Consider the following 111,041-nt stretch of genomic DNA (forward strand, 5'->3'; position numbering starts at 1 on the left):
GGAAGTTAAGCCTTTCAGCGCCGATGGTACTGCAACCGAGAGGTTGTGGGAGAGTAGGACGCCGCCGGACAAACATTTGGCAGGGGCCACCAGTGATCTGGTGGCCCCTGCGTCATTTCTGGCGCGGTATGAGTAGCGTTGCCCCCGAACGGGGCGTCGACGCGTGGAGAAGGGAAGTGCGGCTGTGGCCGAGGACCGTCGAGGACAGCGACCGTCACGAGGTGGGGCCGGGGGTGGGCGAGGTGGCTCGTCCGGCGGTGGCCGCGGCAGCTCCTCCTCCCGCGGCGGCCAGCGCAGTGACTCGCGCAGCGACTCCCGTGGCGGCGCAGGCCGGTCCGGCGACACCCGTGGCAAGTCCGGCGCCCGTGGTCCGTTCGGTGGGAAGCCGACCGGTGGCAAGCGTCCGGCGGGTGCCCAGCAGCGCGGTCCTCGGGGACGGGCGGACGAGAAGCAGCCCCGCACGGCCGACCAGGCGGCGTACGACGGTCCCGACCTGCCTGAGGGCATCACCGGTGCCGAGCTCGACCGTGGCGTCCGTGCCCAGCTCAAGGGACTGCCCGAGAAGCTGGCGGCCCGGGTCGCGCGCCACCTGGCCGCGGCCGGCGTCTTCATCGACGAGGACCCCGAGCTCGCCTATCGCCACGCCCTGGCTGCCCGGGCCCGTGCGTCCCGCATCGCCGTCGTCCGCGAGGCCGCGGGCGAGACGGCGTACGCCGCCGGGCACTATGCCGAGGCACTGTCCGAGCTGCGCGCCGCCAAGCGGATGAACGGCGCGACGGACTACCTGCCGATCATGGCCGACTGCCATCGTGCGCTCGGCAACCCCGAGCAGGCGATCAAGCTGGCGAAGAGCCCGTCGGTCGCCAACTTCAGCTCCGAGGCCAAGGCCGAGATGACGCTGGTCGAGGCCGGCGCGCGGCGCGACATGGGACAGCTCGACGCCGCGCTGCGCACGCTCGAGCTCGCTCCGCTCACGTCGAAGAGCCGTGCGGCGTGGGTGGTGCGCCTGCGCTACGCCTACGCGGACACGCTCGAGGCCGCCGGCCGTGAGTCGGACGCCCTCGCGTGGTTCCACCGCACGCACGCGATCGACTCCGAGGAGCTCACCGACTCGGCCGAGCGCGCCGAGGTCCTGGAGCGGCGCCAGGCCTGATCCGGCCCCGTTCGGCGTGACCGCTGGCGCTCAGGCGCCACATGGGTCACAATGGGGTCACTAATCACATACGTGTCACTCGACTCTTTGAGCACTGACGACAGAACGCTGGGGAAGGCGCATCTGGAGCGTCGGAACTCAAGGAGGTCACAGTGACCACACGCATTGCTTCCCGTCCGGACGGTCCGGCCACGAGGGGCATTCTCTACGTGCACTCTGCTCCCTCCGCACTCTGCCCGCACATCGAGTGGGCCGTGGGCGGAGTCCTCGGAGTTGCCGTCTCGCTCGACTGGACGCCGCAGCCTGCCCAGCCGGGCTCCTACCGCGCCGAGCTGTCCTGGACCGGGTCGGCCGGAACGGCCGCTGCGGTCGCGTCCGCGCTGCGTGGTTGGAACCACCTGCGCTTCGAGATCACCGAGGAGCCCACGAGCTCCAGCGAGGGCACCCGCTTCTCGTGCACGCCCGACCTCGGGATCTTCCACGCCATCACCGGTCCGCACGGCGACATCCTGATCCCCGAGGACCGGCTCAAGGCCGCGGTCGTGAAGGCGGCCCTCGGCGACACCACGCTGCTCCTCGAGATCGACAACCTGCTCGGCAAGCCGTGGGACGACGAGCTGGAGACCTTCCGGCACGCGGGCGAGGGTGCCCCGGTGCGCTGGCTCCACCAGGTGGTCTGAGGGCCGCTCAGCGGTTGCGCCGGCGCAGCGTGAAGGTCTCGGTCACCCGGACCTCCGTCTCCTGCGCCGTGTCGTCGTACGACGTCAGCACGCCGCTCAGGGTGAAGCGCCCGGACGTGGTCGCCCAGCGGCACAGCCGGTAGGGGAGCACGCCCGACTCGGGGTCGTTGGGCCCGATGAGCGACTGGGCGTTCACGCCCTTCCCGTTGCGGTCCTGCAGGGTGATGTCGAAGGTCCAGTCGTCCGACCCTGCTGTGACGGAGTAGGCGTACGCGTAGTCCTTGCACCCTCGCTTGAGACGCCCGCCGGCGGCGTCCAGCGTGCCCGTGACCGCCACGGTCGCCGGCTGCGCGTCCTGGCCGGCCGGCCCGGTCGGGAGGGGCAGCGGGAGGGGAGTGGGCAGCAGGCTCGCCGCGGCGAGGACGGCGGTCGCGAGCAGGCTCGACATGAGGACACCTCCGAGGGGATCGAGGTGCCCAACGAGGCGGTGTGACGTGCGTTACGTCACAGCCGCGGCCGTCAGAGCGGGATGTTGCCGTGGTGTCCGCGGCGTACGCCGGCGGTGTCGATCTCGTGCCGCATGGCGAGCGCGATCGCGCTGCGGGTGCGGGTGGGCTCGACGACCTCGTCGACGACACCGATCTCCACTGCCTTCTCGACGCCACCGGCGATCCGCTCGTGCTCCGCGGCGAGCTCGGCCTCGACCTGCGGTCGGATCTCGGGGGAGACCTCCGCCAGCTTGCGGCGGTGGAGGATGCGGATGGCGGCCACGGCACCCATGACGGCGACCTCGGCACCGGGCCAGGCCAGCACGCGGGTCGCGCCCAGGGAGCGGGCGTTCATCGCGATGTAGGCGCCGCCGTAGGTCTTGCGGGTCACCAGCGTCACGCGCGGGACCACGCACTCGCCGAAGGCGTGCAGCAGCTTGGCGCCACGGCGGACGACACCGTCCCACTCCTGGCCGACGCCGGGCAGGTAGCCCGGCACGTCGACGAGGACGACCAGCGGCACGCCGAAGGCGTCGCACATGCGCACGAAGCGGGACGCCTTCTCGGCGGACAGCGAGTCGAGGCAGCCGCCGAGGCGAAGCGGGTTGTTGGCCACGACGCCGACGGTGCGACCGCCGAAACGGCCGAGCGCGGTGACGATGTTGGGGGCCCAGCGGGCGTGCAGCTCCTGCATGGTGCCCTCGTCGAGCAGGCCGTCGACGAGCGGGTGCACGTCGTAGGCGCGCTTCTTCGACTCCGGCAGCAGGGCACCCAGGTCGCGGTCCTCGACCGACTCGGCCGCCAGGCTGCCCTGCGCGCCGAGGAGGGAGGCCACCGTGCGGGCCTTGTCGAGCGCCTCGCGCTCGGACTCGGTGAGGATGTGCACGACGCCGGAGCGGCGCCCGTGGGGCTCCGGCCCGCCGAGGCGCAGCATGTCGACGTCCTCGCCGGTGACGGAGCGGACGACGTCGGGTCCGGTGACGAAGATGCGGCCCTCGGGACCGAGGATCACCACGTCGGTGAGCGCCGGACCGTAGGCGGCGCCACCGGCTGCCGGGCCCAGCACGACCGAGATCTGGGGGATCACGCCGGACGCCTGCGTCATCGCCTGGAAGATGCGGCCCACTGCGTGGAGCGACAGCACGCCCTCCGCGAGCCGCGCGCCACCCGAGTGCCACAGCCCGATGATCGGGACGCCGTCGGTCAGGGCGCGGTGGTAGGCGTCGACGACGACGCGGCAGCCGACGTCGCCCATGGCGCCGCCCATCACCGTGGCATCGCTGCAGAAGGCGACGACGGACGTGCCGTCGACGCGGCCGACGGCCGCGAGCATCCCTGAGTCGTCGTCCTCGGTGATCAGCTCGAGGGTGCCCTCGTCGAGGAGGGCGGTGAGCCGGTGGACCGGGTTGCGCGGGTCCTGCTCACGGGGCAGCTTGGCGGGCTTCGTGGCCGTCGTCGTCATCGGGAGGGTCCTTCCGTTTCTCAGGCGCTGCCGAAGGCGACCGCGACGTTGGCGCCACCGAAGCCGAAGGAGTTGTTGAGCGCGACGACGTCGCCGTCAGGGAGGTCGCGCTTCGACGTCGGGATGTCGAGGTCGACCTCGGGGTCCTTGTCGTCGAGGTTGATCGTCGGCGGGCTGATGCGGTCGTGCAGCGCCATGACGGTGGCCACGGCCTCCAGGGCCCCGGCGCCACCGAGGAGGTGACCGGTCATCGACTTCGTGCTGGTGACCACGCAGCGGTCGACGTGGTCGCCGAGGACGGCGTGCAGCATCAGGCCCTCAGCGATGTCGCCCTTGGGCGTGGACGTCGCGTGCGCGTTGACGTGCACGACGGTGGCGGGGTCGACGTCGCCCTCGCGGAGCGCCATCTTGATCGCGCGCGTGCCGCCGCGACCCTCGGGGTCGGGCTGGGCGATGTCGTGGGCGTCGTTGCTGATGCCGGCGCCGCGGACCTCGGCGTAGACCTTCGCGCCGCGGGCGCGGGCATGCTCCTCGGACTCGAGGATGAGCACCGCGCCGCCCTCGCCGAGGACGAAGCCGTCACGTCCGGTGTCCCACGGGCGGGACACGGTGGTCGGGTCGCCGCCGTCCTCGCTGCCGGTCTTGGACAGGGCCATCATGTTGGCGAACGCCGCCATCGGCAGCGGGTGGATCGCGGCCTCGGTGCCGCCGGCGATCACGACGTCGGCGCGGCCGAGCCGGATCAGGTCGAGGGCCATCGCGATGGCCTCGTTGCCCGACGCGCAGGCCGAGGTGGGCGCGTGGACCGCGGCGCGGGCGCCGTACTTGAGACTGACGTTGGCGGCCGGGGCGTTGGGCATGAGCATGGGGACCGCGAGCGGCGAGACCCGGCGCGCACCCTTCTCGAGGAGGGTGTCGTAGTTGTCGAGGAGCGTGGTCACGCCGCCGATGCCGGAGGCGAGCGCGACGCCGAGCCGCTCGGCCTCGAGGCCGGAGCCCTCCAGACCCGCGTCGGCCCATGCCTGCTCGGCGGCGACCATGGCGAACTGGCTCGACCGGTCGAGACGGCGGGCCTTGACCCGCTCGAGGACCTCGGACGGCTCGACCGCCACCCGGCCGCCGATCTTCACCGGCAGCTGGTCGACCCACTCGTCGGTGAGGCGCCGGATGCCGGACGTGCCGGACAGCATCGCCTGCCACGTGGAGGCGACGTCCCCGCCGACGGGGGAGGTGGTGCCGAGGCCGGTGACGACTACGCGGGTCGAGGGCATCTGATGAGGTTCCGTTTCTCGCGGGAGTTGGGGGTACCTGGGTCACGGGGGCCGGGGCTGGACACCGGCCACCCGTGACGCCGGGGAGAGCGTCAGCCCTGGGCGCGCTCGATGTAGGCGACGGCGTCGCCCACGGTCTTGAGGTTCTTGACCTCGTCGTCCGGGATGGTCACGCCGAACTTCTCCTCGGCGGCCACGACGACCTCGACCATGGAGAGCGAGTCGACGTCGAGGTCGTCCACGAAGGACTTGTCCAGCTGGACGTCGTCGGCGTCGACGCCGGCCACCTCGTTGACGATCTCGGCGAGGTCGGCGCGGATTTCTTCGGTGCTGGCCATGGGCCTTCCCTTCTTCTGTGTGGGTGCTGCTTGGGCTGGTCTGCGGGTGGTGCGGGTCAGGGAACGGTGACGACCTGGGCGGCGTAGGACAGCCCGGCGCCGAAGGCGATGAGCAGCGCGGTGTCACCGGACCTCGCCTCGCCCTCCTCGATCATCCGGTCGAGCGCGAGCGGCACCGACGCGGCGGAGGTGTTGCCCTGGTCGGCCACGTCACGGGCGATCCGCACCGTGTCGGGCAGCTTCATCGAGCGCGCCATCGCGTCGATGATGCGCATGTTGGCCTGGTGGGGGACGAAGACGTCGAGCTCGTCGAGCGAGATGCCGGCGGTGTCGAGCGCCTGCTGGCCGATCTTCGCCATCGCGAAGGACGCCCAGCGGAAGACCGGGTTGCCCTGCATCGTCAGGTGCGGCATCACGCCGGAGCCGGGCGTGGTGTCGGTGCCGACGACGTCGCGCCAGTCCTCGCGCTGCCGGATCAGGTCGAACTGCTCGCCGTCCGAGCCCCACACGACAGGGCCGATGCCGGGGGTGTCGCTGGGACCGACCACGGCGGCTCCCGCGCCGTCGGCGAAGATGAAGGCGGTGCCGCGGTCGGTGAGGTCGAGGATGTCGGTGAGCCGTTCCACCCCGACCACCAGCACGTGCCGGGCGCTGCCGGCGCGGACGATGTCGGAGGCCAGCGCGATGCCGTGGCAGAAGCCGGAGCACGCCGCGGAGATGTCGAAGGCGGCGGCGCCGTCGGTGCCGAGCTCGTGCGCGATCGCCGTGGCGACGGCCGGGGTCTGGAGCAGGTGGCTCACGGTGGCGACGACGACGCAGTCGATCTGGCCGACGTCGAGGCCGGACCGCTCGATCGCGATCCGCGACGCCTCGACCGACATCATCTGCACGGACTCCTCGGGACCGGCCCAGCGGCGCGTCTTGATCCCGGACCGCTGCTGGATCCACTCGTCGCTGGAGTCGATCGCGTCGACGACCTCGGAGTTGGGGACGAGGCGGGTCGGGCGGTAGGCCCCGATGCCCAGGATGCGCGCGTGCGGGGCGCCCGCGCTGCCGGTGATGGTCGCCATCAGAGCGTGGCCTCCGGGTGGAGTCGCAGGAGGGGTTGACCCGGTGAGACGAGGTCGCCGTCCTCGACCAGCCACTCGACCACCGAGCCGCCGTGCGGTGCGGTGATGTCGGTGCGGTCGCGCAGGCTCGCGACGGCGCCGATGGTGGCGCCGGGCGCGAGGAGGTGCAGCTGCGCGGCCTCGGCCGAGATGTGGAAGGTTCCCTTGGCGGGGGAGACGACCATCCGCCAGGTCGGCGTGGTCTCGATCATCGACGCCTCGCCGTGCTTGTCGCAGAACTCGCGGGCGTCGTCGAGCTGGTCGGGCGTCTTGAGCGCAAAGGTCTCCACGCCCTTGAGCGCGCGCTTGGCGATTCCGGTGAGCGTGCCGGCGGGCGGCATCTCGAGGATGCCGGTGACGCCGAGGTCGCTCATGGTCTCCATGCAGAGGTCCCAGCGGACCGGGTTGGAGATCTGTCCGACGATGCGGCGCAGCACGTCGCGGCCGTCGTGGACGACCTGGCCGTCGCGGTTGGAGATCACCGGGGTGCGCGGGTCGTGGGTGGAGACCGAACGGGCCAGCGAGGCGAGGCGGTCGACCGCGGGCGCCATGTGGACGGTGTGGAACGCACCGGCGACGCTGAGCGGCATCAGCCGCGCCTTGGCGGGCCCGTCGTCGGCGAACGCCGCGAGCTGCTCCTGCGTGCCGGCGGCGACGACCTGGCCGGGACCGTTGTCGTTGGCGGCGGTGAGGCCGTGCCGCTCGATGGTCGCGAGGACCTCGTCACGGTCGCCGCCGAGGACTGCGGTCATCCCGGTGGCGGTGGTGGCCGCGGCGTCGGCCATGGCGTTGCCGCGCTCGCGCACCAGCACCATCGCCTGCTCGGCGGAGATCGCTCGGGCACCGGCTGCCGCGGTCAGCTCGCCCACGCTGTGGCCGGCGACCGCGCCGATGCGCGAGAACGCGTCGGCGGGGTGCGGGAAGAGCTCGAGCGCCGCGATCAGGCCGGTCGCCACCAGCAGCGGCTGGGCGATCTTCGTGTCGCGGATCGTGTCGGCGTCGGCCTCGGTGCCGTAGTGGGCCAGGTCGATGCCGGCCACGGTGGCGAGCCAGTCGAACCGGGCGGCGAAGGTCGGGTCCTCCAGCCAGGGCGTGAGGAAACCGGGGGTCTGGGCCCCTTGACCGGGGGCGACGATGACGAGCACACGTCCACTGTGACGGGTCGGCACCGGTCGGCGCGGGTCCGACGCCGACGAAAGTGACCCCCAGATCCTTGTAGGGTTCCTACAGTTCCGTCCGACCCGACTGGCGCCCTAGGATCAGCGCCAGCTGGAGCGCGAACGCTTCCCGGGGGCGGGTCGGTGACCAGCCCGTGGCGTCGGAGATCTGGCGCAGCCGGTAGCGCACCGTGTTGGGGTGCACGAAGAGTGCGCGAGCCGTCGCCTCGATCGACGAGCCGTGCTCGAACCACGCCGACAGCGTCTCCAGCAGCGTGCCGCGGGCCGCCACCAGCGGGAGGTAGACCTCGTCGACGAGGTGGCGCCGTGCGTGGCCGTCACCGGCCAGCGCGCGCTCGGGCAGCAGGTCGCGGCTCGCGACCGGGCGGGGGGCGTCGGGCCAGCCGCTGGCCGCCCGGTGGGCGGACAGCGCCGCCCGCGCGGACGCGTTGGCGTGGGCCAGGTCGGCGGTGACGGGCCCGACCACGACCGGGCCGTCGCCGAAGTGGTCGAGGAGACGGGTCGCGGCCGCGAGCGGGTCGGTCACGCCGCCCAGCACGACGACCAGCCGCTCGCCCTGGGTGGCGCACAGCGCGTCCATGCCACCGGCGCGGGCCGAGCGGCGTACGGACTCGAAGACGTCGAGCTCCGCCCGGTGCGGGGGCGTGGCGCCCAGCACCACGGCCACGTCGCCGTGCGCGCCCCAGCCCAGTGCGCTTGCGCGCGACAGCACGCTCTCGTCGGTCTCCGCGCGGACGACCGCGTCCACGACCAGGGCCTCGAGCCGGGCGTCCCACGCGCCGCGGGACTCGGCGGCGCGGGCGTACACGGCCGCCGTGGCGAAGGCCACCTCGCGGGCGTAGAGCAGGACGGCGTCGTGCACCTCGCGAGCGTCCTGGGGGTCGAGGAGCGTGTCGATCGTCGTCTCGACCACCCGGATGCTGAGCCGCACCAGCTCGACGGTCTGCTGCAGCGAGATGACGCCGGTCAGCTCGCGCGGCGCGGCGCCGAAGACGACGACGTCGAGGGGGTCGTGGGCCGACGCCTCGACCTCGTGGTCGTACCAGTCGACGAACCCCCGGATGCCGGCCTGCACGATCAGGCCGACCCAGGAGCGGTCCTCCGCGCTCAGGTCGTCGAACCACGGCAGGTCGGTCGACATCCGGCCCGTGGCCGCGGTGCTCAGCGCGCCCGTGGAGTTGCGCAGGGCCTCGGCGGCGCGCCGACGGGACGGGGTCACGGCACGACTGTAGTGCGGTGCGTCACGTAGTGGGATTCCCACGAACCGCGGTCCGGCGACCGGCAGGTCACGACTTCGCATCGGGGAGAGGCGTGCGGGGTACGGGGCACCACGCTCTGGTTGAATCCCGAACAGTCCGCCCCCGGAGATCGAGGTGAGAGGTCGAGTGACCCGTCGCAGCAGCAGCCTGCAGGTCGAGCACGTGACCGTGCACGGGCACCGGCGCGCCTACGTCCGCGCCGGGTCGGGACCGGTCGTCCTGCTGCTCCACGGCCTCGGCTGCGACCACACGACGTGGACGCCGGTCATCGACTCGCTGGCCCGGACCCACACCGTCATCGCGCCGGACCTCCTCGGGCACGGGGCGTCCGACAAGCCACGGGCCGACTACAGCGTGGGCGGCTACGCCAACGGCATGCGCGACCTGCTGACCGTGCTGGGCATCGACACCGCGACGGTGGTCGGACACAGCTTCGGCGGGGGAGTGGCGATGCAGTTCGCCTACCAGTACCCCGAGCGCACCGAGCGGCTCGTGCTCGTGGGCTCCGGCGGTCTGGGGCCCGAGGTCAACCCCGCGATCCGCGCGATCACCACGCCGGGCTTCCACCAGGTCATGGGCCTGCTGGCGGCGCCGGGGTTGCGCCACGCGGCCACCACGACGATGCGGGTGCTCGCCCGGAGCGGGATCAGCCAGCTGCGCGACCTCGGCGAGGTCGCCGCCATCTACGACTCCTTCAAGGACCCGCGCGCTCGCGCCGCGATCCGGCACGTGGTCCGCGCGGTCGTGGACTGGAAGGGCCAGATCGTGACGATGTCGGACCGGGCCTACCTCACCGAAGCCATGCCGATGTGCGTGGTGTGGGGAGCCGACGACCACGTCATCCCGGTCGGTCACGCGAGCAACGCCAGCGCGCTCGCGCCGACGGCCCGCGTCGAGGTCATCCCCAACGCCGGCCACTTCCCGCACCGCGACCACCCCGAGCGCTTCGCGAAGATCGTGCGGGACTTCATCCGCACGACGGAGCCCAGCCGCTACGACCGCGAGCGCTGGCGCGAGCTCCTCGACGAGGGGGCACCGGTCCGCCCGGCCGAGGCGCGCGCCGGCGACGCGCCGCTCGACCCGCTCGGCGACGTACGACGCGCAACACCCGCCTGACCCGGGCGGGTCAGGCGGGTGTGAGCGGGGGTGACGCCCGTCAGGCGTCGCCCCCCTCCTGCTTGATGTCCTTCGTGGCGGTGGGGTCGTCGATCTTGTAGCGCTGCGCTGCCTCGACGACCTTCTCCGCGGGGACCTCACCGGCGTCGGCCAGCGCCTGGAGGGCCTGGACGACGACGCTGACCGCGTCGATGTGGAAGAACCGGCGGGCGGCGGGACGGGTGTCGGCGAACCCGAACCCGTCGGCCCCGAGCACGCGGTAGTCGGCCGGGACCCAGCGGGCGATCTGCAGCGGCACGGCGCGCATGTAGTCGGACACGGCGACGACCGGGCCCTGGACGCCGGCGAGCTTGTCGCTGACGTAGGCCGTGCGGCGCTCCTCGCCCGGGTTGAGCAGGTTCCACTGCTCGGCGGCGGCGCCGTCGCGGGCCAGCTCGTTCCACGAGGTGACCGACCACAGGTCGGCCTGGACGCCCCACTCCTCGGCGAGCAGGCGCGCGGCCTCCTCGACCCACGGGAAGCCGACGCCGGACGCCATCAGCTGGACCCGCGGGCCCTCGCCTTCGGCGGTGCGGACCTTGTGGATGCCGCGGAGGATCCCGTCGACGTCCACGTCGGAGGGCTCGGCGGGCATGGAGACCGGCTCGTTGTAGACGGTCAGGTAGAAGATCACGTCCTCGCCCTGGCCGTCGGGCCCGCCGGTGCCGTACATCCGCTCGAGGCCGTTCTGCATGATGTGGCTGATCTCGTAGGAGAACGCCGGGTCGTAGTGCACGATCGCGGGGTTCGTGGCCGCGAGCAGCGGCGAGTGGCCGTCGGCGTGCTGCAGGCCCTCGCCGGTCAGCGTGGTGCGACCGGCGGTGGCGCCGATGAGGAAGCCACGGGCCAGCTGGTCGGCCATCGCCCAGATCGAGTCGCCCGTGCGCTGGAAGCCGAACATCGAGTAGAAGATGTAGAACGGGATCATGTGCTCGCCGTGGGTGGAGTACGCCGAGCCGGCGGCCGTGGCCGAGGCCATCGCGCCCGCCTCGGAGATGCCCTCGTGGAGCATCTGGCCCTGCGCGGACTCCTTGTAGGAGAGCAGCATCTTGCGGTCGACCGACTCGTACTGCTGGCCGCCCGGGTTGTAGACCTTGGCGCTCGGGAACATCGAGTCCATGCCGAACGTCCGGTACTCGTCGGGAGCGATCGGGACCAGGCGATCGCCGATCTCCGGGTCCTTCATCCAGTCACGCAGCAGCCGCACGACGGCCATCGTGCTGGCGAACTTGTTCTTGCCCGAGCCCTGCTTGAGCTCGGCGTAGATCTCGTCGCCGGGCAGCTTGAGGGCAGCGGCGCGGTTGACGCGGCGGGGGATCGAGCCGCCGAGGGCCGAGCGGCGCTCGAGCATGTACTCGATCTCCGGGGCGTCGGCGCCCGGGTGGAAGAACGGCGCGCCGCCGGTCTTCTCGTAGGACTCCTCGAGGTCGCGGTCGCTGATCGGCAGGTAGAGCCGGTCGCGGAACTTCTTGAGGTCCGGGAGGGTCAGCTTCTTCATCTGGTGGGTGGCGTTCTTACCCTCGAGGGCGTCGATCGTCCAGCCCTTGATGGTGTGGGCGAGGATCACCGTCGGCTGACCGGTGTGCTTCGACGCGGCGTCGAAGGCGGCGAAGACCTTGCGGTAGTCGTGACCGCCGCGGGGGAGCTTCTCGATCTGCGTGTCGGACATGTGCTCGACCATCTTGCGCAGGCGGGGGTCGCCGCCGAAGAAGTGCTCGCGGACGTAGGCGCCGTCCTCGGTCGAGTAGGTCTGGAACGCACCGTCGGGCGTGGAGTTCATCCGGTTGACCAGGACGCCGTCGACGTCACGGGCCAGGAGCGCGTCCCACTCGCGGCCCCAGACGACCTTGATGACGTTCCAGCCGGCGCCGCGGAAGTTGGCCTCGAGCTCCTGGATGATCTTGCCGTTGCCGGTGACCGGCCCGTCGAGCTGCTGCAGGTTGCAGTTGATGACCCAGGTGAGGTTGTCGAGCTCCTCACGGGCCGCCACGCGGATCGCGCCGAGCGACTCGGGCTCGGCCATCTCGCCATCGCCCATGAAGGCCCACACGCGCTGCTGCTTGGTGTCCTTGATGCCGCGGTTGTCGAGGTAGCGGTTGAAGCGGGCCTGGTAGATCGAGCCGATGGCGGTGAGGCCCATCGAGACGGTCGGGAACTCCCAGAAGTCGGGCATCAGGCGCGGGTGGGGGTACGACGGCAGGCCGGCGCCCTTGCCGTGCTGGACCTCCTGGCGGAAGCGGTAGAGCTGCTCCTCGCTGAGGCGCCCCTCGAGGAACGCGCGGGCGTAGACACCCGGCGAGCCGTGGCCCTGGATGTAGATCTGGTCGCCACCGCCCTCGTGGTCCTTGCCGCGGAAGAAGTGGTTGAAGCCGACCTCGTAGAGGCTCGCCGAGGACTGGTAGGTGGCGATGTGGCCGCCGACCTCGAGGCCCTTGCGGTTGGCGGAGGAGACCATCACCGCGGCGTTCCAGCGGATGAAGGCGCGGATGCGGCGCTCGACCTCCTCGTCGCCGGGGAACCAGGGCTCGCGCTCCGGCGGGATGGTGTTGATGTAGTCGGTCGAGCGCAGGGCGGGGACGCCGACCTGCTTCTCTCGCGCGCGCTCGAGGAGGCGCAGCATCAGGTAGCGGGCGCGGTCGCGACCGCGGTCGTCGAGCATCGCGTCGAACGACGCGAGCCACTCCTGCGTCTCGTCCGGGTCGATGTCGGGCAGCTGCGTGGGGAGTCCCTCGTGGATGACAGATGCGACGGGGCTCTTGCTGGACTTCTCGGCGTCACTCACGCGCTCATCGTGTCACGCCCGTCCGCGCCACGAAATCTACCGGCGGGTAGTCCCACAGGCCGTACGTCGCGCCCGCGGGCCCGGGCCACGCGGGCCGCGCGCGAGGACGGGGCGTGGACCGGGGTTGCGGCTCCTGCTGTGTTCCTGTGGACTGTGCGCATCCACGCCTGACCACGACTGGTCGGGCACCCCCGGACACAGGAGGCACTGCGTGAGCTCGACGGTGGGCGGTTCTGCCCCGGTGACAGGAACGGGGGACCGGCTCGGGCTCAAGCCCGGGATGGTCGTCCAGGAACTCGGCTGGGACAACGACACCGATGACGAGCTGCGCATCGCGGTCGAGGACTGCATCGACGCCGACATGGTCGACGGCGACTACGGCAACGTGGTCGACGCCGTGCTGCTGTGGTGGCGCGCCGACGACGGCGACCTCGTCGACGGCCTCGTCGACGCCCTGACCGACCTCGTGGGCGGCGGGTCCATCTGGCTCCTCACCCCCAAGGTCGGCCGACCCGGCACCGTCGACCCGTCCGACGTCACCGAGGCGGCCCCGATCGCGGGCCTGTCGCAGACCACCACGGCGGCGGTCAGCAAGGACTGGCAGGCCATCCGGCTCGTCGCGCCGAAGACCCCCGCGTGATCGCTCGCGACCTCCCGTCCACCCTCGTGGCCCGGGCGTCCGGGGTCGCGACCACCGTGCAGGTGCTGGGTCGCGCGGGCGTGATCAGGCCCCACGGCCCCCGGACCCTCCTCGAGATCGGCAGGCTGGTCCTGCGGTGGGGCACCGGCCCGGCCGGCGGCTTCGCCACGCTCGCCGCCCGCGAGCCGCACCAGGTGGGCGTGGTCGACGAGCTCGGCGAGCTCACGTGGGGCGAGCTGGAGCGCCGTTCCAACTCCCTCGCGCGGGCGCTCGCCGAGCGCGGGGTGCGTGAGGGCGACTCGGTCGCGGTGATGTGCCGCAACCACCGCGGCTTCATCGACGCCACCATCGCGATCGCCAAGCTGGGCGCCGACATCCTCTACCTCAACACCGCCTTCGCGGGGCCGCAGCTCGTCGACGTGCTCGAGCGCGAGGCGCCGACCATGGTGATCCACGACGAGGAGTTCACCGGGCTGCTCAGCGGCGCCGACGTCGAGCGCCGGGTGCTGGCCTGGACCGACGCCGACCCGGCGGCCGCCGGGGCCGGCGAGACCCTCGAGCGGCTCGTGACGGCGTACGACGAGGGCAGCCTGCACCCGCCGGCGCGCCACGCGCGGATCGTGATCCTGACCTCGGGCACCACCGGCGCCCCCAAGGGCGCGCCCCGCAAGGAGGCCGGCATCGACGCGGCAGTGTCGCTGCTGTCGCGGATGCCCCTGCGTGCCGGGTGGCGCACCCACATCGCGGCGCCGCTGTTCCACACCTGGGGCTTCGCGCACCTGGCACTCGCGATGCTGCTGGGCTCGACGGTGGTGCTGCGTCGCACCTTCGACCCGCTCGAGGCGCTGCGGACCACGCAGGCCGAGCGGTGCCAGTCGATGGTCGTGATCCCGGTGATGCTCCAGCGCGTCCTGGCCCTCGACCCCGCCGAGCTCGAGGGCGTCGACCTCTCCCGCGTCGAGGTCGTCGCCTCGTCGGGATCGGCGCTGCCGGCCACGCTCGCGCAGGCGTGGATGGACCGCTTCGGCGACAACCTCTACAACATCTACGGCTCGACCGAGGTGGCCTACGCCTCGATCGCCACTCCTGAGGACCTGCGGGCCGATCCGACCTCCGCGGGCAAGCCGCCGTACGGCACCGTGGTCAAGATCCTCGACGACGCCGGGCAGGAGCTGCCGCGGGGGGAGACGGGCCGGATCTTCGTCGGCAACGGGCTGCTCTTCGAGGGCTACACCAACGGCGGGTCCAAGGAGGTCGTCGGGGGGCTGATGTCGTCCGGGGACCTCGGCTGGTTCGACGACGCCGACCGGCTGCACGTCGCCGGCCGCGACGACGACATGATCGTCTCCGGTGGCGAGAACGTCTTCCCGCAGGAGGTCGAGGACTGCCTCGTCGCCCACGAGGCGGTGCGGGAGGTCGCTGCCGTGGGCGTTGTCGACGAGGGCTATGGTCAACGACTGCGCGCCTTCGTGGTGCGCACTGGCGAGGTGTCGGAGGACGACCTGCGCGAGCACGTGAGGGCCAACCTGGCCCGGTTCAAGGTGCCTCGCGAGATCGTGTTCCTCGACGAGCTCCCGCGCAACGCGACCGGCAAGGTGCTGAAGCGGGAGCTGGCCGAGTGGGACAGCAGCCACGAGCAGACGAGCGACCAGAGGGACGGCGAGGGACCAGCGTGACGGGCAACGGACTGTGCATCGGTGACGAGGCACCCGACTTCACGCTCCGTGACCAGTTCGGCCAGGACGTCCGCCTCAGCGACTTCCGGGGCCGCAAGGCGGTCGTGCTGATGTTCTTCCCGTTCGCCTTCACCGGCGTGTGCACCGGCGAGCTGTCGGGCGTGCGTGACCGCCTCGACGAGTTCCTCACCTTCGACACCGAGGTCCTGGCGGTGTCGTGCGACTCGGTCTACGCGCTGCGCACCTTCGCGGAGGCCGAGGGCCTGAACTTCCCCCTGCTCTCGGACTGGTGGCCGCACGGCGCCGTGACGCGGGCCTACGAGGTGTTCGACGAGGTCAAGGGCGCCCCTCGCCGGTCGTCGTACGTCGTCGACCGCGATGGCCGGCTGCGCTGGTCGGTGCACAACGCGAACCCCGACGGACGGGACCTCGACGAGCACCTCCGTGAGCTCCACGCAGCGCTCGAGACGCACCTCGTCTGAGCGCTGGTCTAGACCGATCTGGGCCAATTTCGCGATTCCTCACCGCCATTTGGGGTGAGGTGTAATCTTCTTCTTGTTGAACCGCTGGTGACCCGAGACGCCAGCGGTTCAACTCATTTCCGGGCCAGGTCGACGGTTTGCCGGGCCGGGTCCGCGGTCCCGTAGTGTGTGCCCCTGCGCGTCGGTAGCTCAGCGGTAGAGCACTCGGTTTACACCCGAGCGGTCGGCGGTTCGAAACCGTCCCGACGCACCCCTACCCGCCTGCCGGGGCCGCATGAGAGGCCTCTCATCCGCGCCTCACGGTCGGCTCACCCCGTCGCAGCAGCCTTCTCGTACACCGGGCCGAACCGGCCCCCGACGAGAGGTTCCACGATGAGGAAGATCCTTCCCACCACCCTGCTGGGTGTCGCCGGCCTGACCGCGTTCGGCCTGATCGGCATGTCGTCGCCCGTCGTGTCCGCCGCGCCGGACGAGGCCGCCAAGCGCGACGACGACGCCCCGTCGCTCGTCCTGGTCTCCGACGACGACGATGACGACACCAACGACGACACGGACGGCGACGCGGACGACGACACCGACGGCCCGTCGTACACCGGCCAGAGCCGCGACACGAACGACGACACGAACAGCCGGGTGACCGACGTCAGCCGCGACCGCGACAAGAGCCGTGGCGACAGGACCCGCGACTGGACGCGCGACGGCGGCGACAAGACGCGCGACAAGACGGCCAACAGCACCAACGACCGCAGCCGCAACGACACCCGCGGCTGACCGCGGGCCGGACGAGCAGGCTGCGAAGGAGGCGACATGGCTAGGAACGACGACGGCTGGCACCTCGACGAGGGCGAGCTCCTCGCGCCGGGGCTGAGTGCGCTGCGCCGCCTCGGTGGCGGGGCCGCCTACGAGGCCTGGTTGTGCTTCGACGAGGTCACCTGGTCGCCTGTCGTCGTGAAGGCGCTGCGTCCCTCCCAGCTCGAGGACGAGTCCTCCCGGCGCGGACTGCGCCGGGAGGTCCTCGCCCTGGCCACGGTCAACCACCCGGTCGTGGTGCGTGGCCTGCGGGACGGCCAGGACGGCGACCGCCCGCACGTCGTGCTCGAGCACGTCGACGGACCGCGGCTCTCCAGCCTGGTGCGCCGCTACGGGCGGCTGCAGGAGCAGCAGTACCTGCCGCTCGCCATCGACGTCGCTGCGGCCCTGCACTACTTCCGTCACATCGGCTGGACCCATCTCGACATCAAGCCGAGCAACGTCATCATGGGCGCTCCCGCGCGGCTCATCGACCTGTCGGTGGCCCGCCCCGTGGAGGACGCCCGGCGGCTCCGCCACCCGATCGGCACGGACGCCTACATGGCACCCGAGCAGTGCGACCCCGGCGCCGCGCGCGACGGTGGCGGTCCCGTCCCCTCCTACGCCTCCGACGTGTGGGGCCTGGGCGCGACGCTCTTCCACGCGGTCGCCGGCCGGCGTCCCTTCGAGCACGGCGACCCCGACGCTGACGACGTACGTCGTCGCTACCCGCAGCTCGTCGAGGCGCCCGCGGTGCTGCCCGACGACGTGCCGGCCGTCGTCGCCGAGACGATCCGTGCCTGCCTGCGTCGCGACCCCGACGACCGCCCGCTGCCGCACGAGGTGGCCGAGGCGCTCGAGCCGGTGCTGGCCGGGCTGCCGCGCGGCTCGCTCGCCGGCTTCCGGATCAGGGGTTGAGGGTCAGGTGCCGAGCCGGTAGCCGACCCCGCGGACGGTCGCGATGGTGTCGGTGCCGAGCTTCTTGCGGAGGTAGCCGACGTAGACGTCCACGACGTTGGAGCCGGGGTCGAAGTCGTAGCCCCACACGAGGTCGAGGAGCTGCTCGCGCGTGAGGACCTGGCCGGGGTTGAGCAGGAAGATCTCGGCCAGGGCGAACTCGCGCGCGGAGAGCTCGGACTCGCCCCGTGGCCCCGTGATGCGGCGCGTGCGCCGGTCGAGCCGCAGCCCGCCGACGACCAGGTCGTCCCCGTTGGCCTGCGCGTCGGCCGGTGCCAGGGCGCGCAGCCGCAGCCGGATGCGCGCCATCAGCTCGGCGAAGCGGAACGGCTTGGCCATGTAGTCGTCGGCGCCGCTGTCGAGCGCGGTGACGGTGTCGGTGACCGAGTCGCGGGCGGTCAGCACGATGACGGGCATCCGGCTCCCCTGGGAGCGCAGCTGGTCGAGGACCTCGAAGCCGTCCATCCCGGGCAGTCCGATGTCGAGCACCATCAGGTCGAAGCGTCCCGACAGCGCCTCGTCGAGGCCGCTCGGACCGTCGCCGGCGACGGTGGGCTGGTGGCCCTCGGCACGGAGGCCCTTGGCCACGAACGAGGCGATCCGCTCCTCGTCCTCCACGATCAGGATCTGGGCCATCGGGGGTCCTTCCTCCTCGGGTCACAGGTCAGGTCGTCGGTCATCGTTCGATCTCCCGGTCCGGCAGGATGACCTCGACGTGCGCGCCGTGGGGCTCGGCGTCGGTGATGCGTACGTCGCCGCCGTGGGCGTCGGCGATCGCGCGCACGATGCTCAGCCCGAGGCCGAAGCCGTCGTCCCCGGCCCGCACGTGGCTGCGGCCGAAGCGCTCGAGCACCGCGTCACGGTCCTCGGCCGGGATCCCGTCCCCGGAGTCGCGGACCCACAGGCGGACCACGCCGTCCTCGCGGGCCGAGCCCACCGCGACGACGGCTCCGGGATCGGTGTGCTTGACCGCGTTGTCGGCGAGCTGGAGCAGTGCCTGCGTCACCCGTTGCTCGTCGAGCACTGCGCGGCCGCGCGCGACCCCGTCGAGGCTCCACTCCCGGTCGCCGAGGGCGGTGGCCTTGGCCAGCACCGACTGGGTGAGGACGGCCAGGTCCACCTCGCCGAGGACGAGGAAGTCGGGGCGGCGGCTCTTCGCCAGCAGGATGAGGTCCTGCACGAGCCTCGACATCCGGTCGACCTCGTCGAGGAGGAGCTCGCGCGTCTGGGCGAGCTCGGCCGGGTCTCCGTGCTCCAGCAGCTCCAGGTGCCCGCGCAGCACCGTGAGCGGGGTCTTCAGCTCGTGGCCGGCGTCGTCGAGGAACTGGCGCTGCGCGGCGAAGCCGGCGTCGAGCCGCTCGAGCATGCTGTTGATCGTGCGGGTGAGGGCGGTGATGTCGTCGTTGCCGCGCTCGGGGATGCGCCGCGAGAGGTCGGTGGTGGTGATCTCGCGGGCCGTGCCCTCGAGGGTGCGCAACGGCGCCAGGAGGCGGCCGGACTGGAAGCCGGCGATCGTGGTGATCAGCCCGAGCGAGAGCAGCGCGATGAGCGTGTAGGTCTGCAGCGTGGAGTCGAGCTCCTCGTGCTCGTCGCGCAGGAAGCTGACGATGACGAGCGAGCCCTCGCCCTGCGTGTTGGTGACCGGGACGAGCGTCACCCAGGTCTCGCCGAAGGTGGGTGACTCGATGACCCGGGTGCCGCCGACGCCGTCGAGGTCGGCGAGCACGTCCTGGTAGCCGGGCTCGTCGAGGACCTCCTGGCCGTAGCGGTTGACGGTGCGCTCGGGCGTCCGGCCCCGGACGTAGCCGACGAGCATCTCGTCGTCGTCCGGCACGTTGCGGGTGAGGAAGACGTTGAGGACGCGGCCGACGTCGTCGAACTCCTCGCCGGTGTTGGGGTCGATGCGCAGCGCCCGGAACTCGGCGATCTCCTGGCTGATCTGCGCGGTGACCTGGCGCTCGATGCGCGCGGACTCGAGCGCGTACACCAGCAGCCCCGCGCCGGTCATCGCCACCGCCGTGAGGACCGCGATGACGACCGTGATGCGGGTGCGGACCGAGACACGGGCGAAGCGACGACGGGCACCGTCAGTCGTCCCGCTCGTCGTCGGTGTCGTCATCGTCCGGCCCGTCGTCGTCCCACTCGTCGTCGTCATCCTCTCCGACCGGGGTCGGCTTCGGCGTCACGACCCGTGCCTCGTCGCCGCCGCGCTGGCCGTCCGGCTTCGGCGCTGGCGTGCGCGGGGACGGTCGGCGGGAGGGGGAGGCGGTCGTGTCGGCGGTCGTGTCGGCGGTCGTGTCGGTGGTCGGGGCAGGGTCGGTGGTGGGGGCGTCGCGCAGGATCACGGGACTGTGGTCGGCAGGCGGCGGTGCTCCGGGCGAGGCCAGCGACCCGGCGACGTACGCCGTCACGGGCACCACCACCGCGAGGAGGAGCAGCACCCTGGTCACCTGTCCCATGGGTCCGATGGTGGCCATCCGGCGTGGGGACACCGTGAGACGCGGATGAGAGCCTTCTTAGACTGCGTGACGCGTGCCACAGTGGGCGCATGATCGTCCCCTTCAGCGTCACCGACTTCATCGAGCGCGCTGCGGCCGTCTACGGCGAGCGCCCGGGCTTCATCGACGAGCCCGACCAGCCCGCCGCGTCGCTCGGCACCCTGACGTACGCCGAGGCGCTCGCGCTGTCGCGCCGCCAGGCGGCGAAGCTGGACGAGCTGGGGCTGGAGGTCGGCGACCGGGTCGCGATCATCAGCCACAACTCAGCGCGCCTGCTGACGTCGTTCTTCGGTGTCTGCGGCTCGGGGCGGGTGCTGGTGCCGATCAACTTCCGGCTGCGGCCCGACGAGATCGCCTACATCGTGTCCCACTCCGGCGCGCGGGTGCTCTACGTCGACCCGGAGCTGGTGGAGTCGCTGAAGGGCGTCGACGTCGAGCACACCTTCGTGCTCGGCGAGGACGCGTCGATGTTCGCCGAGCCCGGGGCCGAGCCGCGGCCCTGGGAGCCCGACGAGAACGCGACTGCCACGATCAACTACACGTCGGGCACGACGGCGCGGCCCAAGGGCGTCCAGCTCACCCACCGGAATCTCTGGACCAACGCGGTGACCTTCGGCCTCCACGCCGGGGTGTGCGACCGCGACGTGTACCTCCACACGCTGCCGATGTTCCACGCCAACGGCTGGGGGATGCCCTTCGCGATGACCGGCCTCGGCGTCCCGCAGGTCGTGCTCCGCAAGGTCGACGGCGCCGAGATCCTGCGCCGGGTCGAGCAGCACGGCGTGACGGTGATGTGCGCGGCGCCGGCCGTCGCGGCGGCGGTGCTGGAGGCCGCCCAGGACTGGGAGGGCGAGATCCCCGGCCGCGACCGCGTGCGGATCATCATGGCCGGCGCGCCGCCGCCGACGAAGACCGTCGTCCGGGTCGAGGAGGAGCTCGGCTGGGAGTTCGTGCAGATCTACGGCCTCACGGAGACCTCGCCGCTGCTGACCGTGAACCGCAGCCGCGCCGAGTGGGACGACCTGCCCGCGGAGGAGCGGGCTGCCCGGCTCGTGCGCGCCGGCGCGCCCGCCATCGGCGTACGCCTGCGCACCGACGCCGAGGGCGAGGTGCTGGCGCGGTCCAACGTGATCCTCGAGGGCTACTGGGAGCGGCCGGACGAGACCGAGAAGGCGCTCGTGGACGGGTGGTTCCACACCGGTGACGGTGGGGTGATCGGTGACGACGGCTACCTCACGATCAGCGACCGCAAGAAGGACGTCATCATCACCGGCGGCGAGAACGTCTCCTCGATCGAGGTCGAGGACGTGCTCTTCTCCCACCCGGCCGTGGCGGAGGTCGCGGTCATCGGCGTGCCCAGCGACAAGTGGGGCGAGACCATCAAGGCGCTCGTGGTGCTGGCCGAGGGCGCGAGCGCGGACAGCCAGGACATGGAGGCCGAGCTCATCGCCTGGTGCAAGGAGCGGGCCGCGGGCTACAAGGCGCCGACCTCGATCGAGTTCCGCGACGAGCTGGCGCGCACGGCGACCGGCAAGCTGCAGAAGTTCAAGCTGCGCCAGCCCTACTGGGAGGGGCAGGAGCGGCAGGTCAACTAGCCAGGTCAACTAGCCTGCGCGCATGCCGAGCCTCGCCGACGTCGTCGACCTGCTGCACTCCTGGTACCCGCCCGCGACGGCCGACTCGTGGGACGCCGTCGGCCTGGTGGCCGGGGACCCGTCGGCCGAGGTGGCGCGCGTGATGTTCGCCGTCGACCCGACGGTCGAGGTGGCACGCGAGGCAGTGGAGTGGGGCGCCGACCTGCTGGTCGTGCACCACCCGCTGTTCCTCACGCCCGTCAGCTCGGTCGCCGCTGACACGCCCAAGGGGCGCACCCTGCACACGCTGACCGCCGGTGGCTGTGCGCTGCTCGCGGCCCACACCAACGCCGACCAGGCGGTCTCCGGGGTCTCGGAGTCGCTCGCGCTGGCGCTGGGGCTCACCGACCTCGCACCCATCCGACCGGCACCGGCCGGACCGCTCGACAAGGTCGTGGTCTTCGTGCCCGTCGACGCCGCGGACGCCGTCCGGGTGGCGATGACCGAGGCGGGCGCGGGACGGCTGGGGGACTACGACTCGTGCACGTGGACCGCCGCGGGCGAGGGGCGCTTCCGCCCGCTACCCGGCGCCTCGCCGGCGATCGGTGCCGTCGGCGACCTCGAGGTGGTCGAGGAGGTGCGCGTCGAGGCGGTGGTGCCGCGCGGTCGACGTACGGCGGTGGTGCGGGCGCTGCTGGCAGCACACCCGTACGAGGAGCCGGCCTTCGACGTGGTCCCGCTCGCCGACCCGGGGCTCGCGACGACCGGCACCGGCCGGCGCGGCACGGTGGAGGAGACGACGCTCCAGGACTTCGCCGCGCGGGTCGCGGAGGCGCTGCCGGGGACCGCGCACGGCGTACGCGTCGCCGGTGACCCGCAGCGGCCGGTGCGGAGGGTCGCGGTGTGCGGCGGGGCGGGCGACTTCCTGCTCGACGAGCTCGCCCACAGCGACGTCGACGTCTACGTCACGAGCGACCTCCGGCACCACCGGGCGGCCGAGTTCCTCGAGCAGGACGGGCCGGCGCTGGTCGACGTCGCGCACTGGGCGGCCGAGTGGACCTGGCTGCCGGCGGTGGAGGGTCGGCTGCGCCGGGAGATGGGCGATAGGGTCGAGACCCGGGTCAGCACGAGGTGCACCGACCCGTGGACGTTCCGCCACTGATCCCCCGAATGTCGAAGCAGGAGAGCCGTTGAAGGCCGATCCCACCCACCAGCTCGCACTCCTCGACGTCGCCGAGCTCGACTCCCGCGCCGCGCAGCTGCGACACCAGCGCAGCCACCTGCCGGAGCTGGCCGAGATCAGCGCCCTGGAGGCCGAGCGCACCGCGCTCACCGACCAGGTGCGCGACGCGCGCATCGTCGTCGACGACCTCACCGTCGAGCAGACGAAGGCCGACCGCGAGGTCGAGCAGGTCAAGACCCGCCGCGAGCGTGACCGCACCCGCATGGACAGCGGGCAGATCACGAACCCCAAGGACCTCGAGCGGATGCAGCACGAGCTCGTCTCTCTCGAGCGCCGGATCTCGACGCTCGAGGACGCCGAGCTCGAGGTGATGGAGAAGCTCGAGGAGGCCCAGCAGGTGCTCGACGGCCTCGGCATCCGCGCCGACGACATCGACGCGCGGCTGGCCGAGCTGGTCGCGGCGCGCGACGAGAAGCGGGTGGAGATCGACCGCACCCTCGACGAGGTGTCGGCCTCCCGTGGGCCGGCGACCGAGGGCATGCCCGATGACCTGATGGCGCTCTACGAGCGGCTGCGCGAGCAGAAGGGCATCGGGGCCGCGCTGCTCCGGGCCCGCCAGTGCGGCGGCTGCAACATGACCCTCGACGCGTCCGAGCTCTCGCGGATCCGCTCCGCCCCGGCCGACGAGGTCATCCGCTGCGAGGAGTGCCAGCGCATCCTGGTGCGCACCGACGAGTCCGGCCTCTGAGGAGCTGACGCGTCGTGCGGTTCATCGACGCGGAGCTCGTCGCGGAGCGCAGTCGTACGTCGCTGCGTGCCCGGGTGGCCCGGCTGCGGTCCAAGGGCTGGGTGATCGGCCAGTGCGCGGTCGCCGCCGGCATCGCGTGGTGGCTGGCGGCCGACGTGTTCGACCACCGGCTCCCGTTCTTCGCGCCGATCGCGGCCGTGGTGTCGCTCGGGATGTCCTACGGCCAGCGCCAGCGCCGGGTCGCGGAGGTCACCGTCGGCGTGGCCCTCGGCGTCTTCCTGGGTGACGCGGCCACCCACCTGATCGGCTCGGGCGGGTGGCAGATCACGCTGATCGTGGCGGCCGGGATGTCGATCGCCCTGCTGCTCGACGCCGCGCAGATCATCGTCATCCAGGCCGCCGTCCAGGGGATCGTCGTCGCCGCCCTGGCGCCCGCCCCGGGCGACGCCTTCCTCCGCTGGACCGACGCGATCATCGGCGGATCGGTCGCGCTCGTGGCGGCCACCGTCGTGCCGCGCGCCCCGCTGCGCAAGCCCCGCGACCAGGCGGCAGTGGTGGTGCGCAAGATCGCCGAGCTGCTGCGCTCGTCCGCCGACCGCCTCGGCGACGGTGACGTCGAGAAGGCGCTGGCGGTGCTGCGCGACGCCCGGTCCACCGACTCGCTCATCGCCGAGCTGCGCGCGGCGTCGTCGGAGGGGCTGTCGGTGGTCAGCTCCTCACCGTTCCGCCGCCGGCACGGCGAGCACCAGCGCCAGCTGGCCGAGCTCGTCGAGCCGCTCGACGTGGCCCTGCGCAACACCCGCGTCGTCGTGCGCCGGGTCGCCGTGGCGTCCTACCGCCGCGAGCCCGTGCCGGCGTCGTACGCCGCCCTGCTGCGCGACCTGGCGGTCCTCTCCGACCGGGTGGCCGACGAGCTGGTGGCCGACCGGATGGCGGTGGCGGTCATCGAGGACCTCATCGCCCTCGGCCGCGCCACCGCGCAGGTCGAGCACAGCGACGACCTGTCCGCCGAGGTGATCCTGGCGCAGGTGCGCTCGATCGTCGCCGACATGCTCGCGCTCTGCGGGATGGACCCGCTCGAGGCGACCGACATGATCCCGCTGCGCTAGGTCTCCGCTCAAACCTCCGTCACCACGACGTCGAGCTGGGTGCCCTTCGCGGTCGGCTCGCCGACCTCGACGGTCCAGCCGAGCCGGGTGAGGGTGTCGGCGAGCGCCCTCGGGGTGCGAGGGTTGGCGCCGTCCTCGAGCAGGGCGCGGACGATGCGGCCCTTGGTGGCCTTGTTGAAGTGGCTCACGACCGACCGCTTGCCGGCCGACTCGTGGAGCACGCGCACGGTCGCGACGCGGCGGGCCAGCGAGGCGTCGGGCCGCCAGAATGCGGCGTACGTCCCGGAGCGGAGGTCGACGAGCAGGCCCGGGCCGACCGCCTCGGTGACGGCCGCACCGAGGACCTCGCGCCACGCGCCGGCGACTGATCCGGTGCCCGGCAGGGTGGCGTCGCCGGACAGCCGGTAGGCAGGGATCCGGTCGCCGGGCCGGGCGATGCCGAACAGCGAGCTGGTGATGGCCACCCATGCCGTCGCCCGGCGACGGGCCGCGGGGGAGAGGGTGTCGAAGCCGAGGGCGTCGTAGAGCACGCCGGTGTAGATCGCGTCGGCGCGCGCGGTGGGGGCGTCCTCGAGGTCGGCGTTGCGCCGCACCAGGTCGCGCTGGGCCGGGCCGAGGCCCAGCACGGCGGCGGCCTTGTCCGGGTCGTCGGTGCACAGGCGCACCAGCGAGTCGAGGAGCGCCTCCCGGGTCGCGGTGAGGGAGGGCGACGACAGCGAGCCGAGGTCGAGGGCCTTGCCGCGACGGGGAGCGGTCTTGCCCTCGCTGGGCGGCAGCAGGATCAGCACGGGCGCAAGCGTAGGCAGCGCGTGCCGGGATCTCCCGGCCAGGGTCGCGGGTCTCGGTACGTCCCGTCGCGACGTCGTGCCTCGCTCGCGGGGACACTCGACCTCCCTCCCCACGTCGTGCGCGACTTCGTCGCTCCCGACTAGGGTCGGGACATGCCCAGCAACCGTGTGGTGAAGGTCCGCTCCAGCGGGGACAGCGTGACGGCACAGGAGATGCGCGACGGCATCGCCGCGATCCAGGCGGAGCTCGACGTCACTGCGACGTTCCCCGAGGCGGTCGAACGGGCCGCGGCCGAGGCGGCCGCTGCGCCCCGGTTGCCGGAGCTCGACCGCACGGACATCCCGTTCGTCACCATCGACCCCGAGTCGGCCCGCGACCTCGACCAGGCGATGCACATCGAGCGCTCGGGCAACGGCTACGTCGTGCACTACGCCATCGCCGACGTCGCGGCGTTCGTCACCCCGGGCGACCCTGTGGACGTCGAGGCCAACCGCCGCGGCGAGACGCTCTACGGCGCCGACTCCAAGATCCCGCTGCACCCGACGGTGCTGAGCGAGGGCGCCGCGTCGCTGCTGCCCGACGAGGTGCGTCCGGCGCTGCTGTGGACCATCGAGGTCGACGAGACGGGCGAGGGCACCGACGTCGTGGTCGAGCGGGCGCTGGTCCGCTCGCGCGCCAAGCTGTCGTACGAGGGCGTGCAGGCCGACCTCGACGCGGGGAGGGCCGACGAGCTCATCGGCCTGCTCGAGGAGGTCGGCGAGCTGCGCCTCGCCCGCGAGGCGGCCCGCGGCGGCGTGTCGCTGCCGCTGCCCGAGCAGGAGCTCGTCGAGTCCGGCGACGGGCACTGGGAGCTGGAGTTCCGGAGGCTCACGCCGGTGGAGACCTGGAACGCCCAGATCTCCCTCCTCACCGGGATGGGCGCCGCCTCGCTGATGGTCTACGCCCGCGTCGGCATCCTGCGCACCCTGCCGCCGGCGGCCCCTCACGACGTGCAGCGCCTCCACCGCACGGCACGCGCCCTCGGCATCTCGTGGCCGGCCGAGCAGCTCTACCCCGACTTCGTCCGCACGCTCGACCCGTCGAAGCCGACCCACGCGGCGATGATCGTCGCGTGCACCCGCCTGCTGCGTGGTGCCGGATACGTCGTCTTCAACGGTGAGCTCCCCGAGCAGGCCCAGCACTCCGCTCTCGCCTCGGAGTACGCCCACGTCACCGCCCCGCTGCGCCGCCTCGCCGACCGCTACGCCGGGGAGATCTGCGTCGCGCTGTGCGCCGGCACCGACGTGCCGTCGTGGGTCGTCGAGGCGATGGCCGGGCTGCCCGACACGATGACCGAGTCGGGGCGCCGGGCCAACCGCTACGAGAACGCCGTGGTGGACCTCTGCGAGGCCGAGCTGCTCCACGCCCGGGTGGGCGAGCGCTTCCCCGCCGTGGTCGTGGACCTCGACGAGAAGAGCAGGCAGAAGGGCGACATCACGATCCAGGACCCGGCCATCGAGGCCCGGGTGACGAGCGACTCCGACCTCCCCCTCGGCGAGGAGGTCACCGTCGAGCTGGCGAGCGCCGACCCGAGGACGCGCAAGGTGGAGTTCCGGCTGGTCTGACGTGGCTCCACGGTGACCCGCAGCGGTTGCCCGAGCACCATGCAGGCAGTTCGCCGGGACAGCAGCCGCGCTGAGCGTGGGCAAGCCTGATGACGGCCTGAACTGCCTGCATGGTGTCCGTCCGTTCGCGGTCAGGTGAACCGGGCGGAGGGCGCGCTCGTACGCCTGGGGGAGGAGGTGTCCCGTGATCGGAGTGCGGCGTGGCCTGGCCGGCTGCCTCGTCGGGGTGGTGGCGCTGCTCGCGGTGCTGCGGGTCGGGCCTGTCGGCTGGGGCGTGGCAGTGGCGTGCGCGCTCGTGCTGGCGGTCGCGGCCGGTCGCCGGGCGACGGTCGACGGGGTCACCGCCTTCGGGCCGGCGGACCTCGTCACGCTGACCCGCGCGACGCTCGCCTGCGGGGTCGCCGGGATGGTGGCCGAGGCCCTCACCGGCCGCGAGCAGGTCGGGACGCTCGTGGCGATCACCGTGGTCGCGCTGGTGCTCGACCTCGTCGACGGCCGCGTCGCGCGGCGCACCGGCACCGCGTCGGCGTACGGCGCCCGTCTCGACGGGGAGGCCGACGCCTTCCTGATCCTCGTGCTCAGCGTCCTCGTGGCCCGCGACCACGGTGCGTGGGTGCTCGGGCTCGGCCTGGTCCGCTATGCGTACGCCGTGGCGGTCCGCTTCCTGCCGTGGATGCGTCGGCCGTTGCCACCGCGCTACTGGCGCAAGGTGGTGGCGGCCTACGTCGGCATCGCCCTGACGGTCGCGGCGTCGGGCCTCGCGCCGGCAGCGACGACGTACGCCGCGCTGGTGGTCGCGGCCCTGCTGCTCGCCGAGTCGTTCGGACGGGACGTGGTGTGGGAGTGGCGACGGCGACTGAACCGGGCGGGTGCCGCGGACGTACTCCCTGCAAAGGTCCTCGAACACGGCAGGTGAGACTCATGCGCGTCATCGCAGCGACAGCGGTCCTCGTCTCGGCGGCGGTGCACCTCTACCTCTGGCTCGACTTCGCCAGGGACGACGCCTTCCTCGGGCCGTCGTTCATGCTCAACGCGGTCGCCGGTGCGGTTATCGCGGTGCTGCTGCTCGCGTGGCGGCACTGGGTGCCGGCGTTCCTGGCGCTCGGCTTCGGGGCCAGCACGCTGCTGGCCTTCGTGCTCGCCACGACGGTCGGCCTGTTCGGCGTCACCGCCAACTGGACCGGCTGGGCCGTGTGGGTCGCGGCCGCGGCCGAGGTCGTCGCGATCGTCGCGGGGGCGCGGCTCCTCGCCGCGGACAACCCGCTCGCTTCACGCGTCAAGTCGTAGGACCACCCGGCCGTCCATCGTCCGCACCTCCACGCGGGCGATGTCGCCGCGGCGGACGGAGGTCGCGGCCGGGACCTCCATCGTGGTGCCGCTCACCGACGTCCAGCTGCCGACCTGCTCGGAGCGGCCGTCGGCGGCGGTGACCCACATGACGTAGTCCACCTTCTCGGGCAGCTCCACCGGGATCGAGTCCTTGTCGTAGGTGCAGATCAGCAGCATCCGGGTGCCCCACGCGACCCGCTCGAGGCCGATGCTGGCCTCGATCGGCACGTCACCCAGCGGGGCCATCGCGCGCGTCTCGAGACCGTTCCCGCTGTCCGGCGACGCAGGGGTCTGCGGCGAGGACGTGCTCGTGCCCGGCCCGGACACCGGCGCCTCGGCACGGTGGAGGACCGCCGGGACGGCGAGCGCGACGACGGCCGCCGCCGCGGCAGCGAGCCCGGCGACGACCAGGACGCGACGGCGGCTGCGGACCTCGACCGCTCGCGTGAGCGAGGGCAGCAGGGTCGCCGGGAGGGGAGGGTCCGCAGGCGGGTCCGCGAGGACTGCGGGGTCGACGAGGTCGAGCAGGCCGGGCATCCCGGCGAACGAGCGGACCGATCGCGAGCACTCGTCGCAGGTGTCGAGGTGCCGCTCGAAGTCGAGCCGTTCGGCAGGGCTGAGGGCACCGAGCACGTAGGCCGCGTCGTCGTGCGCGTGGGGGCAGGTGGTCGGCGTGCTCATGCGGACACCCCCATCTCCTCCAGCGCGAGCTTGAGCGCCCGCAGGGCGTAGTGGGTGCGGGACTTCACGGTGCCGGGCGGGACGCCGAGGCGGCGCGCCACCTCGGCGACGGGGCGACCGCGGTAGTAGCACTCGAGCAGCACGGTGCGGTGGTCCTCGGACAGGTGGGTGAGCGCCTCCGCGACGACCCACGACAGCAGCAGCTGGTCGTCGGCGTCGTCCTCGCTCGACCGGCGCTGCTCGGGGACCTCGTCGACGGGTGTCTCGGGACGGGCCTGCCGGGCGCGCCAGTCGTCGATGACGATGTTGCGGGCTACGGTGAAGAGCCAGGAGCGGACGGCCGCCGGCGGGCTGTGCAGGATCGTCCCGTGGCGCCAGGCACGCAGCAGCGTCTCCTGGGTGACGTCCTCGGCGCGGCCGCGGTCGTTGCCGACCAGGCGCAGGCAGAAGCGCCAGAGCACGTCGGCGTGCTCGTCGTGCACCTGCTGCATCAGCGCGACCTCGTCCTTCGGCATCCCGCCCTCCTGCACGGGAGGACGACGCCGCCGTCCGGATGGTTCAACGCGTGGCCGCCCGTGCCGTCACAGTGTGGCCCCCGGGGCCGTACGTGCGGAGGAGCTCGTCGCGGAACGCATCCATCCGCCACACCGGGGCGCCGTCCGAGGGCCGCATCCCGGGGTCCCAACCCCAGTCCGACCCTCGCGGGCCGAGGGCGTCCATGACCGCCGGGTCCTTGGCGATCACCGTGACAGGCACGTCGTGGCCGGGGTCGCTGCCCGACGCACCGGACACGATGGTGGCCGGCTGGTGGTCCCCGAGCAGCACCACCACAAGGTCGTCGTCGTCGTACGCCGAGAGGAACGACACGACGGACTGCAGGGAGTAGACGATCGAGTCGGCGTACGCCGCCCGCACCCGGTCGGCGTCGGGCCAGATGTCGGCCTCGGAGGGCAGCGTCTCGGGCATCCCGTCGTAGACACTCCCGTCGCCGACGGACGTCTGCGGCAGCAGGTCGGGAGTCCGGGACCACGGCGCGTGGCTGCTGATGAGGTCGATCTCGGCCATCACCGGCCGCCGGTGGGCGGGCGCGAGCTCGGCCTGCTGGAACGCGTCGAGGGTGAACTGGTCGGGCATCGTCGGGTAGCCGAAGCGCGGACCGCGGTAGCCGACGTTGCGGGAGTCGTAGACGTGGTCGAAGCCGTAGAACGCACCCTGCGGCCAGTCGCGGTCGTTGGCCGGGACCGATGCGACGGTCCGCCACCCGGCGCGGCCGAACAGGCTGGACAGGGTCTCGCGGTCGGTGGTGACGAGGTGGTCGTACCGCTGCTGGCTGTCGACCCACAGCCCGGACTGGAGGGTGGCGTGCGCGAGCCAGCTGATCGCGCCGAAGGTGGGGGAGGTGAGCCAGGCGCTGCGCGTCCGGTAGCCGTGGCGCTCGAGCCGCCGGGTGCCGTCGTCGAGCGTGGCCACCACGCCGGGGGATAGGCCGGGGTCGTCGAGCGCGACACGTCCGTAGCTCTCGACGAACACCACCAGCACGTCCTTGCCGCGCAGCCCCGTGAGGAGGTCGGCGGCCGGCGTCGCGCGGGCGGGGTCGTCGGCCGCGGCGCGGGCGAACTCGCGCTGGTCGCGCAGCTGGGACGGCACCCGCGCCACCTGTGCGAAGGCGTACGACGCCGCGGCGTCGGAGGCGACCGGGACCGTGCCGGCGCGGACGCCGAGCAGGCTGAGGACCAGCCAGACCGGGAGCAGCACCGCGACCGCCCGCGCGGCGGCCGGTCGGTGGCGGACGGCGACCCGGCACACGCGGAGCAGGGCGAGCGGGACCACGAGGAGCGCGCCGAGCAGCACGACGCCGGCGACCACCAGCAGCACGACGCCGAGCACACCCGGGGCGGAGCCGCGGACGGTGTCGACGAGGTCGCCCGCGTAGCGCCAGTCGATCATCGGGTCGAATGGCCGGTTGAGGGCCTGGCCGAAGCCGAGGTCGAGCAGCTTGAACACCGCGAGCACGCCGAGCAGCAGGCCGGCCGCAGCCAGGACGAGGCCGCGGACGCGCCGCGCGCGGTCGGGCAGGGCGAGCAGGAGGGCGAGGAGGACGACCAGCTCGACCGGCAGTCGCAGGAACGCGCTCGGCGCCATCTCGTCGAGCCGGTCGGGGGCCGTCAGGACCACCAGCACCAGCCCCAGCGCGAGCAGCGTCAGAGCGGTCGCGGCGCGACCACGCCACCGTTGAACCGTCGGCACCTCTGCTCCGTTCACCCCGGTTACGAGCACGTCGTCGAGGGATACGGGACCGGCGTCGTCGTGGTTCACCGGTGAGGAGGAGCGGATGCGGTCACGGGCCTTCTGGCTCCGCGAGCCGGGGGCGGGCGAGATCCGTGACGTCGCCCTGCCCACGCCCCGCCCGGACGACGTGGTGGTTCGCACGCTCCGGTCGGCGGTGAGTCGCGGGACCGAGAGCCTCGTCTTCGGCGGTCGGGTGCCCGCGAGCCAGCACGACGCGATGCGGGCGCCGTTCCAGGACGGCGACTTCCCCGCGCCGGTGAAGTACGGCTACCTCAACGTCGGCCGGGTCGAGGGGGGCCCGGCCGACCTCCTCGGCCGGGCGGTCTTCTGCCTCCACCCGCACCAGACGGCGTACGTCGTCCCGGCCGGGGCGGTCGTGCCGGTCCCCGACGGCGTGCCGGTCGAACGAGCCGTGCTCGCCGGCATCGTCGAGACGGCGGTCAACGCGCTCTGGGACGCGCCGCCCCTGGTCGGTGACCGGATCGCCGTGGTGGGAGCCGGTGTCCTCGGGTGCAGCGTGGCGCGGCTGGCGGCACGGGTGCCCGGCACCTCGGTGACCCTCGTCGACGTCGACGCCTCGCGTGCCCCGGTGGCCGCCGCGCTCGGCGTGGACTTCGCGCTGCCCGACGACGCGCCGCCCGGCTGCGACCTCGTCGTGCACACCAGCGCGACGTCGGCGGGGCTGCAGCGCAGCCTCGACCTGCTCGCGAGCGAGGGAACGGTGCTGGAGCTCAGCTGGTACGGCGACGAGCCGACGACCGTGTTGCTCGGCGGCAGCTTCCACTCCGGACGGCTGTCGTTGCGGGCCAGCCAGGTGGGCAGGGTGGCGCCCGCGCGGCGCGACCGTCGTACGACCGCGCAGCGACTCGCGCTGGCGCTCGACCTGCTCCGCGACGACGCCTTCGACTGCCTGCTGACCGGCGAGTCGCCCTTCGAGGACCTGCCCGAGGTGATGCCGCGGCTGGTGTCCCGCGAGCTGCCGGCGCTGTGCCACTCCGTCACCTACCCGGCGGCTGCGGAGCAGGTCGAGCAGGTTGAGGAGGAGGTCGCGTGTTCGGCGTGACGGTCCGCGACCACATGATGGTGGCGCACAGCTTCCGCGGCGAGGTCTTCGGGCCGGCGCAGGCGCTGCACGGGGCGACGTTCGTGGTGGACGCGACCTTCCGGGGCGAGGAGCTCGGCGCCGACGGCATCCTCGTCGACATCGGCCGGGCGGCGGCGCTGCTCGCTGAGGTCGTCGGGACGCTGTCCTACCGCAACCTCGACGAGGAGCCGGCCTTCGTCGGCACCAACACCACCACCGAGGTGCTCGCCCGGCACGTGGCCGACCGCCTGGCCGAGCGGGTCGCCGCCGGCGACCTGGGGCCGGCCGACCACGTCGACCGGCTGCTCGTCACGCTGCAGGAGTCGCACGTGGCGTCCGCGAGCTACGAGAGGTCGCTGTGACGGCCGGGGTCCTGCACGTTGTCGTGCCGCGCGGCGTCGACGACCCGCGCCGGCCGAGCGGCGGCAACACCTACGACCGCCGCGTCTGCGCGGCGCTGCACGACCTCGGGTGGCAGGTCGAGGTCCACCAGGTCGAGGGTGGCTGGCCGTGGGCGCCGGCTCTGGGGCACCGGGGCCTTCGACGGGCCCTGGGCGGGATCCCGGACGGGTCGGTCGTGCTCGTCGACGCGCTCCTCGCCTCCCGGCTTCCCGAGGTGGTGGTGCCGGCGTGCGCGCGGCTGCGGGTCGTGCTGCTGGTGCACCTGCCGGCCGGCGTGGACGACGTGCTGGCCCGGCTCGCCGAGCGGCGGGTGGTCGCGGCCGTGTCGTCGGTGGTCACGACGAGCGCCTGGTGCCGGGAGTGGCTGGTGCAGCACTACGACGTCGCGCCGGGCGCCGTCCACGTGGCGCACCCCGGCGTCGACCCGGCTCCCGTCTCCACGGGGTCGGCCGAGGGGACGAACCTGCTCTCCGTCGGGACGATCAGCCCGGTCAAGGGGCAGGACCAGCTGCTGGCGGCGCTCGCCGACGTCCGCGACCTGACGTGGCACTGCACCTGCGCGGGCGCCGACTCCGTCGACCTCGACTTCGCGGACCTGGTGCTCAAGACGAGTGCCGAGATGGGGCTCGCGGGACGGTTCGTGCTCGCCGGCGCGCTCACGGGGGACGCGCTCGAGGTGGCGTACGCCGGTGCGGACCTGCTGGTGCTGCCGAGCCGTGCGGAGACCTACGGCATGGTGGTGGCCGACGCGCTGGCCCACGGCGTGCCGGTGGTGGCGACCGACGTCGGCGGGGTGCGCGAGGCGCTGGGGGAGGTGCCGGGACGCGGGATGCCGGGGATCCTGGTCCGGCCGGGCGACCCCGGCGCACTGACCGCGGCGCTGCGCTGGTGGCTGACGGACCGGGGGCTGCGCGAGGAGCTCCGCGCGCGTGCGGTGGAGCAGCGCGGCCAGCTGGCGGGGTGGCCCGTCACGGCGGCGCGCGTCGCCGCGGTCGTGGGGGAGGGCCCGGCGTGAGGCGGGAATGGCGTTGGCTGGCGGGTGGGGCGATCCTCGCGGTGGTCGTCTGGCAGGTCGGCAGCGCCGCCGTCCTCGACGGCCTGCGGTCGCTCGACGTGCCCGTGCTCCTGCTCGGGGCATCGATCGCGGTGGTGACCACGGTCGCGTGCGCGTGGCGCTGGCACCTCGTGGCGCGCGAGCTCGGGGTGGAGATCGCGCTGCCGGCTGCCGTGGCGGCCTGCTACCGCGCGCAGCTCCTCAACACGGTCCTGCCGGGCGGGGTGCTGGGCGACGTGCACCGAGGGGTGGTGCACGGTCGCTCGCAGGGGGAGACCGGGCGCGCATTGCGTGCCGTCGGCTGGGAGCGGGCGTCCGGGCAGGCCGTGCAAGCGGTCGTCGCGGTGCTCGTCCTGGGGTTCCTGCCGACGCCCGTGCGCCCGGTGCTCCCCTGGGTGCTGGCCGGCCTCGTGGTGGTCGCCGCCGGCGCGGCGCTGGCCGTCCGGTCGGCGCGGGGTGACGGCTGGTGGAGCCGGCTGGCGCGCACGGCCCGCGACGACGTACGCCTCGCCCTGCTCGTGCGACGGTCGTGGCCCGGCGTGCTCGTCGCCTCGCTGGTGGCGCTCGCCGGCTACGTGGCGACGTACGTCGTCGCCGCTCGCGCGGTCGGCGTGGACGCGTCCGTCCGGACGCTGCTCCCGCTGGTGCTCGTCGTGCTGGTGGCCGCCGGGCTGCCCCTCAACCTGGCCGGCTGGGGACCGCGGGAGGGGATGGCGGCGTGGGCGTTCGCCACGGCGGGGCTCGGCGCCGCGACCGGAGTGGCGACGGCGGTGGCCTACGGCGCGATGGTCCTCGTCGCGAACCTTCCCGGGCTGGTCGTGGTGGTGGCGTCGGGCCGGCGGACGACCGCTCCCTCGGCGGCCGGGGGGAGGGTCCGTGCCTGAGCGTCCCTACACGATCCTGAGCTGCAGCATCTCGCTCGACGGCTACCTCGGCGGGGCCACCCGCGAGCGGCTGGTGCTGTCGAACGACGCCGACCTGTGTCGCGTCGACCGGGTGCGGTCGGAGTGCGACGCGATCCTCGTCGGTGCCGGCACGGTGCGCGACGACAACCCGCGCCTGCTGGTGCGCGACCCCGCGCTGCGCGAGCGTCGGCGCGCACAGGGGATGGCGGAGTCGCCGACGAAGGTGACGATGACCCGGCACGCACGGCTCGACGCCGACAGCAACTTCTTCGCGACGGGCGACGGCGAGAAGATCGTCTACTGCGCCACCCCGTCGTTGCGCACGGCCCGGAGCCGGCTGGCGCACGTCGCGACGGTCGTCGACGGCGGCCCGGACGTCGAGGTGGCGCGGCTCAGCGCGGACCTCCACGACCGCGGCGTGCGACGGCTGATGGTCGAGGGCGGGGGACGCGTGCACACCCAGTTCCTCACCTCGGCGGCCGCCGACGAGCTGCACCTCGTCGTCGCCCCGTTCTTCGTCGGCAGCTCGCAGGCCCGGAGGTTCGTCGGCGACGGCGCCTTCCCCTGGAACCCCGGCCACCGCGCGCGGCTCGCCGGGACCCAGCAGATCGGCGACGTGGTCCTGCTGCGCTACGCCCTCTCGCCCCGCTTCGAGGAGTCCGCATGAGCGTCGAACCCGTCCGCGGCTCCGTCCCCGCCGCGTCCGTGCGGCGTGCGGTGGACCTGCCGCTGCGCCTGGCGGACGGCACCTCGGTGCCCGCCCGGCTGACCACCTTCCACGGGCTGGTCGACGGTCGCGAGCACGTGGCGGTCGGGCTGGGGAGCCGTGCGCACGACGACGCCCGCCCCGTCGGCGTACCCCTCGTGCGGCTGCACAGCGAGTGCCTCACCGGCGACGTGCTGGGCAGCGCGCGCTGCGACTGCGGGCCCCAGCTGGAGGAGGCGATCCGCCGGGTGGGCCGGGCCGGCGGCTACCTGCTCTACCTCCGCCAGGAGGGACGCGACATCGGGCTCTACAACAAGATCGACGCGTACGCCCTCCAGGACGGTGGGCTCGACACCTACGAGGCCAACCGGGCGCTCGGCTTCGCCGACGACGCGCGCGACTACACCGTGGCGGTGCAGATGCTGCAGGCGCTCGGCGTCGACCGGCTCGACCTGCTCTCGAACAACCCGGACAAGGCGGACCAGCTCGAGGAGGCCGGTATCAGCGTCGGGCGCAGGGTGCCGACCGGCCTCCACGTCAGCCCGGTCAACCTCGGCTACCTCGCGACCAAGGCCGCAGGTGGTCACGTGCTCCACCTGCCGGGGTCGTGACCGACGGGTCGGTCTCTAGGGGATGTGCACCTGGACGGTGTCGACCGTCATGTACGGGACGCCGAGCGTGATCCACGTGTAGACCTTGAAGCTGGTGCCGTTCGTTCCCGTCAGCGGCCGGCCCTGCGGATCCGTGATCGTGGACAGCGCCTCGACGCGGCCCACGACGCCGAAGAGGTACTCGCGCCCGGCCTGCACGAGGAAGCGCTTGCGGAATGGGCGTGGGGTGAAGAGCGAGCCCGGCAGCTTCGCGCGCTCGGGTCCGAAGCTCTGGTCGCGGGTCACGCCCGCGATCGGCAGCACGGCGTGGTCGAGCAGGTCGAACCCACCGGGGATCACCTGCCAGGAAGCCAGCACCACGCTCGCTCGCAGCGTGACGTGACCTGCGGAGAGGGTGGGGTAGTAGTCGAGCACCGCGGTGAGCATGCCGTCCTTGACGTTCACCATCGGTTCGAAGTCCACGGTGCCGAGGGTGAAGGTCGGGGAGTAGAGGATCCCGATACCCGCCTCCGAGCGGGTGTCGTCGCCGGGCGAGGTCCACGGCACGATCGTGTACGCGAACATGTCGCCGGACTGCGCCGACGCCCAGTCCGGCCGTGTCGTGCTTCCCACCGCCGGCCACGCCAGGGCGTACCGCTGCCGGTCGGGAGGTGGAACCATCCAGTGGTCGCGATAGTCGGCGTCCCTGGGGATGTAGAGCGACGCCGGCCACCGGAACCGGTCGAGGTCGATGTCGAGGTCGAGCGTGGGCTTCACGCGGAAGGCGTCCGACCACGTGACATCGGTCCAGACGTCCCAGATGCGGTCCGCCAGGTGACCGCCGCGTGTGGGAAGGACCTCGGCGACCTCGGAGTCGAGTCCGCTCGACCGGAGCGCGTCCTCGACGTGGGTCATCGCGTGGGTGGACGGCGGGGCCGAGTCCGGCAGCTCGAGAAGTGCTGGGTCGACCTCCTCGGTCTGGGGGAGGTGCTGCGATTCATCCATGGCCGTGCTCCTCACTCGGGGCTGCACCAGGATGCGGCGCGAACGCGGCCCCACAGTCGAGGGATAGCGCACCCGCTGGGCACGTACAAGGTGGGCTAGGCGGCTCGGTGCGACCGCACCGGGAGGTAGAGAAGGGCGGTCAGAGCGACCGCGATCGCTGAGACCAGCGGGGCCGTGATCGCGAGCACTGACGAACCGAGCACCAGGACGGCGAGCGTGGCGGCGGCGTCGGCCGCCGCGCCGCGGGTGGTGGAGTGTCGCTCGCTCACCTGCTCACTGTGGCCGGGAGACCGGCGCCCGCGCCTCCCACGCTCACCTCAGATCGGACGGAGGTTTCCCCCAGCCCGGGGTCACGGGGAGTCGAAGTAGCGGGACGTGCCGTCGTGGGCGCGTGCACCGTCGGCCACCCACTGCTCGAGTGCGGGCCGGTCCCGCTTCCACACCTCGTCGAGGAGGTGCTGTCGGGTGATGACGAGGTCCAGGCGCCGGGTCGGGTCCGTGGCACCCACGAGCACGCGCGACGTGTGGCACCAGGCGTGCTGCAGCTCGGCATCGCTGAAGTGCCTGATGCCCACGAGCTCGGGAGGCACGGGTGGACCTCCGCGGGCCGGTGCGTCCGGTGCCCGCACGGCGAGGCGCGCGATCCGCTGTCGTACGGGCGGAGAGGTCGCGGCCAGCCCGGCGAGCAGCAGCAGCCCCAAGGCAGGGTGCAGCGACACGGCCAGGCTGACGCAGCACACGATGGTCACCGCACAGGCCGAGGTCCGGACGATCGACATGCACGTCGCGCGGGAGCGGGGCACCGCAGCGGCGTCGGCGGAGCGGGCGAAGTGCGCGAACGTCACGACGAACAGGGCCAGCATCACGAGCGACACCACCAGCGTCGGCCCCTGGAGGAGGACGACGGCGCCGACTCCGGGTGCGCCCAGCCCGATCACGCGGTGCATCCACGCTGACCAACGTTGCATGCCCCTGTCGGTACCCACCGCGCCGCGCACTACGCGCCGCCCGGCCGGCCGGTCGGACAGGACGGACGACCGCGGTCACGCCCGCGGCGGCGTGGTCCGCTCGTCCAGCTCCGCGAGGAAGTCCCGAGCCTCGTCAGTGGCAGGATCGGCGGGGTCCGCGCGCCGCACCGCCCCCCGCAGGATCTTCGCCGCCTGCTCCGGGTCGTCCTTGCTGTCGGCCAGCACGATGGCGTTGAGCAGGGCCTCGCGCAGCGGCGACGGCTCCGCCGCCGGGTCCGCGGGGCCGTCCCGGAAGAACCGGATCCAGTTGCCCGCGGGGTCGACCAGGCTGAACCCCGACACGCCTCCGACGTTCTTGCGGGGCCGCGGGCGCGTGATCCGGGGGAAGCCCGACACCGGGAGCTTCCCGTACCGCGCCCGGAGGCCGGCCGCGAAGGTCTCGAACATCGCCCCGGTGTCGTCGACCAGCACGCCGCAGGTGCTGTGCGAGTGCTCGGGCACGTGGCCGTCGAGCCCGTAGTACTGGATCGGAAACCCGTGACCTTCCAGCGCGACGAACGGGTTGGGCCTGGTCTGCCGGTAGGTGACGGTGAAGCCGAGCGCGGTGAGGAAGTCCGCGACCTCGTCGATGTCGGCGCAGGGCAGCATCGGGATGACCGTGGGCGGCATGCCCCAGCGTCCCACAGCGGTGCGTCAGGAGTGGCGTACGACGACGCGGCCGCCGTCGACCTCCCACCGCTGGTGCAGCCGGACGTTCTCCAGCAGGCGGCGGTCGTGCGAGACCAGCAGCAGCGCGCCGTCGTACGACTCCAGCGCCTGCTCGAGCTGCTCGATGGCCGGCAGGTCGAGGTGGTTGGTGGGCTCGTCGAGGACGAGCAGGTTCACCCCGCGCGCCTGGAGCAGCGCCATCGCCGCGCGGGTCCGTTCGCCGGGGGAGAGACGACCGACCGTGCTGGTGACCTGGTCGGCCTTGAGGCCGAACTTCGCCAGCAGCGTGCGCACCTCAGCCTGCGTCAGCTCGGGCACGACGGCCTCGAAGGCGGCGCCGAGCGGCAGGTCGTCGGCCAGACCGGTGCGGGCCTGGTCGATCACGCCGACGGCGACCGAGGCGCCCAGCGAGGCGGTGCCGGAGTCGGGATCGGTGCGACCCAGCAACAGGCGCAGGAGCGTGGTCTTGCCCGCCCCGTTGGGGCCGGTGATGCCGATCCGGTCGCCGGCGTCGACCTGCACGGAGACGGGACCGAGGGTGAAGTCGCCGAGCGTCCGGGTCGCTGCGTTGAGGGTCGCCACGACCGCGCTCGAGCGCGGTGCTGCAGCGATGTCGAACTGCAGGACCCACTCCTTGCGCGGCTCCTCGACCTCCTCGAGGCGCGCGATGCGCGACTCCATCTGCCGGACCTTCTGCGCCTGCTTCTCCGACGACTCGGTGGCAGCCCGGCGCCGGATCTTGTCGTTGTCGGGGTTCTTCCGCATCGCGTTGCGCACCCCTTGCGAGCTCCACTCCCGCTGGGTGCGCGCCCGCTTCACGAGGTCGGCGCGGGTCTCGGCGTACTGCTCGTAGGCCTCGCGGGCGTGGCGCCGGGCCACGGCGCGCTCCTCGAGGAAGGCGTCGTAGCCGCCGTCGTAGACGGTGACCTGGCCCTGGGCCAGGTCCAGCTCGACGATCCGGGTGACGCAGCGCGCGAGGAACTCCCGGTCGTGCGACACCAGCACGACACCACCGCGCAGGCCGCGCACGAACGCCTCCAGGCGCGCCAGCCCGTCGAGGTCGAGGTCGTTGGTGGGCTCGTCGAGCAGGACGACGTCGAAGCGGCTGAGCAGCAGCGCGGCGAGCGCGACCCGCGCGGCCTGGCCGCCCGACAGCGCGGTCATCAGGGCGTCGGGGCCTACCGCGATGCCCAGGTCGGCCAGCACCGGAGCGATCCGGTCCTCGAGGTCGGTCGCCCCGCTCGCGAGCCACCGGTCGTACGCGACCGCGTAGGCGTCGTCCGCTCCCGGCTCTCCCGTGCCGAGCGCCGCGGCGGCAGCCTCCATCGCCGTGGTCGCCTCGGCTGCACCCGTGCGCCGGGCGAGGTAGTGCGCGACCGTCTCCCCGGGCACCCGCTCGTGCTCCTGCGGCAGCCAGCCGACGAAGGCGTCCCGCGGCGCGCAGTCGACGGATCCCGACATCGGCGGCACCAGCCCGCTCAGGAGGGACAGGAGCGTCGACTTCCCGGCGCCGTTGGCGCCGACCACGCCGATCACGTCACCCGGGGCGACCGTGAGGTCGAGCCCTTCGAAGAGCACGCGGTGGCCGTGCCCGCCGGAGAGGTCCTTCGCGACGAGGGTGGCGTTCACGCGACGGAGCCTAGCTACGCCGGACGTAGGCTCTCGACATGGACCTGATCCTGATCCTGGTCGTCCTCGCCGTGCTCGGCGCCGTCGCGGTCGGTGCGTCGCGCCGCACCAGGGCACGTGAGCTGACCCGGCGGGAGGACGAGCTCGCCCCGGTGCGGAAGCTGGCCTTCGAGGACATCACGGCCTTCGGTGAGGACCTGCAGCAGCTCGACCTGGAGATGACCGGCCACGAGCTCGACGCCGGCGCCACGGCCGACTACCAACGAGCGCTCGACGCCTACGAGTCCGCCAAGACGGCCGGTGACTCGATCACCGGTCCCGACGACATCCGGCACGTGACGGCCATCGTCGAGGACGGCCGCTACGCCGTCGCCTGCGTGCGCGCCCGCGTCGCCGGCGAGCCGTTGCCGACCCGGCGTCCGCCCTGCTTCTTCGATCCCCGTCACGGCCCCTCGGTGGCCGACGTCCCCTTCGTCCCGCCGGACGGTGTCGACCGGGACGTGCCTGCCTGCGCCCTCGACGTCGAGCGCGTCCGCGCCGGCGCCGAGCCCGACGTGCGCAAGGTGATGGTGGGACCGCAGCGAGTGCCGTACTGGCAGGGCGGTCGCGCCTACGAGCCCTACGCGATGGGTTACTTCAGTGCCTTCGGCCCGATGACCTGGATGTTCATGGGCGGCATGATGTTCGGCGACCTCGGCGGCGGCTACGACGGGGGCGACGGCGGCGACGGCGGTGACGGCGGTGACGGGGGAGACGGCGGCGGCTTCGACGGGGGAGGCGACGGTGGTGGCTTCGACGGCGGCTTCGACGGTGGCGGCTTCGACATGGGCTTCTGAGCCACCGCGAGCTCGTCCATACCAGGGTTGACCGCGGCTCCCGGTCGGGCCTTTCATGGCGATGGTCGGTACTGCCCCCGGCCACTGCGACCGCTCGTGAGATGAGGAGTCGTCGTGAGCGAACCTCCCGCCCGCTCCCAGCACTCGACGGACCCCGACGGACCCGACCCGGGTCGCTGGTAGGCGCTGGCCGTCCTGGCGGCCGCCCAGCTCATGATCATCCTGGACGCCTCGATCGTGAACATCGCCCTGCCGTCGGCGCAGGCCGAGCTCGACATCAGCAACGCGGACCGGCAGTGGATGGTCACGGCCTACACCCTCGCCTTCGGTGCCCTGCTCCTGCTGGGTGGCCGGATCGCCGACTACACCGGCCGCAAGCGCACCTTCGTCATCGGCCTCCTCGGGTTCGCCGGTGCGTCCGCGCTCGGTGGGTTCGCACCCAACCAGGAGCTGCTGTTCGCCGCCCGCGCCCTCCAGGGTGCCTTCGCCGCGTTGATGGCGCCCGCGTCCTTGTCCATCGTGACGGTGACGTTCACCGAGCCGAGGGAGCGGGCCAAGGCGTTCGGGGTGTTCGGAGCCCTCGCCGGCGGCGGGGCTGCGATCGGACTGATCGTCGGTGGTGTGCTCACGGAGTACGCCTCGTGGCGCTGGTGCCTCGGGGTCAACGTGCCCGTGGCCCTGGTCGTCGCTGCCGCGGCCGTGCCTCTGGTCCGCGAGAGCAAGGCTCCCGGTGACACCAGGTACGACGTCCCGGGCCTGCTGCTGGCGACCGGCGGCCTGTTCTGCCTCGTCTACGGCTTCACCGAGGCCGCGCGTGCGGAGAATCCCGACGACCCCACGTCGACGGAGGTGCAGGGCTGGACCGACCCGCTCACGCTGACCTTCCTGGTCGTGGCGGTAGTGCTGCTGGTCGCGTTCGTGCTGTGGGAGCAACGGGCCCGCAACCCGCTGCTGCCGCTGCGCGTCGTCCTGGACCGCAATCGTGGCGGGTCGTTCCTGGTGTTCCTGCTGGTGGGGGCCGGGCTCTTCGCCATGTTCCTGTTCCTGACCTACTACTTCCAGGTCAACCTCGGCTACACCCCGCTCGAGGCCGGCTTCGCGTTCCTGCCGTTCAGCCTCGGCATCATCCTGGCCGCGGGGGGTGTGGCGCAGCTGCTCCCTCGACTCGGCCCGCGGGCGCTGATGGTCCCCGGGCTCACGATGGCCGTCGTCGGGATGCTCCTGCTGACCCGGATCGACCAGGACTCGTCGTACTGGGCGCTGGTCTTCCCCGCGATGGTGATCATGTCGGTCGGACTGGCCGGGGTGTTCATCCCCGCTGCGAGCACGTCGCTGGTCGGGGTCGGCAGCCACGACGCCGGCGTCGCCTCCGCCGTGCTCAACACCTCGCAGCAGATCGGCGGGTCGCTGGGCACCGCTCTCCTGAACACGATCTTCGCCGGAGCCGTGACCGCGTACTTCACCGACCACCCACCGGCGAGCCCAGAGGAGGGCCAGCAGCTCCTGCCGCTGGCGTTCATCCACGGCTACCAGGTGGCGTTCTACTGGGGCGCGGCCCTCTTCGCGGTGGCCCTGCTCGTGTCGGCGGTCCTCATCAACGCCCAGAAGGAGGACATCCCCTCCGACGCGGCCGGCGTGCCCGATCCCGCCACCTGACGCGGGTACGTCAGCACGTACGCGACATGTCGTCAGTCCAGCCGGTAGGGGCTGGACCCGGGCACCCACGTGACCGTGTGCGCGGCTGCGTAGGCCTCGACCGCGGTCCGGATGGTCGGGTAGAAGCGGTCGTCGCTGAGGGTCGCGACCTCGTAGCTCCTGACCTTGGCCTGCACGGCGTCCTTCAGCTCGGCGAAGACCAGCCGCGTCCCGGCCTCGATGAGGTCGGTATCGAGGTCGGCGAGCATGTCGGCCGCGGTGGTGTCGACGTCGGTGATCGGCTCGGCCGCGACGATGATCCACACGGGCCGGGGCTCGATGGCGGCGAGACGGCGCACCTGGTTGCGGAACGTGCGCGCGTTCGCGAAGAGCAGGGGTGCGTCGAACCGGTAGATCGCGAGACCGGGCAGGTGCTCGGTGGTCTCGCGGTAGGCGGTGTCGTGGTAGCCGCGCACGCCGCCCGAGCGGCCGAGGATCGCCTGGTGGGGCCACCAGACCCGGCGGAAGACGTTGAGGATCGAGAGACCGACGGCCGCGGCGATGCCGTACAGCACCCCCAGGAGGGCGACGCTCAGGAAGGCGACCAGGGCGAGGACGAAGTCGGAGCGGCGCTGGCGCCGGAGCCGACGCAGCCCGGCGATGTCGGCGAGGGACAGCGATGCGGCGATGACGACGGCAGCGAGCGCCGGCTGGGGGAGGTTGCGCAGCAGGCCGGGCACGGCGACGAGCACGGTGACGATCGCTGCCGCACCCACCAGGCCGGTGACCTGCGTCCGGGCGCCGCTCTGGAACGCGACCGCGGTCCGCGATCCGCTGGTGCTGACGGGGAAGCCCTGGAAGAAGCCTGCGGCGATGCTGGCCGCGCCCACCCCGATCATCTCGCGGTCCCCGTCGAGCTCCTCCCCGGTCTTGTCGGCGAACACGGACGCGGTCGAGATGGTGTCGGTGAGGGAGACGAGCGAGATGCCGAGCGCGCCGGCGAACAGGAGGCCGAGGTCGCCGATGGGCAGCGTGGGGAGGGTCAGTGGCGGGAAGCCCGAGGGGAGCTCTCCGACCAGGTCGACCCCCCGGTCAGCGAGGTCGAACGCGGTGACGGCGACGATCGCCAGGACGACGGCGGCGAGCACGGCCGGGAAGACCGGCCACAGGCGCTGGAGCCCGACGATGAGGGCCAGGCACGCCGCCCCGACCGCCAGCGAGGCTCCGACCGTGGCCCCGTCGGCGACCGCCTCGGCGAACGCGATCGCCTCACCGATCAGGCCGTCCGCATCGACAGAGAACCCGAACAGCTTGGGCAGCTGGCTGACGAGGATCGTGAGCGCGAGGCCGTTCATGTACCCGATCTGCGTCGGCCTGGACAGGAGGTCGGCGATGAAGCCGAGCTTGAAGACGCCGGCGAGGACGGTGATCGCGCCCACCATGAGGGCGAGAACGGAGGCGTAGGCGACGGCGGCCTCCGCGTCTCCCTCTGCTGCCACCAGCGGGAGGACGACGGCAGCGATCATCGGGCCGAGCGAGGAGTCCGGGCCGAGGACGAGCACCCGTGACGGACCGAACAGCGCGTAGCCGAGCAGCGCGAGGATGGTCGTGTAGAGGCCGGTGATGGCCGGCAGGCCCGCCAGCTCGGCGTACGCCATCCCCTGCGGGACCAGCAGCGTGGTGAGCACGAGACCCGCCACCAGGTCCTTGCCGAAGAGTGCCGGCCGGTACGACCGCAGCATCGCCAGCCCCGGCACCGTGCGTGACAGGGCGGCGAGACGAGAGGTCGCTTCCGCAGCCACTGCCGCTCCTCTCGGTCGGCGTCCCCGTCCGGGACGGGCCGGTTCGTCACCCCGAGGACACCAGAACCGGAGGTGGGTCGCACCGCCTGAACCGGGTGACTTCCGTCGGTCGTCGCAGGAGACCCCCGCCCGGTCGTCACCGGTTCGCGGGAAAAGCACGCCTGGTCGGCCCGGCGCGGTCAGCGGCGCACGAGGCTGGAGCGGCCCGCGCAGGAGCTGGTGAGGAGGGGGACATGTCCGTCGCGATCATGCATCCGGGGGCGCGGCTCCTCGCGCCCGCGTTGGACGCACTGGCGGATGTCGTCGCCGGTGACTGGGCGAGTGCCGCACGCCTGTGTGCCGGTCGGCTGAAGGACCCGGACGCCTGCGAGCGCGACCTCGACGTCGCTGCCGCCCGGGCCGGTGTGTGCCGCACCGAGCGCGAGGCGTACCGCTACCGACTGCACCACCGCATGCTGGTCGTGGACGAGCACCCGGCACTGCTGTGCGCCGCCCTCGACCTGCAGATGAAGCTGTTGATGGGGCAGTGGGACGCGCTCGAGCTCGTCGCCGCATCCGCAGGCGAACCGCTGCCGGGGTGGCGGCCGTCCGAGGTGCTCGAGGTGCGCATCCGCCACCAGCGGCCGGAGGCCTGGTCCAGCCGGCTGTACGCGTGCCAGAACCTGTCGGTGGCGCCCACGACGGCGCGGCTGGCGCACCACGTCCTGACGCAGCTCGACGGCGGCGTCGTGCTCCACCGCTACGACGTACCGGCGGGTCCCGCAGCCGTGCGCGTCGGGTGATCCGCGCGACCGCCGTCGGCCGCGCGGATCACCCCGCGCAGTCTGCTACTGCACCACCACCTGGCCGACCATGCCCATCCCGGCATGGAGCAGGCAGACGTACGAGTACGTGCCCGCCTTCGTGAACTTCACCGTGAACGTGCTCGGCGGCGGCCCGAACCCCGCAGGCAGGATCACCCCGGAGCTGAGCGCGGCACCCTGGAAGTTCGTCGGGTCGCCGGTCGGCGCGAACGGGTTGGCCGGGGGCGGCCCGAACGTGACCGTGTGCGGGACCGGGAACGCGTTCCTCGCCATGTCGAAGGTCACGCTCTCGCCGACCTTCACCACGACGTTGCCGGGGATGAACCGGTTGACCTGCACGCGCATGTCGGCGGCGCCCATGAACACGTGGTGGGAGTCGGCGGCGCCCAGTGCATCGGCCCACAGGTCGAGCCCGTGCTCGATGTCCGCGTTCGCTGCCTCGGTGGCCATCGCGTTGTACTCGGACTGCGTGTGCGGGTACGGCTTGCCGGCCTTGCGGACCACGACGACCGCCTTCATGGCCTCGCCGTGGACGTAGCACAGGTACTTGTACTTGCCCGGCTTCTTGAACTTCAGCTCGTACGACTTGACCGCGTCCGGGAAGAGGGCGTCGGGCGCGGGGGCCATGATCCCGGAGTTCCGGAACTGCCCCGGCTCGGAGATCGAGCCCTTCGACGTCTGGGTCGTCATGTAGGTGGTCGTCGGGCTGAACTCGACCGCGGGGTGCTGGTCGTCGATGAACGAGACGGTGTGCGGCTCCATCGAGTTGGCGACCCAGCGCACCGTGTCACCGGCGTTGATCCAGATCTTCTTGGGCCCGTACGCCATCGTCTGGACAGCACCGGAGCTCGACTCTGCGCCGACCATGACCTTCCAGGTCTTGGCCTTGGTAGTGGACGCGGCGTGGGCGTTGCTGGCCAGCAGTGCAGGCATGAGGGCAAGCAACAAGGCGAACACCGCAAGGAACACCGAGGATCTCCTCGGACGAGCGGACATCACAAGCATGCTCACTCCTTCGCAGTTGGGGAACCTCCTCACTCTCCTCGCGGCATGGACGTGCGACAACCACGAGCCGTGGGAGGCATAGACCACTTCCCGCGCGGGTCAGGCGGTGGGGAAGGCGTCGGCGAGCGTTCGATGGAGGTCCGGGACCCGCGACCCGACGGGACCCGGGGCAGCCAGGCGGGGGAGGAGCTTCCTGGGCCAGAGGACGTCCACTCCCCGGGTGCTGAAGTCCCCGCCGATGAGTGGCCAGTCGGCCCCGACGAAGCACAGGATGCCGGCAACGGGGACGTCGTCCCCGACGGTGGCCCGCACCAGGTCGACCTGCTTGAGCACGCCGTCGACGAGCTTGGTGCAGTCGCGGGTGCCGACGAGCAGCTTCTCGGTGCGGGGGCGGAAGATGCCACCCTCGACCCGGAGCGTCGGCCGGCCCCGGTAGCGCTTGGGGTCGATGACGTAGACGCCCGTCGGGGTGATGGCGATGTGGTCGATGTTGGCCCGGGTACCGGGGATGCGTCGGTCGTGGAGGATCCGGACGGTGTCGGAGGCGAGCTCGTTGAGCTTCTGTCCGACGTGCTCCTCGCCGACGGCGCCGGTGTCCCAGGCGGTCGTCGACTGCGGCTCGTCGCTCACAGCCAGGATCAGGCCACCGAGTCGCGGGTACCTCTCCCGGATGCGGGCCTCGCGTCTGGCCTTGCGGCGCTCGTACTCACGGCGTGCAGAAGCTCCTGGGGTGCCGGGGTCGATGGGTTCGGCACGTGGTGTCGAGGCTCGCTGCGCTCGCACCTCAACCATCGAAGAAGTGGGTGAGCAGTCGAGGCAGCGCACGGTCTTCGTGGACCGCTCGTAGATGGCCTCGACCCGGGCTGCGAGCTCGGCTTCGCAGAGCCGGCAGACGCCGGCGTACCGGAGCTTCATGCGTTTCTCGTCGGCACCTTGGGACACGCCGAGACCCTATGGCTGGCCAGTGCGCGTTCGCAGGTGGTTCTGGGAGTGGGTCGGCCTGTAGGCCGGGTTCTGTCCCGCAACAGCGGGGGCGACCATCCATCTGCGACGACCGTTGCCGGCCGCCTGGTGCGATCTACCCGGATGCTCGGGCGGGCCGCCCTCGGACGCATCCTGTCTGATCTTGCTCCGGGTGGGGTTTGCCTAGCTGCGCCGGTCGCCCGGCGCACTGGTGGTCTCTTGCACCACCGTTTCACCCTTACCGGTCCGCACCGAAGCGCGAGCCGGCGGTCTGTTCTCTGTGGCACTGATCCCGCGGGTTGCCCCGGGTGGCTGTTGGCCACCACCCTGCCCTGTGGAGCCCGGACCTTCCTCGACCCGCCAACCCGGACGAACCAGGAGGGCGAGCCGCGGCCGCCCGGCCGACCCACTCACCGAGGAGTCTAGGGGTGCGTCAGCACCTCGGCGCCATCCTCGGTGACGAGCAGGGTGTGCTCGAACTGCGCGGAGCGGCGACGGTCCTTGGTGACGACGGTCCAGCCGTCGTCCCACATGTCGTAGTCGGGCGTGCCGAGGTTGAGCATCGGCTCGATGGTGAAGGTCATCCCGACCCGGATCTCGTCGTCGAAGCGCTCGTCGTCGTAGTGGGGGATGATCAGGCCGGAGTGGAACGACGTGCCGATGCCGTGGCCGGTGAAGTCGCGGACGACTCCGTAGCCGAAGCGCTTGGCGTACGCCTCGATCACGCGCCCGATGATGTTGACCCGGCGGCCCGGCTTGACGGCCTTGATCGCCCGGTCGAGCGCCTCCTTGGTGCGCTCGACGAGCAGCCGCGACTCCTCGTCGACGTCCCCGGCGAGGAAGGTGGCGTTGGTGTCGCCATGCACGCCGCCGATGAAGGCGGTGATGTCGATGTTGACGATGTCGCCGTCCTCGACGACGCGCGCGTCGGGGATGCCGTGGCAGATCACCTCGTTGACGCTCGAGCACAGCGACTTCGGGAAGCCGCGGTAGCCGAGCGTCGAGGGGTAGGCGCCGTGGTCGAGCAGGAACTCGTGGCCGACGCGGTCGAGCTCGTCGGTGGTGACGCCGGGTACGACGTGGGAGCCGACGAGGTCGCGGGCCTGGGCGGCCAGGCGGCCGGCGACCCGCATGCGCTCGATGGTCTCGGCGTCCTTGACCTCCTCGCCGGTGAACCGCTGCGGCGCCGGCCGGTCGACGTACTCCGGCCGGGCGATGTGGGCGGGCACGGCACGACGCGCAGATACCTCTGCGGGGGATACGACAGGCACGGGCGCGAGTGTAGTTTCGAAGAATGAGCGAGAACGAATACTGGTTCTGCCTGACGCACCACACCGTCGAGGGCAGGGACGGCTGCCGGAACGCCGACCGCCTCGGTCCCTACGCCTCGGCCGAGGAGGCCTCGCGCGCGCTCGAGAAGGTCGAGGAGCGCAACGAGGAGTGGGACAACGACCCCAAGTGGAACGACGACGGCCCGGGCTCGGGTGACGGCGTCACCGACGGCACGCCGGACAGCTGATCACTTCTTCTTGTTCTTCTTGCCCTTGACGGGGTTGGCCGCCTGAGCGACGTCGGCGGCGGCACGCACGCTCTTCAGCGCGCGCTTCGTGTTCTTGTCGAGGGTCTTGGTGAGCTCGGCGATCGCCACCTCGTACTGCTTGCTCACGCGAGCCGCCGTCTCCGCCGCCACCCGCTCCGCGGTGTCCCGCGCGACCTTCTGGACCGTCGCCGCCGTCGCGACCGCCTGGCCCCCGACCTCGGCGGCGCGCTGGGCGTGCGAGCGGCGGGCCGCAGCGGCCACCGGCTTGTCGGTCGTGGTCGTCCTGGTCGGTGCCGCGCTCGTCGTCGTGGCGCCGGTCGCCTTCCTGGTCGGTGCCTTCTTGGCGGTCGACTTCTTCGCCGTCGCCTTCTTGGCGGTCGACTTCTTCGCAGCGGCCTTCGTGGCCGTCTTCTTGGCCGCGGTCTTCCGGGCGGTTCCGGTCTTGTTCGCGGTAGCCCCGGTGGCGGTCGTCTTCTTGGCTGTCGACTTCTTCGCGGGGCTCTTCCTCGCGGTGGACGTGGTGGCTGCCGTCTTCTCGGCCGGGGTCTCGCTCACGGAAGGCTCCTCGCGTCGTCGGATGCCTCGATCTTCCCGCGCCGGACGGGAGGTTGTCACCGGCCTCCCGCCCGGACCGGCGGTCAGAAGGTGTGCTCGGCGCCGGGGAAGGTGCCGCCGCGGACGTCATCGGCGTACGCCCTGGCCGCCTCGAGCAGCACGCCGTGCACGTCGGCGTACTGCTTGACGAAGCGCGCCATCCGGCCGGTGCGGAGGCCGAAGGCGTCCTGCCACACGAGGACCTGCCCGTCGCACCCCGCGCCGGCGCCGATGCCGATCGTCGGGATGGTGAGCTCCTTGCTGATCTGCTCGGCGACGTCGCCGGGGACCATCTCCATCACGACGGCGAACGCACCCGCCTCCTGAACGGCGCGCGCGTCGGCGACGACGCGGTCGCTCGCGTCGCCGCGGCCCTGGACGCGGTAGCCGCCGAGGGTGTGCTCGGACTGCGGGGTGAAGCCGATGTGGGCCATGACGGGGATGCCGCCCCGGGTGCACTTCTCGATGACGGGGACCATCTCGGCGCCGCCCTCGAGCTTCACGGCGTGCGCGCCGGCCTCCTTCATGAAGCGGGCCGCGGTGAGGTAGCCCTGCTCGGGCGAGGCCTGGTAGCTGCCGAACGGCAGGTCGCCGACGACGAGCGCCCGCTTGGCGGACCGCGCGACCGCGCGGGTGAGGGGGAGGAGCTCGTCGACCGTGACCGGGAGGGAGGTCTCGTTGCCGAAGACGTTGTTGCTCGCCGAGTCGCCGACCAGCAGCAGGTCGATGCCCGCCTCGTCGAAGGTGGCGGCGGTGTACATGTCGTACGCCGTCAGCATCGTGATCTTCTCGCCGCGTTCCTTCATCTCCCGCAGGTGATGGGTGCGGACCCGCTTCACGGGGGCGGCCGGCTGTGCGCCAGCCGGGCCGGAACCGTAGGGGGCGGTCTCTTCAGACATGCTCACTCCTCGTCATCTCGCGGCTCCCTGATGGAGTCCACGGACCACTCGTCAGGCTAGTGCCGACCCACGGGTACGGCGCTGTGGCGACGGTCACGCTCAGCGCGGTGACACCCGTACGACGCGGTCGCGCGCGCCGTTGTCCGTGGTGACGAGCAGGTCTCCGTCGCGGGCCGAGGTGATCGACCGCAGCCGGCCGAGCCGCTGGAGCCGGGCCGGGCGGGTGACGGAGGTGAGCCTGCCGGCCGGGTCGAAGCGCAGGAACAGCACCTCGGAGCCCTTCAGCGCGGCGACGGCCAGCGTGCCCTCGAGCGCGCCCCACTGCGAGCCGCGCACCCATGCCGCACCCGAGGTGGCGATCGTCGGCTCGCCGGAGGACCAGGCCGCCTCCTGCTGCACGCCCGGCAGCGACTGGTCGGTCATCGGGACCGACTCGTCGTAGCCCGGGACCGGGTTCCAGCCGTAGTCGCCACCGGGGACGAGGAGGTTGACCTCGTCGTCGCGGTGGCTGCCGTGCTCGACCGACCAGACCGACCCGTCGGCACGCTGGGCGAGGCCCTGCACGTTGCGGTGGCCGTAGGTCCACACGAAGCGCCGCGCGCTGCTCGCGTCGGCGTACGGGTTGCCCGGCATCGGTGCGCCGGTGTCGCGGTGGACGCGCAGCGTCTTGCCGCCGAGGGAGTCGAGGTTGCGCGGGTTGGTCCCGACAGCGGCGTCACCCGTGCCGACGAAGAGGGCGTCGCTGTCGCGGTCGAGGAGCAGCCGGCACCCGCCGTGGCGCCCCGACGTCGAGGGGAGGCCGGTCAGGATCGTGCGGTGACGGCTGAGCTTCGTCCACCTCCGGTCGACGCGCCAGCGACTGACCTGCACGTGGTTGCCGCCCTTCGCGCTGCCGTGGCACGCCCAGAGCGTCCGCGCGCCGGCGTCCACCGCGAGGGACATCAGGCCGGTCTCGCCGGAGACCCACACCAGCTTCGAGAGGTCGGCGAGGGTACGGCGCTTGCCCTTGCGCACGACGCTGAGGCGGGCGCGGTCGCGCTCGGAGACGACGAGCCGGCCGCCGGTCGCCTGCTGGACGTCCCACGGGTGCTGGAGCTTGCCGGCGACCGTGCGGACCCGCAGCTGCGGGGCGCGCGCCTCCTGGTGCCCTGCGATGTCAGCGGCCGCGACCGACGGCGGTGGCCCGGTCAGCAGGCTGCCGGCGAGCGCGCCGGTGGCGAGGAGGGCTGACAGGGACAGGCGGGTGGTGCGGAGGCTGTGGCGCACGCGGGCGACGCTACGGCGAGCGGCGCCATCGGGCAACGGTCCGCCGCGCGTCAGTGGCCGAGGAGGCCGGCGAGCGGCCGGGCCAGCTGGATGCCGACCATCGTCGTGTCGTAGCCGAGCCGGGTGTTGAGGGCGCGCATCGCGGCGTTGCCGTCCTGCGTCCAGGTGTAGACCTCCTCGATGCCGTGGTCGGCGGCCCAGGCCAGGGTGACCAGCTTGAGGTGCACGGCGAGCCCGCGGCCGCGCCAGTCACGCCGTACGGCGGTCAGGCCGTTCTCCGCGCGGGTCGGTTGGTCGGGGTCGAGGCCCAAGCCCGCACAACCGACGACCTCGCCGTCGTGGAGGGCGAGGAACATCGGGTCGCCCAGCCACGAGCGCGTCCACCCCTCAGGGGTGACCTCGAGTGGGGAGTCGACGGCGAAGTCGGCGAGCGCCTCCAGCCCGAAGCGCTCGTACGCCGCCTCCCACAGCCCGGGTCGCGCCTGCGCGGTGACGACCTCGATGCCGTCGGGTGTCGGCGTGACCTCGACCGCACCCGTGATGCGGTAGGTCTGCTCGACCTCGCGGTTGACCTCCTCGAAGCCGAACCGGCGGGCGAAGGCCATCGAGCCGTCGTCGTCGGCGCCCGCGCGCACCGTCGGGTGGCCGAGGCCCGCCACGTGGTCGACGAGGCGCTCGAGCAGGGCGGTGCCGTGGCCGCGTCGGCGGTGCTCGGGCAGCACGCGCGGGATCACGGTGCCGGCCTTGCCGATCTCCGAGCGGGTGGCCATCCCGGAGCCCACGACCACGCCGTCCTCGCGTGCGACGACGAGCAGGCGCTCGGGTGTCGCGTCGGCCCTGAGCTCGGCGACCGACTGGGTGCGCTCGTAGGGGATCACCGCGACCCGCACCCGGCGCCACGCCTCGAGGTCGTCGTCGGTGACGCAGGGGCTGATGTCGAGGGCCATGGCGGGAGCCTGACCCGCTCGGCTCCGGGTAGTCCAGTGAGTTTTGGTCGCCGATCCGGGCCCAGGGGGGCGGCTCACCGGTTGGCGATCTCCTGGGCGAAGACACGCAGGATGTCGTCGGGTGCGTCGGCGCGGTGCGCCCGCCCGCCGGTCGCCTCGGCGATCCGGCGCAGGGCGGGGAGGTCGGCGTCGTCGCTGATGGCGATGCCGATGATCCGCACCGGCCGCTGCGGGTCGCGCAGCGCCCGCAGCCGTCGCAGCAGGTCGTTGCCGGAGATGGAGCCGGGGTCGTCGTTGGCACCGTCCGTCAGGAGGATGACCGAGTTGGCGTAGGCCGGGTCGTAGATCCGCAGTGCCTGCCGGTAGGCGGCGAGCGCGGTGTCGTAGAGCCCGGTCCCGCCGGTGGTGAGCGTCCCCATGTCGTCGGTCCGGGCGCGCAGCCGGTCGCGTTGGGACGTGCCGGCGACCGCGTCGAGGCGGCGTACGGGCTCGATGACCCGCCAGTCCTGGCCCGGGCCGCCCTGGTCGATCGAGAACGCCCACAGCCCCACACGCGCGTGGCCGGGGAAGAGGTCGAGGGCCACCTCGGCAGCGCTCGTGGCCACGTCGATGCGGCACCCCGACCCGGCGGTGAAGTCCATCGAGCCCGACACGTCGAGAACGGCGAGCACGCTCGAGGGCACGCTCATCACCTGCCAGGTGAAGCGGTAGTCATCGACGTCGGCGCCGATCGGGGAGGGGAGGTAGCGCAGCCGCCCGAGGCCGACGTCCACCGGGTCGCTGCCGTCACCTGGCCGCAGACCGGCGTCGACGACGGCGCCCACTCCTTCGTCGGAGCCGAACCACTCGGCCACCTGCTCGGCCAGCTCGCGGGCGGCCGGCGAAGCGTCGTCGCGGACCGCCAGCGGGAACCGGATGAGTGCCGCACCGGACCGTGGCACCACGACGCGGCCGGCACCGGCGGCGGGACCGGCGGCGAGGAGGTCCTGCTCCGTGGTGGCCACGAGCCGGGTCGAGGTGGCCGTCAGGGTCTGCGTCGACAAGTCCATCTCGCCGCCGTCGGAGGCGACCTCGCCGTAGGTCTGCGCCGTCGGGACGAGGAAGGAGCGGGCGGCCTGCACGTCGTCGCCGCCCAGCTCCGCCTCCTGCCGGGGTGCGAGCATGGCGAGCGTGCCGACGCTGTCGTTGAGCGGGTCGGGCATCGCGACAGAGCCACTGTCGAGGGCGTCGCTCCACGAGTCCGGCCGGCGGGCGCCGGCCCCGCCGACGAGGACGACGGGGGTGCTGGCGAGGGACCTCGAGACGACCTCCACGGGCAGCTTGTCCAGGCTCCAGTCGCCGTCGGGGATCCACAGGTCGGGCACTGCGCCGCCGTAGAACACGGCGTCGGCGACGGCACGCTCGCCCCTCGACTGGGTGACGAACCGCGTGCACGAGTCGTCGCCGATCTGGTCGAGGGACCTCTCGAGGACGTCGGCGAGCTGGGGGGCCACGCTCACCTGCAGGGTGGTCCGGGTGCACGACTCCTCGGGATCGCCGGCCAGCGGGGGCGAGAGCCTGTCGGGCAGGTCGAGCTGGCGCCACGCCAGCACGGCCCCCGCCAGGAGCAGCACGACGAGGGCTGCCGTCCGACGGGCGCGGCGGGGCCTGCGCGCATGACTGCCGGCGATCGCTCTGCCCTCCCTCGGCGGGGCACAGGACCGGCCCCCGAAGCCCTCGGCATTGTGGTCCGGCGGACGGCGCCCCTGCTACCCAGCGAGCATCAAGATCTTCTCTAGAGTGGCGGCGTGGACTTCTACTCGGCCTACGCCCAGGGCTTCGCGCGCATCGCGGCCGTCACGCTGCCGGTGCACCTCGCGGATCCCGTCGCCAACGCCGCGGCCGTCATCGAGCAGGCGGAGGCCTGCCACGACGAGTCCGTCGCGGTCGCGGTGTTCCCCGAGCTGTGCCTGACCGGCTACTCGGTGGACGACCTGTTCCTGCAGGACACGCTGCTCGCCACGGTCGAGGAGGCGATCGCCGAGATCGTCGCGGCCAGCGCCGACCTGATGACGATGCTGGTCATCGGCGCGCCGGTGGTGCACGGCAACCGGGTCTTCAACGCGGCCGTGGTCGTCCACCGGGGCGCGATCCTCGGCGTGGCGCCGAAGTCGTACCTGCCCAACTACCGCGAGTTCTACGAGCGTCGGTGGTTCGCGCCGGGCGACGACCGGGAGCTCGAGTGGATCAACGTCGCCGGCCAGGACGTGCGTTTCGGCCCCGACCTGATCTTCCGCTGCCTCGACGTCCCCGGTCTCGACCTGCACGTCGAGGTCTGCGAGGACATGTGGGTGCCGGTGCCGCCGAGCGCCGAGGCCGCGCTGGCGGGCGCGACGGTGCTCGCCAACCTGAGCGGCTCGCCGATCACGATCGCCCGCGCGGAGGACCGGCGGCTGCTGGTGCGCAGCGCGAGCGCGCGGTGCGCAGCGGCGTACGTCTATGCCGCCGCCGGGCAGGGTGAGTCGACCACCGACCTCAGCTGGGACGGCCAGACGATGGTCTACGAGTGCGGCTCGCTGCTGGGGGAGAGCGAGCGCTTCCCCGACGGTGCGCGGCGCACGGTCGTCGACGTCGACCTCGACCTGGTCCGGCAGGAGCGGATGCGGCAGGTGACCTTCGACGACAACCGCCGCACCCACCACGAGCGCACCAACCGCTTCCGCACCGTCGAGTGGGAGCTCGAGCCGCCGGCCGGTGACATCGGGTTGCTGCGCAAGGTGGACCGCTACCCGTTCGTGCCCGACGACCCCGAACGGCTGGCCCTCGACTGCTACGAGGCCTACAACATCCAGGTCTCCGGCCTCGAGCAGCGGCTCAACGCCATCGGGTCGCCCAAGGCCGTGATCGGCGTGAGCGGCGGCCTGGACTCGACGCACGCGCTGATCGTCGCCTGCAAGGCGATGGACCGGCTCGGCCGCCCGCGCAGCGACGTCCTGGCCTTCACGATGCCCGGCTTCGCGACGGGGGAGACGACCAAGTCGTACGCCACTCGGCTCTCGCAGGCGCTCGGCGTGACCTTCGAGGAGCTCGACATCCGACCGGCGGCCGAGCAGATGCTGAAGGACCTCGGCCACCCCTACGGCCGCGGCGAGAAGGTCTACGACGTCACCTTCGAGAACGTGCAGGCGGGGCTGCGCTACGACTACCTCTTCCGGCTCGCCAACCAGCGCGGCGGCATCGTCGTCGGCACCGGAGACCTCTCCGAGCTCGCACTCGGGTGGTGCACCTACGGCGTGGGCGACCAGATGTCGCACTACACGGTCAACGCCGGCGTCCCGAAGACGCTCGTGCAGCACCTGATCCGCTGGGTGATCAGCCACGGTGAGTTCGACGAGGCGGTGGGCCAGCTGCTCGGGGAGATCCTCGAGCTCGAGATCACCCCCGAGCTGATCCCCGTCGAGGAGGGGAAGAAGCCGCAGGCCACGCAGGACACGGTGGGCCCCTACAACCTGCAGGACTTCACCCTCGCGCTCGTGGTGCGCCACGGGTTCCGGCCGCGCAAGATCGCGTTCCTGGCCTGGCACGCGTGGAAGGACCTCGAGTCCGGCGAGTGGCCGCCCGGCTTCCCCGAGGACGCGCGAGTGGCGTACTCGCTCGAGGAGGTCCGGACCTGGCTGGTGGTCTTCGTCAAGCGGTTCTTCGCCAACCAGTTCAAGCGCTCCGCGCTGCCCAACGGTCCCAAGGTCAGCCCCAGCGGCACGATGAGCCCCCGTGGCGACTGGCGGATGCCCAGCGACGCCAAGGGCACCGCCTGGCTGGCGGAGATCGACCGGGACGTGCCGGCCTCCTGAGCGGTACCTGTGCCGGGCCACCCCTACTTGTAGGGGTGTTCTGACACTTGGTGGGGTTTGCAAAGGCCTCCAGGAGTCAGTTTCCCCGCTCGAGCGGGGAAACCGACACGAGCGAGCGCCCCCCGGGGCCTTTGCCTGCCCTTAGCGATCGGCTGGAGCGCGGTTAGCCGCGCCCGGGCGAACCTCCTCGTACGACGCCGCACCGGGCGTCGGACGACGGAGGAGGAAGCGTGCAGAAGAAGAAGGCTGTCATCGGAGGCGCCGCGGCCGCCGCGGTCCTGGTCGGGCTCGGGTCCTGGTGGGCCGTCGGCAACGCCGTCGAGGAGCAGACCAGCGAGCGCGGCACGTGCGGCGGCGCGACCTGGGAGCTCGGCGCCGAGGCGGAGGACGGCGGCACCGAGGTGAGCGCCGAGCTGCAGTCGGCCGGGCCCGGCGAGGAGTGGCAGGTCGAGCTGACCCGCGACGACACCTCCCTGCTCACCGGCACCCGCACCACCGACGAGGACGGCGAGATCGACGTCGACGCCTACAGCGACGGCAACCCCGGCGACGCGACGTACTCCGTCACCTTCACCCCGGCCAACGGCGAGCCCTGCACCGCCACGCTCGGCTCCTGATCGACCACCGACCCCGACCCACCCAGAGGAGACACCCATGAAGAAGACGCTCATCGCCACCACCCTCGTCGCCACCGCCGCGGCCGGCAGCACGGTCCTCGTCGCCGGCCCCGCGAGCGCCGACGTCGAGCGGCGCGGCACCTGCGCCGGTGCGACGTTCGAGCTCAACGTCGACCGCGAGCGCGGCGGGTACGACGTCGACGCCGACATCGAGAACGCCCGCGCGTTCAGCGAGTGGCGCGTCGCCGTCCGCCACAACGGCAAGGTCGCGGTGTCGCGCACGCTCAAGGCCGACGACGAGGGCGAGCTCGACCTCGACACCTTCCGCACGAACACCCGGGGCAAGGACACCTTCAGGCTCACGGTGACGCCGGCCGGCGGGTCGTCCTGCTCGCTGAAGGTGACCGTGCGCTGAGCCCGCTGGGGCCTCCCAGCAGTGAGGAGCCCGGGTCAGTCCGTCCGCAAGGTGACGGCGACCCGGGCTCCTCCCATGTCCGAGGCGCCCGTGGTGATCGCGCCGCCGGAGTCCTCGGCGGTGCGGGCGGCGATGGAGAGGCCGAGCCCGGTCGACCCCGACCCGCTCTCGCCGCGGCCCGTCGCGTCGAGGCCGACGGGCAGCCCGGGACCGGCGTCCTCCACGACGAGCTCGACCAGGTCGTCGCCGGCGTGGAGCGTGATGCGGACGGCGGCGTCGTCGGGCGTGTGGGAGAAGACGTTGTCGAGCAGGACGTCGACCATCGCCTCCAGGTCGGCCCGGCTGGCCCGCAGCAGCGGCCCCGACGGCGCGAGGTGGAGCTCGTAGGCGCGGCCCTGGTCCTCGGCCAGCGCCTCCCAGTGGCGGACGCGCTCGGCGATGACCGCGACCGCGTCGGTGCGTGGGTCGAGTCCCTCGCGCTCGGAGCGGCGGGCCTCGCGGACGATCTCGTCGACGGTGGCCTGCAGCGCGTCGAGGTCGCCGCCCAGGCGCTCGCGCAGGACGGGGTCGTCGACGGTCTCGACGCGCAGCCGCAGCGCGGTGACGGGCGTCCGCAGGCGGTGGGACAGGTCGGCGACGCTCTCGCGCTCGCGGGCGAGCAGCAGCTGGATGCGCCCGGTGAGGCGGTCGACGGCGCCGGCGAGCTCCTGCACCTCGGGTGGTCCCTCGACCGCCGCCGCCGGCGTGACCGCGCCCGGGCGCCCGAGCGTCTGCGTGTGCTCGGCGAGCCGGCGGATCGGCAGCACGAACGACCGGCCAAGGCGGTCGACGACCACCAGCGAACCGGCGAGCAGCGCCAGGGCGAGCAGCGCGAGGATCGCCCAGGCCGCGCCCACCACCGAGTCGAGCCCCGGCTCCTCGACGAGCATCCGGATGACCGGCGTCTGCGACGGGAGGGCCGAGTTGCCGCCGCGGGAGACGGGCACGAGGATCTGCGAGCCACCGTCCACGTCGTCGACGCGGGCGCGCCCGGTGTTGCGGGCGTCGAGGACGCGCCAGTCCTCGTCCGGGTCCGGGCCGACCCCGATGCCGTCGGGGTAGAGCACCGTGACCTGCGTGTGGCTGTCCTCGCCGTTCAGCCGCTCGACGTACTGACCGACCGAGCCCTTGTCGTCGTAGCGCGCGACCACCGTCTCGACGGCCTGCACCTCCAGGGCCGCTCGCGCCAGCCGGTCCTCCAGCGCATAGCTGCGCACCAGGATCGCCATCGGCACGAGCATCGCCAGCAGGACCATCGAGATGGCCGCGGCCGCGGTCACCAGGAGGCTGCGGCGCACCTCAGTCGTCCTGTCCGGTCTCCGGAGCGGGCGCTGCCAGGCGTACGCCGACGCCACGCACCGTGGTCAGGTAGCGCGGAGCGGCGGCCGTCTCGCCGAGCTTGCGCCGCAGCCACGACAGGTGCACGTCGACCGTCTTGTCCGAGCCGCCCCACGGCTGGCGCCACACCTCGACGAGCAGGTCGCGCTTGGTCACCACCTCGCCCGGTCGCTCGGCGAGGTGGGCGAGCAGGTCGAACTCGCGCGGGGTGAGGTCGACCTCGGCGCCGTCGAGGTGCACGCGCCGGCCGGCGAGGTCGAGGGAGAGGCCGCCGACCGTGATCGTCGACGGCCGCTGGCGGCCGGCGTCGACCCGGCGCAGCACCGCGCGGATGCGGGCGTCGAGCTGCGCGCTGGTGAACGGCTTGACGACGTAGTCGTCGGCACCGGCGTCGAGCGCCCCCACCAGCGACGGGTCGTCGGCGCGGGCGCTGGCGATGATCACCGGCACCTGGCTGACCGCGCGCAGCATGGTGAGCACCTGGGTGCCGTCGACGTCGGGCAGACCCAGGTCGAGCACGACCAGGTCGGGACCGGAGTCGACGGCGAGCTGGAGGCCGGCCATCCCGGTGGGCGCGGAGGTCACGGTGTGCCCGCAGTCGCGCAGGCCGCGCACCAGCAACGGCCGGATCCGGTCGTCGTCCTCGATGATCAGCACCTCGGCCACGCGGTGACCGTACCGCCCGCAACCGCTCCGGTCCGCGCCGAGAGCGAGCCTTAGCACTGCCTTAACCGCCGCCTCACCTCCCGCTGACGTGCGGTTCGGCACGATGGTCCCGTGAGACGTCGGACGCTGCTCGTGGGCCTGTGGGCCGCCACCACCGTCGTCGCCGTGCTCGTCGGCGTCTTCGCCGTCTCGACCGTGGGCGCCACCATCCGCGACCGCGGCCCGGTCGGCAACGAGGTGGCCCGCGACGTGTCGGTCCCGTCGGCCTCGGTGCCCGAGCCCGACGGCCCGGTCGTGTCCGACGAGATCTCGGGGGAGTGGGGAGCCTTCCTCGTCGAGTGCCGCGACACGTGGGCGTACGGCGTCGGCGTACGCCCCGACAAGGCCGCCGGCTGGCGCATCGTGAGCTGGGAGAAGGGGCCGGACGACGACGTCGACGCGGTCTTCAGCGACGGGCGCAACTCCGTCGACCTCGAGGTCTTCTGCAACCGCGGCCGGCCCACCCTCGCCGAGCTCGAGCGCAACACGCTAGGCGAGGACTGACGGGTCAGCCAGGTCGGACGGGATCCAGTGCAACCTTCGGGGGAGCAGGTGCGTCCAGTCAGCGACACACCACCTCACGGGGAGACCGAGATGACCCACCGCACCACCGTCCTGGCTCGCACCACCGCGCTCGCGGGCGCCGCCCTCCTGGCCGGCTCGCTGGCGTCCGCGCCCGCCCAGGCCCAGCCCGACGACCAGCGCGCCACCGCGCGCACCACCCTGACCTTCACGGTCGACGACTGCGAGGGCTGCGAGGTGCAGCTCGTCAACGCCCGCAGCACGCTCGACGCCGACGTCGTCCACGTCTGGGAGTCGCAGGCCAAGGAGGTCAGAGACGGCACCGTCACCTTCCGCGTCCCGACCCGCCGCACCTGGGGCATGTCGGCCACGGTGCGTGCACCCTGGGAGGGCCACACCGGCTACGTCACCACGGTGGCGTGGCGCTACAACGGCGAGGGGGTCGGCGACACCGTCACCCTCGAGGAGGCCGTGACCAAGAAGAAGGCGTCGGCCTGCTGGGAGGGCGTGCGCAGCCGCACGGTCACCCTGCCGCTCGTCGTGGAGAAGGTGCGCGTGCGCGGGGTGAAGAAGATGGTCGACGGCAGCATCGCCTTCGTCCCGACGACCCAGAGCTGGTTGCCGCCGATGCGCCAGGTGTGGGACGGCGTGCTGGGCTCGCAGGACGTGAACATCTGCCGCTGAGCATCCCGCTCCCGGACGCCGTTGCCCACCCTGCGGCGGGGGTCGCCGTGCTGGTCGCGGCGACCCCTAGGGTGGTGCCATGGGCAAGCAAGAGGACTTCGTGCTCCGGGCGCTCGAGGAGCGTGACGTCCGGTTCGTGCGACTGTGGTTCACCGACGTGCTGGGCTTCCTCAAGAGCGTGAGCGTGGCCCCGGCCGAGCTCGAGAACGCCTTCGAGGAGGGCATCGGCTTCGACGGCTCCGCCATCGAGGGCTTCGCCCGGGTCTACGAGTCCGACATGCTCGCCCACCCCGACGCGTCGACGTTCCAGATCCTGCCCTGGCGCACCGGCGAGGACGGCGGCCCGGCCACGGCGCGCATGTTCTGCGACATCGTGATGCCCGACGGGAGCCCGTCCTACGCCGACCCGCGCCACGTGCTGAAGCGCACGCTCAGCGCCGCCGCCGACAAGGGCTTCACCTTCTACACCCACCCCGAGATCGAGTTCTACCTGTTCAAGGACGTGCCCGGGAAGGGCGACGAGCCGGTGCCGGTGGACCGCAGCGGGTTCTTCGACCACACCGCGCAGTCGCGCGGCGCCGACTTCCGCCGCGACGCGATCACGATGCTCGAGGCGATGGGCATCTCGGTGGAGTTCAGCCACCACGAGGGCGGCCCCGGCCAGCAGGAGATCGACCTGCGCTACGCCGACGCGCTCACCACCGCCGACAACATCATGACCTTCCGCACCGTGGTCCGCGAGGTGGCGCTGGGGCACGGCATCTGGGCGTCCTTCATGCCCAAGCCGTTCACGACGCACCCCGGCTCCGGCATGCACACCCACGTGTCGCTCTTCGAGGGCGATCGCAACGCCTTCTTCGAGGCCGGCGCGCAGTACCAGCTCTCCAGGACCGGGCGGCAGTTCATCGCCGGGATCCTGCGCCACGCCAGCGAGATCAGCGTCGTCACCAACCAGTGGGTCAACTCCTACAAGCGGCTCCTCGGCGGCGGCGAGGCCCCGTCCGGTGTCTGCTGGGGCCACAACAACCGCTCCGCGATGGTCCGCGTCCCGATGTACAAGCCCAACAAGGGCCAGTCGACCCGCATCGAGCTGCGCACGATCGACCCGGCCTGCAACCCCTACCTCGCCTTCGCCGTCGTCCTCGGCGCCGGCATGAAGGGCATCGAGGAGGGCTACGAGCTGCCGCGCGAGGCCGAGGACGACGTCTGGTCGCTCACCGAGCGCGAGCGCAAGGCGCTCGGCATCTCGCCCCTGCCGCGCAGCCTCTGGGACGCCATCGGCATCGCCGAGGACTCCGAGCTGCTCGCCGAGACCCTCGGCGAGCACGTCTTCGACTTCTTCCTGCGCAACAAGCGCGCCGAGTGGGAGGAGTACCGCACCCAGGTCTCCGCCTACGAGCGCGACCGGATGCTGCCGGTCATCTGAGCCCAGCGGTTCTGCGATGACCTCCGCCGGGACCTACGTCCGCAAGGGCTTCGTCGACGGTGCCGCCGCCGCCGACGGTATCGAGCGCCTCGGCGTCGCGGGCCCGCCGCTGGTCGACGAGCTCGCCGCGTCGGCCGACCCCGACGCCGCGCTCGACGGGCTGCTGCGCCTCGCCGACGCCCTCGAGGAGCACGCCCAGGGCTCCGGTCGCGAGATGCTCGCCGAGGTCGCCGACGACGAGGGCACGGCGATGCGGCTGTGCAGCGTGCTCGGCGCCAGCGCGGCGCTCGCCCACCACCTCTCCCGCCATCCCGAGCAGTGGCGCGAGCTGACCGACCCGACGCTCGGCAGCACCCGCACCCCGGCCTACGCCCTGCGCGAGGCGATGCTCGGCGTCGTCGGGGCCGACCCGCACGCCGCCGAGCCCGTGGCATCGCTGCCGGACAAGGAGGCGGTCGACGCGCTGCGGGTGGAGTACCGCCGCCACCTGCTGCGGCTGGCCTCGCGCGACCTCGCCCATCACGTCGGGCTCGACGACGCCGCCGCGGAGATCTCCGACCTCGCAGCCGCGACGCTCGAGGCCGCGCTCGCCGTCGCGCGTGCCCGGGTCGGCGAGCCGGCCCACAGCGTGCGCCTCGCGATCATCGCGATGGGCAAGTGTGGCGGTCACGAGCTCAACTACATCTCCGACGTCGACGTCGTCTTCGTCCACGAGCCGGTGGACACGGGGTCGGACGACGGCGTCGCCCTGCGGGCGGCGACGCAGCTGGCCTCGCACCTGATGCGCATCTGCTCCGACCACACCCGCGAGGGCACGATCTGGCCGGTCGACGCCAACCTGCGGCCGGAGGGGAGCCAGGGGCCGCTCGTCCGGACTCTCGCGAGCCACCAGGGCTACTACGAGAAGTGGGCGAAGACCTGGGAGTTCCAGGCGCTGCTCAAGGCGCGCCCCGTCGCCGGCGACGTCGAGCTCGGCCGCCGCTACTGCGAGATGGTCGCGCCGATGGTGTGGAGCGCCGCCGGGCGTGACGGGTTCGTCGCCGACGTGCAGGCGATGCGGCGTCGGGTGGTCGACCACATCCCCGCCCACGTGGCGGAGCGGCAGATCAAGCTCGGCTCGGGTGGGCTGCGCGACGTCGAGTTCGCGGTGCAGCTCCTCCAGCTCGTCCACGGCCGGTCCGACCCGTCGCTGCGCGAGGGCGCGACGCTGAGCGCACTGGCCCGCCTCAGCGAGGGCGGCTACGTCGGCCGTGAGGACGCCGAGAAGCTCCACGAGGCCTACACGTTCCTCCGCACCCTCGAGCACCGCATCCAGCTGCACCAGCTGCGGCGTACCCACGTCCTGCCCGACGACGAGGCGTCCCTGCGCCGGCTGGGCCGGTCGGTGGGCATCTTCTCCGAGCCGGCCACCCAGCTCGAGCGGCAGTGGCGCCACCACCGGCGCGAGGTGCGCCGGCTCCACGAGAAGCTCTTCTACCGCCCGCTGCTCGGTGCGGTCGCCAAGCTGCCCGGTCCCGAGGCGCGCCTGTCGCTGGAGGCCGCCGAGGCCCGGCTGTCCGCGCTGGGCTACGCCGACCCGCGGGCGGCGCTGCGCCACCTCGAGGCGCTGACGAGCGGGGTCTCCCGCACCTCCGACATCCAGCGGACCCTGCTGCCGGTGCTGCTGGAGTGGTTCGCCGACTCGCCCGACCCGGACGCCGGGCTGTTCGGCTTCCGCCGGATCAGCGAGAGCCTGGGTCGCAGCCCGTGGTACCTCACGATGCTGCGCGACGAGGGACAGGTCGCCCAGCGGCTCGCCGTCGTGCTCGGCACCTCGCGCTACGCCACAGACCTCCTCGAGCGCGAGCCGCAGGGCGTGAAGATGCTGGGGGAGTCCCTCGTCCCGCTGAGCGCCGAGGCCGCGCTGGCGGAGATGCAGGCCCTGGTCGAGCGGGCCGAGACACCGGAGGCCGCCGTCGCGGCGGTGCGCGCCGTACGCCGTCGCGAGCTGTTGCGGATCGCGTGCGGCGACCTCGTGGCGGGCACCGACGTGGCCCTGGTCGGACAGGGGCTGAGCCGGCTCACCGACGCGACCCTGCAGGCCACGCTCGACATCGCGACCGAGTCCGTGCGCCGGCAGCGCGGGCTCGACGCCCCCGCCAGCCGGATCGCGGTGATCGCGATGGGGCGCTACGGCGGCTTCGAGCTGTCCTACGGCAGCGACGCCGACGTGATGTTCGTGCACGAGCCCGCCGACGGCGTCGAGGCGCAGGCGGCGTCGTCGTACGCCACCGCCGTGGTCGCGGAGGTGCGGCGCCTGCTGTCGCTGCCCGCGAGCGATCCGCCGCTGGAGGTCGACGCCGACCTGCGTCCCGAGGGCAAGAACGGTCCGATGGTGCGCACGGTCGAGTCCTACGCCGCCTACTACGCGAAGTGGTCGCACGTGTGGGAGTTCCAGGCGCTGCTGCGCGCCGACGCCGTGGCGGGCGACCCCGACCTGCGTGCCCGCTTCACCGAGCTCATCGACCCGCTGCGCTTCCCGGCCGACGGGATCCCGGACTCGGCGGTGGTGGAGGTGCGCCGGATCAAGGCGCGGGTCGACGACGAGCGGCTGCCGCGCGGCGCCGACCGGCACACCCACCTCAAGCTCGGGCGCGGCGGGCTGGCCGACGTCGAGTGGACGGTGCAGCTGCTGCAGATGCGGCACGCCGGCACGGTGGAGGCGCTGCGCACTCCCCAGACGCTGCCCGCGCTGCAGGCGGCGGCCGACGCGGACCTGATCTCCGCCGACGACGCCGAGACCCTGGCCGAGGCGTGGCGGCTGGTGAGCCGGGTGCGCAACGCGGTGACGCTCGTGCGTGGCCGGCCCTCCGACCAGCTGCCCCGCGACGCCCGCGAGCGGGCGGCGGTCGCCCAGGTGCTGGGCTATCCCCAGGGGGCGTCGGACCAGATGGTCAACGACTACCTCCGCACCACCCGACGCGCGCACGGGGTCGTCGAGCGAGTGTTCTGGGAATGAAGCGTTTTGCTTCATCAGTGGACAAATGAAGCAATGAACTTCATCATCGGACGATGACCGAGACCGCCGTCGCCACCCTGATCGGGGACCTGGTCGGGTCCCGATCATCGCAGGACCGCACCGTCCTGCACCAGCACCTCGACGCGGCCCTCGCGGAGGTGAACGACCTGCTCCGCCCGCTGCGGCCGATGTGGATCACCGCCGGCGACGAGTACCAGGGTGCCTTCGCGACGGTCGCCGAGGCCGTGCAGGCCACGCTGCTGGTCCGGGTGCGGCTGCTGCCGACGTACGACATCCGGCACGGGATCGGCTGGGGCGCGACCACCGTGCTCGACGACGAGGCGGGCATCGAGGACGGCCCGGGCTGGTGGGCCGCGCGCGCCGGGATCGAGGCCGCGGCCGCCGCCGGGTCGAGCTCCGGGCAGCGCTGGCTGCGCACGGCGTACGTCGTCGCGGACGGGGCAGTGGGCGGGCCGGACCCCGGGCTGGTCAACGCCGGGCTGGTGCTGCGCGACGAGCGGGTCACCGGCCTGTCGGAGCGCTCGGTGTCGGTGCTGCGTGGTCTGCTGTCCCACGTGACCCAGCGCGACGTCGCCGAGGCGTTGGGGATCAGCGCGTCCGCGGTGTCGCAGCGGGTGCGCGCCGACGGACTGGCGGCGATCGTCGCCGCCCACGACCTGCTCGCGACCCCGGGTCGCGGGGTCAGCACCGAGGAAGGAGATCGATGAGCTGGCTCGGGATCCTGCTGATCGGCTTCGCCGTCACCGACCTGACCCACTCGGTGCGCCGCACGCGCTACCTGCCCGAGTGCGTGGGGGCGCTGGTGGCGCTGTGCGTCGGACTCCTCGCCGGGCTGACGTCGGGGCGCGACGTCGCGGCGCTCCTCGTCATCGTGGTCGTCGTGCTCGCATGGGGACTGACCGTCACCTGGGGCTTCGGCCACCCCGGTCCGAAGGCCGCGCGCCTGCCGCTCGGCGTCTTCCTCGCCTCACTGGTGGGGGCGATCGCCGTGTCGGGGCTGGCACCCGCCGCCGCCGGTCCGCTCGCGCGGTGGCTGGAGTCGCTGGCGATCGCCGACCTGGGCTCCGTCTCGGCCGACCGATTCCTGCTGCTCCTCGGGGCCTTCGCCATCCAGCTCTCCACCGGCAACGTGCTGGTCCGCCTGGTGCTCAAGGCGACCGGCACCATCAACCCGCGGGCCGACGGCGGGATGCCGCCGACCCAGCTCAAGGGCGGCCGGCTGCTGGGCCCGCTCGAGCGGGTCTTCATCCTCGCCCTCGCGCTCGGCGGCCAGGTGACCGCGGCCAGCGTGGTCGTCGCGGCCAAGGGCCTGCTCCGCTTCCCCGAGCTGTCCTCGCGCCACGAGCAGCAGACGGTGCACGAGATGACCGAGTACTTCCTGCTCGGGTCGTTCGCGTCGTGGCTCGTGGCGCTGGGGTCGTTCGTGCTGGTGGCCTGAGCCACTGCGACAGGCCGTGTCGGCCCACGGCCGCCAGGTCCTCCTCGCGGGTGCGCATCGTGCCGTGGCCAACCATCAATTGCGCGACGACCGGAGCGGTGGTCCACCCACATTCCGGGCATGCGGAATGTGGCCCAGCCACCGCCCGCCAGCGCGTCGCACGCCGACACGCGCCCGAGCGGTGAGTGAGACACCTTCTGCGGCCCGAAAATGTGTCCTGTTCACCGCTGGTGCAGGCGAGCCGACGCCGTTCGTGGTGGAGACCCGGATAGCGTCCGGGGGTGGCCAGCCGTCGTCGATCCAGTGCCCGACGCGGCGCGTCCCCGCGCCGGAGTGGCCAGCGGAAGCAGCAGCGGCCGCTGCCGGTGGCTGGGCCGGGGGAGCGGGTGTGGGTGCTCGACGTCCCGTACGGGACGCAGGTCGACGGCGCCGGCTGGCACCCTGCCGTCAGGACCCACCTCCACGTCGGGCGCGACCTGCCCGCGCACCTGGCGCCGTACTCCCCGGGCCCCCACACGCTCGGCCGGTTCGTCGAGAACACCCTCAATCCCGACGATCCGACGCCTGTCCCCGAGCCGACCGACGACCTCGAGCCCCGACGGATCCAGTTCGAGGCTGCCGATGCGATCGCGGCGCGCGCCGAGGCGGGGGGACGGCTGTTCCTGCTCGCCGACGAGCCCGGCGTGGGCAAGACGATCTCCGCGGTGCTCGGGGCGACGGCGGTGGGCGACCTCCGTGGGGCGCGCCGGGTGCTGGTCGTGGCCGACCGGCCGGCCGCGATCACCATCGGCCACTGGTGCCGCACGATCACGGCGCTGGGGGACGGCGGCCTGGAGTGGGTGGTGATCACCTGGGACCGGCTCGAGAAGGTCAAGGACCACAGCTGGGACGTGATCATCGCCGACGAGGCGCATGCCCTGCGTCGTACGACGACGAAGCGGTGGAAGCTGTGGGCGCGGATCTCCGGGCACGGGAAGTCGCACGACCGGGCGCCGTTCGTCATCGCGACAACCGCGACGCCCGGGCACACGCCGCTCGAGCTGCCGTACCTCGCCCCGGCCTATGCGCAGGTGCTGGGGGAGTCGATGAAGGAGTGGACGAGCGCCACGAACCCCGGCGAGGTCTTCGCGGACGCGCTCGAGCGTCACGGTGTGGGGGTGGAACGTGGCCGCTACGGCGCGGCGTGGACCACCGATCCGGCGCGGCGCGCTGCCGACCTCAAGCTCGTGCGCGGCTGGCTCGACGAGGAGCGGCCGCCGGCGATGCTCCACCGTGCCGCACCGTGGGGACCGGTGCCGATCGCCGGCATGCCGGTGACGCTCACGCCGGCGGAGCGAGCGGCGTACGAGGCGGAGTGGGGGGAGTTCTGCCGCGAGATGGACATCGCACGGCGGGGCCGCAACGTCGCCAAGGGTCGGGCGGCGCTCCTGCGCTTCCGGCAGAAGGCCGGGCTCATCCGCGTCGACTCGACAGTCGCGTGGATCGCCCAGCAGGTCGAGGCCGAGCGACAGGTGGCGTGCTCGGTCGAGTTCGTCGCGACCGCCGCGGACCCGATCGCCGACCGGCTGCGTGACTCCGGCATCGAGGTCGCCACGATCTACGGCCGTGACCGGTTCGACCCGGAGACGGAGCGGCTGCGGTTCCAGACCGGGCAGGCGAAGGTCTGCGTCTTCACCACGGTCGCCTCGATCAGCCTGCACGCCGGCGAGACCCTCGCCGACGGCCGCACGGCGAGCACGGAGCCCCGGGTCGGGTTGTTCCACCAGGCCCGCTTCTCGGGGATCGCCGGGCGGCAGGTGACCGGCCGCACCCACCGCGACCACCAGGTCTCGCCGTGGCACGTCGCGTACGCCGAAGGGACCGTCGAGGAGCAGGTCGGCAAGGTGATGGTGGAACGGATCGCCGCGGCCTCCGACACGGTCGGCGGCGACACCACCGGCCTCACCGACCTCGCCCAGCTCCTCGGAGCCGACTGGTTGCCGGTCACCAGCCTGACCGAGGACGGCGCCTGACCCGGGGCCGACGCCCCGACTGGGTCAGTGGACTGGACCGGGCAACAACGGTGCCCGTTGCTCGCGTCCAATGGGAGACCCGGGAGGACACCATGGCCAGTCGAGCTCGTACCAGCGGCCCGCTCGTGGTGCTGCTCGCCGTGGCTGCACTGGTCGCAGCTCTCGGCGGGAGTGCCGGTGACGCGTCGGCCGGCCGTGGAGTCCCGATGTCGGACATGTCTGCCGCCGCGGCGAAGCCGAACGTCATCTTCTTCCTGGCCGACGACATGGCGACCTACCACCTGCGGCACATGCCGAACACGCGTCGGTACGTCTTCGCCGGAGGAGCGCGGTTCACGAACTACTACGCCAACATCAGCCTGTGCTGCCCGTCGCGGGCCTCCATCCTGACCGGCAAGTACGCGCACAACACCGGCATCGGCGGCAACGAGTTCCCGGACGGCTTCCACGGGTTCCACGTCGGCGACGAGTCGGACCGGACCTTCGCCGTCGCGCTGCGCCGACGGGCCGGCTACACGACCGGACTGCTGGGCAAGTACCTGAACGAGTACCCCTTCGTGGAGTCGGCGCCGCGCAACGCGGTGCCGCGCCGGTTCGTGCCGCCGGGTTGGTCGGACTGGGCCGTCCCGATCGAGGGCCAGTACTACGGGGTGGACTACCTCCTGAACCGCAACGGCCGCATCCTCCGCAAGCGAGGGCCGCGCGACTACCTCGGCGACCTGCTCGCCCGGCGCGCCCTGCGCAAGATCGAGAAGAACGAGGACGGGAGCGGACTGGCCCTGGTGTTCGCCTCCTACGGCCCCCACATGCCCGAGCCCGCCTCACCACGTGAGAAGGGGGACCCGGTCCTCGCGGCCCGGATCGCCCGCCAGGCGCTGCCGAGGACACCCGACTTCGACGAGGCGGACGTCGCGGACAAGCCGCGCCGCATCCGGCGGCTGGATCGGCTCTCCGCCACCCACGAGGACCGGATCGACCGCATCTTCCGACGACAGCTGTTCTCGCTCGCGAGCCTCGACCGGTACGTCGGTGAGGTGGTGTCGGCGCTGCGACGTACCGGGCAGCTCGACAACACCTACCTCGTGTTCAGCAGCGACAACGGGTACCACATGGGCCACCACCGGCTGCCGATCGGCAAGAACCTCCCGTACCTGACGGACATCCGCGTGCCGATGGGGATCCGCGGCCCCGGCATCGCGCCCGGCACGATCGTCCGTGACGTCACCGGCAACGTCGACGTCGCGCCGACCTTCGCGGACATGGCGGGGATCGAGCTGCCGTGGGTCCACGACGGCGAGTCCGTGCTGCCGCTGGCGAAGGGCGCACCGACCGAGGCATGGCGGCGTTTCTTCCTGATCCAGAGAGGCGCGGTCGGGGATGTGCCCGATCGGTTGGTCGCGGAGCCGGCACGACCGGAGGAGCGGCGTGCCGCGCTGCTCGCTGGTGGATGGCGCGGGGTCGTGAGCCAGCGCTGGCAGTACGTCCGGTGGGGATCGGGCGAGGAGGAGCTGTACGACGGCGCCGTCGACCCGTACCAGCTCGACAACGTCATGGCCGTGCCGGCGGACGACCGGACGCCGGAGCAGCGGCAGGCGCTGGACGACTCCCGCGCCGCCCTCGCGCGGTTGTCGGGATGTGTCGGCGCGACCGAGTGCCGGGCCGGATGACTCCCGGCTGCCTAGACTCCGGTCCGTGCCCGAGCGACCCGAGATCGTCTGCATCTGCGGCTCCACGCGTTTCGCGGAGGAGATGGCCGAGGCGAACCGTGACCTGACCTTCGCCGGTGCCATCGTCGTCGCGCCGGGCGTCTTCGCGCGCACCGACGACCGCGGGGCGGGGGAGATCACTCACGAGCAGAAGACCGCGCTCGACGCGCTGCACCTGCGGAAGATCGACCTCGCCGACCGAGTGCTGGTCGTCAACCCGGGAGGCTACGTCGGTGAGTCGACGAGCCGGGAGATCGCGTACGCCGAGGCCACCGGCAAGCCGGTGTCGTTCACCGACCCCGCCTGAGCGGCGGGCGCCGACCGACGAGCCGGGTCAGAGCCGCAGCACCCGGCCGGCGACCACGAGGTGCACCTCGTCGCAGGCCGCGGCGACGCGCTGGTTGACGACGCCGAGCAGGTCGCGGAAGAGCCGGCCGGAGCGGTGCTCGGGCACGATGCCCAGACCCACCTCGTTCGTCACCAGCACGACGTCGTGCTCGCAGCGGTTGAGCGCGTCGACCACCTCGTCGGTGCGGGCGAGGACGAGCTCGTGGACGGCGTCGGAGTCCTTCTCCCAGGCGTCGTCCGCGTCGATGATCGCGGTGAGCCAGGTGCCGAGGCAGTCGACGAGCAGCGGGTCGCGGGCGCCGGCGATCACGCCGGCGAGGTCCTGCGTCTCGAGGGTGCCCCAGGCGTCGGGGCGGCGGTCGCGGTGGGCGTCGATCCGGGCGGCCCAATCGGGGTCCTGCTCGCGGTCGGGCGGCGTGCCGGTGGCGACGTACGTCGCGGGGGCGCCGCCGATGAGGTCCTCGGCGTGGGTGGACTTGCCCGACCGCACTCCGCCGGTGACCAGGATCCGCATGGCGCGCATCCTGTCAGAGTCGGCGGGGAATCGGACGCGCAGCCATGGGTACGGGACCGGCATGACCTCCGATACGACGACCACGCCCGCCACCACCGGGAGCCCGAACGAGGCAGGCCGCCCGCTCGCGGTCGTGACGGGTGCCTCGAGCGGCATCGGCCTCGAGCTCGCCCGGCAGTTCGTCAACCACCACTTCGACCTCATCGTCGCCGCCGAGGACGACGAGATCGCCGTCGCCGCGGCGGTGCTCCGCGCCGAGAGCAGCGGCCAGGTCGACCACGTGCAGGTCGACCTGCGCGACGAGCAGGGTGTTGCCGACCTCTACGCGCGGATCCGCGCAGACGGCCGCCCGCTCGCCGCCATCGCGCTCAACGCGGGGCACGGCCAGGGCGGCGCGTTCGTCGACACCGACCTCGCCGACGAGCTCTCGATCATCGACCTCAACATCACCTCGACGGTGCGCCTGGCCAAGCTGGTGCTGCGCGACATGGTGGCGATCGACCAGGGCCGAGTGCTGGTGACCTCGTCGATCGCCTCGACCATGCCGGGCTCCTTCCAGGCCGTCTACAACGCGTCGAAGTCGTTCCTGCAGTCCTTCACCGAGGCGCTGCAGAACGAGCTCAAGGACACGGCCGTCACCCTCACCTCGCTCATGCCCGGACCGACCGAGACGGACTTCTTCGAGCGGGCCGACATGGCGGACGACACGAAGGTCGGCACGTCGAAGAAGGACGACCCGGCGCAGGTCGCCGAGCAGGGCTTCGAGGCGCTGATGGCCGGCAAGGACCGCGTGGTCGGCGGCGGCTTCAAGACCAAGGTGCAGGAGGCAGCCGGCAAGGCCATGCCGGACAAGCTCAAGGCGGCGATGCACCGGAGGATGGCGGAGCCGGGCTCGGGTGACTGAGCCGGCAGCGACTACGCGGTCGCGGCAGCGAGCACGAGCACGGCGAGGGCGACCTCCACGGCCGCGCCGAGCACGTCGCCCGTGATCCCGCCGAGGCGTCGTACGCACCGCAGCAGCAGCGTGAGCACCACGGCCACCATCGCGACCAGCCCGAGCGCCGTCGACCAGGCCGACCCCAGGCCGAGGCCCGCGAGCGCGACGACGACCCCGGTCACCAGCAGCGTGGCCACGGCGGCGACGACCGGGACCGACCCGACGTGTGTCACCCCGAGGCCGTCGGCACGGGCGGCGGGCACACCGCGCACGCAGGCGAGCGCCAGCGCGGCCCGGGAGGCGCAGACCAGGATCCCGACCACCCACCAGCCGTGGTCGTGGCGCACGACCGCCGTCAGCCCGGCGGCCTGCAACCCGGCGACGAGCACCACCGCGACCACGCCCGCGGGTCCCACCGGGCCGGTGCGCATCACCTCGAGCGAGCGTGCGGGGGAGTAGGAGGCGGTCAGGCCGTCGGCGGTGTCGGCCAGGCCGTCCCAGTGGAAGGCGCGGGTGCCGAGGGCCAGCACCAGCAGCACGACGTATGCGGTCGCGACGGGCGGCAGCCCCACCCATCCGGCGACCAGCACCACGACCGCCGCGGCCAGCCCCAGCGGCAGGACCGCCAGCGGCGCGAGGACCATCGCGAGACCGGCGACCCGGCGGTCGACCCGGCTCGGCGGCGGGACGCGGACGGCAGTGAGCGTGCCGGTGGCGAGCAGCCACGCGTCGCGGACGGTCACGAAGGCAGGATCTCCGACAGCAGCGCCACGTCGCGGAGCACGGCGATCCCGGACCGCAGGACCGGCAAGGCGGCGACGGCGCCCGATCCCTCGCCCAGCCGCATGCCGAGATCCAGGAGAGGCTCGAGGCCGAGGGACTTGAGCGCGTGGGCCTGGGCGGGCTCGGTCGAGCGGTGGCCGGCGAGCCACCACGCGGCCGCACCCGGTGCGCGGGCCTCGGCCACGACCGCACACGCGACCGACATCAGGCCGTCCAGCAGGACCGGCACGCCGCGGCTCGAGGACTCGACGAGGAACCCGACAGTCGCCGCGAGGTCCGCGCTGCCGAGTGCCGCGAGCAGCTCGACCGGGTCGGAGGTGCGGCCGTCCGCGCGGGCGAGGGCCTGTGCCACGACGTCGCGCTTGCGGGTCCAGCCGGTGTCGTCGATGCCGGTGCCGCGACCGGTCACCTCGTCGGCCGGCAGGCCGAGCGACGCAGCGACGAGCGCGGCCGCGACGGTGGTGTTGCCGATGCCGAGGTCGCCGGTCAACAGCAGCTGGGCTCCGTCGTCGACCAGCTCCCCGGCCAGCTCGGCGCCCAGGGCGAGGGAGCGCTCGGTCTCCTCGTGGGTGAGGGCGTCGGCGAGGTGGATGGCTCCAGAGCCCCGCCGCACCTTGCGGGAGATGACGTCGGACGGAAGGTCGTCGAGGTCGGCGTCGACCGCCACGTCGACCACCGTCACGGCGACGCCGTGCTCACGCGCCAGTGCGCTCACGCCGGCGCGACCCGCGACGAGGGTGCGCACCATGGCCTCGGTGATGGCCGGGGGGTACGCCGAGACGCCGTGCGCTGCGACGCCGTGGTCGCCCGCCAGCACCACCAGGCGTACGTCGGTGAGCGGCCGCGGCGGCACGACACCCTGCGCTGCCGACAGCCAGACGCCGACCTCCCCGACCCGGCCGAGGGCGCCCAGCGGCGTCGCCAGGCCGGTGAGGCGCTCGCTTGCGAGGGCGGCGATCTCGGGGGACGGCGGGGTGATGTGCGGCGTCTCGTTCATGGCACCGGCAGCCTAGTTGTCGCGCTTCATGGCGTCGTGGTCTGCCGTCGGACGTCCGGATCGGCCGACGAGTGAGCTCCGCCTCACCACGGCTCAGGTCGCCCTCGTCGGCGACGCTGGTCGGTTCCGCGATGCGATCGACGCACACGACCCGGTTGTCGCGCTAACCTGACCGGGACACGACACGGCGGGAGCGCTAGGTGACGGTCGAGATCAGGCTGCTCGGGCGTTTCGAGGTGACCGTCGCCGGGGTGACGGTCACCGACTCAGCGTGGCACCGCAGCGCCGCGGCGTCCTTGGTCAAGCTGCTGGCCCTGCAATCGGGTGCCCGGATGCTGCGCGAGCAGGTCGTCGACGCGTTGTGGCCGGACCTCCTGCTGGAGGATGCGGCCCCGCGCCTGCACAAGGCCACCCACTTCGCGCGCGCCGCGCTCGGTTCGCACGACGCTCTCGCCACCGATGGCCGTGCGTTGGCCCTGTTCCCGGGACTCGAGCTGCACACCGACGTCGCAGCCTTCGAGGAGGCGGTGGCCCGGGTGACCGACGCCGACTCCGCTCGCGCCGCCGCAGCCCTCTACAGCGGCGCGCTCCTGCCGGACGACCTGTACGCGCCTTGGACCGCCGAGCCCCGCGACCGGCTGCAGGCTGAATGGCTGGGTCTGCTGGCCCGCGCCGGAATGCTCGAGGAGCTGGTGGCGGCCGACCCCCTCGACGAGGGCGCGCACCTGGCTCTCGCGCGCTCCCACATCGACGCCGGACGCCGGACTGCGGCGCTGGCCGCTCTGGACCGGATGGAGGAACTGCTGCGCCGCGAGCTGGCAGTCGAGCCGAGCGACGAGGCCCGCGAGGTGCGACGCACCGCCGAGGCGCTCCCGGTCGGGCGGTCGGGACGGGGTACGCGACGGATCCCGGCCGCCCGGTCGTCGCTCGTCGGTCGGGAGGTCGAGCTCGCGACGGTGGCGGCCGCGGTCGACGCAAGCCGGATCGTGACGATCACCGGGCCGGATGGGGCGGGCAAGTCGACCTTGGCGCTGGTCGTCGCGCGGCAGGTCGAGACCGTCTCGGCCGACGTCGAGGTGGTGCTCGCCGAGCTCGCCTCGGCTCGTGACCACGCCACCGCGGTGCTCACCGTGGCAGAGGCGCTCGGCATCGAAGGCGCAGGGACCCGAGGTCTCGAGGCCTTGGCCGCCTCGACTGCGCGGCGTCGCGTGCTGCTCGTGTTGGACAACTGCGAGCACCTGCTCGACGTCAGCGCCGCCCTCGTGGACGCGCTGCTCGACCACGCCCCTGCCGTACGCGTGCTGGCAACCAGCCGGGAGCCGTTGCGGGTGGATGGTGAGGTCGAGCAACGGCTTGGCTCCTTGGGCGGATCGTCATCCCGGTTGTTCGCGATCCGGGCGCGGGCAGCGGTCGGCGGGGACGCGCCGGCTGAGGACGATGCGGGGGTCGCCGAGCTCTGCGAGCGACTCGACGGTCTGCCGCTCGCGATCGAGCTGGCCGCGGCCCAGCTGCGGCACCTACCGCTTCCCCAGCTGCTCGACCGGCTCGACGACCGGCTGACGCTGCTCGTCGGCGGCCGCCCGAAGGCCGGCGACCGGCACTCCGCGCTGGCCGCGACCATCGACTGGAGCTACCGGTTGCTGGACGAACCGAGCCGACAGCTCCTCGACCGGCTCGGTGTGTTCCCCGCCAGCTTCGACCTGCCAGCCGCCGCAGCCGTCGCGGAGCAGGCGCCGGTCTCTGTCACCGCGCCGCTGGGCGACCTGGTGGCCAAGAGCCTGGTCTCCTTCGAGCCCTCGCGCGGGCGTTACCGGCTGTTGGAGAGCGTGCGGCTGTACGTCGCGCAGCGACTCGACCAGTCAGGCGCGACCGCGCACGCGGTCGAGCTGCTGCGGCAGCACGTGGTGCGTCGCACCAGGCTGCGGTCACGCGTCGACGCCTGGCTCTCCGCGCTGCTGGCCGCGGCGAGCCGGGACGACATCGACAACGTCCGGCTCGCCTTCCACGCGAGCATCTCCGGGGGCCACTACGACGACGCGGTCGACATCGCGATCGGACTCAGCACGCTGTGGCGCAACACAGTCACCTACGCCGACGGCGAGCAGTGGGTCGAGACCTTGGCGGCGTGCGACCTCGAGCCCCGCGACCGGCTGTGGACCGAGATCCTCACCGCTGACGTCGGGCTGGGTGCCAGCGCGCCGACGGTGATGCGTACCGCTGCTCACAGCGCCACCGTCGCCGCGCGGCAGGTCGACGATCCGGGCGCCGCCTGCATCGCTGCGATCTACAGTGCGGTCACCCACCTGGCCGACCCGGCTCGTACTGTGGCGCGACTCGACGAAGCAGCGGCAGCGGCGTCGGCGGCCGGGGAGGACAAGCTCGAGCGGCTCGCTCGCGGCTATCGCATGGTCGCTCGCACCCTCGACTCGGGCACCGACTTCCTGCGAGCCGAGTCCGACGCGCTGACACACCGTGACGGCGAGTGCGACTACTCGCTGTACCTGTCTCGATGGGCGGGGAGCGTCGTCGCCCTCGCCGACCGCGACAGCACACGCCTCGCCCGCCTGATGAGCGACCAGCTCAACGACCTCGCCATCACCGCCCTGCACGGCAACTGGCTGACGATGTACTGGGAAGCGCTGACCGACGTTGCCACCCGCCAGCCGTACGTCGAGCAGCTGCGCCGCGCCCGAGACCGGGCTCTGGCCGAGGGCCGCGACAGCACGGCCGACTGCGTGCTCGTGCTGGCCGTGGCGGCGGCGTACGCCGACCACTGGGAGCGGGCGGCCGAGCTGGTCGGTGCGGTCGAGGACCAGCTGCTGCACGACACCGCCAGCTTCATCCACCCCGGCCTGGTCCGCGACCGGCTGATCCGGCCGCACCTCGAGCCGGCGGCGATGGAACGGTGCCTGGCAACCGGACGCCGGCTCTCCGGGCCCGACCTGCTCACCGCGGCCGGCGTGCTGCCCTGACCAGGACCCTCCTGCTGGAGTTCTCGGTACATGAACGGTCCGCGGTCCCTCGCGTCCCACGGGAGACCACACCTGGCGACGCCCGCCCCGGCGCGGCCTGCCAGTCTTGCCTGCGTGACCGGCCACTCCGTCCTGCAGCTCCCGGTGCCGGCGCTGGAGGGGTGGGTGCGGAAGCGGACCGCGCACTACGACGCGGGGTTCGTCTCTTCCGACCCGCGCTTCGGCCACGCGCACGTCACGGCCCTCGGTCCCTTTGCGCCGGCGCCCAGCGCGACGGACCTCGAGACCGTCACGCGGATCGCGCGCGCGACGCCGCCGGTGCGGGTGCGCCTCGAGCGCCTCGGCCAGTTCCCCAACGGGATCATCCACCTCGTCCCCGACCCTGACGACGCGCTGCGCGACCTGACGGCCCGGCTGGTGGCCGCCTTCCCGGCGTGGCCGCCGTACGGCGGTGAGTTCGGCACCGACGTGCAGCCGCACCTCACGGTCGACGCGGCGTCCGACGACGTCGACCTCACCTCGACAGCGGCGCTGCTCGCGGACGTCGTACCCGTCGACGTCGTGCTCGACCGGCTGCAGCTGGCGTGGTGGGAGACCGACCGGTGCCACGTGATGGCGGAGTGGCCGCTCGGCCGCTGAGCGGGGGCATGGCAGGATCGCGGCATGGCTTCTTGGGCACACCTCGAGATCACTGTCGACGACCAGGGCAACGTGGAGGTCGGCGGCTACAACGCCGACCCCGAGGCGCTCGTGGAGGGCACCGAGTCCTGGGAGGACCTCCTCTCCACCCTCGGCGTCAACGGCTGGGAGCTGGTGCAGGTCATCCCCGGCGTGGAGACGACCTACTGGTTCAAGCGCCACGCCTGACGGACGACCCCCTGACGGCTGCGTGAGCTCGGCATGAGCGACCTCCACGACCGCTTCCGGGCGGCGTCGGCGTCGGCCGACTGGATCTTCCACCGACCACCGTCGACGCCGGCGGCGATGCTGCGCGAGCTCGCCGACCACGCCGAGGCGCACGACCTCGCGTGGGACCGCTACGGCGAGCGAGGCGCCGTTGCGCAGCTGGAGGCCGAGGTCGCCGAGCTGCTCGGCAAGCCGGCGGCGGTGATGTTCCCCAGCGGCGTGATGGCCCAGCAGGCGACGCTGCGGGCCTGGTGCGACCGCGCCGGCTCGCGCCGGGTCGCGCTGCCCGACCTGTCGCACCTCGTCCACCACGAGCAGGACGGGCCGCGGCGGGTGCTCGGCCTCGAGCTCGAGTGGCTCACGACCGGCCGGCGCACCGCCACGGCTGACGACCTCGCCGGGATCGGCGGTCGGCTCGGTGCCGCGATGGTCGAGCTGCCGTTGCGCGACGCCGGCTGCCTGCTGCCCCCGTGGGAGGACCTGGTCGGGCTGTCAGCAGCCGCCCGCGAGCGTGACGTGCGCCTGCACGCCGACGGGGCCCGGATCTGGGAGTCGGTGTCCTACTGGGACCGCAGCCTGGCCGAGGTCGCCGCGCTGTTCGACTCGATGTACGTCTCGCTCTACAAGGGGCTCGGCGGCTCCAGCGGCGCGCTCGTCTCCTGCCCGGATGACCTCGCCGAGGAGCTGCGCTCGTGGCGCCAGCGGATGGGCGGCACCCTCTTCTCGCTGACCGCTCCGGCGGTGGGCGGGCTGATCGGCCTGCGCGCCCACATCGGCCGCTTCGCCGACTATCGCGCGTGGGCCGTCGAGCTCGCGGCGGCCCTACGCGAGCAGGGGTTCCGCACCTTCCCGGAGGAGCCTCACATCGGCACCTTCCTCGCCTACGCCCCCGGCACGGCCGACGAGGTCAACGAGCGGGTCGTCTCCTTCGTCGAGGAGCGGGGCGTCGTGGCGTGCGGTCTGTGGCGCGCGGCGGACGTGCCGGGATGGGTCGAGACCGAGCTGACCTGCTACGAACCGGCGATCCGCCACGACCCGACCGAGGTGGCCGGCCTGATGGCGGCGGCCGTCGGGGGCTCGCGCGGGTTCTGACGACCGGGCACGGGTGCCCTACATTCCTCCCGTGAGTGCCCAGGCCCCTTCCGCAGTGATCCTCGTCCGCGCGACCAGCTTCGTCCCCAACCCGGCGACCGCGGCCGACAACGCGTTCCAGGCCGAGGCTCCGGCCGGGCAGTCGGAGGAGTCGACCTCGGCCAAGGCGATGGCCGAGATGGACGCGCTGGCCGAGGCCCTGCGCGCGGTCGGCGTACGGGTCCACGTCTTCGACGACGACGACCACACCCGCCCCGACAGCGTGTTCCCGAACAACTGGGTCTCCACCCACGCCGGTGGCACCGTGGCCGTCTACCCGATGTACGCCTCGAACCGCCGCCACGAGCGTCGCGCCGACGTGCTCGAGATGCTCAAGTCGGAGTACCGCGTGCAGGCGATCATCGACTACTCCGGCCTCGAGCCCGACGGCATCTTCCTCGAGGGCACCGGCGCGATGGTCCTCGACCACGTCTCGCGCGTCGCCTACACCGCGCGCAGCCACCGCGCCGACGTCGCGGTGCTCGAGCGCTTCTGCACCGACTTCAACTACGAGCCGATGGCCTTCGACGCCGTCGACTCCGACGGCGTGCCGGTCTACCACACCAACGTCATCGCCTGCATCGGCACCGACGTCGCGATGATCGCCCTCGACATGATCCCCGACAAGCAGCGTCGCGAGCAGGTGCGCGAGCGTCTCGCCGTGACCGGCCGCACGATCATCGAGCTGAGCGAGGGCCAGATCCGTGAGTTCGCCGGCAACGCGGTGGAGCTCTGCGGACGTACGCCGGCGGGCAAGCGCCGCTACGTGATGGCCATGTCCGCCCGGGCGAGGCGGTCGCTGCTGCCCGAGCAGGTGGCGGCGATCGAGGAGACGTGCGAGATCGTCGCGGTCGACATCCCGACCATCGAGCTCGCCGGCGGGTCCGTGCGCTGCATGATCGCCGGCATCCACCTCGACCGCCGTCCGCCGCTGGCCGAGGTCGAGCTGACCGAGGCCGTCGAGGCGATCAACGAGGACAACCCGGTCACGCCCGACGGCCGCTACGTCGACGGCAACGCCTGATCCACCTCGCCTTCCCGGGGAACCCCGGCGGCTCCGGCGGTGTAGACACGGTGCTGGGACCACCCAGAGGCCCGGCGACGGGAGGGACGATCAGCACCGACGACGGCACGGATGACGCCGACCTGGTCGGCCGGGTGCGCGCCGGGGACACCGACGCGTACGCCGTCCTCGTGCGCCGGCACGCCCCGGTGGCGATGCGCACGGCCGCCCTGCTGGGGGCGGGGAGCGACGCGGAGGACGTGGTGCAGGAGGCGCTGGTGAAGGCGTACCGCTCGCTGGGGTCGTTCCGCTCGGACCGGCCGTTCCGGCCCTGGCTGCTGCGCATCGTGGCCAACGAGACCCGCAACGCCCACCGCTCCGCCGTACGACGTGCCGGGCGCGAGGCGCGGGACGCCGGCCCACCGCTGACCGAGCTGCTCGACCCGTCCGCGGAGGTGGCCGACCGGGAGGACCGGGAGCGGCTGCTCGCGGCTGTCGGGAGGTTGCCCGACAAGCTCGGCCACGTCGTGACCTGCCGCTACCTGCTCGACCTCGACGAGGCGGCCACGGCCGTCGTGCTCGGAGTGCCACGCGGCACGGTGAAGTCCCGGCTCAGCAGGGGGCTGGCACGGCTGCGCGACGACCTCGCAGCGACGATCGAGGAGGTGGACCATGCCTGACGCCCTGGAGGAGCGGCTCTCCGCGCTCGCCGCCGACCTGCGCGTGCCGGTCCCGGACGGCCTCCAACGGGCCGTGATGGACCGGGTCGCCACGACACGTCCGTCCGGCCAGGGCCGGCGGTGGCGGCGCTGGCTCGCCGGCGTGGTCGCGGGCCTGGTCGGCGTCGGGGTCGTGGCGTCGCCGGTGGGCGCGGAGCTCCGCGGGTGGCTCGGCCTGCCCGGGGTGTCGGTCACGTCGGGGGACCCGGTCACCGACGCTCCCGAGGTTCCCGCGGCGGCCGGCTCGCCCGACCTCGAGCGCGCGGCGCGGCTCGCCGGCTTCACGCCTGTCGTGCCCTCCGCGCTGGGTGCGCCGGACCACGTGGAGGTCTCGGACGACCGGCTGGTGGTGTCGCTCAGCTGGAGGACCGCGGACGGCACGATCCGGCTCGACGAGCTGCGCGGCGACGTCGAGCCGATCTTCTGGAAGACCGCCGACCGGGCCGAGCGGCTCCTCGTCTCCGGGACGGAGGCGCTCTGGCTGCCGACGGCGCACCGGGTCACGGTGGTCCCCGACGGCGGCACGGTGCGCGACCTCCCGTCCCGCCTGGCCGCCCCGACGCTCCTGTGGCTCGACGGCGACCTCACCCTGCGGCTCGAGGGCGACCTCGACCTGACCGAGGCGACCCGGATCGCCGAGTCCGTCGACTGACGGAACCCCGACCGGCGCGGCGGTGTATCCCGGGCAACCCGTCCCGAGGAGGAGCCATGCGCAGGATCCTGGCCGTCGCCGTACTCGCCCTCGCCGCTGCCGTCGGGCTGCCGGCCGCGTCGCAGGCCGGTGGACCCACGAGCGTGCTGATCACCCAGCCCGGCCAGTCTGCCGGCGCGCTCTACTACGACGACGCGGCGTACGACGCCCTGCTGGGGCTGCTGCCCGCCGACGAGACCCGGGGCGAGCCCCTGGCTCCCGGCGGCGCCGGTGACGACTACAACCTCACCTGGATGGTCCACGACGTGATGCCGTGGCGCTTCGACCGCGTCCACGTCGCCCCGGACGGGACGGCGTGGGTGATGACGACCTTCACGGCCGAGGACACCGGCGGGTGGGCCCAGGTCGACCAGCCGGACGAGCTGGCGGCGCTGCTCACCCAGGTGGTGGACGACTCCACCGCTCCCGAAGTGGTCTCGATCCCCGCCGACACCAGCGCTGCCGCGGAGCCCGCGCCGGCTCCTGCCGAGCCCGAGGCGGCGTGGTTCTCGCTCACGGGGTGGCGATGGGTGGTGCCCGGCGTGCTGCTCGGCCTGCTCGTCGGCGCGGTCGTCGCGCGACGTCCCCGGGACCAGGAGCCGCGCCAGGTGCTGATCAGCTCGGAGGCGTAGAGCGACGCGGGACCGTCACACGGCGAGCTGCAGGAGCAGCACCACGTTGAGGACGATGATGGCCCCAGCAGCAGCAACGCCCGCCACCGTCGTCGCGCGCCGGTTGACCAGCGACCCCATCACGTCGCGACGCGCCGTGAACCAGACCAGCGGCACCAGCGCGAACGGGATGCCGAACGACAGCACCACCTGCGACGCGACGAGCGCGGCCGTGGGGTCCACGCCGAGGGCGAGGACGACGACCGCCGGCAGCAGCGTGACCAGGCGTCGCGCCACCAGCGGGATCCGCCGGCGCAGGAAGCCCTCCATCACCACCTGGCCCGACAGCGTCCCCACGCTGCTGGAGGCGAACCCCGACGCGAGGAGACCGAGGGCGAACAGCAGGGCGGCGCCGGTGCCCAGCGTCTCGCCGAGGCCGGCGTACGCCCCCTCGATGGTGTCGATGCCGCGGCCCGACAGGGCGGAGGCGGCGACGAGCAGCAGCGAGAGATTCATCAGCCCGGCGATGGTCATCGCGGTGACGACGTCGATGCGCTGTCCGCGCATGATCGTGCGGCGCGCCGCGTCGGTGCGCGCGTGCAGCCGCTCGCTGGTCAGCGCGCTGTGCAGGTAGATGGCGTGCGGCATGACCGTCGCGCCGAGCATGCCGGCGGCGAGCACGACGCTGTCGACCCCGTCGAAGCGCGGGAGCGTGCCGTCGAGCACCGCCATCGCGTCGACGCCGCTGATCGCGATGTCGTAGACGAACCCGACGAGGATGACCCCGAGCAGGCCGATGATCACGGTCTCGAACTGCCGGTGACCAGCGCCCTTGACCGCCAGCAGGGCGAAGGCGACGACGGCCGTGATGGTGCCGCCCACCAGCAGGGGCAGGTCGAAGAGCAGCTTGAGTGCCAGCGCACCACCCACGACCTCGGCCAGGTCGGTGGCGATGGCGACCAGCTCGGCCTGGCCCCAGAGCCCCTTCACGACCGGGCGCGGGAGGTGCTCGCGGCACAGCGCCGGGAGGCTGAGGCCGGTCGCGACGCCGGCCTTGGCGGAGAGGTACTGGATGAGCATCGCCATGACGTTGCTGACCACGACCACCCACACCAGCAGGTATCCGTAGCCCGACCCGGCCGCGATGTTGGTCGCGAAGTTGCCCGGGTCGACGTAGGCCACGGCGGTCACGAACGCCGGGCCCAGGAGCGGCCAGATGCGCCCGCGTCGTGCGGGCGTCACCTCGGCATCGGGACTCCGCCGACGCGTCGGGGGAGCGGCGTACCGCTGGGTCTGGAACACGTCAGCTCCCCATCCCCACCTGGGCGAGCTCACGGCTGGCGCGGCGACGGTCGATGGCGCGGGTGACGACCTCCGCGAGGAGGAAGAGCACCATCATCGGGACGGCCAGCATGAGCATCGAGAACGGGTCGGTGGACGGCGTCGCGACTGCCGCGAAGACCACGGTCGCCATCAGGATGATCGAGCGGTGCCGACCGAGCTGCGCGCCGGTCACGACACCGGCGAGGTTGAGCAGCACCAGGAAGAACGGCAGCTCGACGGCGAGGCCGAACACCAGCAGCATCCGGGTGAAGAAGGAGAAGTAGTCGCCGAACTCGACCAGGTTCTCGAGGCCGTCGGGGGTGAAGCCGATCAGCACGCCCAGACCCTTCGGCAGGACGTAGTAGCCGAGGGCCACGCCCCCGATGAACAGCGGGCCGGCGACGAGTGCGAAGACCCGCGACCACCGCCGTTCGCGCTCGAGCAGCCCGGGGACGACGAAGGCCCACGCCTGCCACAGCCAGTAGGGGCTGGCGGCCATGAGGGCAGCGACCCCGCAGAGCTTGAGGTGGAGCATCAGCGGCCCAGTGGCCCCAGCGACGTACGCCGAGGTCGTGGTGTCCGCCCCCACCAGGTCACGAGCCTGGTTGTAGGGGCCCAGGACGAGTGCGAGGAGCGGGTCGAAGAAGAGGAGCGAGACGCCGAACGCCACCACCAGCACGAGCGCGGACCGGATCAGCCGGGCGCGCAGCTCACGGAGGTGGCCGGCCAGCGACATGTGCCCGGCGGTCGAGCCGGGACGGCTGGGTGCGACACGGAGCATGTCGGTGACACTGGCGATCGACATCGTTGGTCCTCTCAGCCGCGCGAGGCGTCCTGCTCGCGGGGCGTCTCGACGACGATCGGGTCGACGGCCACGTCAGCCGGGACGGCCGGGGCGGCCACGTGCTTCGGCTCGGCCTTGTCGGCCTCGTCCTTCGTGTCCTTCGTGTCGTCGTCCATCAGGCCCTTGGTCTCGGACTTGAAGATGCGCAGGGCCTGTCCGGAGCCGCGCGCCAGCTCGGGGAGCTTGGAGGCTCCGAAGAGCAGGACCAGGACGGCCAGGATGATGAGCAGCTCCATGCCGCCCAGCCCTCCGATCAGGAGGGGCGTCGTGGTGGAAGTCATGCGGTCTTCCTTTCATCGGGTGATGCGGGGGTGAGGATGTCGTCGACGATCTCCTCGACGGTCTCGTCGTCGACCTCGTCCTGCTCGTCGCGCTCGGCGAGCGCTTCCTCGACCTGGCGGCGGATGAGCTCGCGCGGGTGGAGGTCACGCAGCTCGAGGTCGGCCCAGTCGTCGCCGAGCGAGGAGCGGAGGTCGTCGCGGACGGAGTCACCCATCCGCTTGGCGGCCCTGATCCCGTGGGCCAGCTGCCTGGCCAGCCCGGGGAGCTTGTCGGGTCCGAGCAGCACCACGCCGAAGAAGGCGATGACGGCGAGCTCAGGGAGTCCGATGCCGAACATGGTGGTCTCCTTCTCTGCTGCTCCGGGGTGGCCCGGACGACGCGGGGACGTCCGGGCCACCAGGAGCGATCAGGCCCGGTGCCTCGGGTGGTGTCCGGCCAGCACGCGATCGACCTCGGCCGACCAGTGGGCTGGCCGCATCGCGGCGTGGTGCACCGACGGGTGCGTGGCCAGCCACGCGGCGCGCAGGACCACGAGGCCGAGCACGAGCACGCCGAGCAGCTCGATCGCCGGCACGACGATCACGCGCTCTTGTTGATGGCGCCGTTGACGCCCTTGGGGAAGAAGCCGCCCTTGGTGACCGACTTCGGGTTGAGGTAGACCACGTTGAGCACCTGGCCGGCCGAGCGGCTGAAGGCGATGCCGTTGCCGTCGGTGGGCTGGATGTTGGCGGTGTTCGCCCGGCCGATCGACTGGTCCTTGTTGCTCTTGCCGTCCAGGCTGTCGCGGGCGTTCGAGATCGCCCTCGCGGCGTCCTGCATGCCTCGGTCCCAGAGCTGCGAGCGGATGAGACCGGCGTGGTAGGCCTCGACAGCCAGGATGCCGGCCGCCGCCTCCAGGTAGGTCTTGTTCGAGATGAGCGGGGCCGCGCCCTTGTAGGCCGTGACGCCGACGTCCTCGAAGAGGAAGGCCGCGAGCAGGAAGTTGTCCTCGTTGGCGAACGGGTCGAAGGTCTGACCCGCCTGGATCAGGCCGGCGGCCGTGGCCGCGGCCGTGAAGCTGCCCTGCAGGTCGATCGCCGGACGCGACACCTTCGCGCCGCCCAAGGCGTCGCGGAGGAACTTCACGTGGTGGCGCTCGTCCCAGGCGATCTCCTTGGCGTAGTTGTAGATGGACTTCGACTTGAAGTCGACCTTCCTGCCGCCCTTGACCCCGCCCTTGTTGCCCTTGCCGGTGGTGAGCTTGTTGTCCAGCCCGTGACCGAAGAAGGCGTAGGAGTAGAACTCCGCCTCGAGGTACTCCAGGTTCAGCGCGAAGTTGAGCACCGCGCCGTCGCTGATCGCCGCGGCCTGCGCCGGGGCGGCGGTGGTGGTGCCGAGCGCACCCGCGCCGATCACGCCGAGACCGGCGACGCCGGCCGACTTGAGGAACAGGCGGCGATCGGTCTCGTTCTCCGCGCTCCGGTTGATCATGTCTGTGACTACTGCCTTGCCGAACATGCGTACTCCATTCGGGTCTCGCTGTGCGTTCAAGGACGCCGCGCCTCCGGCGGCCCGCCGGGACCGTGGCCCGGCTGGTGTGACACGGGTCGTTCGGGCCGGTGGGGGAGGACGGATGGGGTGGATCCGGAGATCACACCCCGGCGGGTGAGGCCACCGCGCGCAGCTCGGAGGCGTAGAGCCGGTAGAGCCAGTACGCCGCGACCGCGCAGAGCAGGTGCCAGGCGGCATGGCCCTGGAGGAGCGAGTCGGGATCGCACCAGCCGGCGTTGCTGAGCAGCCAGATGGCGAAGGCGAGGAGCATCGAGGCGAGCGCGACGACGCCGTGGCGGAAGACCCGGCTCGTCTCGCCGCGGCGCCACAGCGCCGTCTCCAGCACGACCGCCACGACCAGCAGGACGCCGAAGGCCAGGTTGCCCGAGTAGTGGACGACGGGGACCGGGTCCGGCCACAGCCCGACCGCCTCGCACGCCGCCACGCAGGCGACGTACGCCGTCACGAACGCCGCGGTGCCGCGCCGGGTCCAGCGGACCCACGCCCAGGCCGCGGCGAACCCGGCGACGAGGTACATGCTCAGCATGTCGAGGTGCCCGCCCCACGCGCTCTGGGTGGCGTGCATGGCGGCCGAGCCGGGCCCGAGGAGCACGACCACGCACGCGTAGGAGGTGGCGACGGTCGTCGACATCACCTGCCGGTCGTGCGCCTGGTCGTGCCGGCGCCGCTGGGCGTGTGCCGCGACCAGCAGTCCGGCGACGACGAACCCGAGGTTGGACAGCGTGTTGGTCGGCTGCATGATCGCGCCGTCGTGCGCGCGCTCGCAGAAGTTCGCGCCGCGTCCGACGTCGGGGCCCAGCCAGCCCTGCGCGACGGTCAGGGCCAGGAGCGCCGTCGACCCGGCCGCGACCCCGACGGTGGTGGTGAGGGGCCGCGGCACGGGTCGATCGTAGGGCGACCCGGGCCCGCCTAGGCGCGCGTCACCTGAACGACGGTGGGGCGCGGGCCGGCGAACTGCCCGGCGGCCGGAGCCTGCCCGGCCGGCACGTAGTCGGGGAAGCGCGACTGCGGGGCGGCCCACGAGCCGTCCTCGCCGGGGTGCTGGACGGCGACGAACACCGAGTCGTCGCGGTCGTGGATGACCGGCCCGCAGGTCTCGGCGCCGGACGGGACGGCCAGGAACTGCTGGACGTGGCCCCGCTCGGGACCCTCGACGGGCACCTTGAACAGCCCGTCGCTCAGCTTGATCGCGCTCGGCTGGCCGTCGGTGGAGACCCACAGGTTGCCCACGCTGTCGAAGGCGACGTTGTCGGGGCACGAGATCGGCGACACCGGACCGGTCCAGCCGCCGAAGTAGCGTCCGGCGGAGGCCGCGTCGCCGCAGATGAGGAAGAGGTTCCACCCGAACGTGTCGGCGGTGTGGTCGCCGCGGGTCGGGATCATCTCGACCACGTGGCCGTCCTTGTTGGCCGGGCGCGGGTTGGGCTCGGTGGGGCCCTCCTTGCCGACCTTGCCGCGGTCGGTGTTGTTGGTGCAGGCGACGTAGATGCGGCCGTTGTGGAGGTTGGGCTCGACGTCCTCGGGGCGGTCCATCTTGGTCGGCTGCACGGCGTCGGCGGCCAGGCGCGTGTAGACCAGGACCTCCTCGGTCGTGAAGCCCGGGACCACCGACCGGCCGTTCCGCGTCAGCGGGATCCACTCGCCGGTGCCGTCGCTGACGCCGTCCTCGAGGCCGTCGCCGGTGAAGCGCGCCACCGACAGGTCGCCCTCGCTGAGCAGAGTGAGGTTGTGGCGGCGGGCCTTCGGGCTGTTGCCGGGACGCATCGTGTCGCGGGAGACGAAGCGGTAGACGTAGTCGAAGCGCTCGTCGTCTCCCATGTAGGCCACGACGCGGCCGTCGCGGTTGACGATCACGTTGGCCCCCTCGTGCTTGAAACGGCCCATCGCGGTGTGCTTCACCGGGGTGGAGGACGGGTCGCTCGGGTCGACCTCGACGACCCAGCCGAAGCGGTTGGGCTCGTTGCGGTAGTCCGCGGTCGTGGCGTCCCAGCGCGGGTCGACCGAGCGCCAGTTGCGCGAGTCCTGCGTCGCGGAGAGCCCGTAGCGGGACTCCATCGGGTCGGTGCCGGTGGCGAGGAAGTACTGGTTGAAGTTCTCCTCGCCCGACAGCACGGTGCCCCAGGGGGTCGTCCCGCCGGCGCAGTTGTTCATCGTGCCGCGGACGGTGCGTCCGGTCGGGTCGGCAGCCGTCTTGAGCAGGTCGGACCCGGCGGCGGGGCCGTCCATGGCGAACGGGGTGTCGAGGGTGATGCGGCGGTTGAGGCGCGCGCCCGGGACGTACGTCCACACGTCCCCGCGCTTGCGGCGCCGGAGCTCGACGACCGACATGCCGTGCGCGGCCCAGGCGGTGCGGATCACGGTCGCCGGGTCGGTGCCGGGCGGGAACATGATGCCCTCGTTGGTGTACTCGTGGTTGCACATGAGCAGCGCCTCGGTGCCGGCGCGGTTGGTCTCGATGATGTCGAGGTAGTCGTTGTTGTAGCCGAACTGGCCGGCCTGCGCCTCGGGCGTCTGGCGGGCGCCGTCGAAGGCGGGCGCCCCCGGGATGATCGGGTCGCCCCACCGCAGGATCGGGTCCCAGCGGTAGCCGGCCGGGACGGTGACGTCGTCGACGATGGTGGCGGCGGGCGCGATCGGTGTGAACGGCAGGTGGCCGGGCTTGCCGTGCCCACCCTTGCCGGGCTTGGGGCCGGCGGGCGCGGCGGGGGCGGCGGCCGCGCGGGTCATCGGGACCGCCGTGAGCGCGGCGGCGGTGAGGCCGGTGCCGACGACCGAGCGACGGCTCAGCACCTTCGCCGCGACGTCGCGGAAGTACGACGTCTCGGTGGTGTTGGGAACCGGTGCGGAGCAGGCGTCGCCGCAACGCAGGTGACAGGTGACGGCGCTGCGGTTGCCGTGGGTCTGGCCTGCCATCGGCAGCAGCGTGCGGGTCGGGCTCGGGGTCGGGCGAAGCGACATGGGGGGAGTCTCCGGAGATCGTCGGTCGGACGGACAGCCCGACTCTGGTCATCCGGGTGGCCCCCCGAGGGACCGGCGGGTGGACGCCAGGTGAACGTCCGCCGGCCCCTCGGCGAAGCGGCTGCTCCGCCGTCGAGGGGGCGGTGGGATGCTGTCGCCCGTGATCCCCAGCGCCCGGCGTACGGCCATGCTCCTCGTCGGATGTGTCGTCCTCGGCGTCGGCGTCGCCCTGCTGCTGGCGGCCGACCTCGGGTCGGACGGCTACTCGACCTTCGTCAACGGGCTGACCATCACCAGCGGCGTGGACTTCTGGGTCGTCAACCTCGTCGTCGGTGTCGTGCTGGTGGCGCTGGCGGCGCTGCGCAAGGTCTACCCGGGCATCGGCACGGTGGTGCAGGTCGTGCTGGTCGGGGTGACGGTGTCGGTCGTGCTGGGCCTGGTCGCGACGCCGGACGCCCTGTGGGCGCGGGGTGCCCTCCTGGCGGCGGCGTTCCCCGTGCTGGCGCTGGGCATCGCGCTCTACCTCGGGAGCCACACCGGCGCCGGTCCGGCCGAGGCGGCGGCACTGGCGTGGGACCCGCCGGTGCCGTTCAAGTGGAGCTACAGCGTGGTGCAGGGCGGGGGAGCGCTGGTCGGGTGGCTGCTGGGCGCGACCGTGGGTGTCGGCACGCTCGCGGTGATCCTGCTCCTCGGTCCCGCGGTGGACCTCGCGGCCCGGTTGATGTCGCTCGATCTCCACCAGCAGACGGATCCCTCACGTGCCGAGGCCGCCTAGCCTCGACGGCATGCTGATCACCGAGTCGCTGTTCCTCCTGGTCCGCCGCGACGACGGCAAGCCCGAGATCGACATGGCGAAGCGGCACTACGGCCTCACCGCTGCCGTCATCACCGACCTGGTGCTAGCGGGGCGAATCGCCCTGAGCGACGACAAGGACCCGCGCATGACGGTCGTGGTGCCTGCGCCGCCGGGTCATCCGGTGCTGGACGCGGGGCTCGAACGCCTCCAGAAGCGTGACGGCAAACGCCTCTCCTCCCTGGTGCTCGACACCAAGGTGGCCGTCGAGGAGCGGATCGCGGCCGCGATGGTGACGTCCGGCGTCGTCGGTCTCGAGGAGAAGCGCGCGCTCGGCCTGGTGCCGGCGAAGTACCCCGTCGTCGACCCGGAGCCCGAGCGCGCGGTCCGCGAGCGGCTCCGAGCCGTGCTGCACGGAGCCACCCCGGAGCCGCAGGACGCCGCGCTGCTCGCGATCCTGCACGGCCTCGGCGTCGCGCCGAAGGTGCTGGGCGACGAGATGGGTGAGCTCGCCAAGCCTCAGGTCGAGGAGCGGATCGAGGCCGTCGCCGGCGACGTCAAGGCCGGCGGCGCGATCGCCAAGGCCATCGCGGCGATGAACACCGCCATCATGGCAGCCGTGGTCGTGCCCATCGTGGTGTCCTCCGGCGGCAGCTGACCCCGGAGGACGTGGATCGGTCGCGGGCTCGCAGCTCACTGCGCGAGGGCTGCGGACCCGCGACCCGGGGAAGGGTGGTCAGGCCGTCAGCTCGGCGTGCTCGCCGCGGCCCGAGCCGGACTGCGAGATCTCGATCTTGCGGGGCTTGGCCTTCTCCGCGACGGGGACGACCAGACGCAGCACTCCGTCGGCGTACGCCGCCTCGATGCGCTCGAGGTCGAGGTTGTCGCCCAGCACCAGCTGACGGCTGAAGGCGCCGCGCGGACGCTCGGAGGCCAGTGGCTCCCAGTCGCCGTTGCGGGCCACCCGCTCGGCGCGCACGGTGAGGACGTTGCGCTCGACGTCGAGGTCGATGCTGTCGGTGTTGACCCCGGGCAGGTCGAACTCGATCACGAAGCGGTCGCCCTCGCGCCACGCGTCCATCGGCATGACCGCGGGACGGTTGGTCGTGCCCAGCAGCTGCTGGGTGAGCCGGTCGAGGTCACGGAACGGGTCGGTGGTTCGAAGCAACATCGTCTCCTCCTGGATCTGCCGGGTGGACCCGCGTGCCGCAGGTCCACGACCTGTATTGCTGGTTACAGGTTTTATATACCCACGTGATGAGGCAAGATCAAGTCGTCCGGACGAGAATTTTCGAGCTGAGGAGGTGCCCGTGGGCAGCAGCGAGGACGGCGTCTACGCGATCTCCGTGGCCGCCTCGATGGTCTCCATGGAGATCCAGAACCTCCGTGTGTACGAGCGGCGCGGGCTGCTGACGCCCGACCGCACGGCCGGCGGCACCCGGCTCTACAGCGACGACGACGTCGTCCGGCTCGAGCGGATCCGCGACCTGCTCGCCGACGGGCTCAACCTCGTCGGTGTCGCGCGCGTCCTCGAGCTCGAGGACGAGGTGGACCGGCTGCGGGCGCGGCTCGACGTGGAGTCCGACGAGCGGTCAGCCTGACGCGGGCCGGCTCGTCAGCACCCGCACCGCGAAGTCGGTCGTGAAGTCGTTGTCGAGGAAGCCGACCACCTTCGTGACCCGGTCGAGGTCGAGGGGGAGCAGCCCGCGCGAGCCGGGGACGTCGGGTGTCAGGCCGAGGTCGAGGTCGTCGCGCCCCGACATCATCTGCACGTTGAACTCGTAGCGCTCACGGGCACCCGCAGCAGACAGGCGGCGTACGACCGTGGCGCCCACGCGCCGGCCGCCGGTCTCGGCCGACCAGTCGTCGAGCGCGCCGAGCAGGGCGGTGCCGCCGTTGTGGTCGATGTCGGCCCACGCGGCGTCCATCGAGCCGGCGACGTCGAGCAGGATCGCCGCGGTCTTCTCGCCGATCCCCTGCACGCCGGGCAGGTTGTCGCTGCTGTCGCCGCGCAGGGCCGCGAAGGCCAGGTAGTTGGCCGGGCGGACGCCGTACATGTTGAACAGGCGCGCCGGGTTGAGCATGGGTGAGCCGTGGATGCCGCCGTCGATGAGCCGCAGCACCTGGGTGTGGTGGCTGATGTGGGCGAACGCGTCCCGGTCGGAGGTGATGATGACGCAGTTCCAGCCGTTGGCCGTCGCCCAGGTCGCACCGGAGGCGTTGACGTCGTCGGCCTCGAGCCCGGCCGGGGTGATGGTGGCCAGCCCCAGCGCGTCCAGGAGGGCGCCGGCGCGGTCGAGCTGGTCGACGAGCTCGGGGTCCTTCTCGGCCCGGCCGGCCTTGTAGTCGGGGTAGAGGTCGCGCCGCACCGACCCGGACCGGTCGTCGAGACCGAAGACCACGGCGTCCGGGGCGAAGGAGTCGATCGACTCGAGGATCTGGCGCAGCATCCCGTGCAACGCCCAGATCGGGCGACCCTGGCGGTCGCGGAGCCCGGTGTGCGACCGCGCGTGGTGGTTGCGGTGCAGCAGCGACGGCGCGTCGACGACGAGCAGCAGCCGGCGGGTGCGGGTCACGCGGTCATGCTCGCACGAGCCCCACGTCGACGTGGTCGCCGCCCGCGGTCAGTGACCCGCGCGCGGGACGTGGATGTCGTACTGCGCGAGCTTGCGGTAGACCGTCGCGCGGCTCATGCCGAGCTCCTCGGCCGCCTCCTGCATCGAGGTGCCGGGGCGGGTGACGACGCGGACGATCTCGTCACGTTCGAAGGCCTCGATCCGGGTGAGCCGGCGCGTGCTGCCGGAGAGCACGTCCGCCGGCAGGTGGCGTACGTCGACCGCATCGGTGCGGCGCGCCGCCTGGGTCACGACGTCGACGAGCTGGCGCACGTTGCCCGGCCAGCCGCAGGCGGTGAGGGCGGACTCGGCCGACGGTGTGACGCTGACCCCGCGGGGCCTGACCCGGCGGGCGACGTGCAGCGCGAGCGGCAGCACGTCCTCGGTGCGCTCGCGCAGAGCCGGCACAGTGATGACGGTGTCGACGAGTGACGCGAGCGCCGGCGGGATCGCCTCGAACGAGGACGCGGTGAGGGCGAAGGGGACCTGGGCGCCGGGGGTCGAGCGCACCCGTGCCCGCAGGACGAGGTCACGGATGTGCTCGGCGACCCAGGCAGGCAGCCGGTCGACGTCGCGGACCAGGATGCCGGTGTCGGGCTTGCCGAGCTCGGGCGTCCAGAGCCCGATCCAGGCCTCGCTGTCCTGGGGGGCCGGTGGCGACGCGGCGAGGATGCGCTCGCGCGGGTGCTCGCGGCGCATGGCCTGGGCGAGCGCGGTGGCCCGTCCGGCCCCCTCCTCGCCGACCCCGGCGACGATGCGGCCGTCGGCGATCGCGGCGCCCGCACGCGCCACGGCGTCGGTCCACGCGGGCCCGAGGTCGGCGAGCGTGCCCGAGCCGGGCTCCAGGCGCGGCGTCTCGACCCGGAACACCTCGCCACGCTGGGCCGGGCGCGGCCGCTGCCCGCGCGAGCGGGCCAGCATGAGGGCCGAGGTGTTGCTGGCGGCGGACTGCGCGAGCGCGAGGAGCAGGTCGCTCGACTGGGTCGACCACGTCGTCAGGTTCACGCAGCCCTCGAGCGTGCCGGTGAGGGGGTCGAGCACCGGCACGGCGGCGCACGTGTAGGTGCACAGGCTGAGGGCGTAGTGCTCGTCGGCGCGCACCACCGTGGGCACGCGGTCGGCGATGGCGAGGCCGAGGCCGTTCGTGCCGACGGTCCGCTCGGCATAGGCGAAGCCGGGGGCGAGATGCACCTTGTCGAGCGCCCGCAGGAGCGAGGAGTCACCGCTCATCCGGTTGAGGACGAGGCCGTCGGCGTCGGTGAGCATCAGGGAGACGGGCTCGTTCACGAGCGTCTGGTGCAGGCCCGCCAGGACCTCGCGGCCGCACTCGAAGAACAGGGACTCCTCGTTGAGCGTCCCGACGAAGGAGGGCTCGATCTCGTCGAGCGGCACGCCGTAGTCCTCGCTGCGCTGCCACGAGGCGACCAGCCGACCAGGCAGGTGTTCGGCGTTGTTGCCGACCAGGTTGCCGGGCATGGCGCGCTGCAGCTCGCGATGGAGTCGTGCGCGCTCGGGGAGGCCGAGGTCGGCCACTGGACCACCCCCTTCGGGACGTGACCGACGTTACATCTGCCCGTCGCGCGGTGCTCCTCGTCGACGTCTCAAATTGAGACGACCCCGGATCTCAGATTGAGACAGCGCGACCGGTCGCGCCGGCCGGTGACCGACCTAGCGTCCCTAGGCAGCACCGTGACGCCCGTCACCTCGAGCCATACCGCACACCGGAGGTCCCATGTACACCAAGGACGGCGAGAGCTACTTCATCGTCGACGCCCACATCGCCCTGTGGGACGCACGCCCCGAGAACATCAGGAACGTCCACGGCCAGCAGTTCATCGACTGCTTCTACGACTACCACGCCAACCTCTCGCCGGAGTCGGAGGTCTGGACCAAGGAGGACTACCTCTACCAGGGCGGCGAGCGGCTGATGAAGGACCTCTTCGAGGACGGCTACGTCGACCACGCCGTCTTCCAGCCGGCGTACCTCGGAGAGTTCTACAACAACGGGTTCGGCCAGACCGAGGAGGCTTTCGCGCTGGCGCAGGCCAACCCGGGCAAGCTGACGTACAACCACAACTTCGACCCCCGCAACGGCGAGGCCGGCCTGGACCAGCTGCGGGCGGACGCCGAGCGCTTCGGGCTCAAGGGCGTCAAGCTCTACACCGCCGAGTGGCACGGCGAGTCCCGTGGCTGGCGCCTCGACGACCCATGGGCCTACCGCTACTTCGAGGCCTGCCGCGAGCTCGGCATCACCAACATCCACGTCCACAAGGGCCCGACCATCCGTCCGCTCGACCGCGACGCGTTCGACGTCGCGGACGTGGACCACGTCGCCACCGACTTCACCGACCTCAACTTCGTCGTCGAGCACTGCGGCCTGCCCCGCCTCGAGGACTTCTGCTGGATCGCCACCCAGGAGCCCAACGTGCACGCCGGCCTGGCCGTGGCGATGCCGTTCATCCACACCCGGCCGCGCTACTTCGCGCAGATCATCGGTGAGCTCCTCTACTGGGTGGGCGAGGACCGGATCCAGTTCTCCTCCGACTACGCCCTGTGGACGCCAAGGTGGCTGGTCGAGAGCTTCGTCGACTTCCAGATCCCCGAGGACCTCACCGAGTACGCGCCGATCACGACCGCGCAGAAGAAGAAGATCCTGGGCCTCAACGCCGCGACGATGTACGACGTCGAGGTGCCCGCCGAGCTGCGCCTGCCCGGGGCCGACGAGACCGAGACCGGTCCGCGCCAGCCCGACGCCGCCGACATCGGCAGCATGGCGGCGGTGTGACCATGACGCTCACCGCCGACCCGGTCGACGCGCGACCGGACGTGACGTCGTGGGCCGACGCCGTGCGCGAGGCGCTCGACGTGGTCATGGACCCCGAGCTCGACGAGCCCATCACCGACCTCGGCTTCGTCCGGTCGGTCGCGATCGACGAGGCCGGGGGAGTGGAGGTGCACCTGCGCCTCCCGACGTCGTTCTGCTCGCCCAACTTCGCCTACCTGATGGCGTCCGACAGCAAGGACGTCCTCGCTGCCCTGCCCTGGGCGCGGAGCGTGGTGGTGCAGCTCGACGACCACCACGACTCCGACAAGATCAACGCCGGCCTGGCCGCGGACGCCGGCTACCGGGGGACCTTCGGCCACGAGGCCGAGCAGGACCTCGAGGAGCTGCGGGAGACGTTCCGTCGCAAGGCCCACACCGCCGCGATGGAGCGCTGCCTGACCGCGCTGCTGCGCGCCGAGCCGGACCGGCCCCTCGACGCCCTGGGGCAGGTGGTCCTCGACGACCTGCCCCGGGGCCCCCACACGGACGCCCTGCTGCGGCGCCGGGGGGCCGTCGGCCTGCCCGTGACCGGTACGTCGCCGGTGCTCGTCGACCATGCCGGCGTCCAGCCGGACGACGTGCCGATGGCGCTCCGCCGCGCGCGCTCGACGCGCATCTCGATCGACGGCAACGCGCACTTCTGCCGCGGGCTGCTGCGTACCCGCTATCCCGGCTCGGAGGACGACCAGGTCCACCGCGCCGAGGGGGCCGAGCCCGCCGACGCGTCGTACGACCCCACCTTCGTCCCCCTGACCTCCCTGCTGACCCCGCCCTCGAAGGAGACCACTCGATGAGCACCGCCGCGAAGAAGATGCGAGCCGTCCAGGTCGTCGGCTACCACCAGGACCTGCAGATGCACGAGGTCGACGTGCCCGAGGCCACCGGCCCGTTCGACGTCGTCGTCCGCATCGGTGGCGCCGGGGTGTGCCGCACCGACCTCCACATCCTCGAGGGGCAGTGGGAGGAGAAGTCGGGCGTGACGCTGCCGTACACGATCGGTCACGAGAACGCCGGATGGGTGCACGCCGTCGGGTCGGCGGTCACCAACGTCCGCGAGGGCGACAAGGTGATCGTGCACCCGTTGGTCACGTGCGGCCTGTGCCGTGCCTGCCGCACCGGCGACGACGTGCACTGCGAGGGCAACCAGTTCCCCGGCATCAACACCGACGGCGGGTACGCCGAGTACCTCAGGACGTCGGCTCGCAGCGTCGTCCCGATCGACGACTCGCTGGAGCCCGCCGACGTCGCGGCGCTCGCCGACGCCGGCCTGACGGCGTACCACGCGGCCGCGAAGGCGGCACGGCGGCTGACCCCCCGCGACACCTGCGTCGTCATCGGCGCCGGCGGCCTCGGTCACATCGGCATTCAGGTGCTCAAGGCGCTCTCTCCGGCCCAGCTCGTCGTCGTCGACCGCAACCCCGAGGCGCTCAAGCTGGCGCTGTCCATCGGCGCCGACCACGGGGTCGTCGCCGAGGGCAAGCAGGTCGAGGAGGTCCTCGACATCACCGGTGGCCACGGCGCCGAGGTTGTCGTCGACTTCGTCGGCGAGGGCGGCTCCACCGCCCAGGGCCTCGCGATGACCCGGCAGGCCGGCGACTACCACGTCGTGGGCTACGGCGAGGACGTCGTCGTGCCGACCATCGACCTCATCTCCGCGGAGAAGAACGTCATCGGCAACCTCGTCGGCTCCTACAACGACCTGTGCGACCTGATGGCACTCGCCGCTCGCGGCGCGGTCACGTTGCACACGCAGAAGTACGCGCTGGACGACTTCCAGACCGCCATCTCCGACCTCGACGCCGGCCGAGTCCGCGGCCGCGCGATCCTCATCCCTTAGGAACAGCCATGACCTCTCAGATCGACCGCATCAGGCCCCTGCTGGGCATCGGCATCTCCGTGGGCGTGCTCGCCGGCGTCTGGACCTTCGCGAGTGTCGAGCTCGCGTGGATCACCTGGGTCGCCTTCATCGCGTGGGCCTGCTTCTTCGCCGCCGGCGGCGGCACCACGGGCCTGGCCAAGGGCCTCGCCGCCAACCTGGCGGGCGTCTTCTGGGGCTGGGTGATCAGCCAGGGCCTCGAGAACGTCAGCGGCTCGACGATCGCGCTGGCGCTCATGGTCACCGTCGTCGGGTTCGTCCTCTGCGTCGAGGCGGCGCTGCCGCTGCTGTCGTTCATCCCCGGTGGCTTCGCCGGGACGGCCGTCTTCTTCGGCACCGGCTTCGACCTGGGCGGGGTGCTGGTCGCCGTCGTCGCCGGAGCGCTGCTCGGTATCGTCTCGGAGAAGCTCGGCGCGGCGCTGCAGTCCGCGATCGACGGCCGGTCCCACGCGCCGGCCACGACCACCGCCACGCCGGCCACCTGACCGTTCACGGAGGAGAGACGTTGATCTTCATCACCGCCAAGTTCCCGATCAAGCCCGAGCACGCCGACGCCTGGCCGGAGCTCTCGCGTGCCTTCACCGAGGCGACCCGAGCCGAGGAGGGCTGCCTGTGGTTCGAGTGGTCGCGCAGCCTGGAGGACCCGAACGAGTACGTCCTCGTCGAGGCCTTCCGCGACGGGGCCGCCGGCGGGGCGCACGTCGGCTCCGACCACTTCAGGGCCGCCCAGGCCGAGCTCCCGCAGTACCTCGCCCGCACTCCCGACATCGTCAGCACCGAGGTCGACCAGGACGGCTGGAACGAGCTCGGCGAGATGAAGGTCGGCTGACGGCCCGGCGCCTCACGCGCCGAGCCCGTCGAGGAAGTGCGCGAAGCCGTCGGGCGCTCGTCCCGACCGGCGTCCGGAGGTGACCACCGGCACGGCGCCGGTCGCCAGGGACGGCACCCCGGCCTCGCGCATCGCCGACACCAGGCCCACGTCCTCGTGCGTGGGCAGGTGCGGGAAACCGCCGGCCACGCGGTAGGCGTCGAGGGTGAAGCCGAGGTTGGCGCCGTGCACGTGGTCGTGGCCGTCCGCGGTGGTGTGGCGCTGGTGCCAGGCCGACAGCACTCCTGGGGGCAGGTCGCCCGGCCGTGGCTCGACGGTGCCGACCACGAGGCCGATGCCGTCGGCCGCCCACGCGAGGTGCGACGTGAGCCAGTGACGCGGGACGACGCTGTCGGCGTCGGTGCTCGCCACCCAGAGCGAGCGGCTGCCGACGTCGGCCGCCCACGCCGCGGCGGCGTCGACGCCCTCCGAGCGCGCGACGCCCACGCAGCCGGCCAGGGAGGTGACCGCCTGGACGTCCTCACGGTCGCGCACCACCTGGGCGGTGCCGTCGCGGCACGCGTCCAGGACCACCAGCACCTGTGCGGGGACGTGCGGGTACGCCGCTCGCATCGCGTCGACCGCGGCCGCGACGGCGTCGAGGCAGGCGGGCAGCAGCACCTCCTCGTCGCGGGCAGGCACGACCACCGCCACGGCGTCCGGGGTCGTCACGAGGACCGTCCCAGCACGTGAAGCAGGAAGTCGGGCTCCTGGTGCTCGACCAGGACCCGACCGCCCGCGGCGAGGAACGCGTCGATGAACGCGTCGTGGACCGCCGGCCCCGCCAGCGGCCAGCCGACGGGCTGGTGCCGCCAGTGGCACAGGAGCACGTGCCCGTCCTCGGCCAGCGAGGTGAGGCAGAGCCGGACCAGCTCCGCGAGCCGTCGGGGGCTGAGGAAGTAGCCGACCTCTGACACCGACACGAGGTCGTAGCGGGCAGCCGGCCACTCGTCCGGGACCCGGGCCAGCCGCACCTCCAGGCCGTCGACGTCGGCGGTGCGCCGGCGGGCGAGGTCGACGGCCGCCGGGCTGTTGTCGACCGCGAGCAGGTGGTCGCAGCGCCCGGCGAGGTCGACCGCCAGCGCGCCGATCGAGCAGCCGACCTCGAGCGCGTGCGGGTAGTGCTGCCGCGGCAGGCTCGCCAGGGTCACGGCGCGCTTGCGGCGCTCGTAGGGCGAGTCCACGGCCCAGGGGTCGGGGCGCTCGCGGTGGACCCGGTCCAGGGAGTCGTCGTCGGCCTCGGGACCGCTGACCAGGAAGACCTCGAGGTCGCGGTCGAAGTGGGCGAGCAGGTCGGGACCGAGGAGCACCTCGTCGCCGAGCGCGCGCGAGAGCGGGCGGACCTGGCTCCCGTGGGCGTCGACGGCTGATCGCTTGGCCCTCACGGCGTCCGCCGACAGGGGCAGCTGCGCGACCTGGGCCGTCGGGAGGTCGCCCGGACCGCCCCAGTGCCACAGCCAGACGGCGTACTCCCAGAGGAGCGCGTCGGTGCGGTGTGCCGCGGTCGCAGCTGCGCGCCCCACCGCCTCGTGGTCGGGATGGCCGTCGCCGCGCCACGGCGCACAGAGGAGCACGTCGGCGCCGTCCGTGCCGATCACCTCGACGAGCGCCGCCACGAGCTCGTCCTCGTGCTCGGCCACCGCACCGTCGGGCAGGTCGAGACAGGTGACGTGCGCGTCCGGTGCGAGGAGCTCCGTCGCGCGTCGCAGCTCTGCCCGCCGCAGCTCTGCGAGCCGGCCGGGGGAGTGGGTCGGCGAGTGCGGGTGGGAGCCCTCCCCGGCCGTCGCGGTGACGACCTCGACGCTCCGACCCGACCGCGAGGCGGTGTGCAGCAGGCCGCCAGCACCGAGCGTCTCGTCATCGGGGTGCGCGCCCACGACGACGACCCGGCGACGCGTCGCGGGCAGCTCGAGCTCCGGCGCCCGGGCGAGGGTCGCCGACCACGACGCGGCCGTCGTACCGGGAAGGTCGTGCCGGAAGCGGGGAGTGATCACCAGCCCGACCCCGGGTTGTCGAGGAGCTGCCGCCCGAGGGACGCCTGGTCGCGCTCGGCGTGCCACTGGCGCAGGTAGAGCTCGAGGTCGGCCACCCGACGCGCGTGCGCCTCGTCGGTGGCCAGGGGGCCGGGCCCGAGCGCGTGGGCAGAGCGCCGGAGTACGTCCTCGCACGCGTCGGCGACCACCTCGCGTGCACGCAGCGCGGCCCGCCAGCCGGCCGGCCCGGCGAGGTCGCCGGTATCGAGGGCCGCGGCCGCCTGATGGAGCGTGGCCCGGGCGCCGTGCAGGCGCGCGTCGACCGCGCCGAGGTGCATGAGCGCCACCTGGTCGGGCTCGCGGGAGCTGGACGCACCGATCATCCGGCGGGCGACGCCCACCGCGCCCCCGAACCACACCGCGGCCACCCCGATCGCACCCCAGGCGAACCCGGGCCGCTCGAGGTACCACCCCGGTGCCCCGACGGCCCGCGCCTCCACCCCGGCGAGGTCGAGGGGACCCGAGTCGACCGCGGAGAGCCCGCGCGCCACCCACGTCCCGGCCACCGCGGACACGTCCGGGTGGTCGAGGTCGACCGCGAAGAGCTGGCGCTCGTCGTCCACCCACGCGCTGATGAGCGCGTGGTCGAGCTCACCCCCGAGCGAGCACCAGTGCTTGCGCCCGTCGAGGACGTACGCCTCGCCGTGCGCGGTCGCGCGCACCGGCTCGCCGGGGCCCTCGGCCGCGAACACGCCCCACGTGCCGTCGCCGGCCTCCTCGCCCGCCTGTCCGAGGATCGCGTGCGCGTCCAGGTGGGGCTCCAGCACCCGCGCGACGGTCAGGTCGGCCGCGGCGACGCTGGCGAGCGCGGACCAGAGGTGTGCGGTGTCCCCGGTGCCGGGCTGCGGGAGCGTGGCGCCGACGCCTCGGGCGAGGTCCAGTGCGGCTCGTACGTCGCCCGCTGCCGCGCCGGCCTGCTCGGCGAGGGCGGTGAGCTCGCGCCGCTGCTCGCTCGTGGCCGCCCCAATGACGACGGGTCCGACGCCCGCGTCCCTGGTCTGCTCGTCCGTCATCCGTCCCCCCGGCTCGCGCGCACGACCCGGACGGTAGGGCGTGCCCGGGGTCCGGCGGGACCTCCCAATGGGCTGGTCAGGAAGCGGTTCGGTCACGTGAACTCGCCTTCGTCGCTGTCAGTGGTCGTCGGTAGGATCGAACACATGATCGAGACGCTGGCAGGCTGCGGAGCAGGTGGGGTCGAGGACCTCACCGCCTCCGGATTGCTGCGTGCGATCCGCGACCGCCGGGCCGTCGAGGAGCGTGCGGCCGCCGACCAGCTGGTCCTCGCCGCGCGATGGGCGGACCTCCATCCGCCGGAGTCGATCCACGACGCGGCCGCGTTCACGGTGCCTGGGTCGGAGCACGAGGAGCCGATCGCGGGCGTGGGTGCGCCGCTGGTGGCGGAGTTCTGCCTCGCCGAGCTCGGCGGGGTGCTCGGGGTGTCGACGACGGCGGCGAAGAAGCTGGTCGGTCAGGCGCTGGAGCTGCGTCACCGCCTCCCGCGACTGTGGGCGCAGGTCCAGGCCGGACGGGTGCCCGCGTGGCGGGCCCGGGCGGTTGCGGAGGTCACGATCCACAGCGCTCCGGCCCTGACTCGCGACGCGGCCGGGTTCGTCGATGCACAGGTCGCCGCGGTGGCCGGGAGGGTCGGTCCGGCGCAGCTGGACCGGCTCGTGGCGGAGGCGATCAAGCGCTACGACCTCGCCGAGGTGGACCCGACCGCGGACTCGGAGGACGGCTACCTGTCGGTCGACCCGCGCCACGCGACCATCCATGACGACGACGTGCACTTCGCCGGCACCATGCGGTTCGAGGCCGAGCTCGACATCGCCGACGCCCTCGACCTCGACCAGGCGCTCGCCCACGGCGCCGCGACCTTGAAGGCCCTCGGCTTGGAGGCGTCGCTCGACGCCCGCCGCTCCATGGCGCTCGGCGACCTCGCCCGGACGCAGACCGCCCTCGACCTCGCCGAGCCGGGTACCGACCGTGATCACCTGCCCGCTGCGCGGCAGGTCGTCCTCCACGCCCACTTCGACGCTTGGTCGGACGGGCTCGACACGGTCTTCGGTCCGACCGGGCGAATGGAGGAAGGCCGTCGCCTCGTCCTGCTCGACCAGGTCCGCGACTGGTGCGCCGACACCCGCACCAAGGTCACCATCAAGCCGGTCATCGACCTGAACGCCGACCTCGCGACCCCGGCCTACCACGTCCCGGACCGGATCCGGGAACACGTGGTTCTCCGGGACCGGACGTGCGTGTTCCCGTGGTGCACCCGTCCCGCGCGGGGCTGCGACATCGACCACGTCACCGAGTTCGACCCCGATGCCGAGGCGGAAGGCCGGCCACAACCCGGCCCGACCGCGTCGTGGAACCTCGCGGCCTTGTGCCGGTTCCACCACCGACTCAAGACCCACACCGCGTGGCGCTACCGCATGACGTCGAACGGCTGCTTCGAGTGGACCTCACCTCACGGCCACCGCTACCGACGCGACCGCACCGGCACCACTGCGATCGACCAGGCCGATCCACCCGATCCACCCGGCATCCCACACCCACGCCGACCATGACCCCGCCCCACACCCCGCCACCCACCAGGTAGCGGGGCCACAGGCGCATCCGGCGGCTGACCCGGCTAGGGATGGTGGAGGCGCGGCGTGGTGCCGTCGTCGTCCCAGCCGGCGCGGCCTGTCCCGTAGGCGTGGTCCTCCCACACGGCGTCACCGAACGGATCGTCGGGTGCAGCGTCGTAGCGCATGGTCGCGGCGTCCACCTCGACCTCGATCCATTGCGGCTCGCCCAGGCAGCTGCGGGGCAGGGTCATGGTCAACGTGTCCGTGTCGAAGTCGACGTCGACCGCGGCCCCGGCGCAGCGCGACCCGCCGGCGTCGTAGACGTCGACGCTGGTCTCGCCGCGGTAGGCGAGGGCAGTCGCCTGGGTCGGCAGGCGCGACCCGGTGCGATCCGTCGTGATGTCGGCCGTCAGGTCGAGGTACTGGCGGGAGCGGAGGTCGCGGAACTCGGCCGTGATGGTGACTGCGTCGGTGCCGTGGTCGACCGTCGTGCGCAGGATGTCGGTGATCGCATTGTGGGGCGCCGGGGCGATGGCCTCCGGGTCCGTGCGGTGACCGCCGACCAGGACGTCACCGGACGCGTCGGAGATGGAGCTTCGCGTGACCGTGCGTTCCGGCGGGTCCGCCGAGCACCCGGTGAGGGTGGTCAGGAGAGCCGCGAGGAGAGCAGGGAGGAGGGCGAGCCCGTCAGTCCGCGACATCGACGACGAGCCGCGGCGGGTCGGTGAGGGTGAAGACCCGGAACGGCCGCTCGTCGCCCTCGACGCCGGCGAAGACCTGCGTGTAGCCCTCGAACCAGCCGTTGACCTGCACCTCGGCCACGGAGCCGGCGGGCCCGAGACGCGCCGGTACCTCGAACGAGCCGGGCTCGGGCATGGCGGTGCCGGACGCGCTGATGGTCAGCACGTGGTCGCCCTCGAGCGGGACGACCTCGCCGCTGCCGTCGGCGACCGCCTCGTCGCCCCAGGCCACGCCCCACCCGGGGGTCGCGGTGCCACTGAGCTCGAGCACGACGCGGTCGAAGCCGTCGTGCTCACCCACGCGTACGTCGACCAGCTGCAGGTCCCAGTCGCCCTCGGGCTCCGCCGTCTGCGGGTCGGTCGACTGCGGGAACGGGGGGCCGTCGGGTGCCGACGGCGTCGGCGAGGGTGGGTCCGCCGAGGCGGACGGAGAGGACGGGGAGGGGGACGGTGTCGCCGAGGACGACTGCTCCGCCTTCGACGGATCGGACGACGACGTGGACCCCTCGCTCGCCGAGGTGGGAGAGGCATCGGTTCCGCAGGACGCCAGCAGCAGCACGGCAGCGGCGGCGAGCGACCCGCCCAGCGCTCGACCCATCGTTCTCCCTCGGTAGTGCCGTCGACCGGCCGCCCAGCCTAGGGGCCGGGACGGCCGGTCGCGGGGATCACGGCCGGTGGGTCACGGACGAAGCAGGATCTTGCCGCGGCGGCCGGGCTCCCCGTTGGCGCGCGCGGCCTCGGCGATCTCGTCGAGGCCGTAGACCTTCTCGACGGGGAGCGTGAGAGCGCCGGACCCGATGCCGGAGACCAGCTCGCCCATCAGCGTGGCCCGCTTCTCGCGCGACATCGCGGCGAAGACCTTGCTGCCCCAGAAGCCCTTGATGACGACCTGCTTGAAGATCACGTCACCGGACCCGATCTCCATCGTGGGCGACGCCATCGCGCCGAAGACCACGAGCACGCCGTCCTCGGCGAGCAGGGACACGACGTCGCCGGCGGAGGCACCGCCGACCGAGTCCACACCGGCCACGACCGGGGCGTCGCCGACGATCTCGCGCACGCGGTCGCGCCAGCCGTCGTCGTCGGTCGCGACGACCTGGTCGATGCCCTGCTCGGCCAGCTCGGCGACGCCGTCGGCACGGCGGACGAGCCCGAGGACGTGGACGCCACGGGCCTCGGCCAGCTGCGACAGGAGTCGGCCGACCGCGCCGTTGGCGGCATTCTGGACGATCCAGTCGCCTTCGGACACCTCGAGGAAGTCGAGCAGCGCGATGGCGCTGAACGGCATCGACACGAGCTGGGAGGCGGCCTCGTCGCTCATCCCGTCCGGCACGGGGACGAGCCCGGCGGCGGGGGCGACGATGAGCTCGGCCCAGGCGCCGAAGCTGCCGCCGGTGGCGACCCGCTGGCCGACCTCGAGACCCTCGACACCCTCACCCAGCGCCTCGACCACACCGACGGCCTCGGTCCCGGCGCGCGCGGGCATCTCGGGCTTGAAGCCGTAACTGCCGCGAGCCGTCCAGAGGTCGTGGTTGTGGATGGGGGAGAGCAGCACCCGGACGAGCGCCTGGCCCGGACCGGGCTCGGGGTCCGGCACCTCCTGGACCGAGAGGACCTCGGCCGGGTCGCCGAACCTGGGCTGGACGAGTGCGCGCATGGGACTGCCTTCCGTTGCTGTCTTCTTCAGGACGTGCTCATGGCACAACCAGCGGCCGGAGCCGGCTATGCCGCCGCACTGGGTGGCGCGCGGCACACTGGGCAGCATGCCCGCGGAGCCCGACGACGTCGACGGCAGGCTCGAGGAGACGATCCTCGACCTGCTCGCGCAGCGCGCCTCCACGTCGACGATCTGCCCGTCTGACGCGGCACGGGCGGTCGGTGACGAGGACTCGTGGCGCGAGCTGATGGAGCCGGCTCGCCGAGCGGCCCGCCGGCTCGTGGACCGCGGCGAGGTCGAGATCACCCAGGGCGGGCACGTCGTCGACCCGTCGACGGCGAAGGGGCCGATCCGGATCCGACGTCGGTGATGCCCGCCCGTCAGTCGCCGAAGAGCCGGCCCTCGGCCTCCGCGGACGTCACCTCGAGCCGCAGCGCGAGGACCTTCTCGGAGGGAAGCCCGACCCGCGACAGGATGACCTGCACCTGTGGCAGCACCCAGCTGTAGGACTCCACCGCGACGCGCCCGGCCTCGCTCTGCACCCGGATCCACACGACGGGGTCGCCGGTGCGGTCGGGCAGCCAGTGGGCACCGATCACGCCCGCGGGCGCCAGCGACGTGACGATCGGCAGCATCGCCGCGTCGGCGGCGCGACGGAGCTCGTCGTCGGTCACCCGGCCACGCTAGCCCGCCCATCCACGGCGTCAGGGCATGACGGGAGGCACGAACTCGAAGGTCATCCCCAGCAGCCACAGCAGGAGCAGCACCACGGGCAGGTGGAACAGGAACTGCAGGAACGTGAAGCCGACGAGGTCGCGCGCCCGCACGCCCAGCACCGCCAGCAGCGGCAGCATGAAGAACGGGTTGACCAGGTTGGGGAGCGCCTCGGCGGCGTTGTAGATCTGCACGGTCCAGCCGAGGTTCATCCCGACGTCGGTCGCCGACTGCATGACGTACGGCGCCTCGACCAGCCACTTGCCGCCGCCCGAGGGGACGAGGAGGCCGAGCAGCGCGGTGTAGATCGCGATCACCACGGCGAACGCGCCCCCGCCGCCGATGCTGGTGAACAGGTCGGCGAGGTGCTCGGAGACGGTGATCCCGCCGCGGCCCTCCGCCCGGGTCAGCACTGCGGCCATGGCGGCGTACAGCGGGAACTGCACCAGCACACCGGCGGTGGTCGGGACCGCCTTGGTGACCGCGTTGAGGAAGCCGCGCGGGGTGCCGTGGAGCACGAGCCCGAGGATCAGGAAGACCATCAGGTAGCCGTTGAGGCTGCTGATCACCGAGAGGAACGGCAGCGTCGCCAGCTGCTGGACGAGCCACCCGAGGGTGAGCAGGCCGACGAGGATCGGCAGGATCCGGGAGTACTCCAGCCGCTCGCCGGGCCGGGTCTGCGGGGCCATCGGCTCGACGGTGTCGGAGAGGTCGACGTCCATGTCCTCCGCCGAGCGGATCGCGTCGCCCTGCGGGGCCGACGCCCATGCGACGGCGACGCTCAGGGCGATGAGGACGGCGGCCATCACCAGCGACTGCCAGGTGAGGATCGTCGCGCCGAAGTCGAGCACGCCGGTGATCTCGAGCAGCTCGGGCGGCAGCGACGCCGGGGTCGCCTGCAGCTGGGCGGCGGACGACGAGAGGCCGAGCGCCCAGACGGCGCCGAGGCCGAGGTACGCCGCTGCGCCGAGGGCCCGGTAGTCGGTGCGCAGGTCGGACCGGCGGGCGATCGCCCGGGCCAGCAGCCCGCTGAAGACCAGGCTCAGGCCCCAGTTGACCATCGAGACCAGGCACGACAGCAGCGCCACGAACGCCACGGCGCCACGCGGCGTCGACGGGTAGAGCGCGATCCGCTCGATGATCCGCGCGACCGGCGGTGACGTCGCGACGACGTAGCCGGTCAGCACGACCATCGCCATCTGCAGGGTGAAGGTGGCGAGGTCCCAGAACCCGCCGCCGAAGGTCTCGGCGACCGTGACGGGGCTCGAGCCGTTGAGCATGGCGGCCACCGACACCAGCACGACGCCCGCGAGGGCGAAGACGTAGGCGTCGGGGAACCACTTCTCGGTCCACGCGGCGCTGCGCTGTGCGAGGCGGGCGAGGCCGCGTTCGTGCTGGGTCTCCGAGACAGTCGACATGGCTCCGCAACGTAGCCGCAGCCCGCCGCTCGCCCGTGCCCGGGCGGGTGGTCCGGACGCGCAGCCGGTCTGGTAGGTGAGCGTTCCGCTCGCAGCGGATCCACCAGCAGCAGAACGCCCTGTGGCGGTGCGTCTCATCGCGCCACGCTGGCTCCATGACCACCCACACCACCTCCGAACGCATCGAGGACGAGCTCGTCCGACGGCTGATGCACCAGCGCATCGTCGTGCTCGGCGAGGAGCTCGGCGAGCGCAACGGCAACCGCCTGATGCACCAGCTCCTGCTCCTGTCCGCCGAGGACCCGCGCGCCGACATCAGCCTCTGGATCAACTCGCCCGGCGGCTCCGTGTCGTCGATGCTCGCCATCCACGACGTCATGCGGCTGATCCCCAACGACGTCAGCACCCTCGCCATGGGCATGGCCGCGAGCGCGGGACAGTTCCTGCTGTCGGCGGGCACGCCCGGCAAGAGGTACGCCCTGCCGCACGCGCGCGTGCTGCTCCACCAGGGGTCCGCCGGCATCGGCGGCACCGCCGTCGACATCGAGATCCAGGCCGACGACCTGAGGCACACCCGCGACACCGTCCTCGGCCTGGTCGCCGAGCACACCGGCCAGGACCGCGAGACCGTCGAGCGCGACTCGCGTCGCGACCGCTGGTTCAGCGCCGAGGACGCGCTGTCCTACGGCTTCGTCGACCAGGTGATCAGCTCGGTCGACCACGTGACACCGGCGCGCACGCGCGCGGTGGGACTGGCGGGTGCGCGATGAGCCCCTACGAGATGAGCCCCTACGAGATGAGCAGCTACACGATCCCGTACGTCGTCCAGCAGACGCCGCGCGGCGAGCGCACCCTCGACCTCTACTCGCGGCTGCTGTCGGAGCGGATCGTCTACCTCGGCACGGAGATCGACGACGGGGTCGCCAACGCGGTCATCGCCCAGATGCTCCACCTGTCGTCGGAGAACCCCGAGATCCCGATGAGCCTCTACATCAACTCGCCCGGGGGCTCGATCACGGCCATGCTCGCGATCTACGACGCGATGCAGTTCGTGAAGCCGCCGGTCGAGACCGTCTGCGTCGGCCAGGCCGCGTGGACCGCCGCGGTCCTGCTGGCCGGGGGAGCGCCCGGGCGGCGCGCGATCCTGCCGCACGGTCGCGTGGTGCTGCACCAGCCCGCGACCCAGGGGCGCGGCACGATCCCCGACCTGATCCTCGAGGCGGACGAGGTGGCCCGGGTGCGCCTGCTGCTCGAGGAGGTGCTCGCCCAGCACACCGGACGTACGCGCGAGCAGATCCGGCAGGACACCGACCGGACGCTCGTGCTCCCGGGCGAGGCCGCAGTGGACTACGGGCTCGTCGACACTGTCCTGCGCGAGCAGGGGCCGGCGCTGGCCTGAGTACGTCGGGTCGCTCAGGCGGCGAGCGCGAGGGCTTCCGGCCGCGCGGTCCGGGTCGCGAGCTCACGGACGCTCAGATCGAGGGCACCGGCGATGGCCTGCAGCATCTCCGACGACGGGTCCTTGAGCCCGCGCTCGACCTCGGAGAGGTACTGCACCGACACCCCGGCGCGCTCCGCCACGTCCTTGAGCCGTTCACCACGGGCCGCGCGCTCGCGATGGAGCTCCTCGCCGACGATCTCGCGCCACAGGGGCTCGGGCGCCGAAGGCGCGTCTGGCTGCTGCACCGGGAACCGCACGACCTCACCCATGCCGACGACAGTAGCGACGTCGCCGGTCCCGTGGCACGGCGTTCTGCTCACAGCAGAACGCCGTCGGGACGGCGGGTCCCGGCAGAGAGGTGCGAGGGTGGTCCACGAGCTGGCATCAGGGGAAGCCGGCGCGGCTGCGGAGAACTCGCTACGCCCGTGCTGCAGCGAGACAGATGTCGTCGATGGTCTGGAGTGCGGCGCTCGCCTGGTCCAGCTCGAAATCCACTCCGGTGGGGTTGCCCGTCGCGACTGCCTTGTCGAGAAGGTCGAGCTGGACGTCGACCTGTCCCAGGAAGAAGTGCAGGTTCTCCTCGGTTGTCTCACCCGAGCCGTGGATGGACCCCTCGAGGGAACGGCGAACACCTGGACTCGCTGCTGCCCACCTGTCCAGGGCGTCGGTGACGTTGTCCACGTAGTTCAGCTCGTCTCGGGCGTCGGCTCCGGATCCTCGAGCACGCACGACGGCCTCGTCGTACTCGTGCACGACGTAGCGCAGGTCGTATCGATGTTCGATCCACCTGCCGCAGGCAGCATCGACCCGGCGTTCGCTGCCCGTCGCGAGCCACCAGCCCGAAGCCGCCAGGGCCGCGACGAGCAACCCGACGACTTCGCCCCTGCGGACCACACGCTTCTGCCCGTTCCGTTTCACGACGGCAATCTAGGCTGACGACGACGACGAAGTGGGCGAACGGCGGGACTCCAGGCCGTTCAGGTCACGCACAGTACGCGCGTGAGTCCGAGCGGCGACATCGGCGGCCCGGTCCGGGCCGCCGCGCTAGGTCCCGCAGAAGGTCGTGTAGGCGCCGAACGAGTCCGGTGCCGGCTCGGCGTACGGCTCGAGGCCGGGGCGCTCGTCGTACGGCGCCGAGACGGCGTCGACCAGCTGCTCGAACGGTGCGAGGTCGCCGTCGGTGGCGGCGTCGAGCGCCGCCTCGACGAGGTGGTTGCGGGGGACGTAGACCGGGTTGGTGCGGTCCATCGCGTCGGCGTCCGGGGCGAGCGCGAGCCAGCGGGCGGCCCAGGCGTCGAAGCCGGCGAGGTCGAGGAACATCCCGCGGGCGGGCTCGGCGTCGCCACGCGCGGCCGCACCGAGGGACCGGAAGAACGACGTGTGGTCGACGTGGTCGGCCTGCACGAGCGCGACGAGGTCGGTGACGAGGGCCGACGCCTCGGCGCGGTCGACGTCGTCCGGCAGGCCGAGCTTGGCGCGCATGCCCGACGACCAGGCGGCGGAGTAGATGTCGCGGAAGGCGCCGAGCGACTCGACCGCGACGGCCACCGCCGCGTCCTGGTCGTCGGCCAGGAGCGGGAGGATCGCCTCGGCGAAGCGGGCGAGGTCCCACTCCGCGACCACGGGCTGGTTGCCGAAGGCGTAGCGACCGCCGGTGTCGATCGAGCTGTAGACGGTCGCCGGGTCGAACGCGTCCATGAAGGCGCACGGCCCGTAGTCGATGGTCTCGCCCGAGATCGTCATGTTGTCGGTGTTCATCACGCCGTGGACGAAGCCGACGAGCATCCACCGGGCGACGAGCGCGGCCTGCGCGGCGACCACCGACTCGAAGAGCGCGAGGTGGGGGTGCTGCGCCTCGGCAGCGGCAGGGTGGTGGCGGGCGATCGCGTGGTCGGCGAGGCGGCGGAGCAGGTCGAGGTCGTCGGTCGAGCGGGCGTACTGGAAGGTGCCGACGCGGAGGTGGCTGCTCGCGACCCGGGCCAGCACCGCCCCGGGCAGCACCGTCTCGCGCTGCACGGGGCGACCGGTCGCGACGACGGCGAGGCTGCGCGTGGTCGGGATGCCCAGGGCGTGCATCGCCTCGCTGACGACGTACTCGCGCAGCATCGGGCCGACCGCGGCAAGGCCGTCGCCGCCGCGGGAGAACGGCGTCCTTCCCGAGCCCTTCAGGTGCAGGTCGCGCAGCCGCCCGGAGTCGTCGACGAGCTCGCCCAGCAGCAGGGCACGGCCGTCGCCGAGGCGCGGCGAGTAGCCGCCGAACTGGTGGCCGGCGTAGGCCTGGGCGACCGGCGTCGCGCCCTCGGGGAGCCGGGTGCCCGAGAGCAGACCGATGCCGTCACCGCGCAGCCAGTCCGGGTCGAGGCCGAGCTCGGCGGCCAGCGGCTCGTTCAGGGCCAGGACCCGGGCGTCCGGGGTCTCGGCCGCCTGCCAGGGCAGCGCCAGCTCGGGCAGCTCGCGGGCGAAGCGGCCGTCGAGGACGAGGGTGGGTGCCGGGGTCACTCCATCGACGATACGTGGCGCAGTCGTAGGAGGATCAGCGCATGAGCACCCACGACGAACGGGCGCGCGGTCGCTGCCTGTGCGGCGCGGTGTCGTACGTCGTCACGGGCG

General features: G+C 72.6%; 115 protein-coding genes, 1 tRNA gene, 1 rRNA gene and 1 other RNA gene (1 of these 118 running past the window's edge). 61 read left to right on the forward strand and 57 right to left on the reverse strand.

The window, feature by feature from the left end:
- The 3 genes from rrf to AC3A3L_RS13645 form a co-directional block, all read left to right on the forward strand.
- Window positions 1-70: ribosomal RNA gene (rrf, locus tag AC3A3L_RS13635) — 5S ribosomal RNA — on the forward strand; the annotation flags it as partial.
- 114 nt (window positions 71-184) lie between these two features.
- Window positions 185-1,153, forward strand: coding sequence for a tetratricopeptide repeat protein (locus AC3A3L_RS13640; RefSeq protein WP_487640583.1), 969 nt, complete (start codon window positions 185-187; stop codon window positions 1,151-1,153).
- Between the two features lie 152 nt (window positions 1,154-1,305).
- Complete coding sequence (locus AC3A3L_RS13645) at window positions 1,306-1,833, forward strand: DUF3145 domain-containing protein (RefSeq protein WP_487640584.1); 528 nt, start codon at window positions 1,306-1,308, stop codon at window positions 1,831-1,833.
- Window positions 1,834-1,840: 7 nt separating this feature from the next.
- Here the strand turns inward: AC3A3L_RS13645 and AC3A3L_RS13650 are convergent, their stop codons facing one another.
- The 7 genes from AC3A3L_RS13650 to AC3A3L_RS13680 form a co-directional block, all read right to left on the reverse strand.
- The gene (locus AC3A3L_RS13650) at window positions 1,841-2,281 is read right to left on the reverse strand and encodes a hypothetical protein (protein WP_487640585.1); all 441 of its coding nucleotides are present in this window, start codon (window positions 2,279-2,281) and stop codon (window positions 1,841-1,843) included.
- Window positions 2,282-2,352: 71 nt separating this feature from the next.
- Window positions 2,353-3,783: an acyl-CoA carboxylase subunit beta gene (locus AC3A3L_RS13655; RefSeq protein ID WP_487640586.1), complete on the reverse strand. Its 1,431-nt coding sequence runs from the start codon at window positions 3,781-3,783 to the stop codon at window positions 2,353-2,355.
- Between the two features lie 20 nt (window positions 3,784-3,803).
- A complete protein-coding gene (gene fabF, locus AC3A3L_RS13660; protein ID WP_487640587.1) occupies window positions 3,804-5,054 on the reverse strand; it encodes a beta-ketoacyl-ACP synthase II in 1,251 nt (416 codons plus the stop codon).
- Window positions 5,055-5,146: 92 nt separating this feature from the next.
- On the reverse strand, window positions 5,147-5,392 hold the full coding sequence (locus AC3A3L_RS13665) for an acyl carrier protein (protein ID WP_172260204.1): 246 nt from the start codon (window positions 5,390-5,392) through the stop codon (window positions 5,147-5,149).
- A gap of 56 nt (window positions 5,393-5,448) precedes the next feature.
- A complete protein-coding gene (locus tag AC3A3L_RS13670) occupies window positions 5,449-6,462 on the reverse strand; it encodes a beta-ketoacyl-ACP synthase III (RefSeq protein WP_487640588.1) in 1,014 nt (337 codons plus the stop codon).
- Window positions 6,462-7,646, reverse strand: coding sequence for an acyltransferase domain-containing protein (locus AC3A3L_RS13675; protein ID WP_487640589.1), 1,185 nt, complete (start codon window positions 7,644-7,646; stop codon window positions 6,462-6,464). Before AC3A3L_RS13675 ends, AC3A3L_RS13670 begins: the two co-directional genes overlap by 1 nt.
- A 79-nt stretch (window positions 7,647-7,725) precedes the next feature.
- Window positions 7,726-8,898 carry a PucR family transcriptional regulator gene (locus tag AC3A3L_RS13680; RefSeq protein ID WP_487640590.1) on the reverse strand — a complete coding sequence of 391 codons (1,173 nt, stop codon included), beginning with the start codon at window positions 8,896-8,898 and terminating at the stop codon, window positions 7,726-7,728.
- Between the two features lie 166 nt (window positions 8,899-9,064).
- Between AC3A3L_RS13680 and AC3A3L_RS13685 the strand changes: the two genes are divergently transcribed.
- Window positions 9,065-10,054, forward strand: coding sequence for an alpha/beta fold hydrolase (locus AC3A3L_RS13685; protein WP_487640591.1), 990 nt, complete (start codon window positions 9,065-9,067; stop codon window positions 10,052-10,054).
- Between the two features lie 40 nt (window positions 10,055-10,094).
- On the opposite strand, the gene aceE is transcribed toward AC3A3L_RS13685, so the two are convergent.
- The gene (aceE, locus tag AC3A3L_RS13690; RefSeq protein ID WP_487640592.1) at window positions 10,095-12,875 is read right to left on the reverse strand and encodes a pyruvate dehydrogenase (acetyl-transferring), homodimeric type; all 2,781 of its coding nucleotides are present in this window, start codon (window positions 12,873-12,875) and stop codon (window positions 10,095-10,097) included.
- A gap of 211 nt (window positions 12,876-13,086) precedes the next feature.
- Between aceE and AC3A3L_RS13695 the strand changes: the two genes are divergently transcribed.
- The 6 genes from AC3A3L_RS13695 to AC3A3L_RS13720 all read left to right on the forward strand — a co-directional run bounded on the left by AC3A3L_RS13695 (window position 13,087) and on the right by AC3A3L_RS13720 (window position 17,380).
- Complete coding sequence (locus tag AC3A3L_RS13695; RefSeq protein ID WP_487640593.1) at window positions 13,087-13,515, forward strand: DUF3052 domain-containing protein; 429 nt, start codon at window positions 13,087-13,089, stop codon at window positions 13,513-13,515.
- On the forward strand, window positions 13,512-15,191 hold the full coding sequence (locus tag AC3A3L_RS13700) for an AMP-binding protein (RefSeq protein WP_487640594.1): 1,680 nt from the start codon (window positions 13,512-13,514) through the stop codon (window positions 15,189-15,191). Before AC3A3L_RS13695 ends, AC3A3L_RS13700 begins: the two co-directional genes overlap by 4 nt.
- Window positions 15,188-15,673 carry a peroxiredoxin gene (locus AC3A3L_RS13705; protein WP_487640595.1) on the forward strand — a complete coding sequence of 162 codons (486 nt, stop codon included), beginning with the start codon at window positions 15,188-15,190 and terminating at the stop codon, window positions 15,671-15,673. The genes AC3A3L_RS13700 and AC3A3L_RS13705 overlap by 4 nt, the downstream gene beginning before the upstream one ends.
- 178 nt (window positions 15,674-15,851) lie before the next feature.
- Window positions 15,852-15,923, forward strand: a tRNA-Val gene (locus AC3A3L_RS13710).
- A 122-nt stretch (window positions 15,924-16,045) separates the two neighbouring features.
- Window positions 16,046-16,444 (forward strand): hypothetical protein, encoded by a 399-nt coding sequence (locus AC3A3L_RS13715; RefSeq protein WP_487640596.1) that lies wholly within the window; start codon window positions 16,046-16,048, stop codon window positions 16,442-16,444.
- 36 nt (window positions 16,445-16,480) lie between these two features.
- Window positions 16,481-17,380: a serine/threonine-protein kinase gene (locus AC3A3L_RS13720; RefSeq protein WP_487640597.1), complete on the forward strand. Its 900-nt coding sequence runs from the start codon at window positions 16,481-16,483 to the stop codon at window positions 17,378-17,380.
- A gap of 3 nt (window positions 17,381-17,383) precedes the next feature.
- Here the strand turns inward: AC3A3L_RS13720 and AC3A3L_RS13725 are convergent, their stop codons facing one another.
- From AC3A3L_RS13725 to AC3A3L_RS13735, 3 genes are read right to left on the reverse strand one after another with little or no spacing between them, the layout of a single operon-like run.
- Window positions 17,384-18,055, reverse strand: a complete 672-nt coding sequence (locus tag AC3A3L_RS13725) for a response regulator transcription factor (protein ID WP_487640598.1) — start codon at window positions 18,053-18,055, stop codon at window positions 17,384-17,386.
- A gap of 40 nt (window positions 18,056-18,095) precedes the next feature.
- Window positions 18,096-19,538, reverse strand: coding sequence for a sensor histidine kinase (locus AC3A3L_RS13730; RefSeq protein WP_487640599.1), 1,443 nt, complete (start codon window positions 19,536-19,538; stop codon window positions 18,096-18,098).
- Window positions 19,507-19,878: a hypothetical protein gene (locus tag AC3A3L_RS13735; RefSeq protein WP_487640600.1), complete on the reverse strand. Its 372-nt coding sequence runs from the start codon at window positions 19,876-19,878 to the stop codon at window positions 19,507-19,509. The genes AC3A3L_RS13730 and AC3A3L_RS13735 overlap by 32 nt, the downstream gene beginning before the upstream one ends.
- Before the next feature lie 89 nt (window positions 19,879-19,967).
- Here AC3A3L_RS13735 and AC3A3L_RS13740 point away from each other — a divergent pair, with 89 nt between their 5' ends.
- The 4 genes from AC3A3L_RS13740 to AC3A3L_RS13755 are packed head-to-tail and all read left to right on the forward strand — an operon-like array spanning window position 19,968 to window position 24,531.
- Window positions 19,968-21,512: an AMP-binding protein gene (locus tag AC3A3L_RS13740; RefSeq protein WP_487640601.1), complete on the forward strand. Its 1,545-nt coding sequence runs from the start codon at window positions 19,968-19,970 to the stop codon at window positions 21,510-21,512.
- 22 nt (window positions 21,513-21,534) lie between these two features.
- Window positions 21,535-22,653: a Nif3-like dinuclear metal center hexameric protein gene (locus tag AC3A3L_RS13745; RefSeq protein WP_487640602.1), complete on the forward strand. Its 1,119-nt coding sequence runs from the start codon at window positions 21,535-21,537 to the stop codon at window positions 22,651-22,653.
- Between the two features lie 28 nt (window positions 22,654-22,681).
- On the forward strand, window positions 22,682-23,422 hold the full coding sequence (locus tag AC3A3L_RS13750; protein WP_487640603.1) for a zinc ribbon domain-containing protein: 741 nt from the start codon (window positions 22,682-22,684) through the stop codon (window positions 23,420-23,422).
- 14 nt (window positions 23,423-23,436) lie between these two features.
- Window positions 23,437-24,531, forward strand: a complete 1,095-nt coding sequence (locus AC3A3L_RS13755) for an FUSC family protein (protein ID WP_487640604.1) — start codon at window positions 23,437-23,439, stop codon at window positions 24,529-24,531.
- Window positions 24,532-24,539: 8 nt separating this feature from the next.
- Here the strand turns inward: AC3A3L_RS13755 and yaaA are convergent, their stop codons facing one another.
- Window positions 24,540-25,319, reverse strand: coding sequence for a peroxide stress protein YaaA (gene yaaA / locus AC3A3L_RS13760; RefSeq protein WP_487640605.1), 780 nt, complete (start codon window positions 25,317-25,319; stop codon window positions 24,540-24,542).
- 153 nt (window positions 25,320-25,472) lie between these two features.
- Here yaaA and AC3A3L_RS13765 point away from each other — a divergent pair, with 153 nt between their 5' ends.
- From AC3A3L_RS13765 to AC3A3L_RS13775, 3 genes are all read left to right on the forward strand, one after another.
- Window positions 25,473-26,924, forward strand: a complete 1,452-nt coding sequence (locus tag AC3A3L_RS13765) for an RNB domain-containing ribonuclease (RefSeq protein WP_487640606.1) — start codon at window positions 25,473-25,475, stop codon at window positions 26,922-26,924.
- Window positions 26,925-27,108: 184 nt separating this feature from the next.
- Complete coding sequence (locus AC3A3L_RS13770; protein ID WP_487640607.1) at window positions 27,109-27,840, forward strand: CDP-alcohol phosphatidyltransferase family protein; 732 nt, start codon at window positions 27,109-27,111, stop codon at window positions 27,838-27,840.
- Between the two features lie 5 nt (window positions 27,841-27,845).
- Window positions 27,846-28,211 carry a hypothetical protein gene (locus AC3A3L_RS13775; protein WP_487640608.1) on the forward strand — a complete coding sequence of 122 codons (366 nt, stop codon included), beginning with the start codon at window positions 27,846-27,848 and terminating at the stop codon, window positions 28,209-28,211.
- Here the strand turns inward: AC3A3L_RS13775 and AC3A3L_RS13780 are convergent.
- The 3 genes from AC3A3L_RS13780 to AC3A3L_RS13790 are packed head-to-tail and all read right to left on the reverse strand — an operon-like array spanning window position 28,194 to window position 31,181.
- On the reverse strand, window positions 28,194-28,934 hold the full coding sequence (locus AC3A3L_RS13780; RefSeq protein WP_487640609.1) for an anti-sigma factor family protein: 741 nt from the start codon (window positions 28,932-28,934) through the stop codon (window positions 28,194-28,196). The genes AC3A3L_RS13775 and AC3A3L_RS13780 overlap by 18 nt on opposite strands.
- Window positions 28,931-29,449 (reverse strand): sigma-70 family RNA polymerase sigma factor, encoded by a 519-nt coding sequence (locus AC3A3L_RS13785; RefSeq protein ID WP_487640610.1) that lies wholly within the window; start codon window positions 29,447-29,449, stop codon window positions 28,931-28,933. Before AC3A3L_RS13785 ends, AC3A3L_RS13780 begins: the two co-directional genes overlap by 4 nt.
- Before the next feature lie 43 nt (window positions 29,450-29,492).
- Window positions 29,493-31,181 (reverse strand): alkaline phosphatase family protein, encoded by a 1,689-nt coding sequence (locus tag AC3A3L_RS13790; protein ID WP_487640611.1) that lies wholly within the window; start codon window positions 31,179-31,181, stop codon window positions 29,493-29,495.
- A gap of 85 nt (window positions 31,182-31,266) precedes the next feature.
- Between AC3A3L_RS13790 and AC3A3L_RS13795 the strand changes: the two genes are divergently transcribed.
- Genes AC3A3L_RS13795 through AC3A3L_RS13820 form a run of 6 tightly spaced genes read left to right on the forward strand, consistent with a single transcriptional unit; the run spans window position 31,267 to window position 35,985 of the window.
- The gene (locus AC3A3L_RS13795) at window positions 31,267-32,286 is read left to right on the forward strand and encodes a zinc-dependent alcohol dehydrogenase (RefSeq protein ID WP_487640612.1); all 1,020 of its coding nucleotides are present in this window, start codon (window positions 31,267-31,269) and stop codon (window positions 32,284-32,286) included.
- The gene (locus tag AC3A3L_RS13800; protein ID WP_487640613.1) at window positions 32,274-32,669 is read left to right on the forward strand and encodes a 6-pyruvoyl trahydropterin synthase family protein; all 396 of its coding nucleotides are present in this window, start codon (window positions 32,274-32,276) and stop codon (window positions 32,667-32,669) included. The genes AC3A3L_RS13795 and AC3A3L_RS13800 overlap by 13 nt, the downstream gene beginning before the upstream one ends.
- Window positions 32,666-33,724: a glycosyltransferase family 4 protein gene (locus AC3A3L_RS13805; RefSeq protein ID WP_487640614.1), complete on the forward strand. Its 1,059-nt coding sequence runs from the start codon at window positions 32,666-32,668 to the stop codon at window positions 33,722-33,724. The genes AC3A3L_RS13800 and AC3A3L_RS13805 overlap by 4 nt, the downstream gene beginning before the upstream one ends.
- A complete protein-coding gene (locus AC3A3L_RS13810) occupies window positions 33,721-34,647 on the forward strand; it encodes a lysylphosphatidylglycerol synthase transmembrane domain-containing protein (protein ID WP_487640615.1) in 927 nt (308 codons plus the stop codon). Before AC3A3L_RS13805 ends, AC3A3L_RS13810 begins: the two co-directional genes overlap by 4 nt.
- Window positions 34,640-35,335 (forward strand): RibD family protein, encoded by a 696-nt coding sequence (locus AC3A3L_RS13815; protein WP_487640616.1) that lies wholly within the window; start codon window positions 34,640-34,642, stop codon window positions 35,333-35,335. Before AC3A3L_RS13810 ends, AC3A3L_RS13815 begins: the two co-directional genes overlap by 8 nt.
- A complete protein-coding gene (locus tag AC3A3L_RS13820; RefSeq protein ID WP_487640617.1) occupies window positions 35,332-35,985 on the forward strand; it encodes a GTP cyclohydrolase II in 654 nt (217 codons plus the stop codon). Before AC3A3L_RS13815 ends, AC3A3L_RS13820 begins: the two co-directional genes overlap by 4 nt.
- A gap of 15 nt (window positions 35,986-36,000) precedes the next feature.
- Here the strand turns inward: AC3A3L_RS13820 and AC3A3L_RS13825 are convergent, their stop codons facing one another.
- The 5 genes from AC3A3L_RS13825 to AC3A3L_RS13845 all read right to left on the reverse strand — a co-directional run bounded on the left by AC3A3L_RS13825 (window position 36,001) and on the right by AC3A3L_RS13845 (window position 40,274).
- On the reverse strand, window positions 36,001-36,969 hold the full coding sequence (locus tag AC3A3L_RS13825; RefSeq protein WP_487640618.1) for a hypothetical protein: 969 nt from the start codon (window positions 36,967-36,969) through the stop codon (window positions 36,001-36,003).
- A 95-nt stretch (window positions 36,970-37,064) separates the two neighbouring features.
- On the reverse strand, window positions 37,065-37,238 hold the full coding sequence (locus AC3A3L_RS13830; RefSeq protein ID WP_487640619.1) for a hypothetical protein: 174 nt from the start codon (window positions 37,236-37,238) through the stop codon (window positions 37,065-37,067).
- 81 nt (window positions 37,239-37,319) lie between these two features.
- Window positions 37,320-37,937 (reverse strand): hypothetical protein, encoded by a 618-nt coding sequence (locus AC3A3L_RS13835; protein ID WP_487640620.1) that lies wholly within the window; start codon window positions 37,935-37,937, stop codon window positions 37,320-37,322.
- A 75-nt stretch (window positions 37,938-38,012) separates the two neighbouring features.
- On the reverse strand, window positions 38,013-38,606 hold the full coding sequence (locus AC3A3L_RS13840) for a VOC family protein (RefSeq protein WP_487640621.1): 594 nt from the start codon (window positions 38,604-38,606) through the stop codon (window positions 38,013-38,015).
- Between the two features lie 24 nt (window positions 38,607-38,630).
- Window positions 38,631-40,274 carry an ABC-F family ATP-binding cassette domain-containing protein gene (locus tag AC3A3L_RS13845; protein WP_487640622.1) on the reverse strand — a complete coding sequence of 548 codons (1,644 nt, stop codon included), beginning with the start codon at window positions 40,272-40,274 and terminating at the stop codon, window positions 38,631-38,633.
- A 38-nt stretch (window positions 40,275-40,312) separates the two neighbouring features.
- Between AC3A3L_RS13845 and AC3A3L_RS13850 the strand changes: the two genes are divergently transcribed.
- Window positions 40,313-41,110 carry a hypothetical protein gene (locus AC3A3L_RS13850; RefSeq protein ID WP_487640623.1) on the forward strand — a complete coding sequence of 266 codons (798 nt, stop codon included), beginning with the start codon at window positions 40,313-40,315 and terminating at the stop codon, window positions 41,108-41,110.
- Window positions 41,111-41,305: 195 nt separating this feature from the next.
- Window positions 41,306-42,766: an MFS transporter gene (locus AC3A3L_RS13855; protein ID WP_487641193.1), complete on the forward strand. Its 1,461-nt coding sequence runs from the start codon at window positions 41,306-41,308 to the stop codon at window positions 42,764-42,766.
- A gap of 32 nt (window positions 42,767-42,798) precedes the next feature.
- Here the strand turns inward: AC3A3L_RS13855 and AC3A3L_RS13860 are convergent, their stop codons facing one another.
- Window positions 42,799-44,547: a SulP family inorganic anion transporter gene (locus AC3A3L_RS13860; protein WP_487640624.1), complete on the reverse strand. Its 1,749-nt coding sequence runs from the start codon at window positions 44,545-44,547 to the stop codon at window positions 42,799-42,801.
- Window positions 44,548-44,780: 233 nt separating this feature from the next.
- Between AC3A3L_RS13860 and AC3A3L_RS13865 the strand changes: the two genes are divergently transcribed.
- Window positions 44,781-45,329: a hypothetical protein gene (locus AC3A3L_RS13865; protein WP_487640625.1), complete on the forward strand. Its 549-nt coding sequence runs from the start codon at window positions 44,781-44,783 to the stop codon at window positions 45,327-45,329.
- 45 nt (window positions 45,330-45,374) lie between these two features.
- Here AC3A3L_RS13865 and AC3A3L_RS13870 read toward each other — a convergent pair whose 3' ends face one another.
- The 4 genes from AC3A3L_RS13870 to map form a co-directional block, all read right to left on the reverse strand.
- Window positions 45,375-46,283 (reverse strand): cupredoxin domain-containing protein, encoded by a 909-nt coding sequence (locus tag AC3A3L_RS13870; protein ID WP_487640626.1) that lies wholly within the window; start codon window positions 46,281-46,283, stop codon window positions 45,375-45,377.
- A 171-nt stretch (window positions 46,284-46,454) separates the two neighbouring features.
- Window positions 46,455-47,270 carry a nuclease-related domain-containing protein gene (locus tag AC3A3L_RS13875; RefSeq protein ID WP_487640627.1) on the reverse strand — a complete coding sequence of 272 codons (816 nt, stop codon included), beginning with the start codon at window positions 47,268-47,270 and terminating at the stop codon, window positions 46,455-46,457.
- Between the two features lie 72 nt (window positions 47,271-47,342).
- Window positions 47,343-47,727: RNase P RNA component class A (gene rnpB / locus AC3A3L_RS13880), an RNA gene on the reverse strand.
- A gap of 13 nt (window positions 47,728-47,740) precedes the next feature.
- Window positions 47,741-48,589 (reverse strand): type I methionyl aminopeptidase, encoded by an 849-nt coding sequence (gene map, locus AC3A3L_RS13885; protein ID WP_487640628.1) that lies wholly within the window; start codon window positions 48,587-48,589, stop codon window positions 47,741-47,743.
- Between the two features lie 23 nt (window positions 48,590-48,612).
- Between map and AC3A3L_RS13890 the strand changes: the two genes are divergently transcribed.
- Window positions 48,613-48,837, forward strand: coding sequence for a hypothetical protein (locus AC3A3L_RS13890; protein WP_487640629.1), 225 nt, complete (start codon window positions 48,613-48,615; stop codon window positions 48,835-48,837).
- On the opposite strand, the gene AC3A3L_RS13895 is transcribed toward AC3A3L_RS13890, so the two are convergent.
- From AC3A3L_RS13895 to AC3A3L_RS13915, 5 genes are all read right to left on the reverse strand, one after another.
- Complete coding sequence (locus tag AC3A3L_RS13895; protein WP_487640630.1) at window positions 48,838-49,413, reverse strand: hypothetical protein; 576 nt, start codon at window positions 49,411-49,413, stop codon at window positions 48,838-48,840.
- Window positions 49,414-49,496: 83 nt separating this feature from the next.
- The gene (panB, locus tag AC3A3L_RS13900) at window positions 49,497-50,351 is read right to left on the reverse strand and encodes a 3-methyl-2-oxobutanoate hydroxymethyltransferase (protein WP_487640631.1); all 855 of its coding nucleotides are present in this window, start codon (window positions 50,349-50,351) and stop codon (window positions 49,497-49,499) included.
- A 99-nt stretch (window positions 50,352-50,450) separates the two neighbouring features.
- Window positions 50,451-51,617, reverse strand: a complete 1,167-nt coding sequence (locus tag AC3A3L_RS13905) for a PQQ-dependent sugar dehydrogenase (RefSeq protein ID WP_487640632.1) — start codon at window positions 51,615-51,617, stop codon at window positions 50,451-50,453.
- 50 nt (window positions 51,618-51,667) lie between these two features.
- Complete coding sequence (locus AC3A3L_RS13910) at window positions 51,668-52,564, reverse strand: GNAT family N-acetyltransferase (protein ID WP_487640633.1); 897 nt, start codon at window positions 52,562-52,564, stop codon at window positions 51,668-51,670.
- 74 nt (window positions 52,565-52,638) lie between these two features.
- Entirely contained in the window at window positions 52,639-54,177 is a 1,539-nt protein-coding gene (locus tag AC3A3L_RS13915) for a VWA domain-containing protein (protein WP_487640634.1), read from the reverse strand.
- Between the two features lie 174 nt (window positions 54,178-54,351).
- Here AC3A3L_RS13915 and AC3A3L_RS13920 point away from each other — a divergent pair, with 174 nt between their 5' ends.
- The 3 genes from AC3A3L_RS13920 to AC3A3L_RS13930 all read left to right on the forward strand — a co-directional run bounded on the left by AC3A3L_RS13920 (window position 54,352) and on the right by AC3A3L_RS13930 (window position 57,426).
- Window positions 54,352-56,394 (forward strand): NAD(+) synthase, encoded by a 2,043-nt coding sequence (locus AC3A3L_RS13920; RefSeq protein ID WP_487640635.1) that lies wholly within the window; start codon window positions 54,352-54,354, stop codon window positions 56,392-56,394.
- A 230-nt stretch (window positions 56,395-56,624) separates the two neighbouring features.
- The gene (locus AC3A3L_RS13925) at window positions 56,625-57,011 is read left to right on the forward strand and encodes a hypothetical protein (protein ID WP_487640636.1); all 387 of its coding nucleotides are present in this window, start codon (window positions 56,625-56,627) and stop codon (window positions 57,009-57,011) included.
- 37 nt (window positions 57,012-57,048) lie between these two features.
- Window positions 57,049-57,426 carry a hypothetical protein gene (locus AC3A3L_RS13930; protein WP_487640637.1) on the forward strand — a complete coding sequence of 126 codons (378 nt, stop codon included), beginning with the start codon at window positions 57,049-57,051 and terminating at the stop codon, window positions 57,424-57,426.
- A 35-nt stretch (window positions 57,427-57,461) separates the two neighbouring features.
- Here the strand turns inward: AC3A3L_RS13930 and AC3A3L_RS13935 are convergent, their stop codons facing one another.
- The gene (locus AC3A3L_RS13935; RefSeq protein WP_487640638.1) at window positions 57,462-58,763 is read right to left on the reverse strand and encodes a sensor histidine kinase; all 1,302 of its coding nucleotides are present in this window, start codon (window positions 58,761-58,763) and stop codon (window positions 57,462-57,464) included.
- Window position 58,764: 1 nt separating this feature from the next.
- Window positions 58,765-59,469, reverse strand: a complete 705-nt coding sequence (locus tag AC3A3L_RS13940; protein ID WP_487640639.1) for a response regulator transcription factor — start codon at window positions 59,467-59,469, stop codon at window positions 58,765-58,767.
- Between the two features lie 111 nt (window positions 59,470-59,580).
- Here AC3A3L_RS13940 and AC3A3L_RS13945 point away from each other — a divergent pair, with 111 nt between their 5' ends.
- The 9 genes from AC3A3L_RS13945 to AC3A3L_RS13985 all read left to right on the forward strand — a co-directional run bounded on the left by AC3A3L_RS13945 (window position 59,581) and on the right by AC3A3L_RS13985 (window position 70,622).
- Window positions 59,581-60,012, forward strand: coding sequence for a hypothetical protein (locus AC3A3L_RS13945; protein WP_487640640.1), 432 nt, complete (start codon window positions 59,581-59,583; stop codon window positions 60,010-60,012).
- A 90-nt stretch (window positions 60,013-60,102) separates the two neighbouring features.
- A complete protein-coding gene (locus AC3A3L_RS13950) occupies window positions 60,103-60,714 on the forward strand; it encodes a hypothetical protein (RefSeq protein WP_487640641.1) in 612 nt (203 codons plus the stop codon).
- Window positions 60,715-60,793: 79 nt separating this feature from the next.
- Window positions 60,794-62,140 carry a glutamine synthetase family protein gene (locus tag AC3A3L_RS13955; protein WP_487640642.1) on the forward strand — a complete coding sequence of 449 codons (1,347 nt, stop codon included), beginning with the start codon at window positions 60,794-60,796 and terminating at the stop codon, window positions 62,138-62,140.
- Window positions 62,141-62,156: 16 nt separating this feature from the next.
- Entirely contained in the window at window positions 62,157-65,138 is a 2,982-nt protein-coding gene (locus tag AC3A3L_RS13960) for a bifunctional [glutamine synthetase] adenylyltransferase/[glutamine synthetase]-adenylyl-L-tyrosine phosphorylase (RefSeq protein ID WP_487640643.1), read from the forward strand.
- A 53-nt stretch (window positions 65,139-65,191) separates the two neighbouring features.
- The gene (locus AC3A3L_RS13965) at window positions 65,192-65,866 is read left to right on the forward strand and encodes a SatD family protein (protein ID WP_487640644.1); all 675 of its coding nucleotides are present in this window, start codon (window positions 65,192-65,194) and stop codon (window positions 65,864-65,866) included.
- Window positions 65,863-66,597 (forward strand): hypothetical protein, encoded by a 735-nt coding sequence (locus AC3A3L_RS13970; protein ID WP_487640645.1) that lies wholly within the window; start codon window positions 65,863-65,865, stop codon window positions 66,595-66,597. The genes AC3A3L_RS13965 and AC3A3L_RS13970 overlap by 4 nt, the downstream gene beginning before the upstream one ends.
- Before the next feature lie 392 nt (window positions 66,598-66,989).
- Window positions 66,990-68,609, forward strand: coding sequence for a DEAD/DEAH box helicase (locus tag AC3A3L_RS13975; RefSeq protein ID WP_487640646.1), 1,620 nt, complete (start codon window positions 66,990-66,992; stop codon window positions 68,607-68,609).
- Between the two features lie 92 nt (window positions 68,610-68,701).
- On the forward strand, window positions 68,702-70,276 hold the full coding sequence (locus AC3A3L_RS13980; protein WP_487640647.1) for a sulfatase family protein: 1,575 nt from the start codon (window positions 68,702-68,704) through the stop codon (window positions 70,274-70,276).
- Between the two features lie 25 nt (window positions 70,277-70,301).
- Window positions 70,302-70,622 (forward strand): hypothetical protein, encoded by a 321-nt coding sequence (locus tag AC3A3L_RS13985; RefSeq protein WP_487640648.1) that lies wholly within the window; start codon window positions 70,302-70,304, stop codon window positions 70,620-70,622.
- A 27-nt stretch (window positions 70,623-70,649) separates the two neighbouring features.
- Here AC3A3L_RS13985 and cobU read toward each other — a convergent pair whose 3' ends face one another.
- Window positions 70,650-71,177: a bifunctional adenosylcobinamide kinase/adenosylcobinamide-phosphate guanylyltransferase gene (gene cobU, locus AC3A3L_RS13990; protein ID WP_487640649.1), complete on the reverse strand. Its 528-nt coding sequence runs from the start codon at window positions 71,175-71,177 to the stop codon at window positions 70,650-70,652.
- 61 nt (window positions 71,178-71,238) lie between these two features.
- Here cobU and AC3A3L_RS13995 point away from each other — a divergent pair, with 61 nt between their 5' ends.
- Complete coding sequence (locus AC3A3L_RS13995; protein WP_487640650.1) at window positions 71,239-72,081, forward strand: SDR family NAD(P)-dependent oxidoreductase; 843 nt, start codon at window positions 71,239-71,241, stop codon at window positions 72,079-72,081.
- Between the two features lie 11 nt (window positions 72,082-72,092).
- On the opposite strand, the gene AC3A3L_RS14000 is transcribed toward AC3A3L_RS13995, so the two are convergent.
- Together AC3A3L_RS14000 and cobT are read right to left on the reverse strand one after the other, a co-directional pair.
- Window positions 72,093-72,857: an adenosylcobinamide-GDP ribazoletransferase gene (locus AC3A3L_RS14000; RefSeq protein WP_487640651.1), complete on the reverse strand. Its 765-nt coding sequence runs from the start codon at window positions 72,855-72,857 to the stop codon at window positions 72,093-72,095.
- Window positions 72,854-73,894: a nicotinate-nucleotide--dimethylbenzimidazole phosphoribosyltransferase gene (gene cobT, locus AC3A3L_RS14005; protein ID WP_487640652.1), complete on the reverse strand. Its 1,041-nt coding sequence runs from the start codon at window positions 73,892-73,894 to the stop codon at window positions 72,854-72,856. Before cobT ends, AC3A3L_RS14000 begins: the two co-directional genes overlap by 4 nt.
- A 200-nt stretch (window positions 73,895-74,094) precedes the next feature.
- Here cobT and AC3A3L_RS14010 point away from each other — a divergent pair, with 200 nt between their 5' ends.
- The 8 genes from AC3A3L_RS14010 to AC3A3L_RS14045 all read left to right on the forward strand — a co-directional run bounded on the left by AC3A3L_RS14010 (window position 74,095) and on the right by AC3A3L_RS14045 (window position 81,948).
- Entirely contained in the window at window positions 74,095-76,866 is a 2,772-nt protein-coding gene (locus AC3A3L_RS14010) for an ATP-binding protein (protein WP_487640653.1), read from the forward strand.
- A gap of 114 nt (window positions 76,867-76,980) precedes the next feature.
- Window positions 76,981-77,505: a 2'-5' RNA ligase family protein gene (locus tag AC3A3L_RS14015; RefSeq protein WP_487640654.1), complete on the forward strand. Its 525-nt coding sequence runs from the start codon at window positions 76,981-76,983 to the stop codon at window positions 77,503-77,505.
- A gap of 24 nt (window positions 77,506-77,529) precedes the next feature.
- Window positions 77,530-77,733 (forward strand): hypothetical protein, encoded by a 204-nt coding sequence (locus tag AC3A3L_RS14020; protein ID WP_191196112.1) that lies wholly within the window; start codon window positions 77,530-77,532, stop codon window positions 77,731-77,733.
- Between the two features lie 33 nt (window positions 77,734-77,766).
- Complete coding sequence (locus tag AC3A3L_RS14025; RefSeq protein ID WP_487640655.1) at window positions 77,767-78,864, forward strand: threonine aldolase family protein; 1,098 nt, start codon at window positions 77,767-77,769, stop codon at window positions 78,862-78,864.
- 31 nt (window positions 78,865-78,895) lie between these two features.
- Complete coding sequence (gene ctlX, locus AC3A3L_RS14030; protein ID WP_487640656.1) at window positions 78,896-79,927, forward strand: citrulline utilization hydrolase CtlX; 1,032 nt, start codon at window positions 78,896-78,898, stop codon at window positions 79,925-79,927.
- Window positions 79,928-79,977: 50 nt separating this feature from the next.
- A complete protein-coding gene (locus tag AC3A3L_RS14035; RefSeq protein ID WP_487640657.1) occupies window positions 79,978-80,586 on the forward strand; it encodes an RNA polymerase sigma factor in 609 nt (202 codons plus the stop codon).
- Entirely contained in the window at window positions 80,579-81,277 is a 699-nt protein-coding gene (locus tag AC3A3L_RS14040) for a hypothetical protein (RefSeq protein ID WP_487640658.1), read from the forward strand. Before AC3A3L_RS14035 ends, AC3A3L_RS14040 begins: the two co-directional genes overlap by 8 nt.
- Window positions 81,278-81,333: 56 nt before the next feature.
- Window positions 81,334-81,948: a hypothetical protein gene (locus AC3A3L_RS14045; protein WP_487640659.1), complete on the forward strand. Its 615-nt coding sequence runs from the start codon at window positions 81,334-81,336 to the stop codon at window positions 81,946-81,948.
- 15 nt (window positions 81,949-81,963) lie between these two features.
- Here the strand turns inward: AC3A3L_RS14045 and AC3A3L_RS14050 are convergent, their stop codons facing one another.
- From AC3A3L_RS14050 to AC3A3L_RS14085, 8 genes are all read right to left on the reverse strand, one after another.
- Window positions 81,964-83,169, reverse strand: coding sequence for an Nramp family divalent metal transporter (locus AC3A3L_RS14050; RefSeq protein ID WP_487641194.1), 1,206 nt, complete (start codon window positions 83,167-83,169; stop codon window positions 81,964-81,966).
- 61 nt (window positions 83,170-83,230) lie between these two features.
- Window positions 83,231-84,055: a twin-arginine translocase subunit TatC gene (tatC, locus tag AC3A3L_RS14055; protein WP_487640660.1), complete on the reverse strand. Its 825-nt coding sequence runs from the start codon at window positions 84,053-84,055 to the stop codon at window positions 83,231-83,233.
- An 11-nt stretch (window positions 84,056-84,066) separates the two neighbouring features.
- A complete protein-coding gene (gene tatA, locus AC3A3L_RS14060; RefSeq protein ID WP_487640661.1) occupies window positions 84,067-84,375 on the reverse strand; it encodes a Sec-independent protein translocase subunit TatA in 309 nt (102 codons plus the stop codon).
- Window positions 84,372-84,713 (reverse strand): twin-arginine translocase TatA/TatE family subunit, encoded by a 342-nt coding sequence (locus AC3A3L_RS14065; RefSeq protein ID WP_487640662.1) that lies wholly within the window; start codon window positions 84,711-84,713, stop codon window positions 84,372-84,374. Before AC3A3L_RS14065 ends, tatA begins: the two co-directional genes overlap by 4 nt.
- Window positions 84,714-84,782: 69 nt before the next feature.
- On the reverse strand, window positions 84,783-84,959 hold the full coding sequence (locus AC3A3L_RS14070; RefSeq protein ID WP_487640663.1) for a hypothetical protein: 177 nt from the start codon (window positions 84,957-84,959) through the stop codon (window positions 84,783-84,785).
- A complete protein-coding gene (locus AC3A3L_RS14075; protein WP_487640664.1) occupies window positions 84,956-85,846 on the reverse strand; it encodes a ferritin-like domain-containing protein in 891 nt (296 codons plus the stop codon). Before AC3A3L_RS14075 ends, AC3A3L_RS14070 begins: the two co-directional genes overlap by 4 nt.
- Window positions 85,847-86,006: 160 nt before the next feature.
- Window positions 86,007-86,807, reverse strand: a complete 801-nt coding sequence (locus tag AC3A3L_RS14080) for a ceramidase domain-containing protein (protein ID WP_487640665.1) — start codon at window positions 86,805-86,807, stop codon at window positions 86,007-86,009.
- A gap of 29 nt (window positions 86,808-86,836) precedes the next feature.
- The gene (locus AC3A3L_RS14085; protein WP_487640666.1) at window positions 86,837-88,885 is read right to left on the reverse strand and encodes a PhoX family protein; all 2,049 of its coding nucleotides are present in this window, start codon (window positions 88,883-88,885) and stop codon (window positions 86,837-86,839) included.
- A 160-nt stretch (window positions 88,886-89,045) separates the two neighbouring features.
- On the opposite strand from AC3A3L_RS14085, the gene AC3A3L_RS14090 reads away from it, so the two are divergent.
- Together AC3A3L_RS14090 and AC3A3L_RS14095 are read left to right on the forward strand one after the other, a co-directional pair.
- A complete protein-coding gene (locus tag AC3A3L_RS14090) occupies window positions 89,046-89,660 on the forward strand; it encodes a DUF6198 family protein (RefSeq protein WP_487640667.1) in 615 nt (204 codons plus the stop codon).
- A 10-nt stretch (window positions 89,661-89,670) separates the two neighbouring features.
- Window positions 89,671-90,336 carry a GOLPH3/VPS74 family protein gene (locus tag AC3A3L_RS14095; RefSeq protein WP_487640668.1) on the forward strand — a complete coding sequence of 222 codons (666 nt, stop codon included), beginning with the start codon at window positions 89,671-89,673 and terminating at the stop codon, window positions 90,334-90,336.
- A gap of 78 nt (window positions 90,337-90,414) precedes the next feature.
- On the opposite strand, the gene AC3A3L_RS14100 is transcribed toward AC3A3L_RS14095, so the two are convergent.
- Window positions 90,415-90,849 (reverse strand): Hsp20/alpha crystallin family protein, encoded by a 435-nt coding sequence (locus tag AC3A3L_RS14100; protein WP_487640669.1) that lies wholly within the window; start codon window positions 90,847-90,849, stop codon window positions 90,415-90,417.
- 139 nt (window positions 90,850-90,988) lie between these two features.
- Between AC3A3L_RS14100 and AC3A3L_RS14105 the strand changes: the two genes are divergently transcribed.
- A complete protein-coding gene (locus AC3A3L_RS14105) occupies window positions 90,989-91,279 on the forward strand; it encodes a MerR family transcriptional regulator (RefSeq protein ID WP_487640670.1) in 291 nt (96 codons plus the stop codon).
- Here AC3A3L_RS14105 and AC3A3L_RS14110 read toward each other — a convergent pair.
- Both AC3A3L_RS14110 and AC3A3L_RS14115 read right to left on the reverse strand, forming a co-directional pair.
- Window positions 91,271-92,254, reverse strand: a complete 984-nt coding sequence (locus AC3A3L_RS14110) for a 5'-3' exonuclease (RefSeq protein ID WP_487640671.1) — start codon at window positions 92,252-92,254, stop codon at window positions 91,271-91,273. The two genes, AC3A3L_RS14105 and AC3A3L_RS14110, sit on opposite strands and share 9 nt — an antisense overlap.
- Window positions 92,255-92,302: 48 nt before the next feature.
- Window positions 92,303-93,826: an AAA-type ATPase lid domain-containing protein gene (locus AC3A3L_RS14115; RefSeq protein ID WP_487640672.1), complete on the reverse strand. Its 1,524-nt coding sequence runs from the start codon at window positions 93,824-93,826 to the stop codon at window positions 92,303-92,305.
- Between the two features lie 199 nt (window positions 93,827-94,025).
- Between AC3A3L_RS14115 and AC3A3L_RS14120 the strand changes: the two genes are divergently transcribed.
- The 5 genes from AC3A3L_RS14120 to AC3A3L_RS14140 are packed head-to-tail and all read left to right on the forward strand — an operon-like array spanning window position 94,026 to window position 97,822.
- Window positions 94,026-95,078, forward strand: coding sequence for an amidohydrolase family protein (locus AC3A3L_RS14120; RefSeq protein ID WP_487640673.1), 1,053 nt, complete (start codon window positions 94,026-94,028; stop codon window positions 95,076-95,078).
- A 2-nt stretch (window positions 95,079-95,080) separates the two neighbouring features.
- Window positions 95,081-95,911: a metal-sulfur cluster assembly factor gene (locus AC3A3L_RS14125; protein WP_487640674.1), complete on the forward strand. Its 831-nt coding sequence runs from the start codon at window positions 95,081-95,083 to the stop codon at window positions 95,909-95,911.
- Complete coding sequence (locus AC3A3L_RS14130; RefSeq protein WP_487640675.1) at window positions 95,908-96,954, forward strand: NAD(P)-dependent alcohol dehydrogenase; 1,047 nt, start codon at window positions 95,908-95,910, stop codon at window positions 96,952-96,954. Before AC3A3L_RS14125 ends, AC3A3L_RS14130 begins: the two co-directional genes overlap by 4 nt.
- An 8-nt stretch (window positions 96,955-96,962) precedes the next feature.
- Window positions 96,963-97,478 (forward strand): DUF1097 domain-containing protein, encoded by a 516-nt coding sequence (locus AC3A3L_RS14135; protein WP_487640676.1) that lies wholly within the window; start codon window positions 96,963-96,965, stop codon window positions 97,476-97,478.
- 20 nt (window positions 97,479-97,498) lie between these two features.
- Complete coding sequence (locus AC3A3L_RS14140) at window positions 97,499-97,822, forward strand: putative quinol monooxygenase (protein WP_487640677.1); 324 nt, start codon at window positions 97,499-97,501, stop codon at window positions 97,820-97,822.
- A gap of 12 nt (window positions 97,823-97,834) precedes the next feature.
- Here AC3A3L_RS14140 and AC3A3L_RS14145 read toward each other — a convergent pair whose 3' ends face one another.
- From AC3A3L_RS14145 to AC3A3L_RS14155, 3 genes are read right to left on the reverse strand one after another with little or no spacing between them, the layout of a single operon-like run.
- Window positions 97,835-98,533 (reverse strand): glycosyltransferase family 2 protein, encoded by a 699-nt coding sequence (locus AC3A3L_RS14145; protein ID WP_487640678.1) that lies wholly within the window; start codon window positions 98,531-98,533, stop codon window positions 97,835-97,837.
- The gene (locus AC3A3L_RS14150) at window positions 98,530-99,855 is read right to left on the reverse strand and encodes a PIG-L family deacetylase (RefSeq protein ID WP_487640679.1); all 1,326 of its coding nucleotides are present in this window, start codon (window positions 99,853-99,855) and stop codon (window positions 98,530-98,532) included. The genes AC3A3L_RS14145 and AC3A3L_RS14150 overlap by 4 nt, the downstream gene beginning before the upstream one ends.
- Entirely contained in the window at window positions 99,852-100,907 is a 1,056-nt protein-coding gene (locus AC3A3L_RS14155) for an acyl-CoA dehydrogenase family protein (protein WP_487640680.1), read from the reverse strand. The genes AC3A3L_RS14150 and AC3A3L_RS14155 overlap by 4 nt, the downstream gene beginning before the upstream one ends.
- Window positions 100,908-101,051: 144 nt before the next feature.
- On the opposite strand from AC3A3L_RS14155, the gene AC3A3L_RS14160 reads away from it, so the two are divergent.
- Window positions 101,052-102,458 (forward strand): HNH endonuclease signature motif containing protein, encoded by a 1,407-nt coding sequence (locus tag AC3A3L_RS14160; protein ID WP_487640681.1) that lies wholly within the window; start codon window positions 101,052-101,054, stop codon window positions 102,456-102,458.
- 65 nt (window positions 102,459-102,523) lie between these two features.
- On the opposite strand, the gene AC3A3L_RS14165 is transcribed toward AC3A3L_RS14160, so the two are convergent.
- The 3 genes from AC3A3L_RS14165 to AC3A3L_RS14175 form a co-directional block, all read right to left on the reverse strand.
- Complete coding sequence (locus tag AC3A3L_RS14165; RefSeq protein ID WP_487640682.1) at window positions 102,524-103,162, reverse strand: hypothetical protein; 639 nt, start codon at window positions 103,160-103,162, stop codon at window positions 102,524-102,526.
- Entirely contained in the window at window positions 103,149-103,799 is a 651-nt protein-coding gene (locus AC3A3L_RS14170) for an AMIN-like domain-containing (lipo)protein (protein WP_487640683.1), read from the reverse strand. The genes AC3A3L_RS14165 and AC3A3L_RS14170 overlap by 14 nt, the downstream gene beginning before the upstream one ends.
- A gap of 81 nt (window positions 103,800-103,880) precedes the next feature.
- Window positions 103,881-104,858, reverse strand: coding sequence for a zinc-binding dehydrogenase (locus tag AC3A3L_RS14175; RefSeq protein ID WP_487640684.1), 978 nt, complete (start codon window positions 104,856-104,858; stop codon window positions 103,881-103,883).
- Window positions 104,859-104,964: 106 nt separating this feature from the next.
- Here AC3A3L_RS14175 and AC3A3L_RS14180 point away from each other — a divergent pair, with 106 nt between their 5' ends.
- Entirely contained in the window at window positions 104,965-105,228 is a 264-nt protein-coding gene (locus AC3A3L_RS14180; RefSeq protein ID WP_487640685.1) for a DUF3253 domain-containing protein, read from the forward strand.
- Window positions 105,229-105,238: 10 nt separating this feature from the next.
- Here the strand turns inward: AC3A3L_RS14180 and AC3A3L_RS14185 are convergent, their stop codons facing one another.
- Window positions 105,239-105,532, reverse strand: a complete 294-nt coding sequence (locus tag AC3A3L_RS14185) for a hypothetical protein (RefSeq protein ID WP_487640686.1) — start codon at window positions 105,530-105,532, stop codon at window positions 105,239-105,241.
- A 30-nt stretch (window positions 105,533-105,562) separates the two neighbouring features.
- Window positions 105,563-106,990 (reverse strand): short-chain fatty acid transporter, encoded by a 1,428-nt coding sequence (locus AC3A3L_RS14190; protein ID WP_487640687.1) that lies wholly within the window; start codon window positions 106,988-106,990, stop codon window positions 105,563-105,565.
- Between the two features lie 155 nt (window positions 106,991-107,145).
- Here AC3A3L_RS14190 and AC3A3L_RS14195 point away from each other — a divergent pair, with 155 nt between their 5' ends.
- Window positions 107,146-107,760: a ClpP family protease gene (locus AC3A3L_RS14195; RefSeq protein ID WP_487640688.1), complete on the forward strand. Its 615-nt coding sequence runs from the start codon at window positions 107,146-107,148 to the stop codon at window positions 107,758-107,760.
- The gene (locus AC3A3L_RS14200; RefSeq protein WP_487640689.1) at window positions 107,757-108,389 is read left to right on the forward strand and encodes a ClpP family protease; all 633 of its coding nucleotides are present in this window, start codon (window positions 107,757-107,759) and stop codon (window positions 108,387-108,389) included. Before AC3A3L_RS14195 ends, AC3A3L_RS14200 begins: the two co-directional genes overlap by 4 nt.
- A gap of 14 nt (window positions 108,390-108,403) precedes the next feature.
- On the opposite strand, the gene AC3A3L_RS14205 is transcribed toward AC3A3L_RS14200, so the two are convergent.
- The 3 genes from AC3A3L_RS14205 to AC3A3L_RS14215 form a co-directional block, all read right to left on the reverse strand.
- Window positions 108,404-108,700 (reverse strand): helix-turn-helix domain-containing protein, encoded by a 297-nt coding sequence (locus AC3A3L_RS14205; protein WP_487640690.1) that lies wholly within the window; start codon window positions 108,698-108,700, stop codon window positions 108,404-108,406.
- A gap of 148 nt (window positions 108,701-108,848) precedes the next feature.
- On the reverse strand, window positions 108,849-109,298 hold the full coding sequence (locus tag AC3A3L_RS14210; protein ID WP_487640691.1) for a hypothetical protein: 450 nt from the start codon (window positions 109,296-109,298) through the stop codon (window positions 108,849-108,851).
- Between the two features lie 177 nt (window positions 109,299-109,475).
- Complete coding sequence (locus AC3A3L_RS14215; protein ID WP_487640692.1) at window positions 109,476-110,930, reverse strand: protein adenylyltransferase SelO; 1,455 nt, start codon at window positions 110,928-110,930, stop codon at window positions 109,476-109,478.
- A 41-nt stretch (window positions 110,931-110,971) separates the two neighbouring features.
- Between AC3A3L_RS14215 and AC3A3L_RS14220 the strand changes: the two genes are divergently transcribed.
- Window positions 110,972-111,041, forward strand: partial view of a GFA family protein gene (locus tag AC3A3L_RS14220; RefSeq protein WP_487640693.1) — the beginning only. Its footprint extends 329 nt past the window's final position; the window shows 70 of its 399 coding nt (coding positions 1-70); its start codon is at window positions 110,972-110,974; its stop codon lies beyond the right edge, outside the window.

The sequence above is a fragment of the Nocardioides sp. Soil_C_8 genome (assembly GCF_057656315.1).

Bases quoted from the DNA above. Each gene is read 5' to 3' on its own strand.
- AC3A3L_RS13650 (WP_487640585.1), bottom strand. From the start codon at position 2,281: ATGTCGAGCCTGCTCGCGACCGCCGTCCTCGCCGCGGCGAGCCTGCTG.
- AC3A3L_RS13655 (WP_487640586.1), bottom strand. From the start codon at position 3,783: ATGACGACGACGGCCACGAAGCCCGCCAAGCTGCCCCGTGAGCAGGAC.
- fabF (WP_487640587.1), bottom strand. From the start codon at position 5,054: ATGCCCTCGACCCGCGTAGTCGTCACCGGCCTCGGCACCACCTCCCCC.
- AC3A3L_RS13665 (WP_172260204.1), bottom strand. From the start codon at position 5,392: ATGGCCAGCACCGAAGAAATCCGCGCCGACCTCGCCGAGATCGTCAAC.
- AC3A3L_RS13670 (WP_487640588.1), bottom strand. From the start codon at position 6,462: ATGGCGACCATCACCGGCAGCGCGGGCGCCCCGCACGCGCGCATCCTG.
- AC3A3L_RS13715 (WP_487640596.1), top strand. From the start codon at position 16,046: ATGAGGAAGATCCTTCCCACCACCCTGCTGGGTGTCGCCGGCCTGACC.
- AC3A3L_RS13720 (WP_487640597.1), top strand. From the start codon at position 16,481: ATGGCTAGGAACGACGACGGCTGGCACCTCGACGAGGGCGAGCTCCTC.
- AC3A3L_RS13725 (WP_487640598.1), bottom strand. From the start codon at position 18,055: ATGGCCCAGATCCTGATCGTGGAGGACGAGGAGCGGATCGCCTCGTTC.
- AC3A3L_RS13730 (WP_487640599.1), bottom strand. From the start codon at position 19,538: ATGACGACACCGACGACGAGCGGGACGACTGACGGTGCCCGTCGTCGC.
- AC3A3L_RS13735 (WP_487640600.1), bottom strand. From the start codon at position 19,878: ATGGGACAGGTGACCAGGGTGCTGCTCCTCCTCGCGGTGGTGGTGCCC.
- AC3A3L_RS13740 (WP_487640601.1), top strand. From the start codon at position 19,968: ATGATCGTCCCCTTCAGCGTCACCGACTTCATCGAGCGCGCTGCGGCC.
- AC3A3L_RS13745 (WP_487640602.1), top strand. From the start codon at position 21,535: ATGCCGAGCCTCGCCGACGTCGTCGACCTGCTGCACTCCTGGTACCCG.
- AC3A3L_RS13765 (WP_487640606.1), top strand. From the start codon at position 25,473: ATGCCCAGCAACCGTGTGGTGAAGGTCCGCTCCAGCGGGGACAGCGTG.
- AC3A3L_RS13775 (WP_487640608.1), top strand. From the start codon at position 27,846: ATGCGCGTCATCGCAGCGACAGCGGTCCTCGTCTCGGCGGCGGTGCAC.
- AC3A3L_RS13780 (WP_487640609.1), bottom strand. From the start codon at position 28,934: ATGAGCACGCCGACCACCTGCCCCCACGCGCACGACGACGCGGCCTAC.
- AC3A3L_RS13785 (WP_487640610.1), bottom strand. From the start codon at position 29,449: ATGCCGAAGGACGAGGTCGCGCTGATGCAGCAGGTGCACGACGAGCAC.
- AC3A3L_RS13795 (WP_487640612.1), top strand. From the start codon at position 31,267: ATGCGGTCACGGGCCTTCTGGCTCCGCGAGCCGGGGGCGGGCGAGATC.
- AC3A3L_RS13820 (WP_487640617.1), top strand. From the start codon at position 35,332: ATGAGCGTCGAACCCGTCCGCGGCTCCGTCCCCGCCGCGTCCGTGCGG.
- AC3A3L_RS13825 (WP_487640618.1), bottom strand. From the start codon at position 36,969: ATGGATGAATCGCAGCACCTCCCCCAGACCGAGGAGGTCGACCCAGCA.
- AC3A3L_RS13835 (WP_487640620.1), bottom strand. From the start codon at position 37,937: ATGCAACGTTGGTCAGCGTGGATGCACCGCGTGATCGGGCTGGGCGCA.
- AC3A3L_RS13840 (WP_487640621.1), bottom strand. From the start codon at position 38,606: ATGCCGCCCACGGTCATCCCGATGCTGCCCTGCGCCGACATCGACGAG.
- AC3A3L_RS13850 (WP_487640623.1), top strand. From the start codon at position 40,313: ATGGACCTGATCCTGATCCTGGTCGTCCTCGCCGTGCTCGGCGCCGTC.
- AC3A3L_RS13865 (WP_487640625.1), top strand. From the start codon at position 44,781: ATGTCCGTCGCGATCATGCATCCGGGGGCGCGGCTCCTCGCGCCCGCG.
- AC3A3L_RS13870 (WP_487640626.1), bottom strand. From the start codon at position 46,283: ATGCCTGCACTGCTGGCCAGCAACGCCCACGCCGCGTCCACTACCAAG.
- AC3A3L_RS13875 (WP_487640627.1), bottom strand. From the start codon at position 47,270: ATGAAGCTCCGGTACGCCGGCGTCTGCCGGCTCTGCGAAGCCGAGCTC.
- AC3A3L_RS13890 (WP_487640629.1), top strand. From the start codon at position 48,613: ATGAGCGAGAACGAATACTGGTTCTGCCTGACGCACCACACCGTCGAG.
- panB (WP_487640631.1), bottom strand. From the start codon at position 50,351: ATGTCTGAAGAGACCGCCCCCTACGGTTCCGGCCCGGCTGGCGCACAG.
- AC3A3L_RS13910 (WP_487640633.1), bottom strand. From the start codon at position 52,564: ATGGCCCTCGACATCAGCCCCTGCGTCACCGACGACGACCTCGAGGCG.
- AC3A3L_RS13930 (WP_487640637.1), top strand. From the start codon at position 57,049: ATGAAGAAGACGCTCATCGCCACCACCCTCGTCGCCACCGCCGCGGCC.
- AC3A3L_RS13950 (WP_487640641.1), top strand. From the start codon at position 60,103: ATGACCCACCGCACCACCGTCCTGGCTCGCACCACCGCGCTCGCGGGC.
- AC3A3L_RS13955 (WP_487640642.1), top strand. From the start codon at position 60,794: ATGGGCAAGCAAGAGGACTTCGTGCTCCGGGCGCTCGAGGAGCGTGAC.
- AC3A3L_RS13960 (WP_487640643.1), top strand. From the start codon at position 62,157: ATGACCTCCGCCGGGACCTACGTCCGCAAGGGCTTCGTCGACGGTGCC.
- AC3A3L_RS13965 (WP_487640644.1), top strand. From the start codon at position 65,192: ATGACCGAGACCGCCGTCGCCACCCTGATCGGGGACCTGGTCGGGTCC.
- AC3A3L_RS13970 (WP_487640645.1), top strand. From the start codon at position 65,863: ATGAGCTGGCTCGGGATCCTGCTGATCGGCTTCGCCGTCACCGACCTG.
- AC3A3L_RS13980 (WP_487640647.1), top strand. From the start codon at position 68,702: ATGGCCAGTCGAGCTCGTACCAGCGGCCCGCTCGTGGTGCTGCTCGCC.
- cobU (WP_487640649.1), bottom strand. From the start codon at position 71,177: ATGCGGATCCTGGTCACCGGCGGAGTGCGGTCGGGCAAGTCCACCCAC.
- AC3A3L_RS13995 (WP_487640650.1), top strand. From the start codon at position 71,239: ATGACCTCCGATACGACGACCACGCCCGCCACCACCGGGAGCCCGAAC.
- cobT (WP_487640652.1), bottom strand. From the start codon at position 73,894: ATGAACGAGACGCCGCACATCACCCCGCCGTCCCCCGAGATCGCCGCC.
- AC3A3L_RS14020 (WP_191196112.1), top strand. From the start codon at position 77,530: ATGGCTTCTTGGGCACACCTCGAGATCACTGTCGACGACCAGGGCAAC.
- AC3A3L_RS14025 (WP_487640655.1), top strand. From the start codon at position 77,767: ATGAGCGACCTCCACGACCGCTTCCGGGCGGCGTCGGCGTCGGCCGAC.
- AC3A3L_RS14040 (WP_487640658.1), top strand. From the start codon at position 80,579: ATGCCTGACGCCCTGGAGGAGCGGCTCTCCGCGCTCGCCGCCGACCTG.
- AC3A3L_RS14045 (WP_487640659.1), top strand. From the start codon at position 81,334: ATGCGCAGGATCCTGGCCGTCGCCGTACTCGCCCTCGCCGCTGCCGTC.
- tatC (WP_487640660.1), bottom strand. From the start codon at position 84,055: ATGTCGATCGCCAGTGTCACCGACATGCTCCGTGTCGCACCCAGCCGT.
- tatA (WP_487640661.1), bottom strand. From the start codon at position 84,375: ATGACTTCCACCACGACGCCCCTCCTGATCGGAGGGCTGGGCGGCATG.
- AC3A3L_RS14065 (WP_487640662.1), bottom strand. From the start codon at position 84,713: ATGTTCGGCATCGGACTCCCTGAGCTCGCCGTCATCGCCTTCTTCGGC.
- AC3A3L_RS14075 (WP_487640664.1), bottom strand. From the start codon at position 85,846: ATGATCAACCGGAGCGCGGAGAACGAGACCGATCGCCGCCTGTTCCTC.
- AC3A3L_RS14085 (WP_487640666.1), bottom strand. From the start codon at position 88,885: ATGTCGCTTCGCCCGACCCCGAGCCCGACCCGCACGCTGCTGCCGATG.
- AC3A3L_RS14095 (WP_487640668.1), top strand. From the start codon at position 89,671: ATGCTGATCACCGAGTCGCTGTTCCTCCTGGTCCGCCGCGACGACGGC.
- AC3A3L_RS14100 (WP_487640669.1), bottom strand. From the start codon at position 90,849: ATGTTGCTTCGAACCACCGACCCGTTCCGTGACCTCGACCGGCTCACC.
- AC3A3L_RS14120 (WP_487640673.1), top strand. From the start codon at position 94,026: ATGTACACCAAGGACGGCGAGAGCTACTTCATCGTCGACGCCCACATC.
- AC3A3L_RS14125 (WP_487640674.1), top strand. From the start codon at position 95,081: ATGACGCTCACCGCCGACCCGGTCGACGCGCGACCGGACGTGACGTCG.
- AC3A3L_RS14130 (WP_487640675.1), top strand. From the start codon at position 95,908: ATGAGCACCGCCGCGAAGAAGATGCGAGCCGTCCAGGTCGTCGGCTAC.
- AC3A3L_RS14135 (WP_487640676.1), top strand. From the start codon at position 96,963: ATGACCTCTCAGATCGACCGCATCAGGCCCCTGCTGGGCATCGGCATC.
- AC3A3L_RS14155 (WP_487640680.1), bottom strand. From the start codon at position 100,907: ATGACGGACGAGCAGACCAGGGACGCGGGCGTCGGACCCGTCGTCATT.
- AC3A3L_RS14160 (WP_487640681.1), top strand. From the start codon at position 101,052: ATGATCGAGACGCTGGCAGGCTGCGGAGCAGGTGGGGTCGAGGACCTC.
- AC3A3L_RS14165 (WP_487640682.1), bottom strand. From the start codon at position 103,162: ATGTCGCGGACTGACGGGCTCGCCCTCCTCCCTGCTCTCCTCGCGGCT.
- AC3A3L_RS14170 (WP_487640683.1), bottom strand. From the start codon at position 103,799: ATGGGTCGAGCGCTGGGCGGGTCGCTCGCCGCCGCTGCCGTGCTGCTG.
- AC3A3L_RS14175 (WP_487640684.1), bottom strand. From the start codon at position 104,858: ATGCGCGCACTCGTCCAGCCCAGGTTCGGCGACCCGGCCGAGGTCCTC.
- AC3A3L_RS14180 (WP_487640685.1), top strand. From the start codon at position 104,965: ATGCCCGCGGAGCCCGACGACGTCGACGGCAGGCTCGAGGAGACGATC.
- AC3A3L_RS14190 (WP_487640687.1), bottom strand. From the start codon at position 106,990: ATGTCGACTGTCTCGGAGACCCAGCACGAACGCGGCCTCGCCCGCCTC.
- AC3A3L_RS14195 (WP_487640688.1), top strand. From the start codon at position 107,146: ATGACCACCCACACCACCTCCGAACGCATCGAGGACGAGCTCGTCCGA.
- AC3A3L_RS14200 (WP_487640689.1), top strand. From the start codon at position 107,757: ATGAGCCCCTACGAGATGAGCCCCTACGAGATGAGCAGCTACACGATC.
- AC3A3L_RS14205 (WP_487640690.1), bottom strand. From the start codon at position 108,700: ATGGGTGAGGTCGTGCGGTTCCCGGTGCAGCAGCCAGACGCGCCTTCG.